The sequence below is a fragment of the Lysobacter sp. SCRH-1R genome, from assembly GCF_057747855.1.
This window is the reverse complement of sequence record NZ_CM173227.1, coordinates 961,561-1,072,302: the sequence shown is the minus strand read 5'-3', so window position 1 is coordinate 1,072,302 and position 110,742 is coordinate 961,561. Positions and strand designations below refer to the sequence as shown.

The following is a 110,742-nucleotide window of genomic DNA, read 5'->3' as shown; positions in this document are numbered from 1 at the left end:
AGTCGCTCCTCGACCGCCTCGACGAGAAGGCACCGGACCTGTTCAAGGAACTGCGCGAGCCGCTGTTCGTGTCCGAATCCACGCATGCGATGAAGCTGCTGGAGATCTTCCGCGAGGAGCAGCAATCGCTCGCGCTGGTGGTTGACGAATACGGCGACGTCACCGGCATGGTCACCGTCGCCGACCTGATGGATGCCATCGTCGGCCGCGTGCACGCCATCGGCGGCGTGCTCGGCGAGGCCGAGGACGACAGCCATGCGCCGGTGGTGGAGCGCGCGGACGGCTCGTTCCTGCTCGACGGCTCGCTGCCGGTGGAAGACCTGCGCGAACTCATCGGCGGCGGGCGCCTGCCCGACGAGGACGAGCACGACTTCCACACCGCCGCCGGCATGGTCATCGCGCATTTCGGCCGCATTCCCTACGTCGGCGAGCATTTCGACTGGGCGCAGTGGCGCGTGGAAGTCGTGGACCTGGACGGTCCGCGCATCGACAAACTGCTGCTGTACAGGCGGCCCGAGCCGGAGCCGGTGACGGATGACGCCACCTCCGGCTGACCACGACCGCGACAAGCCCCGCGAGGCGGGAACGCGCCTGCTGCTGGACGTGTTCGCGGCGGGCGATCCCGACGAACAGCTGCGCATGGGCGACGTGCTGCACGGCCTGGGCGACCGTTCGTTCGGGATGCTGCTGTTCGTGTCGACCATTCCGGCGTTCATTCCGATTCCCGGCGTCGGCGGTGCGATCAGCGGGCCGCTGGTGATCCTGATCGGACTGCAGTTGCTGATCGGACTGCGCCAGCCGTGGCTGCCGAAGTTCCTCGCCCGGCGCGGGCCGCATCGCCACGCCATGAAGCGCTTCCGCGACCTGCTCGCGCCATGGCTGACCCGGCTGGAGAAGGTCGTGAAGCCACGCCTGCCGGTGCTGCTCGACCATCGCCTGGCGGACTTCTTCACCGGCGCGCTGCTGGTGCTGCTCGGACTGCTGCTTTCGCTGCCGATTCCGTTCACCAACTACCTGTTCGGCGCGTTGCTGCTGCTGTTCGCCTTCGCGCTGCTGGAGCGCGACGGCTGGCTGATGGCCGTCGCCTGGGCAGCGGGCGCGGTGGCGATCACCGTGTTCGGCGTGCTGTCGGGAAGCCTTGCGACGGCGGCTGCGGGTTGGATCGACATGCTGTTCTGAGGCGCGGTGACGCGCTCAGGCCAGAACCAGATCCGCCCACTCGAAGAAGTGCGCATCGCCGTCGAAGCACACCTCGATCATCGTCGGGTGCGTGTCGGCATGGATGCTCATCACCTGGCCGGTCTGGCCGAACTGGTCGCGGCGCGGATTCGTCACCCGTACGTCGCCGCCGATGATCAGATCGGCGTCGCTGAACTCGATCACGGCACTCTCCACCTGATGGACTGCCGGCAGGGTCGCGCGCCGCGGACGGCGCGGTGATGCGCCGGGTCAAATAACGGTCGGGAAAAAGTCGCTTGGCTCCGGCTGTCGGGCGTGGCCTGACAGGCCGTACCGCGACGCGCGCTTGCCGCGCGAACTGAACAGCGCACACGCCTCAAGACGCAACATTCCGCGCCGATAGAAGCATCGCGGGGAACGGAGGTCCCGCGTCCCTTGGCCTCCGGAACTCCCATGTCCACCTCACGTTCGACCAGCGTGCAAACCAAGCTGCTGGGCGCGCTCGCGCTCGGCCTCACCGTCATCCTCTTCTGCGCGCTCGGCGGTCTCGCCTCCGCGTGGCTCAGCCTGTCCACCGAAGTGCCGCCACAGGTGCAGCGCGCCGCCGACGCCGAACGCGTCGGCCGCGAGTTCCGCGCGCAGGTGCAGGAATGGAAGAACGTGCTGATCCGCGGCAACGACCCGGCGATGCTGGAAAAACACCTGAAGGCCTTCAAGGACAACGGCGCGCAGGTGCAGACGCTCGCGACCCAGCTGGCCGACGGCATCGACGATCCGGACGCGGCGAAGATCGCCCGCGAGTTCGTGCAGCAGCACGCGGCGTTGCAGGCGAATTACCTCGACGCGCTGGAGGCGTTCGCCGAATCCGGTTACGACACGCACGTCGGCGACGCCGCGGTGCAGGGCATGGATCGCGAGCCCACGCGCGTCCTGGAGTCGCTGATCGATCGCACCAAGAGGCTCGCCGACGCGGCGGTGTTGAAGACCTCGCAGGACGCCCGTCGCGGGCTGGTCGTCGCCGCCGCGCTCACCGTGCTCGCCGCGCTGGCGCTGGTGATCGCCATCGCCTGGTGGGTGCGCCGCTCGATCGTGCAGCCCATCGTGCAGGTCGCGCTCGCCGCGCAGGCGGTGTCGCGCGGCGAACTGGATTCGCGTCTCTCGGTGACCACGCGCGACGAGATCGGCACCCTCGCCCGCGCGATGCTCGACGTCACCGGCACGCTGACCGCGGTCTCCGCCGCGCAGGCCGACATGGCCGCGCGCCACGACGCCGGCGAAATGGGCTTCCGCATGGATGCGGCGCGTTTCCCTGGCGCCTACGGCCGCATGGTCGAGGACACCAACGCGCTCGTCGGCGCGCAGGTGTCGTTGATCGAACGCATGCTCGGCGTGATGCAGCGCTACGCGGTGGGTGACCTGTCGGTCGACATGGACGAACTACCGGGCGAAAAGGCTTCGATCACGCGCGCGATGGCCGCCTCCAAGCGCAACCTCGGCGCGATCAATGCGGAAATCCGCCGCCTGGTGGCCTGCGCGGCCGAAGGCGATTTCGCCACGCGCGGCGACGAAGCGGCGTTCCAGCACGATTTCCGCGACATGGTAGCGGGCCTCAACCGCCTGATGGCCGGCACCCACGGCAACCTGCAGCAGCTCTCGACGTTGCTGCGCGCGATCGCTGACGGCGACCTCACCGCGCGCATGCAGGGCGAACACCACGGCGTGTTCGCGACGATGCGCGACGACGCGAACGCGACCGTCGAACGGCTGCTGGAAATCGTCGGCGGCATCGTCGAGGTGACGCGCGCGATCAACGGCGCCGCCGCCGAAATTTCCGCCGGCAACAACGACCTGGCGCAGCGCACCGAACAGCAGGCGGCGAGCCTGGAGGAAACCGCCGCGTCGATGGAGGAGCTGACCACCACCGTGCGCCAGAATGCGCAGAGCGCGCGCGAGGCCAGCCAGCAGGCCGGCGAAGCGGCCGACGTGGCGCGCGACGGTGGCCGCGTCGTCGGCGACGTCGTCGCGACGATGGAAGGCATCGAGAAGTCGTCGCGCCGCATCGCCGAAATCATCGGCGTGATCGACGGCATCGCCTTCCAGACGAACATCCTCGCGCTCAATGCGGCCGTGGAAGCGGCGCGCGCGGGAGAACAGGGCCGCGGCTTCGCGGTGGTCGCCGGTGAAGTGCGCGCGCTCGCGCAGCGTTCGGCGAGCGCGGCGAAGGAGATCAAGGGCCTCATCGAGGATTCGGTGAGGCAGGTGACGACCGGTTCGGCGCTGGTGTCGCAGGCCGGCGGCACGATGCAGCGCATCGTCGAGTCGGTGCAGCGCGTGACCGGACTGGTGACCGAAATCGCCGCGGCCTCGCAGGAACAGGCCGCCGGCATCGAGCAGGTCAGCCGCACCGTCGTCCACATGGACGAGGCAACGCAGCAGAACGCCGCGCTGGTGGAGGAAGCTTCGGCGACGGCGAAGTCGATGGTCGACCAGGCGGCGCAGCTGGGCGGCGCGGTGTCGGTGTTCCGCACGCAGGGCACCCACGCATTCGCCGCGGCAGCGTGACACGTCGAAGCGACCGCTTCGGCACGTTCGTGCGACGGGAGCGCGAGGCATCATGATCGCCTCCTTTCCGCACGACGTGCCTGCATGAACACGCCTGCCCCCACCCCGGACTTCGCCGTCGGCCAGCTCTGGCGCTGCACTGGCCGCTCGCTCGTCGAGACGCCGAAGCTGCTGATCAACCGCATCGACGAGCATCCGCTCGGCGGCCACATCTTCCACGCGACCGTCTACGGCGTGCGTGTACGTAATCCGCGCCTGCCGGGCGGAATCATGGACAAACTGATGCACGTGCCGGTCACGCGCGACGTGCTCGAACAGAGCACCACGGCGCTGGAAGGCACGCGACCGATCGACCCGATCTACCAGCAAGGTTACCGGGAATGGAAGCAGGCCTTCGATGCGGGCCGCGCGGGCTCGTTCGGCGTGCCGTTGGCCACGATCCTGGAGATCATCGAGCGCGGCATGAACGGTCAAGGGCGCTGATCCGACGTCCTCTTCACGCCTCGCCGAGGGGACGGAAGCGAAAAGGCCCCGCGGTGCGGGGCCTTTTCCTTAGACGTTGAAACTGCGTATCAGGCGAACGGATCCTGCAGCACCATCGTGGCGTCGCGGTCCGGACCGGTGCTGACGATGGCGATCGGGCAGCCGGCCAGTTCCTCCAGCGCGCGCAGGTAGGCACGTGCGGCGGGCGGCAGCTTGTCCCACTCGGTGATGCCGTGCGTGCTCTCTTCCCAGCCCGGGAATTCCAGGTACACCGGCGTGCACTCTTCCCAGCCCGCCGCATCGAGCGGCGCGTACTCGGTGCGCTTGCCGCGGTATTCGTAGGCGATGCAGATCTTCAGCTTCTCCATGCCGTCGAGCACGTCGAGCTTGGTGATGCACAGGCCGGTGATGCCGTTGACGGCCACCGCGCGACGCAGCGCGACGATGTCCATCCAGCCACAGCGACGCGGACGGCCGGTGGTGGCGCCGTATTCCTGGCCGCGATCGCGCAGGCCCTGGCCGATGTCGTCGTCCAGTTCGGTCGGGAACGGACCGCCGCCGACGCGCGTGGCGTAAGCCTTGGCGATGCCGAGCACGTAGTCGATCGCGTCCGCGCCCACGCCGGTGCCGGCATACGCGCCGCCGACGGTGGTGTTGGAGGAGGTCACGTACGGATAGGTGCCGTGGTCGATGTCGAGCAGCGAGCCCTGCGCGCCTTCGAACAGCACCTTCTGCCCCTGCTTGCGCAGCTCGTGGAGGATGCCGGCGACATCGGACTTCATCGGCTCGACGTATTCGCCGAAGGCCAGCGCTTCGTCCAGCGTCTGCTGGAAGTCGACCGCGTCCACGCCCAGGTACTTGGTCAGCACGAAGTTGTGGTAGTCCATGGTCGCGCGCAGCTTGTCGGCCAGTTGCTGCGGGTAATGCAGGTCGGCCACGCGGATGCCGCGACGCGCGACCTTGTCCTCGTACGCCGGGCCGATGCCGCGGCCGGTGGTGCCGATGGCCTTGCCGCCGGCGGCCTTCTCGCGGGCCTGATCCAGCGCGATGTGGTACGGCATGATCAGCGGCGTGGCCGGGCTGATCTTCAGGCGCGAGCGGACCTCCACGCCGTTGGCTTCCAGCTCGGCGATTTCCTTCTGCAGCGCCGCCGGCGACAGCACGACGCCGTTGCCGATCAGGCACAGCGCGCCTTCGCGCAGGATGCCGGAGGGAATCAGGTGCAGGACGGTCTTCTTGCCGCCGATGACCAGCGTGTGGCCGGCGTTGTGGCCGCCCTGGAAACGCACCACCGCCCCGATGTCCTGCGTGAGCAGATCGACGATCTTGCCCTTGCCTTCATCGCCCCATTGGGCACCGAGAACGACGACTGACTGACCCATTTCGAAGCTCCTGACTCCGTTGCTTTGGATGGCCGCACGGCCGGGCCGCTCGCGGGGACTCCGGATGGGGCCCGCAAACAGCAAGAAAGCCGGCGGGGCGCTGGGCCCCGTCCGGCTTTTGTGCATTATCCGGGTTTTGGGTCGGCGGGACCACCCCGCCGCGATGGCCGGCCTTCACCCTGGCCGGCCCAGGCCGCGATCAACGTCCAATGGCCTCGATCGGCACGCTCCGGGCGTGACTCAACCGCGAACCAGCCACAGCGAGAGCAGTCCGATCCCGACGACCACCCCGCCGACCACGCGCAGCTGCCGGTCCGGCAGGGCGTGGAGCTGCTCGGCGGCGCGCTTCCAGCCGCGCGGCGCGGCGAAGAGGAACAGGCCCTCCAGCACCGCGACCAGGCACAGGGCCGACACCAGTTGTTCCAGCATGCGGGCGGTCAGCGATCCGAACGCAGGTACTGCAGGAACGGGTCGTCCTTGCTCAGCACGATCACGCCGTCGCCATTGGCGAACGACTTGCGGTACGCATCCAGGCTGCGCTGGAACGCGAAGAAGCCCGGATCCTTGTTCGCCGCCTCGGCGAACAGGCGCGTGGCCTCGGCATCGCCTTCGCCACGCAGCTTCTGCGCGTCGCGCTCGGCCTCGGCGACGATCACCGCCTTGTCGCGATCGGCCTTGGCGCGGATCGCCTGCGCCTGCTCCAGGCCTTCGGCGCGCAGCTGGCTGGCGACCTGCAGGCGCTGGCTGCGCATCTGGTTGTAGACCGAGCCGACGACGTTGCTGTCCTGCGGCAGGTCGATACGCTTGATGCGGATGTCGACGATCTTCACGCCCAGCGTCTGCGCGCCCTGGTTGATCGCGTCGAGCTGGCGGCCGATCACCGACGTGCGGTCGCCCGACACCACCTGCTGCAGCGTGCGCGAGTTGATCTCGTTGCGCAGCGAGTCGCGGATGATCGGCGCCAGACGCTCGACCGCGGTGGTCTCGTCGCCGCCGGTGGCTCGGTAGAACGTGCGCATGTCCTGGATGCGGCCCAGCGCGAAGAAGTCGACGCTGACGTTCTGCTTGTCGTAGGTGAGGTAGCGCTCGGGTTCGGCGTCGAGCACCTGCAGGCGGCGGTCGAACACGCGCGCGCTTTCGACCAGCGGCCACTTGAAGTGCAGGCCCGGGCCGATGTCGGTGCGCACCACGCGGCCGAGGTTGAGCACGATCGCGCTGTGCCCTTCCCTCACCACGAACACCGAACCGAGCAGTGCGAACAGGGCCGCGACGACGGCGGCGATCCACAGGGAGAATTTCATCGCGTCACCTCCTCACGGCCGGACGGCCGGGGCGAACGAGCGGGTCGGGGCGTCTCGACGGGTTCCGTGCTGGCCGGAGGCGCGAGCAGGTCCGGCGTGAGCAGCGGCGAATTCGGTGCCGGCGCCGGCGTGCGGCGCTCGCCGATCGGGACGTAAAGGATCTGGCGGGAATCGGCACCGACGATCGTGCGGTTGTCGGACAGCACGTCCTGCACCGTGTCCAGCCACAGGCGCTTGCGCGTGACGTCCGGCGCGGCCTTGTACTGGTCGACCATCAGCGAGAAGCGGGCGGCATCGCCCTGCGCGCGCGCGACCGTCGCGGTCTTGTAACCCTCGGCACCGGCGCGCACGCGCGCGGCCTCGCCTCGCGCTTCCGGCACGATCTGCTTCGCGTAGGCCTGGGCCTGGTTGATCTGCGTGGTCTTGTCGGACGCGGCGCGCTGCACTTCGTCGAACGCGTCCTTCACCTCGTCCGGCGGACGCGCGTTGGGCAGGTTCAGTTCGGTGACCACCAGGCCGGTGCGATAAGCCTGCAGCGAGGACTGCAGCCGCTCGCGCACGGTGGTGGTGAGTTCGGCGCGCGCGTTGAGCACGGTGTCGAGATCGGAACGGCCGACCTGCTCGCGCACGGCGCTCTGCGCGGCTTCCTTCAGCACGCGGTCGGCGTCGCGCGAACCGAACAGGTACATCTGCGGATCGCCGATGCGGTACTGCACGTTGATGTCGACGTTCACGATGTTCGCATCGCGCGTGAACACCGGCACGGTGTCGCTGTAGGCGTTGCTCTGGGTCGCGTTGACCTTGGTCACGCGCTCGATCGGCCAGGGCATCTTGAAATGCGGGCCCGGCTGCAGCACGCGCGAGAACTGGCCGAAGCGCAGGACCACGCCGCGTTCCTGTTCGGTCACCAGCACGAAGCAGTTGAAGGCCAGCCACAGCGCGAAGACGATGCCGACCCAGCGCAGGATGCCGCCGCTGCCGCCACCGCCGCCGAAGATGCCGCGCAGCGGATCGAGCAGCGCGTCGAGGCCGCGCCCGCCGGGCCTGCGGCGGGGGTTTCGTCCGTTCGAACCGCCGGAATTGTCACTGCCAGGGGTGTTCCAGGCCATGCCTGCTCCAAAGGAAGGATCCGCGTCCGCATTCAGCCGCGCGGACGTGCGTCGATTCTAGGTGGGGGTGCGATGTGCCTCAAGCAAGGCGGCCGAAGCGCCCTAACTCGCCCAGGCCGCGTCCTCGTCTTCCTGCTCGGGCAACAGCGGACGCAGCGCCTCGCCGTGCGCCTGCACGAACAGGCGTTGCGCGTCGGCCAGCGGCAGGTCGACGCGGATGCGCCAGCCGTGTTCGTCGTGCTCCTCGCCACGCACCGCGCCCAGGTCGTGCAGGCGCGCGCGCAGCTTCGCCGCCTGCGGCGGCAGGCGCACTTCGCCGACGACGTGGCGCAGCTCCAGCGCTTCGGCGAGCGCCTGACGCAGCAGGTCCAGGCCCGAGCCGTCGCGCGCCGACAGCCATACGCGCACGCGCCCTTCGGCCGGGCGGTCGATGCGCGGCGCGACCGCCTCGCCGTCGTTGCCGAGCCGGTCGATCTTGTTGAACACCAGCACCTGCGGCAGATCGCCCGCGCCGATGTCCTTGAGCACTTCGTCGACCTGCGCGATGCGTTCGTCGCGCAGCGGATCGGCGGCATCGACGACATGCAGCAGCAGGTCGGCCTCGCGCGCCTCAGCCAGGGTCGAACGGAACGCGGCGACCAGTTCGTGCGGAAGATCGCGCACGAAACCGACGGTGTCGGCCAGCACCACGCCGCCGCCGGACAGCTCGATGCGCCGCACCGTCGGGTCCAGCGTCGCGAACAGCTGGTCCGCGGCATAGGCTTCCGCGCCGGTCAGCGCGTTGAACAGGGTTGACTTGCCGGCGTTGGTGTAGCCCACCAGCGCCACGCGCGGCAGTTCGCTGCGCACGCGCGCGCGACGCATCTGGGTGCGCTGGACTTCGACCTTCTCCAGCCGCTTCTGCAGCTGCTCCAGGCGCTTCTGCAGCAGGCGGCGGTCGGTTTCCAGCTGGGTTTCGCCGGGACCGCGCAAGCCGATGGAACCGCCGCGCTGGCGCTCAAGGTGGGTCCAGCCGCGCACCAGTCGCGTGGCCATGTGCTTGAGCTGGGCCAGTTCGACCTGCAGCTTGCCGTCATGGCTGTGGGCGCGCTGGGCGAAGATGTCCAGGATCAGACCGGTGCGGTCGACCACGCGGCGCTGAAGCGCGCGTTCGAGGTTGCGTTCCTGGCCGGGCGACAGCGGATGGTTGACGAGGATGAGGTCGGCGCCGGTCGCATCGGCCGCGGCCTTCACCTCTTCCAGCTTGCCGCTGCCGATGAGCATGGCGGCGTTGGGGCGGTCGATGCGCGCGGTGAGCACCGCGGCGACCGTCGCGCCCGCGGAACGGGCGAGATCGGCGAACTCCTCCAGCAATCCCTCGTCCGGCGGACCGCCGGCATGGGGTTGGATCAGGAGGGCGTGCTCGCCTTTGCGGGATCGTTCGAACAAACCAGGTCGACCTGTACGGGGGCAGGAAGACAAGATGGGCGCCGACCCGCGGCGGCACAAGGGCCGCAGGTCATCGCGCCGCCGGCCGGGTGCGACCCGGCCGGTCGCGGGGCCTTACTCGGCCTCGTCGGCACCCTCGGCGCCGGATTCGGACGACTGGACGTAGCCGCCGCCCGGCCCCACGCGCACGTTGCGCGCCGGCACCACGGTGGAAATCGCGTGCTTGTAGACCATCTGGCTGACGGTGTTGCGCAGGAGGACGACGAACTGGTCGAAGGACTCGATCGTGCCCTGCAGCTTGATGCCGTTGACCAGGTAGACCGACACCGGCACGCGTTCGCGCCTGAGCGCGTTCAGGAAAGGATCCTGCAAAGACTGTCCTTTGGACATGTTGTTCCCCAACTCGTTCTAGTTATCAGTGGTGTTGCAGCCCGGCGTCAGACGGGGGCGCATCGCCGGTCCGTCCCCACAGCGGCGACCGCCCGATGGTAGCGCAAACCCGCCACGGTGCACGCGCACCGGATTCAACGCCCGGCCGGTCCGCCGGGCGGTCGCATGAAGGCCGACAGCACCGCCTCCAGCGCGTCGCGCTGGACCAGTGGGTCGAACCAGAGCGCGTCGAGTTCCCCGCGCAGCCAGGTGAGCTGGCGCTTGGCGAGCTGCCGGGTGGCGTACACGCCGCGATCGCGGAACTCCGCGGCCTCGGTATCGCCCTCCAGGTGCTCCCACGCCTGCCGGTACCCCACCGCGCGCAGGGCCGGCAGGTCGAGCGGCGCCGGATGGTCGCGCAGTTGCGGAATCGACCGCAGCGCACGGACTTCGTCCAGGAAGCCATCCGCCAGCATCAGGTCGAACCGCCGCGCGATGCGCTCGTGCAGCGTCGCGCGATCGGCCGGCGCCAGGACCAGCCTGAGCACCCGCACCGGCAGGCGCGGCGGTGGCGGCTCGCGGCGCCAGTCGCTGATGGTGCGGCCGGAGAGGCGGAACACCTCCAGCGCCCGCTGGATGCGCTGCGCGTCGGTGGCGTGGATGCGCGCGGCGGCCTCCGGGTCGATGCCGGCCAGTTCGGCATGCAGCGCCGTCCAGCCGTGGCGTTGCGCCTCGGCTTCCAGCTGCGCCCGCACGCCGGCGTCGGCCTCGGGCATCGGCGAGAGCCCGCGCAGCAGCGCATGGAAATACAGGCCGGTGCCGCCGGCGAGGATCGGCAGGCGCCCGCGCGTGAGGATGTCGTCCACCGCACGGCGCGCGTCCTGCGCGAACTCCGCCGCCGAGTACGGCTGCCATGGCTCGCGCAGGTCGATCAGGTGGTGCGGCACGCGCGCCTGCTCCGCCAGCGTCGGCTTGGCCGAACCGATGTCGAGCCGCTTGTACACGAGCGCGGAATCGACGCTGACGATCTCGCCGCCGAAGCGTTCGGCCCAGTCGAGCGCGAGCGCGGTCTTGCCCGAGGCGGTCGGGCCCATCAGGGCGATCGCGATGGGGCGCGTGTCGGCGGGCATGTCGGAGGCGGCAACTCGGGGGCGTAGCCTCGCACAGCGGCACCGCGCGCGAAACTCGCCGCTTTCCACACAAGGTGTGGAGAACCACTGGGGCAAGGCTGTTGATAAGACGCCGCAGCCCAGACGTCGCAAGCGTTCCCGGGTGAATGGCGAAATTTTGGCCAGCCCGCCGCGGCTATCCACACCGCCTGTGGACAAGCCTGCGGACAGCGGTGTGAAGAGTCCCCGCATCGCTCGCAGTGACGGGGCTTGCCGCAGGTTTGGACAAAAAATCACCACACATTCTTCTTGACGACGGCGTCCGTTTCGGCATCACCGCCCCATGCTCCGGGAACAGGTTCCCGACGCCACAATCGCAACTATCCACATCGCCTGTGGACAAGCATGCGGACATCGATGTGGAGACGTGGCTGCACCCCTTGCGGTGCAAGCACCGCAAGGGGTTTGGCGAATAACTGACCGCAGGAAACGTTTGACTTGCGCGTCCATTTCGGCATCGCGCCGCATCGCATTCGCGCACGATGCATTTCGATATCCACACCGCTTGTGGACAAGCATGCGGACATCGTTGTGGAGACGATGCCGCAAGCCTTGCAGCGCAAGCGTTTCCGGGATCTGGCTAGAAATTGACCACTCGAATCGCTTGACGGGGAGGGCGATTCGGGCATCGAAACGCGCGGTATCCACACAAGCTGTGGACAAGCATGCGGACAGCGGTGTGCGTATCGCGTCGCAGCCCTTGCGCCACAAGGCGCGCGGCATGTTTGATCAAAAAATCGCCACGCGGCGATGTCGCGATGTCAATCGTCGTCGGGCCACTTCGGCATCGACGGCGCCGGCTTCGCGCGCGGCATCGCCTGCGAGGCGATCGCGTTCCACACCTTCAGCGCGTCGACGGTGGCGGCCACGTCGTGCACGCGCAGCAGCTTCGCGCCGCGTTGCGCGGCGATCAGGTGCGCGGCGACGGAACCGGTCGCGCGGTCGCGCGGCTCGTTGCGTCCGGTGATCTCGCCGATCGTGCGCTTGCGCGAAAGTCCCGCGAGCACCGGAACGCCGAGTTCGGCAAAACGCTCCAGCTGCGCGAGCAAGGCGAGGTTGTGCTGCGTGTTCTTGCCGAAGCCGAAACCCGGATCGACGACGATCTTCCTCTTCGCGATGCCGGCCATTTCCGCGGCGAAGATGCGCTCGGCGAGGAAGCGGTGCACGTCGGCGACGACATCGTCGTAGTGCGGCGCCTCCTGCATCGATCGCGGTTCGCCCTGCATGTGCATCAGCACGACCGGCACGCCGAGCGCGGCGGCCGTGTCGAGCGCGCCTTCGCGGCGCAATGCGTAGACGTCGTTGACCAGGCCCGCGCCGGCCTGCACGGCGGCGCGCATCACTTCGGGTTTCGAGGTGTCGATGCTGATCGGCAGCGAGGTTTCCTTCGCCAGACGTTCGATCACCGGAATCGTGCGACGCAGTTCTTCCTCGACCGGTACGTCGGCCGCCCCGGGCCGCGTGGATTCGCCGCCGATGTCGAGGATGTCCGCGCCCTCCTCGGCCAGCTTCAGGCCGTGCGCCACCGCGGCCTCGAACGTGTCGTGCGCGCCGCCGTCGGAGAACGAGTCCGGCGTGACGTTGACGATGCCCATGACGCGCGGGCGATCCAGCGCGAGGGGACGGCCGTTGCAGTCGAGGATGGGCGTGGTGTCGAACATGGCGGGCTGTCGTCGCGGGGAAGGTGTGATCTTACGGCTCCGCGCGATGCGAGGTCGGCGGCGCCGGTCTCGCGCCTTGTTGTTGTAGCGCGGGTAAGCGCGGCACGCCCGGGTGAATGACCAGGTCCCCGGGTGCGCTGCGCTTACCGGGCTGCAAGAGCCGCATCGTCCCGACCAAGAAAAGAGCCGGCACAAGGCCGGCTCTTCGAACGACTTCGCGATGGCTGCGGATCAGGTCTGCGCCGCAGGGCCGCCGATCGTGCCCGGGCGCTCGCCGTCGTCCTTCGGCGTCTTGCCGGACTTCGACCAGTCGGCCGGCGGGCCCGGACGGCGGCCGGCCATGATGTCGTCGATCTGGTGCGCGTCGATGGTTTCGTACTGCAACAGCGCGTCGGCCATCATGTGCAGCTTGTCGAGGTTGTCCTTGAGGATCTGCGTGGTGCGGCCGTAGGCCTTGTCGAGGATGCCGCGCACCACTTCGTCGATCTTGCGCGCGGTCTCGTTCGACACGTTCTTGTGCTGCGTGACCGAACGGCCCAGGAACACCTCGTCCTCTTCCTCGCCGTAGGCGATCGGACCCAGTTCGTCCGACAGGCCCCACTTGGTGACCATGTTTCGGGCCATCTTGGTGGCGCGCTCGATGTCGTTGGACGCACCGGTGGTGACCTTGTCGGCACCGAAGATCAGCTCCTCGGCGACGCGGCCACCGTACAGCGAGCAGAGCTGCGATTCGATCGCGGTCTTGTTGTAGCTGTACTTGTCGCCTTCCGGCAGGTACATCGTCACGCCCAGCGCGCGACCGCGCGGGATGATGGTGACCTTGTAGACCGGGTCGTGCTCCGGAACGATGCGGCCGACGATGGCGTGGCCCGCCTCGTGGTAGGCGGTGAGCTTCTTCTCGTCCTCGCTCATCGCCATCGAACGACGCTCGGCACCCATCAGGATCTTGTCGCGCGCACGGTCGAAGTGCTCCATGCGCACGTCCTTGGCGTTCTCGCGCGCGGCGAACAGCGCCGCCTCGTTGCACAGGTTCGCCAAGTCCGCGCCGGAGAAGCCCGGCGTGCCGCGCGCGATCGTCATCGGATCGACGTCGTCGTGCAGCGGCAGCTTGCGCATGTGCACGCGCAGGATCTGCTCGCGGCCCTTCACGTCCGGCAGGCCGACCACGACCTGTCGGTCGAAACGACCCGGACGCAGCAGCGCCGGATCGAGCACGTCCGGACGGTTGGTCGCGGCGATGACGATGACGCCCTCGCCGCCTTCGAAGCCGTCCATCTCGACCAGCAGCTGGTTGAGCGTCTGCTCGCGCTCGTCGTGACCACCGCCCAGGCCGGCGCCGCGATGGCGGCCGACGGCGTCGATCTCGTCGATGAAGATGATGCAGGGCGCGTGCTTCTTGGCCTGGTCGAACATGTCGCGCACGCGGCTCGCGCCGACGCCTACGAACATCTCGACGAAATCCGAACCGGAGATGCTGAAGAACGGCACCTTCGCCTCGCCCGCGATGGCGCGCGCAAGCAGCGTCTTGCCGGTGCCCGGCGGGCCGACCATCAGCACGCCGCGCGGAATCTTGCCGCCCAGCTTCTGGAACTTGGAGGGATCGCGCAGGAATTCGACCAGTTCGCCGACTTCCTCCTTCGCCTCGTCGCAGCCGGCGACGTCGGCCAGCGTGACCTTGACCTGGTCCTCGCCCTGCAGCTTGGCGCGCGAACGGCCGAAGCTCATCGCGCCCTTGCTGCCGCCCTGCTGCATCTGGCGCATGAAATAGACCCAGATGCCGATGAACAGCAACCAGGGCAGGACGTTGATGATGATGTAGAGGATCGACGGGCCGCTCTGCGGCGGCTGCTGGTCGATGGCGACCTTGTGGTTGATCAGGTCGTTGATCAGGTCCTTGTCGTCCTTGGGCTTGTAGGTCGTGAACTTCGAGCCGTCGTTGCGCTCACCGGTGATGGTGGCGCCGTCGTCGGCGATCTTCACTTCCTTCACCCGGTCCTGCTGGACCTGGTGGACGAACTGGTCGTACTGGAGCGTTTCGGCAACTCCCGCGCGCGGCCCGAATGCCTGGAAGACCACCATCAGCACGACGGCGACGATCACCCAGAGCAGCAGATTCTTGGCCAAATCGTTCATTCAGTTCCTACCTGGCGCCCTTGGCGCATTGCAGCGGGGGTGGCGCGCACCCGTCCCGGGCGCGTCGCCGTACAACCTTCCGAACCTTACTTCATTACCGCGCGCTTGCCCTGTGCCAGCGCGTAGACCTCGGGCGACCGCTTGCGCGAGGCCTCGGGCTTGCGGATCACGACCCGGTCGTAACGCCGGCGCAGCTCCTTCACGTACTCGTCGAAGCCGACCCCCTGGAACAACTTGATCAGGAAGTTGCCCCCGGTGCGCAGGTGCCGGTCGGCGAAGTCCATCGCCAGCTCCGAGAGGTACATCGCCCGGGGCATGTCGACCGCGTCCACGCCACTCTTATTGGGGGCCATGTCGGACAGGACAAGGTCCACCTGCTGTCCGTTCAGCGCCGCTACCAGGCGGGATAGGACCTCATCTTCCCTGAAATCCCCATGAAGGAATTCGACGCCGGCGAGCGACGGCATGTCGAGGATGTCCAGGGCGATGACCCGGCCCGGACGCGCCGGATCGAGGCGATCGAGCTCCTGCCGGACCCACTGGGACCAGCCGCCCGGGGCGGCGCCCAGGTCCACCACGACCATGCCCGGCTTGAGCAGGCGGTCGCGTTCGACCAGTTCCTCCAGCTTGTAGGCCGCGCGCGAACGCAGGCCCTCGGCCTTGGCCTTCTTCACGAAGGGGTCGGAAAAGTGTTCCTTGAGCCAGCGTTGGCTGGATTTGCTGCGGCTCGCCATCGGCCGGCGTCGAGGTGGGCGTGGGGGTGGTCATGATACCCTGCGCGCCCCCCAGAGGTTTTCCGTACCCCGATGCAGACCGTCCTGACCGCCGCCCAGACCCGCTTCCTGCGCGGCCAGGCCCACGACCTGAAGGCGATGCTGCAGGTGGGCGGCAAGGGCATCACCGACGCGCTGGTGGCGGAGATCGACCTGGCGCTGGAACACCATGAGCTGATCAAGGTGAAGGTCGGCGCCGAGGACCGCGACGCCCGCGACGCGATGATCGGCGAGATCGCCCAGCGCACGGGCGCCGCGCTGGTGCAGCGCATCGGCCACACGGCCGTGCTGTACCGCCCGAGCCGGGACAAGCGCCAGATCGTGCTGCCGCGGGCCTGAGCGCTTCCGGGTTCGGGATTCTTAACGGCCATCTCCCGCGACGCTCGCGGCGCTTCTGCGAATCTCCAGTCCCGCATCCCCGATCCCGCCGCTCATGCAGCTCAACCTCGAACACCCCGACCACGAATTCTTCCTGCGCGCCGCCGACGGCGAATCCGCGCTGGTGAACGAACGTCGCCTGTCCGCGAGTTTCGTGCTCGCGCCGAGCCAACTGGTCGAACACTGGCCGGTGCGCGAGGTGAAGTCGATGACGCCGCAGGATCTCGACGCGGTGCTCGCGCTGGAACCGGAAGTCGTGCTGCTCGGCAGCGGCGCCACGCAGGTGTTCCCGCCGGCGGCGGTGCTCGCGCACTGCCTGCGTGCCGGGGTCGGGCTGGAAACGATGACCAACGCCGCCGCCGCGCGCACGTTCAACGTGCTGGCCGGCGAAGGCCGCCGCGTGGTCGCCGCGTTCGTGCTGCCGGGCTAGTCGCCTTCGCGCGGCAGGAACGGAAGCCGCGCCCACACGCCGTAATGATCCGATGCCCAGCGGCCGTCCGCGTCGGGCGCGGCGAGGATGCGCGTGGATTCCGGTGTCGCGAAGGCGCCCTTTTCGACATGGATGCGGTCGATCCGCGCCGGCGGATTGAAGCGCGGGTTCAGCGTGGCGTGCGCGAGGGTGTCGACCGGCTCGCCCGCATGCGCCGCCGCGTACGCATCGACGAACGCCGCACGTAGCGGCGCCATCTCCGGTGCATCCGCCACGACGTTGAAGTCGCCGGCGATCACCACCGGCGCATCGCCGCGCGTGGCTTCGACGAACGAAAGCAGATCCGCGATCTGCCGCCCACGCGTCACGCCGCTGCGATCCTCGAAATCCAGATGCACGACATACAGGCTCACCTCGCGGGCCTGCACCGTCGCGCGCACCCAGCCGGCGATGCGGTACGCCTCGTGCGGCTGCAACCTGCGGAAGCCGCGCTGAGTCGCCGGTTCGCGCGTGAGAATGGCATTGCCGTAACGGCGCGTGCGGTCGGTCGCATCGACCGACACGAAGAACGCGTGATAGCCCAGCCGCTCCGCCAGCGTTCGCGCCTGATTCGGAAGGCCGTCGTCCTGCAGCACTTCCTGCAGCACGATCGCGTCCGGCGAAAGGCGGCGCAGGTCGGCTTCGATCATTGACTGGCGATGCGGCCAGTCCTCGCGGTCGTGCCAGAGGTTCAACGTGACGATCTCCAGCGCGGGCGTCGCTTCGCGCGGCGCATGCGTGGCGCAACCGGCAAGCATCGCCATCGACACCAGCAGCATCCACCGCCACGCGCGCCGCGCCGGATCCGCGCCACGTCCCGCACGTCCGCATCGCGCGGACGTCGCGCTCATCGCTTCGGCAGGTACGTCAGCGGATCGACCGGCTTGCCGTTGTAGCGCACCTCGAAGTGCAGCATCTCGCGCGGCGCGCCGCTGCGGCCCATTTCCGCGATCTGCTGGCCCGAGCGCACCAGCTGGCCTTCGTTGACCAGGCGGTTGCGGTTATGTCCGTAGGCGGAAAGCCACTGCTCGTTGTGCTTGATGATGATCAGCTCACCGTAGCCGACCAGGCCCGAGCCGGAATACACGACGACGCCGTCCGCCGCCGCGCGCACCGGCGCGCCGCTGGCGCCGGCGATGTCGATGCCCTGCTTGGTCGGTTCGCCCGCGACGTAGCGGCCGATCAGCTCACCGTCCGCTGGCCAGCGCCACTTGATGTCGCTCGCGGCAGGCACGGCGGGTTTCGGCGCGGGGGCGGCGGGCGTCGCGGGTTTGCCCGGACTGCTTGCGGGACGCGTGGACGCCGTGCTGCCGCCCTTCCCCGCCGGGTACAGGCGCAGCTTCTGGCCGGGGTAGATCGTGTACGGCGGATCGATGCCGTTCCATGCCGCGAGGTCCTGCAGCCGGACGTTGTTGCGCGAGGCGATCGCGAACAGCGTGTCGCCGCGGCGGACCGTGGTGCTGGCGCCCGGACGGACCTTCGAAGGTGCCTGCGACGAAGCGCCCGGCTCGCGGTAGACCTTGGTGCTCCAGCAGCCGCCCAGCAGGAGGACGGAGGCCGCGATGGCGGCAGCGGCAGCGAATCGCGCGGCCCTTCGGCCGGCATCCGGTCGCGCCGCATCGAGTCGCGCCCCATCAAATCGCCATGTTCCGGTCATGCGTCCTCTCATCCGACCCGCTCTCATCCAAATTGGGCCTTCCACACCAGCCAGCCGATCGCCGCCACGAGGAGCACCGAGGCGATCCAGCCGATCGGCTCGATGTAGCGTCGCAGCGCCGCCTCGGCGCGCACGCCACCCAGGCGGATGGCCAGCGCGACCAGGTACACGCGCTTGCCGCGGCCGATGAACATGCTGGCCAGGAACGGTACCAACGGCACGCCGACGATGCCCGACGCCCAGGTGAATATCTTCAGCGGAATCGGCGTGAACCCTGCGAGAACCAGCAGCCAGAACGCCTGCCACGGCGAATGGGCGGCGATCTCGCGCAACTGCTGCACCTGCGCGTCGATGCGCTCCATCCAGCCCAGCGCGGCGAGCAGCGGCTTGACCAGTTCGTAGGCGAAGTGGCCCAGCGCGTAGCCCACCACCGCGCCGGCGAGGGAGCCCAGGAGGCTCAGCGTCGCGAACCAGAACCCGCGCTTGGGCTGCGCCAGGCACATGGGCGCCAGCATCACTTCCGGCGGAACCGGAAACACGACCGCTTCGGCAAAGCTCAACCCGGTGAGGAAGGCGGGCGCGCGGCGGTGACGCGCCCAGCCGATGGTGCGCTCGTACAACGGTCCGAAGATCTTCAACGCGGGCCTCTGTCCTTCAGGTTGTGCGGTGTGGGCGCTGCGCGGCGGTCAATCGACCATGCCCGACAGCAGCGGCACGAAGACTACCGGCGCGAGCGTCTGCTGCGTGACATTTCCGTCCGCGTCCTTGTGCAGCTTCAGCAGCGACTGCGATCCGGCGCCGCCGACGGGGGCGATCAGCGTGCCGTTCGGCGCGAGCTGGTCGGTCAGCGCATCGACCAGCGCGGGTGCGGCGGCGGTGACGATGATCGCGTCGAAGGGACCGTTCTCCGGCCAGCCGATGCGGCCGTCGTCGTGCTTGCTGCGAACATTCATGCCGAGCTGGCGGAAGCGCTTGCGCGCGGTGCGCAGCAGTTCGCCGATGCGTTCGACCGTGTGCACTTCCAGGCCGAGTGCCGCCAGCACCGCGGCCTGGTAGCCCGAGCCGGTGCCGATTTCCAGCACTTTCTTCGGTTCGGATTCGAGCAGCGCCTCGGTCATCTTCGCCACCACCCACGGTTGCGAGATGGTCTGGCCGTGGCCGATCGGCAACGCGGTGTCCTCGTAGGCGCGCGTGGCGAGCGCCTCGTCGACGAACAGGTGGCGCGGCACGGTGCGGATCGCGTTGAGCACGCGTTCGTCGCGGATGCCGTTGTCGCGCAGGCGATCGACCAGGCGGTCGCGCACGCGCTGCGAGGTCATGCCCGAGCCGATCGCCTCGGGTTGCAGGCGCATGCGCAGGGTCATGCCGCCTGCTCCGGCTTGCGCGACGCGCGATGGCCGAGCGACGTCGCCAGCCCGTCGACCCAGCTGGCGACCTGGTCGAGCGCGTGGTAGCGCGTGAGGTCCACCTGGATCGGCGTGATCGAAATATGCCCGGTGCGCAGCGCGTGGAAATCGGTGCCGGGACCGGCATCCTGTTCGGCGCCGGCGGGACCGATCCACCACCACTGCCGCCCGCGCGGATCCTGCTGCGGGATGCAGGCCTCGGCGCGATGGCGGTTGCCCAGGCGGGTGACCTCGAAGCCGCGCACTTCATCCCACGGGATGTCGGGCACGTTCACGTTGAGGATGGTATCGGCCGGCAGCGGATCCACGCGCAGGCGGGCGATGATCTCCGCCGCCGCGCGCGCCGCGGTCTCGTAGTGCCGGCCGGTGTGATCGACCGTCTGCAGCGACATCGCCACCGCCGGCAGGCCGAGGAAGCGGCCTTCCATCGCCGCGGCGACGGTGCCGGAATAGATCACGTCGTCGCCGAGATTGGCGGTGTTGTTGATGCCGGAAACGACGATGTCCGGTTCGACCTCGAGCATCCCCGTGATGGCCACGTGCACGCAGTCGGTCGGCGTGCCGAACACGCGCCAGGTCGAGTCGTCGAGCTGCTGCACGCGCACCGGCGCGTCCAGGGTGAGCGAATTGCTGGCGCCGGAACGGTCGCGGTCGGGCGCCACCACCAGGACTTCGTGCCCCGCCGCGCGCAGGCCGTCGGCCAGGACGCGGATGCCGGGCGCGTCGACGCCGTCGTCGTTGCTCACCAGTACTCGCATGGACTCCCTTGTGAATGCCTTTGGTGCTTGCCGGAACACGGCGCCGGCGCGGGTCGGGCCCGCGCCGCGCGAAGGCCCATGATAGCCGATGCCGCCCGCGCGCCCGGGGACGGCGTGCACGGCTTGCGAACGTGGCGTTACCCGGTTGCGGAACGGACTCGCGACGCTAGGCTTGTCGCATGTCCGAACGACGCGACGATGACGAAGACGACGCCGAGCTGTTCCGCTCCGCGATCGGACCGGTGCGGCCCATGCGCGACACCGCGGCGCCGCCACCATCCGCGCCGAAGCCGCGCCCGCGCGCGCGCATGGCCGAACGCGACGAGGCGCACGCGCGCGAGCAGTTCCGCCATGCGCTGGAGGACAGCCTGCTGGAAGCCGGCGATGCGCTGAGCTACCGGCGCGACGAAGTGACGCCGCGCCTGCTGCAGAAGCTCAAGCGCGGCGAAATCGCGGTGCAGGAGGAACTCGACCTGCACGGCGCGGACACGCGCGAGGCCGAACAACTGGTGCGCGCCTTCCTGCACGATGCCCGCCAGCACGGCGTGGGCTGCGTGCGGATCGTGCACGGAAAGGGCCTGCACGGCGCCGCCTCGATCGCATCGGGCGGGCAGCCGGTGCTGAAGAACCTGGTGGACCGCATGCTGCGGCATCGCGCGGACGTGCTGGCGTTCCACTCCGCGCCGCCGGCGCAGGGCGGCACCGGTGCGGTGCTGGTGCTGCTCGCGCCCCGTCGCCTGCGCTCCTGAGCGGAGCGCCGACGCAGGGCGTCGGCAGGGTTTACTTGGGCTCTCCGGCGGTCTGCTCGACCTGTTCAGCCGACACGCGCGGCACGTTCACCCAGACCACTTCCAGTCCACGACGACGCGCGACGCGTTCGACGTACGCGATGTATTCCTCGTCGGCGTCCATGATGGTCGGCGAGCGCGGTTCCGGGCTGTAGGTGGACCTGGCCTCCATGCCTGCGCAGGCCGACAGGCCCACGACGGACAGCAACACAATCATGCGAAGCGATGCGTTCATGACGACATCTCCATGACGTTTTCCGCGACGCCATGCGGCGTGGCGGCAGCGCGTTGCGACGCTGCAATTCCGGCTTATACGCCGGCGCCCACAAGGGGCCAGTGCCGGCCGATCCTTTCCGACGAACGGTCGTGAGTCGCCTGCGAGCGTGCTCAGCCGATGCGACAGACCGCACGCACGTCGCCCAGTTCGGCGAGCACGACCGTCGCGTACGCTCCCGGCGGCAGCGCGAACGCGAGTTCGAGGACATCGCTTTCACGCCACGACCACGCAAGGTCGACAGGCTTCAGGCGCAACGCGCGGCGCTCCTGCCGCAAGCCTTCCGACTCCAGTCCCGCGCGCAACGCGAGTGCTTCCCCGTCGGACAGCACCTCGCTTTCCAGCTGCGCCGCCTCGCCTGTCGTGCGCGGTTCGCCGCGTCCCCACAGCGGGCCGGTGGGATGGATGTCGAACGACGCGAGCCGCTGCGCGAGTGCCTCGTCGAACGGCTCCGGCCCGAACACGCTGCGGCTGCCGTCGAGCATCCACACCTCGCCTTCGAGCGGCGAATCCCAGCAACCGCGACGCACGCGCGCGTCGAGCACGCGGTTGAACAGTTCCGAGCGCGCGGCCGACACCAGCAACGTGCGCTGCTCGCGCCGCACGCGGCGGCCGGCGAACATCGCGCGCGCGTTGGCGACGTTGTCGCCGTCGCGGCCGAAGCGCTGTTCGCCGAAATAGTTGGGAACGCCGCGTTCGCAGATCGCCTGCAGGCGCTGTTCGATCGCGCCCCGATCGCCGTTCACGGCGCGCAGCGTCAGCACGAAGCGGTTGCCGGCGAGCGCGCCGCGCGGCAGCTTCTTCGCGTGCCAGGCGTGTTCGACGACGGTGAGGCGCTCCTCGCCTTCGGCGAAATCCAGCGTGGACAGGTCCGGCGCAACCTTCTTCGGCAGGTGCACGCTGAAGCGCTGGCGCGTGACCGCATGGCGGTCCTTCAAACCCGCGTAGCCGATCGCGACCTCGCCCACGCCCGCCCACTGCGCGATGCGCTTCGCGGCGAACGCGGTGTTCATGCCGCGCTTCTCGACGGTGAGCAGCAGGTGCTCGCCGGCGCCGGAGGCTTCGAAGCCCGGCAGTTCCTCGACGACGAAATCCTCCGGCGTGGCGCGCATGTTCGCCGACAGCACGGCGTCGCCATGCGCGCGGGCCAGGGCGGGCTCGTTCACGGCTTCACCAGCAGGCACACCGCCATCGCCGCGATGCCTTCGCCGCGCCCGGTGAAACCGAGCTGCTCGCTGGTCGTCGCCTTGACGCTGATCGCGTCCACGTCCACGCCCAGTTCCTGCGCGATCGCCTCGCGCATCGCCGTCGCATGCGGACCGACTTTTGGACGCTCGCACACCACGGTCACGTCCGCATTGCCGAGTTGCCAGCCGCGTTCGCGTGCGAGCGCATCGCAATGACGCAGGAAGGCGCGGCTGTCGGCGTCCTTCCACTGCGGATCGCTGGGCGGGAAGTGCTTGCCGATGTCGCCCAGCGCGAGCGCGCCGAGGATCGCATCGCACAGTGCGTGGATCACGACGTCGCCGTCGGAATGCGCGAGCACGCCGCGATCGTGCGGCACGCGCACGCCGCCAAGCACGACGTGGTCGCCGTCGCCGAACGCGTGCACGTCGTAGCCCTGGCCGATGCGGATGTCCATGGGGTTGCCTTTCGAACGTTCGCGCGCAGGGCGCGCATGAGAAAAATCGGGCGAAGACGATGCGTCCGCGAAGGACGAACGCGTCAGCCCGCACTGCCTCGCGCGAGAAGATACTCCGCCAGCGCGAGATCCGCCGGCGTGGTCACCTTCAGGTTGTCCTCGCGGCCTTCCACCAGCGCCGGATGCACGCCCATGCGCTCCATCGCCATCGCTTCGTCGGTGACGACGATGCCGGCGGCGCGGGCGCGTTCCAGCGCGGCGGTAAGCGCGCCGCGGCGGAACGCCTGCGGCGTGAACGCGCGCCACAGCGCCGAACGCGGTTCGGTCGCGACGATGTGCGCGTCCGCGTCGGCGCGCTTGAGCGTGTCGCGCACCGGCGCGCCGAGGATCGCGCCGTCGGCGTGCGCGCTGGCGATGTCGATGAGACGGTCGAGATCGGCGCCACGCAGGTTCGGACGCGCGGCATCGTGCACGAGGATCAAGGCATCGTCGCCAACATCGGTCGGCAACGCGTGCAGCGCGGCGAGCACCGAATCGGCGCGTTCGCCGCCGCCGGTGCAACGCAGCAGCGGCTTGCCCTGGCGCGAAGTCCAACCCGGCCAGCGCGGATCGTCGGCCGCCAGCACGACCATCGCGCCGTCGATGCGCGGATGGGAGAGCAGCGCGTCGAGCGCGTGCGCGATCAGCGGCTTGCCGGCCGCTTCGAGGTATTGCTTGGGAACCTCGCCGCCGAATCGTGTGCCGCGGCCGGCGGCGGGCAACACCGCCCAGATGCGCGGTGTCACGGCGCGGGGGCCTGCGCGTCTTCGGCAGGCGGCGTGTCGGTGGCCGGCGCGGTCGAACCTTCCGGCTCGACCACGCGGTAGAACGTCTCGCCGGGCTTGATCATGCCCAGCTCGCTGCGCGCGCGTTCCTCGACGGCCGCTTCGCCGGACTTGAGGTCCTCGACCTCGGCCGCGAGTGCGTCGTTGCGCTGCTGCAGACCCGCGTTTTCGCGCGTCTGCTGCTGCACCTGCCGGTCCAGGCGGGCGACGGAGCGGCTGCCGCCCTCGCCCACCCAGAGACGGTACTGCAGGAACGCCAGCAACCCGGCGAGCAGCACCAGCAGCAGTCGCAACCAGCGCATGCGCGCGTGCCCCGTGCCTTAGCGCTTGAGCGAGACGAAGGCGTCGCGGCCGGCGTACTTCGCGGCCGAACCGAGCGCTTCCTCGATGCGCAGCAGCTGGTTGTACTTGGCGACGCGGTCGCTGCGGCACAGCGAGCCGGTCTTGATCTGCGTGGCGGTCGTGGCCACGGCGATATCGGAAATCGTCGTGTCCTCGGTCTCGCCCGAACGGTGCGAGACGATCGCCGCGTAGCGGTTCGCGTCGGCCATCGCGATGGCTTCCAGGGTCTCGGTCAGCGTGCCGATCTGGTTGACCTTGATGAGGATGGCGTTCGCCACACCCTGGTCGATGCCTTCCTTGAAGATCTTCGGGTTGGTCACGAACAGGTCGTCGCCGACCAGCTGCACCTTCTTGCCGATCTTGTCGGTGAGCTGCTTCCAGCCGGCCCAGTCGTGCTCGGCCATGCCGTCTTCGATGGTGACGATCGGGTACTGCGCGGCCCAGTTGGCGAGGAAGTCGACGAACTGCTCGCTGGTCAGGCGTTTGCCTTCGCCGGTGAGGTTGTACTTGCCGTTGTCGAAGAACTCGCTGGAGGCGACGTCCAGGCCGAGCAGGATGTCCTCGCCCGCCTTATAGCCGGCCTTGCCGATGGCTTCCAGGATGGTTTCCAGCGCTTCCTCGTTCGAACGCAGGTCGGGCGCGAAGCCGCCTTCGTCGCCCACCGCGGTGCTCAGGCCGCGGCCCTTGAGCACGGACTTGAGCGCGTGGAACACCTCGGTGCCGGCGCGCAGCGCCTCGGCGAAGCTGTCCACGCCGACCGGCAGGATCATGAATTCCTGCAGGTCCACGTTGTTATCGGCGTGCGCGCCGCCGTTGATGATGTTCATCATCGGCACCGGCAGCACGGCCTCGCGGTTGCCGGCGAGGTACTTCCACAGCGGCAGCTTTTTCGACGCCGCCACTGCGTGGGCGTTGGCGAGCGACACGCCCAGCAGCGCGTTCGCGCCGAGACGGCCCTTATTCTCGGTGCCGTCCAGGTCGATCATGCGGCGATCCAGGCCCGCCTGGTCGGCGGCGTCGAAGCCTTCCAGCGCTTTCGCTATCGTCGTGTTGACGTTCTCCACGGCCTTGCGCACGCCCTTGCCGAGGTAGCGGGTCTTGTCGCCGTCGCGCAATTCCACGGCCTCCTTGGTGCCGGTCGAGGCGCCCGAGGGAACGGCGGCGCGGCCGAAGCTGCCGTCGACCAGGGTGACCTCGGCTTCGAGGGTCGGATTGCCGCGGCTGTCGAGGATCTCGCGGGCGTGGATCTTGGCAATGGTCGTCATGGGTTTCGTCGTAGGGGCGAAAGCGGTTTGGACACGGATTAAAGCAGAACTGGATGCTCTGCTCCTCCCCTGCTTGCAGCGGAGGTCGGGAGGGGGCGTGAGGCGCACAAGCGCCGAGCTCGCCGCGAAGCGGCTCTCACCCCTCCCCAACCCGCCCCTGCGCGCAGCGGAGGGAGCGGAGCATCAGACGCTCGATTCGAGGAAGCCGTTCTTCTTGGTGATGCGGTCCAGCTCCATCAGCGTCTCCAGCAGCGCGCGCATCTTCGGCAGCGGCCAGGCGTTGGGGCCGTCGGACAACGCTTCGTCCGGCACCGGATGGGTTTCCATGAAGATGCCGTCGATACCGACCGCGATTGCCGCGCGCGCCAGCACCGGCACGAACTCGCGCTGGCCGCCGCTCTTGCCGCCGGCGCCGCCGGGCAGCTGCACCGAATGCGTGGCGTCGAACACCACCGGACAGCCGGTGTCGCGCATCACGCTCAGCGAGCGCATGTCGCTCACCAGGTTGTTGTAGCCGAACGACACGCCGCGCTCGCAGGCCATGATCTGCGTGTTGCCGGTGGCCTTGGCCTTGTCGGTGACGTGCTTCATCTCCCACGGGGAGAGGAACTGGCCCTTCTTGATGTTCACCGGCTTGCCGGCGCGGGCCACGTTCTGGATGAAGTTCGTCTGGCGGCAGAGGAACGCCGGCGTCTGCAGCACGTCGACGACGGCCGCGACCTCGTCCATCGGCGTGTATTCATGCACGTCGGTCAGCACCGGCACGCCGATCTGGCGCTTCACTTCGGCCAGCACCTTCAGGCCTTCCTCCAGGCCCGGGCCGCGGAAACTCGTGCCCGAGGTGCGGTTGGCCTTGTCGAAGCTCGACTTGAAGATGAAGTTGATGCCGAGCTCGGAGGTGATTTCCTTCAGCTTGCCGGCGGTGTCGAGCTGCAGCTGCATCGACTCGATCACGCACGGACCGGCGATCAGGAAGAAGGGTTGGTCGAGGCCGACTTCGAATCCGCAGAGGTTCATTCGCTTCTTCGCTCTTGGCCCTCCCCTTCAAGGGGAGGGTTGGGTGGAGAGGGTGTTGCTTGTCGCGTTTCCGGCGGGGAGGGAAGCACCCCCCTCCCCCGGCCCTCCCCTTGAAGGGGAAGGAGAAAAACATCAGGCCGTCGCTTCCTTCAGCAACCGCCCGCCCGCCTGCGCCTTGCGCTCGCGCGCGGCGCGGATGAAGCCGACGAACAGCGGATGGCCGTCGCGCGGGGTCGACAGGAACTCCGGGTGCGCCTGGCAGGCCAGGAACCACGGGTGCCGGTCGCGCGGCAGTTCGACCATTTCCACCAGCAGGTCGTCCATCGACTTGGCGCTGATGGTCAGGCCGGCGTCTTCCAGCTGCGTGCGGTAGCGGTTGTTGAATTCGTAGCGATGGCGATGACGCTCGGCGACGACGTCCTTGCCGTACATTTCGCGCGACAGCGTGCCCGGCTTCAGGCGCTGCTCCTGCAGGCCCAGGCGCATCGTGCCGCCCAGGTCGCTTTCCTCGCTGCGGCGTTCGATCTCGCCCGAGGACGTGCGCCATTCGGTGATCAGGCCGATCACCGGATGCGGGCTGGCCTTGTCGTTCTCGGTGCTGTTGGCGCCGGACAGGCCCGCGACGTGGCGCGCGTAATCGACCACCGCCGCCTGCATGCCGTAGCAGATGCCGAAGTACGGCAGGCCCGTCTCGCGCGCGAACTTCGCGGTGAGCACCTTGCCTTCGAAGCCGCGATCGCCGAAGCCGCCCGGCACGAGGATGCCGTCCACGTCCTTCAGTGCGTCGACGCCCTGCTGCTCGATGTCCGACGATTCCAGCCACTTCAGCGTCACGCGCGTGCGCTGGCGCAGGCCGCCGTGCTTGAGCGCCTCGGCGACGGACTTGTAGGCGTCCTGGTGGTCGACGTACTTGCCGACGACCGCGATGGTCACGTTGTCGACCGGATGCTCGCTGGCATCGACGACCTCGTCCCACTCCGACAGGTCGGCCGGACCGGCCTCGATGCGCAGGCGGTCGAGCACGATCGCGTCCAGTCCTTCTTCCTGGAAGCGGCGCGGCATCTTGTAGATGTTGTCCAGGTCGACGGCCGAGATGACCGCACGTTCGGGGACGTTGGTGAACAGCGCGATCTTGCGGCGCTCACTGTCGGGCAGCGGCTGCTCGCTGCGGCACAGCAGGATGTCGGGCTGGATACCGATCGAGCGCAGTTCCTTCACCGAGTGCTGCGTCGGCTTGGTCTTCAGCTCGCCGGCGGCGGCGATCCAGGGCACCAGGGTCAGGTGCATGAAGATGGCGCCGTCCGGACCGCGCTCGGAGCGGATCTGGCGGATGGCCTCCAGGAACGGCAGCGACTCGATGTCGCCCACGGTGCCGCCGATCTCGACCAGGCCCACGTCGAAGCCGTCGGTGGCCTCCACGATGCAGCGCTTGATCTCGTCGGTGATGTGCGGGATCACCTGCACGGTGCCGCCGAGGTAATCGCCGCGACGTTCCTTGCGGATCACGTTGTCGTAGATCCGGCCGGTGGTGATGGAGTTCTTGCGGGACAGGCGCGTGCGCAGGTAGCGCTCGTAGTGGCCCAGGTCCAGGTCGGTCTCGGCGCCGTCGTCGGTGACGTACACCTCGCCGTGCTGGAATGGGCTCATGGTGCCCGGGTCGACGTTGATGTAGGGATCTAGCTTCATCATCGTCACGCGCAGGCCGCGCGCTTCGAGGACGGCCGCCAGCGAGGCTGCCGCAATGCCCTTGCCAAGCGAGGACACCACGCCGCCGGTGACGAAAATCAGGGGAGTCATGGTTTTACTGCCGCTGGAAAGCCGTAGTTTACCGGCTCGGCCCGGCCAGGGCGAGCCGGGCGGCGTTCACGATGGCCGGCCGGCGGCACGATGGCGCCGCGAAAAGCGTATCCGTCGTCGCGTCGCGGAGCCGCCAACGAAAACGCCCCGCACGAGGCGGGGCGTTGTTCTTCCTGCAAACGGACGCGAACGGCTCGCGATCTTCTCAGCGATCGTCCTCTTCCTCCGGCTCGCGGGTCGGATCGGGCTTGCGGTCCTTGCCGGACTTGCCGGTGTCGGACTTGGGCGCGTCGGCCTTCTGCCCGGCCTTGCCGCGCGGCTCCTGCGACTGCGCGCTCTTCGCCTTGTCGGCCTGCGGCGGCTGTTGCTGGGCGAAGGCGGGCGTCGCCAGCGCGGCGGCGATCACGGCGGGAAGGACGAGCTTGCGGATGTTCATCGGTACGACCTCCAGGGGGAGAGAAACGGCGCAGCGGGCGGGCCCGCGACGCTGGCGGGCACCCTACCCTCGCGGCGCCGAGCCTGCACTGAACGGGGGCGCCGGACCCGATGTGGGGTGGCCGCCGCGCCAACACAAGGGGCGCCCAGGCGCGTCTCACCCGGCGTGACGGACGCCGGCGATGCTGACCGACCCTGCCGGCATTACACGCCGTGTTGAATTTCCGGCCCGGGCCACCGACCATCCCCGCTCCGCCTTGCACGTCGTCGAAGAAGTCGTCGAAGAATGAGTTCCCGTTACAACGCCGCAGACATCGAAGTCCTTTCCGGCCTTGACCCCGTCAAGCGCCGCCCCGGCATGTACACCGACACCGCGCGCCCGAACCACCTGGCGCAGGAAGTCATCGACAACGCCGTCGACGAGGCGCTGGCCGGCCACGCGCGCACCATCGAGGTGACGCTGCACAGCGACGGCAGCTGCTCGGTGTCCGACGACGGCCGCGGCATGCCGGTGGACATCCACCCGGAGGAGAAGATCCCCGGCGTCGAGCTGATCCTCACCCGCCTGCACGCGGGCGGCAAGTTCAGCAACAAGAACTACACCTTCTCCGGCGGCCTGCACGGCGTCGGCGTGAGCGTGGTCAACGCGCTGTCGAAGCACGTGGAAGTGCGCATCAAGCGCGACGGCAACGAATACCGCATGACGTTCAAGGATGGCGACCGCGCCACGCCCCTGGAAGTCGTCGGCAGCGTCGGCAAGAAGAACACCGGCACGCGCGTGCATTTCTGGCCGGACGCGAAGTACTTCGACACGCCTAGGTTCAACGCGCGCGCGCTGCGCCACCTGCTGCGCGCCAAGGCCGTGCTGTGCCCGGGCCTCACGGTGAAGCTGTTCGACGAAGCGACCGACGAGCGCAACGAGTGGTACTACGAGGACGGCCTGCGCGATTACCTGCGGGGCGAACTCGCCGAACGCGAACTGCTCCCGCCCGAACTCTTCGTCGGCAAGCTGACCAAGGACACCGAGACCGCGGATTGGGCGGTGGCGTGGGTCGTGGAAGGCGAGCTGGTGCAGGAAAGCTACGTCAACCTCATCCCGACCGCGCAGCACGGCACGCACGTCAACGGCCTGCGCACCGGCTTCACCGATGCGCTGCGCGAGTTCTGCGACTTCCGCAACCTGCTGCCGCGCGGGGTGAAGCTCGCGCCGGAAGACGTGTGGGACCGCGTCGCCTTCGTGCTCAGCATCAAGATGACCGACCCGCAGTTCAGCGGGCAGACCAAGGAACGCCTGTCGTCGCGCCAGGCCGCCGCGTTCGTCGAAGGCGCCGCGCACGATGCGTTCTCGCTGTGGCTCAACCAGCACGTCGAACTGGGCGAGAAGATCGCGCAGCTGGCGATCGAGCGCGCCGCAGCGCGTTTGAAGACCGAAAAGCAGGTCGTCCGCAAGAAGATCACGCAGGGCCCCGCGCTGCCGGGCAAGCTGGCCGACTGCTCCAGCCAGGACCTCTCGCGCACCGAGTTGTTCCTGGTCGAAGGCGACTCGGCGGGCGGCAGCGCGCGCCAGGCCCGCGACAAGGATTTCCAGGCCATTCTTCCGTTGCGCGGCAAGATCCTGAACACCTGGGAAGTCGCCTCCGGCAGCGTGCTCGCCTCGCAGGAAGTGCACGACCTCGCCGTCGCGATCGGTTGCGATCCGGGCAAGGACGATTTGTCGGGCCTGCGCTACGGCAAGGTGATCATCCTGGCCGACGCGGACTCCGACGGCCTGCACATCGCCACGCTGCTCAGCGCGTTGTTCCTCAAGCATTTCCCGTCGCTGGTCGCGGCCGGGCACGTGTTCGTCGCGATGCCGCCGCTGTTCCGCGTCGACGTGGGCAAGCACGTGTTCTACGCGCTGGACGAAGAGGAAAAGCGCATCCTGCTGGAGAAGATCGAGCGCGAGAAGGGCGACCGCAAGAAGGGCATGAGCGGCCAGGTCAACGTCACCCGCTTCAAGGGCCTGGGCGAGATGAACCCCTCGCAGCTGCGCGAATCGACGATCCATCCGGACACGCGCCGGCTGGTGCAGCTCACTGTCGACGACGACACGCAGACGCATTCGCTGATGGACATGCTGCTCGCCAAGAAGCGCGCGGGCGATCGCAAGCAGTGGCTCGAAACCAAGGGCGACCTGGCGACGCTGGAAGTCTGATGCGGTAGACGGGGCTGGGGAGCCCCGGGCAACAACGCGCCGAGCACGACGCCGGCGCGAAAACTCATGGACACAAGGGGGAGTCGTGGCTTCGAGACACGCAGGGATTCTGGCCGCGGTACTGGTCGGCTTCGCGCTGGCCGGCTGTGGTGGCGGGGGTGGCAGCGACAGCGGAGACGACGGAGGCTCGTCGACCCCGCCGCCGGCGCCGGGCCCGAGCGGCACGGTGACGATCACGCCCAGGGGGCCGGTCACCGCGACCGCCACCGTCGGGGAAACGGCGACGGCGATCCTGGAAGGCACGTGGAAGGCGAGCGACGGCGCCGCCGGCGCGCCGGTGCACCTGAAGGTGGTCGACCTCGGTGACGCCTTCAACGCGCCCGGCGTGAAACCGGCGCCAACGAACGGCACCTTCCGCTACGAGCTCGCGATCCGGAGCGACCTGATCGCGGGAATGCACGCCGACCGGCTGGAGATCACCGCGTGCGCCGACACAGCCTGCTCGCAGACGTATGGCACGCCGGTCCAGGTCGATTACCGCATCGAGATCACATCGCTCGGCGAGTGGGAAACGTTGATGCGCGATGCCTCGCACACCAGTTACGTGCCCACCCGGATCGATCCGGCGCGATTGAAGCTGGCGTGGGAATGGACGGCGCCGATGGCGCCCTCGGCCGTTGAGAGCTACATCGCTCGTCCGACCACCACGAGCGGCTCGCTGCTGGTCATCAGCGGCAACACCATGAGCGATGGCAGCCAGCGCGGCTCCACGGTCGTCCAGTTCGATGAAGCCGATGGCACCTCGCGCTGGAACCGTCCGATTTCGGACGAACTGCACGGGGTCGCGCCCGGCAGCAACGGGAAACTGGTCTACCTCGCCAAGGTGGGCGGCAACGAGCTGATCACCGCACTCGACGGCAAAACGGGCGCAGTGGCCTTCACCTACGCCGAGACGACGCAGCCGCTCGCGACCACGCTGGCTCCCTCGCGTCGCGACGGCACCATGTACTTCTTCGCGGGCTACAACGGCGACGAACTCCACGCCGCCAACGCCGAAACCGGCGTGCGCGACTGGGCGATGCCGCGCGTGGGCCTGTTGTCGGCCACCCCGACGATCGACGATACGTACGTGTATTACCCGGCCGGGCAGACGATCGAGATGCTGGATCGCAGGACTGGCGCCTACGTCGCCAGCATCTTCGACCCGTCGGCAGACGGAACGCCGCTTCCGGGATCGGGTGCGGTGGTGCTCGGTGGGCGGGGCAATCTGATCGCGCGCTCGTACCGCGACGGTTACGGTGCACGCCTGTCGAGCTTCAGCATCGCCGACCGCAGTTGGGAATGGACCACCACCTCCAACTACAACCAGTTCTTCGCCGTCGCGGACGGCGTGATCTACGCGCTTCGCGGAGGCTATTCGCTGACGCTCGATGCGATCGACGAACGCAACGGACAGGTGCTGTGGTCGTGGAGCCCGCCGGCGGAGTACGCTACCCAGAAGAACACCCTCGGGAACGTCGTGGCGACGCAAGGCATGGTGTTCTTCGGCACACAGGACAACACGGGCGGCACGAGTTGGGTGTGGGCGGTCGACACCGCGCAGCGCAAGGACGTCTGGCGCACGCCCGGCGCCGGCTACATCGTGATCTCAGGCAGCCGCACGGTGTACCTGTGCTCCGGCCCGCCGGGCGGCCTCATGAACCGTGTCCGCGCGTTGCGGATGCGGTGAGCCCAAACGCCCCGCCGCGCAGGCGGCGGGGCGTTCCGGATGGATGCCTGGCTGCGCGGTGACGTCGCGAGATCAGGCGCCAGGGAACCCGGCCGAGCGGCATCTCCCCACGCGACGCAGCATGCGTCGCCCCTTCCAAGTCCGCGGCGTCTGCCTCAGCGCGAAAGCGTCGCCAGCAGCAGGTTGCGGATCACCGCCTGCAATACCGCCGCCTTGCCGGCGTCGTACGCGAAGCTGTCCTCGTCCATGTAGTTGCGCTGGCTGACTTCCAGTTGCACCGCTTCAATGCCGCGCGCCACATCAGCGTAATGGCGCGTGATGTAGCCGCCCTTGAAGCGGCCGTTCACGACATGGTCGAAGTCGATCTGCCCCGCCAGCACGGCTTCAAGTCGCTGCTGCAGAGCGGGCGAACAGCTCGCGCCGCCGGACGTGCCGAGGTTGAGGTCCGGCAGGCGGCCTTCGAACAGGAACGGCAGGTCCCTGCCGCGGATCGAATGGCCTTCCCACAGCACGACGCGACCGTGCAGGGCGCGGATGCGTTCGATCTCGCCGGCCAGCGCCTCGTGGTACGGGCGCCAGTAACGTTCGACGCGCTGCGCCACTTCCGCCTCGTCCGGGGCCTGCCCGTCCAGGTAGACCGGTTCGCCGGTGAACTGCACCGCCGGGCACAGGCCGGTGGTGTTCTGGCCGGGATAGAGCGAGGTGTCGTCGGGCGGGCGGTTCAGGTCGACCACGTAGCGCGAGTGGCGCGGCACGACGATCGACGCGCCCAGTTCGCGCGCGAAGTCGTACAGCACCGAGACGTGCCAGTCGGTGTCGGGCGCGCGACGTGCCGCCGGCACCATGCGCCCGGCCAGTTCCTCGGGAATGTGGCTGCCGTCGTGCGGCAGGCTCACCAGCAGCGGCGCGGTGCCGCGATGCAGGGTGAAGACGTCGGTGTCGTGCGGAACGTTCATCGTAGGGTCTCGGTGCGCGCGCTCAGCGCATCAGCACCACTTCCTCGGCGCTGGTCGGATGGATGGCGACGGTGTCGCGCAGGTGGTCCAGGGTGATGCCGCGCTTGAGCGCGACGGCGAAGCCCTGGAGGATCTCGTCGGCCGCTTCGCCGAGCAGGTGGATGCCGACGACGCGGCGCTCGTCGCCCACGCACACAAGCTTGAACAGGCTGCGCTGCGGAATGTCGGCGAGCGCGGCGAGCATCGGGCGGAATCCCGCGCGATAGACCTGCACCGCATCGCCATGCACTTCGCGCGCCTCGCGTTCGGTCAGCCCGACCTGCCCGATCGGCGGGTGCGAGAACACCACGGTCGGGATGTCGCGCGGATCCAGCAACGCGGTCGCGCCGCCGTACAGGCGGTCCATCAGCCGGCGCGCGGCGGCGATGGCGACGGGCGTAAGCGGCGGATCGGGCGTGATGTCGCCCACCGCGAAGATGCCCTCGACGTTGGTCGCGTGCCGCACGTCCACGGCGACGTGGCCACCGACGTCGGTGGCCACGCCCGCGCGGTCGAGTTGGAGGCGCTCGCTGTTGGGCTTGCGGCCGGTGGCGAACAGCACCGCGTCGAACGGCCCGCTGAGCGATCCGTCGTCGCAGCGCACGCGCTTGCCTTCGTCTTCCAGCGCCGCGACGGAATGACCGAAATGCAAGTGGATGCCGGACTGCCGGTAGTCCTCGCCCAGTTGCAGTGCCAGTTCGTGATCGAAGCCGTTGAGCAGGCGATCACCGCGCACGAACAGCTCGACGCGACTGCCCAGCGCCTGCAGCAGGCCGGCCAGTTCGACCGCGACGTAGCCACCGCCGACGATCGCCACGCGTCCGGGCGCGGCGCGCCACTGGAAGAAATCGTCCGACACCGCGCCCCATTCGGCCCCCGGGATGGCGGGACGATGCGGCCGACCGCCCGTGGCGATCAGGATGCGGGGTGCGCGCAACCGCGTGCCGTTCTCGCATTCGACCGTCTGCGCGTCGATGAAGTGGGCGAAGCTCGGCACGACCATGATGCCGGCCTCGTCGAGCCGACGACGGTAGCTGGCGTGGATGTTGGCGATGTAGCGCTCGCGATGGACGATGAACTCCGGCCAGTCGAGGGTCGCCGGCGGGATGTCGAAGCCGAGCGTCTGCGCCAGCCGGAGCCGGCCGGCGACGTCCGCCGCGAGCCACATCGCCTTCTTCGGCACGCAGCCCACGTTCACGCAGGTGCCGCCCAGCAGGTGCGGTTCCAGCAGCGCGACGCGCGCGCCATGCCCGGCCGCGCGGAACGCACCGGCGAGGCCGCCGGAGCCGCCGCCGATGACGATCAGGTCGAAACCGGTCGCGTCGATGTTCATGTGCGAAGGCTCATGCGTGCGCGCTCACGAAAAGCGCTCGAGCGCGTAAGGCGCCGGATCGATGTCCGGCCGGCGCCCGATGACGAGGTCGGCGACGAGCTGGCCGGTCGCCGCGCTCATGCTCACGCCCATCATGCCGTGACCGGTGGCGACGACGATGCGGTCGTTGCCGGGCACGCGGCCGATGATCGGCACGTCGTCGCAGCTCATTGGCCGCCAGCCGAACCATTGCTCCTGCTTCTGCGCGCCGTAGGGCTCGTGCAGGTATTCGCTCGCGCCGCGCTCCAGCGCGGCCAGGCGGCGCGGATTGAGCGTGTCGTCGTAGCCGCTGAATTCCATGGTGCTGCCCAGCCGGTAGCCACTTTCCCACGCGGTCACGCAGACCTGGCGCTCGCGCAGCACCAGCGGCCGGCGCGGCACGCGCGAGGGCGTGGAGTACGTGATCGAGTAGCCCTTGCCGGGCTGGATCGCGCCTTTCAACGCCGGTGCGCCGATCGCATCGGCGAGCTTCGGCGACCACGCGCCCAGCGCCATCACCATCTCGCGGGCCGCCAGCTCGCCCTGCGAGGTGGACACGCGCACGCCGTCGCCGTCCTCGCGCACGCCGGTGAACGCGCAGTGTTCGACGATGGTGCCGCCGCGCGCCCGCACCACGCGCGCGAGTTCGCCGACGTAGCGGTCGGGTCGCAGCACCGCATCGCCATCGAAGCGGATCGCGCCGGCGACGCCGGGCTTCAGCGCCGGCTCCATCAGTTCGTATGTCGGGCCGTCCACCACGTCCACGCGCACGCCCAGCTCGCGCAGGAATCCGACTTCGTCCTGGAAATGCTCGAACTCGTGCGGATCGCGGAAGACGTAATCCTCGCCGGAATGGGCGAATTCGCAGGCCAGGCCGTAATCGCGCACCCAGTCGGCCAGGCGATCGCGCGAGTCGTTGAGGATGGCGGACTTGGCACGTGCACTGCTGCGCCAGTCGCGGTCGTTGCAGCGGACCGCGAAGCGCAGCAGCCATGACCAGAGCGCGGGATCGAAACGCGGCGCGACGTACAGCGGCGCGTCGGGCGTGAGCATCCAGCGCAGCGCGCGCAGGACGACGCCGGGCGCGGCCAGAGGCGGTGCGTGGCTGGGCGTGATGGTGCCGCAATTGCCGTGCGAACTGCCGCCGCCGACGCGGCCGGCGTCGATCACGCGGACGCTTCGTCCGCTCTCCAGAAGAGCCAGGGCGCTGGCCAGACCGATCACGCCGGCGCCGACGATCACCACATCTTCGCGCTGTTCCATGGGCATGAGTTTAGGGGCTCCGGGCCGTCGCGGTCCGCATGGGCGGAAGATGCCCATACGTGCAAGCCCGCCAGAGCCATTCCACCGGACCGAAGCGGAACCGGGCCAGCCAGGCCCGGCTCGCGACGACCTGCACGAGAAACAGCGCCACCATGCCCAGCAACTGCCAGCGACGCGGCACCTGCCCCCACCGCCCCAGGCCGTAGCCGTAGAACACCCATGTGCCGACCAGCGACTGCAGCAGGTAGTTCGTCAGCGCCATGCGGCCGGCCGGCGCGAGCGCTCCCAGCAGGCGCGCCCCCGTGCGCGTGTGCAGCGCGCGCAGCGTCCACGACAGATAGCCCAGGCTCATGAGCGGCGAGGCGACCAGCATCAGCGACATCGCGAGCAGCGCGCGGCCGGCATTGGCCTCCAGGTCGAACTGGACCGCGACCGACGCGCTCGCCAACGCGAGCGCCACGCCGGCCGGCAACGCGACGAACCGCAGTGCGCGATGCAGACCGGCGTGCGCGGCGGGCTCGGCGATCGCCCCGCTGCGCAGCAGCCATGCGCCCAGCAGGAACACGCCGATGGCGAAGACCTCGAACACGAGCGTCTCGTCCAGGTTGCCGACCAGGAAACGCGCACGCTCCCGCACGGCGTCCGGCCAAGAGCCGGTCGTATACGCGGCGATCTCTCCGGCGCGACGGGATTCCTCCAGCGCACGCCGCGCCGTATCGGTGGCGTTGTCGGTATCCGCGACCGACGCCGGATCGACCCACATCCACAACGCGCCCATCAGGACCATCGCCAGCGCGGGCAGTCCGTACAGCGCCGCGCCCCAGGCCCCCTGCCGTTCGGGCGCGGCATCGCGGAACCACAGCAGCACGAACGCACCCAGCGCGTACGGGACGAGGATGTCGCCCGCCCAGACCAGCAGCGCGTGCGCGAGCCCGATCACCAGCAGCCCCGTCGCCCGGCGCAGGTGCAGCGTCCGGAAGTCGGTGTCGGCGGCCCGCGCGCGTTCGTCCATCAGCGCGAACCCCATGCCGAACAGCAGCGAGAACAGGATCCAGAACTTGCCCTGCACGAACACGTACACCAGCCACGAAAGCGCGTGGTCGAACGGCGCCTGCCCCGGTTCGAGTCCCTGCCCCATGTCGCGCAACGGGCGGCCGAAGTACTCCACGTTCATCAGGCCGATGCCCAGCAGCGCGAGTCCGCGCAACACGTCCAGCGACACCAGACGCTCGCCGGCGGCGACCGGCACGGCCGGTCGCGCGTCTTCGCCGGATCGCATGGTCAGCATCCGTCCTTCCCCTGCATCGGTCTCCCCCGTTTGCCGCTGAACGATTAGAGCATGCGGTGCGTCGGCGATCCTGCGAAAGACGGCAAGCACGCGGTCGGAGAACGCCGCACGCGTGGATCGGAACCGGCCGCGTCCGCCGGTGCGTCACCTTCGTCCGAAAAAGAAAGGCCCGCTTGCGCGGGCCTTCCGGATCGATCGAAGCGCGGATCAGTGGTGGTGACCGCCGTCGCCGTGCACGTGGCCGTGCTCGATTTCTTCCGGCGTGGCTTCACGCACGTCGACGAGCTCGATGGCGAAGTGCAGGTCCTTGCCGGCCATCGGGTGGTTCAGGTCGACGTCGACCACGCTCATGCCGACCTTCTGGATGGTGACGGCGCGCGGACCGAAGTTGGTCGGCAGCACGGCCTGCATGCCCGGCTCCAGGCGGGCGCCCTTGAAGTGCTTCTTCGGCACGCGCTGGGTCAGGCCTTCGCGACGCTCGCCGTAGGCTTCGGCGGCGGGGACGTCCACTTCGAACTTTTCGCCGGCCTCGCGCCCGTCCATCGCTTTTTCCAGGCCCGGGATGATGTTGCCGTGGCCGATCAGGATCGCCAGCGGATCGCGGCCCTCGGAGGTTTCCAGCGGCTCCTGGCCGGCTTCGGAGACGGTGTAATGGAAACGGACGACGCGGTCTTTCTCGATCTTCATAGGACTGGAACTCGGCTGGTGGCCGCGACGGCGGCGGCGCGGATGCGGCGGCAGGCTTGCCGTCGGCGACATGAACGGCCAAAGTACCGGCCGTGACGAAAGCTCGGCATTATCCCGGCAAGCTCATTCCCGCGCCAGCGCGCGGCCTCCTCCTCTTTCTCGCGATCGGCCTCGCGGCGGCGCTCGCCGGCTGCGGCGGCGGTCGCGAAACCGTGCGCCAAACACCGCCCAAGCAGCGCGCCTGGCCGGTGGTCGAGCCGGCCGATCCGGCGGCGGCGAACGCCGTGCTGATGCGGGCGATCAGCCTGGTCGGCACGCCCTATCGCTACGGCGGCAACACCCCCGAGGGCGGCTTCGACTGCAGCGGGCTGGTCAATTACGTCTACCGCGACATGCTGTCGCTGAGCCTGCCCCGGACCTCGCGCGACCTCGCCGCATACCAGGGCCCCAGGATCGTGCCCGAGCGCCTCGCCGCGGGCGACCTGGTGTTCTTCGGCCAGAGCGGAACCGTGACCCACGTGGGCATCTACGTCGGCGAAGGCCGCTTCGTGCATGCCCCCAGCACCGGCGGGACGGTGCGCCTGGACCACCTCGACGGCAGCTACTGGCGCGACCACTACACCGGGGCCAAACGGATCCTGCGGTGAAGGTCGGGTGAACCCGTTGGCACGATTTGTGACAGGCGGCGAGTTCAGATAACGAAAAACTTACGAAATTCGAACGACATTCGCCGCTCAGGCAGGCATCATCCCCCGCGATTCTTTTGCGTGATGACTGCGTGATGTCCCTTCCGACCATTGGCGCCACCGCCGCCCCGACCTGCCGACACCGGACCTCGATCCGGTTCGCGATCGCCGCCGCGCTGGCCCTGATGGCCGCTCCCGCCTTCGCGCAGCAGATGCCGTCGTCCTCGCTGGCCGGCGATTCCGCCGACGCCCCGGCCCCGGTCGCACGCCACACGCTGACGGAGGCGATGAGCCTGTCCGACCGCGCGCTGCTGCTCGCCACCGACATGAACCGCGTGGTCGCGCCAGCCGCCGCTGCCGCCGATCCGGTGGCGCAGCTGCCGGCCGAGGAGCAGAGCAAGATAAAGACCGTCCTGCAGCGCGCGATGGCCCTGCTGGGCACGCCGTATCGCTGGGGCGGCAGCGATCCGAACAAGGGCTTCGACTGCAGCGGCCTGGTCGGTTACGTGTTCCGCAACGCCCTGGGCATCGAACTGCCGCGCGTCTCGCGCGAGATGGCCAAGACCGGCGAACTGGTCTCCGATCGCGCCAAGCTCAGCGCCGGCGACCTGGTGTTCTTCGGCCGCCGTGGCCGCGTCGACCACGTCGGCATCTACGTCGGCGAAGGCCGCTTCGTCCACGCGCCCAGCCGTGGCAAGGACGTGCAGGTGTCCAGCCTGGAGACGGGCTACTGGAGCCAGAAGTTCATGGAAGCGCGCCGCATCGACGGAATCTGATCCGTCGGCAAGCGCGTGAAGGAAAGGCCGCCGTTGGGCGGCCTTTTTTGTTTGGAGGTGGACCTCGTCCTGGATGGACCGGTGCGGGTTCAAGCGCGGCTGAAGGTCAATCCCCGGTGCGCTTCGCTTGCCCGGGCTACGACAGCGGGGCTCAGGCGCCTTCGTTCACCGCGGCGAGGCGTTCGACGGTCTGCTCGATGCCCTTGCTCAGGTCCATCACCTTGAGCGCGTACTCGGCCAGGCGCTTGTCGTCCTCGTTCACCGGCGTCCACGGCGGTACCGGCGTGGGCTTGCCCTCCACCGCGTCCAGCGCGACGAAGACGATGATGCAGTGCGTGCACAGCCGCTCCTGCTCGGGGCCTTCCATCGGATCACGCGCCTTCACGTCGACGGCGAAGTGCATGCTCGTGGTGCCGGTGTGGACCAGCTTGGTGTGCACGGTCACCAGGTCGGAGATGCGGATCGGCGCGACGAAGCGGATGCCGCCAACGGCGACCGTCACGCTGTAGGTGCCGCTCCAGCCGACCGCAGCCGCGTAGCCGGCCTGGTCGATCCACTTCATCACCATGCCGCCGTGGACCTTGCCGCCGTAGTTCACGTCGGTCGGTTCGGCGAGGAACCGCAGGTTGAGTTCGCGCTGACGCCCGCTCATGCCGTCGCTCCTTTCCGATCGTCCATCCGGTTCATCACGCCCAGGTGGCGCACCACCGCCGCGCCCACGCCGTGCACGCCCGTGCGCAGGCGGTCGTCGTTGAGGACGCCGTAGTCGGTCAGCTTGTCGGCCGCCTGCCCCACCGCGACCTGCTGCGGCACGACCAGCAGGCCGAGTTTCGCAAGCGCGTCGCGCAGCACCAGCAGCGAACGCAATCCGCCCAGCGGGCCGGGCGAGGCGGACACGATGCCCGCCACCTTGTCCTGGAACAGCGTCACGCCGGAACGGCCGGACTCGAGCGGTCGCGAGATCCAGTCCAGCGTGTTCTTCACCAGCGCCGGCATCGAGCCGTTGTACTCGGGCGTGCTGATGAGCAGGCCGTCGTGGTTCGCCATCAGCGCCTGCAGTTCGCGCACGGGCGCGGGCATGCCGTCGGCTTCGATGTCGCCGTCGTAGACCGGCAGCGGGTAATCGCGCAGTTCGATCAGCGTGACCTGCGCACCCGCGGCGCGCGCGCCTTCGGCCAGCACGTGGACCAGGCGCCGGTTGTAGGAGCCCTGGCGCAGGCTGCCGGCGAAAGCGAGCAGGCGGGGCGGTGAATCGGTCATCGCGGGCTCCGTGTGGCATCGATACCAAGGCGTTCGATTATGCGCGGCCGGCGCGCGCTTGCGGCGGCAACGCGCGCGCGCGATCCTCGCCGCACCGCCGGCGCCCGCGCGCCGGCTTCGAGGGAGGCAGCGCGATGGGACGCACGATCCTTGGGATGCTGGTCGGCGTGGTGGTCGCGATCGCGGTGATCGCGGCGGTCGAGGCGCTCGGACATCGCGCGTGGCCGCCGCCGACCGGACTGGATCCCACCGATCCGGCCAACGAAGCCGCCTTCGCCGCGTTCGTCGCGGCGATGCCGTTCGGCGCGAAGCTGCTGGTGCTGATCGCGTGGGTGCTGGGCACCTTCGTCGGCGCGCTGGCGGGCGCGAAGCTCGCGCGGCATCAGACCGCCGCCGCGCTGCTGGTCGCGCTGGTGGTGATGTCCGGCGTGGTGGGCATGATCATGAAGGTGCCGCATCCGACCTGGCTCGCGGTGGCCGGCCTGCTGTTGCCGATTCCGGCGGCGCTGCTCGCGGTGCGGCTGGTGTACCGGCGTTCGACATTGCCGCGCGTGTCCTGACGCGCGCCGCCGCGCCCGGCGTGATCGTCCGCGCGACGCGGGCGCTTACACTGTGCGCTTCCCACGCTTCGACTTCGCCATGCGCCTGCCCACCGCGCTTTGTGTCCTGCTGACCGCGTTGTCCTCCCTGCCGCTGCACGCTGCCGAACCGTTGCTGCCGAAGGCGCGCGCGTACGAATCCCCCGACGCCTGGCGCCGTCCCATCGCGCCGTTCGCGCTGGGCGATCGCAGCTGGTACATCGGCACCGAAGGCCTGAGCGCGGTGCTGGTGAAGACCGATGCCGGCGCGGTGCTGATCGACGGCGGCCTGCCGGAGGCGGCCGACATGCTGCTCGCGCACATGCGCGATCTCGGCGTCGCGCCGTCGGACCTCAAGCTGATCCTGCACAGCCACGCGCACATCGATCACGCCGGCCCGATCGCCGCGATCAGGCGCGCGACCGGCGCGCGGGTCGCGACGAACGCCGAATCGGCCGCACTGCTTGAACGTGGCGGTTTCGACGACCTGCATTTCGGCGACGGCATGCTGTTCCCGCCGGTGCATGCCGATCGCATCGTGATGGATGGCGAGGTGGTCGAACTCGGCGGCGTCGCATTCACCGCGCACTTCACGCCCGGCCACACGCCGGGAAGCCTGAGCTGGACCTGGACCGACGCGAAGGCCGGCAAGCCGCTGCGCATCGCCTACGTCGACAGCCTGAGCGCACCGGGCTACAAACTCGTCGGCAATCCGCGCCAGCCGCGCATCGTCGACGATTACCGCCGCGCGTTCGCCGAAGTGCGCACGCTTCCGTGCGACCTGCTGCTGACGCCGCATCCGGATGCGTCGGGCTGGAAGCTCGGCGAATCGACCACGCCGACGACGCTCACCTGCCGCGCCTACGCCGACCGCGCGCAGGCCGCGTTCGACAGGACGCTGAAGGAACAACAGGCCGCCGCCGGCAAGGGCGCACGCTGATGCCGTACACGCCCATCGTCGCCACGCTCGGCTACGTGCTCTCGCCCGACGGCCGCCAAGTGCTGATGGTCCATCGCAACGCGCGGCCCGACGACCACCAGCTCGGCAAATACAACGGGTTGGGCGGCAAGCTCGAAGCCGACGAGGACGTCGTCGCCGGCATGCGGCGCGAGATCCTGGAGGAAGCCGGCATCGAATGCGAGGCGATGCAGTTGCGCGGCACGATCAGCTGGCCGGGCTTCGGCAAGCACGGCGAGGACTGGCTCGGCTTCGTCTTCGTGGTCACGCGTTATCGGGGCACGCCGCATTCGAGCAATCCGGAAGGCACGCTGGAGTGGGTGCCGATCGAAAAGCTCGACGAACTGCCGATGTGGGAAGGCGACCGCAACTTCCTGCCGCTGGTGTTCGACGACGACCCGCGCGCGTTCCACGGCGTGATGCCGTACCACGACGGGCGCATGGTGTCGTGGTCGTACTCGCGGGTGTGATCGCTACTTCGCCATCCGCACGCTGCCGCGCCCGTCCTTCTGCTCGAACATGAAGCGGTAGGTGAGCGTCACCGCCTCGCGGATCTCCGTGTAACCGCCGCAGCTGCCCACGGTGTCGTCCTTCGTCTTCGCATCGGGGAACACGCAGCGCAGCGCGGGATCGTAGCGCCAGCCGGCGACCGCGCCGCGCACCGCCTCGAAGAACGCCGGGTCCGCGGGTTCCGGGCAATTCGGCGGCGCGATGGCCGGCGCGGACGACAGCACGCCGCCGTCGCGATCCACGCCGACGCGCACGCACACCGCCTGCAGCGGCAGGCGCCGCGCGAGCAGCGTTTCGGGATACGCCGGCATCGGGTTCGCGTCGTCCTCGATCGGCATCAGGAAGGATTCGTTGTCCGCCAGCTCCATGCGCGAGGGCTGGGGAATCAGCGCGCTGATCTCGTTCATGCCGACCTGGCCGGAACGCGTGGCCCCGTCGTTCGCGATGGGCGCCTGCGTCGCGCATCCGGCGAGCAGCAGGGTGGACAGGATCCAGCAGCGGTGACGCATGGGCTTCCTCCGTGAAGGCGCGGCCGGGCTATCCGGCCTGATACTCCATGTTTACCGAAAACGGGGTGGTTTCGACAAAGCCGAATCTGGCGTAAAGGTGCTTCGCGTCGCCATCGGCCACCAGCGAGACCACCGCCGAGGGCGGCGCGTTGGCGCGGAGCCAGCCATCGAGCGCGGTCATGATCCGCTTGCCCAGGCCCTGCCCCTGCAGCGCCGGCGTCACCGCGATGTCGACCACGATGAAGAAGCAGCCGTCGTCGCCGATCACGCGGCCCATGCCGACCACCTGCCCGTCGAGCAGCAGACTCACGCCGTACAGCGTGTTCGGCAGCCCGCGTCGCGCCGCTTCGAGCGTGCGCGGCGCCATGCCGGCCTCCGCGCGCAGGCGGCAGTAGTCCGCAGCGCCCGGGAAACGTTCGACCAGTTCGACCAGTTCGACCCGGGCGGCGTCCATCAGGCGGTGTCCCGCGTCGCGTGGACCTCGGCCTTCTCGCCCGCGGCCACGCCGAGGTTGCTGGATGCGGCTTCGTACACGTCGCGGTCGAGCAGGCCCGATTCCTTCGCCACGATCACCGGCACGACCATCTGGCCCGTCACGTTCGTCATCGTGCGCATCATGTCGAGCACGCGGTCGATCGCGACGAGATAACCGATGCCTTCCAGCGGCAATCCCGCGGCGGAGAGCACCAGCGTCACCATCACGATCGCCGTGCCCGGCACGCCCGCCGTGCCGAAACTGCCGAGCACCGAGGCGATCAGGATCGTCGCGTATTGCCCCGGCTCCAGGTGCAGGCCGAAGTACTGCGCGACGAACATCGACGTCAGCGCGGGATAGATCGCGCCGCAGCCGTCCATCTTGATGCTCGCGCCCAGCGGCACGGCGAACGCCGCGTAGTCCTTGTCGACGCCGAGGTTGTGCGTGACCGAGCGGATCGCCGCCGGCATCGCCGCGAAACTCGACGAGGCGACGAACGCCACCTGCATGCCCGGCGCCGCGCCGCGGAAGAACTTCAGCGGATTGAGCCCGTGCAGCGCGATCAGGCTGCCGTAGACGAACACGATGTGGATCGCGCACGCCAGGTACAGCGCGAACACGAACGTGCCCAGCGGCAGGAGCTTCTCGAAGCCATACGCGCCCACCAGCGAGGCGATCAGGCCGAAGGTGCCCAGCGGCGTCATTTCCAGCACGAAGCGCGTGACCTGCACCATCGTGTCGCTGGCTTCGCCGACCAGCTTGCGCAGGCCGGAGACGCGTTCGCCCAGCTTCACCAGCGCGAAACCGACCAGCCCGGCGAACACGATCACCTGCAGGATCTTGCCTTCGCTCAACGCCTTGAACGGATTGGTCGGAATGACGTCGAGCAGCACGTCCTTCGGCGACGGCACCACGCGCACGGTGTAATCGGCGGCCATGGTCAGGCCGCTCACGCCGTGCCCGGGCTGCAGCAGCCAGCCGATGAGCAGGCCGACGCCGACCGCCAGCGCGGCGGTGATCGCGAACCACACGAACGTGCGTCCGCCGAGCGCCGCGACCGATTTCTGCCCGTGCAGGCTGCCGATGGCGTTCATCACCGCGAAGAAGACCAGCGGCACGGCGATCATCTTGATGAGCGTGACGTAGATCGTGCCCAGCGGCCCGAACCAGGTTTCGGCGGAGTGGCCGAAGGCCCAGCCCGCCAGCGCGCCCAATACGAAGCCCGCCAGCACGCGCTGCCAGAACGGGATTCGCAACCAGGCGGTGACCAGCTTCATCCGGACCTCTTTACCCAAACTGTCGGCTTGGCACGATAGCGGACCCCGAAGGGGGTGACGACCCCGCGAATGCAACGCCGGTGTCCCGTGGCTGCAATAACGCGGCCCATAATTGCGGTTCGCCTTTCCACGACGCCCCTCGATGCACCGACTGTCCCAGATCCGCTTGAAGCACGCCGCCCTCGCCTTCGCCACCACCCTGCTCGCCACCGCCTGCGCCACCGGCGGCACGACGACCGATCCGGCAAAGCCCAACGCAGTGGACGTCGACGTCCCGTCCATCCGCCATCCGGCCGACGAGACCCCGCAGTGGTGGTTCCGCGACGGCGCCGCGCAGGCCGCCCGGCGCGGCGCGATGGGCGGACGCGCGAAGAACGTGATCCTGTTCGTCGGCGACGGCATGAGCCTGACGACCGTCGCCGCCGCGCGCATCCTCGACGGCCAGCGCAAGGGCGGCCCGGGCGAGGAGAATCGCCTGAGCTGGGAAAATTTCCCGGCCACGGCGTTGAGCCGGACCTACAACACCGATTCGCAGACGCCCGACTCGGCCGGCACGATGAGTGCGATGGCCACCGGCGTGAAGACGCGCGCGGGCGTTCTCAGCGTCGCCCAGCAGCCGCGGCGCGGCGACTGCGCCGGCGCGCAGGCCGCGCCGATGCTCACGCTGTGGGAGATCGCGGCCAGCCGCGGCTTCGCCACCGGCGTGGTCACCACCACGCGCGTGACCCACGCGACGCCGGGCGCGACGTTCACCCATTCCGCCGAGCGCAACTGGGAAAACGACACCGAACTGAGCGACCAGGCGCGCGCTGCCGGCTGCGTCGACATCGCGCGCCAGCTGGTGGAAACGCCGTTCGGCCACGGTCCCGACGTGTTGATGGGCGGCGGTCGCAAGAACTTCATGGCGGTGTCCGAACGCGATCCCGAGTACGACGACAAGGTCGGCGAACGCCTCGACGGCCGCGACCTCATCGCGCAGTGGAAACAGCGCCATCCCGGCGGCACCTATGTGTGGAACGCGCAGCAGCTGATCGATGCGCCGTCGAGCGGCCCGCTGCTGGGCCTGTTCGAACCCGACCACATGCAGTTCTCCGCCGATCGTCCGCGCGATGGCGCGGGCGAGCCGACGCTGGCCGAGATGACGCGCGCCGCCATCGCCCGCCTGCGGCAGAACGACAAGGGCTTCGTGCTGCTGGTCGAAGGCGGTCGCATCGACCATGCCCACCACTACGGCAACGCCTACCGCGCGCTCACCGACACCATCGCGCTGAGCGAAGCGGTGCAGGCCGCGGTGGATGCGACCTCGGCGCAGGACACGCTGATCCTGGTCACCGCCGACCACTCGCACACGCTGAGCTTCGTCGGCTATCCCACGCGCGGCAATCCGATCCTGGACAAGGTGCGCGGCAGCAGCGGCGAGGACGGCGGCTTCGGCGAGTACGCGCTCGACCAGCTCGGCCTGCCGTACACCACGCTCAGCTACAGCAATGGCCCCGGTTACGTCGGCGGCGGCGCGCAGCAGCCGGAAGGCCCGAAGCGTTTCCTGCACTCGCCCAGCGGTGTGCAGATCCCGAAGCACGGCCGCCCGGACCTCCGCAACGTCGACACCCAGGACCCCGATTACCTGCAGGAAGCACTGGTGCCCACCGGGAGCGAAACGCACGGCGGCGACGATGTCGGCATCTGGGCGCGCGGTCCGGGCAGCGAAGCGGTGCGCGGCAGCGTCGAACAGAACACGATCTTCCACTTCCTCCTGCAGTCGATGCCCGCGTTGCGCGAGGAGCTGTGCAAGGTCGGCGACTGCGACGACCACGGCGTGCCGGTGGGCTTGCCGGAGCCCGGGAAGTTCCGGGGGTGATGTTGTTGTCGTTGTAGTCCGGTGGCGGGCTCGACTCTCAAACCCGGGTGCGCTTGGCTTACCTGGGTTACGAAGAACATCGCCGTCCGAGAACACCGTCGTCCCGACGGGATCGTCATCCCGGCGAAAGCCGGGATCCAGGCCCGCAACGCACGGGCACTCCGCTGGCAGATAAGCCACCGGCGAGGAAGTGACCGCGCCGCAACACCCCTCAGCTATCCCCGTCCCGCTTCCCCTCGCCCGCCTTCGACACGCTCCGCGCAGCGCCCTTCGGCGGTTCCAGTGCCGCGGTATCCCTGTCGAATTCCGAGAGCGGGCTTTCCGCCGGGCACGCCTTGTCGGGGAAGCCGTAATCCGTGCGCAGCTTCAATCCGCAGTCGTTCAGCGCATCCAGATCGGTGTCCGGCGTCTTGCAGCGCTTGTCGAACGCGCGCACGAACGAATCGCGGCGGCTGACGAAATCCTCGCCGCACTTGCGCATCAGGCGCAGCCGGTCGAGGTCGTCCTGCGCCGGGTTCACGCCGTCCAGGCCGTAGAGCTCCAGTTCCTCGGTCGTGAGCAGGCGCAGGCTGCGGTTCGGCACCGCCATCATCAGGTCGGCCACGGCGGTCGCCGCGCCGTTGCGCTCCAGGTACTCGCGCACGCGGTCGTAGACCACGCGCAGTTCGGCGTTGAGCTGCGCGCGCGTGGTCGCCGTGGAACTCATGCGGATGATGCGGTGGATGCCCACCTGCCCCGCGATCATCCGCGTGTCGCCCGCGCCGAGGATGAACACGCAGGCGCTGTGGCAGATCGCGCCTTCGCGCACCCAGATCGTCCAGCGCGATTCGGCGATGAAATCGCCCACCTGGATCGCGTCCTCGACCTGGCCGCCGGCCGAGTCGATGTCGAGCACGCGCTTGTGGATGTCCAGTTCGTCGGCGACGTCGGTGACGCGCTCCACCAGGGTGCCGAATTCGCCGGTGATCTTGCCCTTGTAGCGAAGGCGCGCCACGCCGGCGTCCTCGCACGGCTTCAGCGCGGCCTCCAGGCCCTCGCGGTCGAACTTCGCCAGCACCTCGCCATCGCCCTGCTGCGCGTAATCGAGCTCGCAACTGATCGACGCCGCGCCGGCGGTCAGCTCGAGTGGCCCATCCCAGCGCTTGCGCGGCTCGGCCACGGGTTCAGGGCGCGCCGCCGCACGCGGTCGCAGGATCCGCTGGCGGGTTTCCGGCTCGACCGGCACCACCTTCACCGGCGCGGTGCTGATCGCGCCGCCGTCCTGCGGGCCGACGTTCTCCTCGATCACCATGCCGTGCGTCACCGGTTCGGACGGACGCTGGCAGGCGATGGTGGCGAGGCAGAGCGACAGCAGGGCGACGGCACGGAGGGACATGCGGGAAAAGACTCGAAGCTGGGGCGGCGTGCGCCTGAACGGGCGTACCGCGAAAGACGAAACCACAGCTTACGGCGTGCGTGCTGACTCTGCGCGGACCGCGCGCGGCGCCGGCCCACGATGCCCGACGAAGCGGGCTCATCGCGCGCATTCATCAATGCCGCACGCGATTCTTTCCGGCGTCGCAGATCGGCGAACCGGTTCCGCACCGGCGCGTGCAGCGCGGGAGCGCCGTTCCCGCGACGCTCCCGCATCCTCGTCACGGCGTCACTTCCCGCTCGATGCGGCCTCGCGTTCCGCGATCCACGCCTGCACGCGCTCGCGCAGGAACGCCAGCGGCACCACGCCGTCGCCGAGCACGCGCTCGTGGAACTGCCTGAGGTCGAAGCGATCGCCCAGCGCCGCTTCCGCTTCCCTGCGCAGCGCGACGATCTCCAGCCCGCCCGAATCGTAGGCCGTGAGCTGTCCCGGCATCGCGGCGATGCGATCGACCATGTCCGCGGAGGTTTCCGGCGGGAACCGGCCGCTCTCGGCCATGAACTTCACCGCCTGCTCGCGCGTCCAGCCGAACACGTGGATGCCCGGATCCACCACCATGCCGCGCGCCGGCCACAGGCGACGGGTGATCCGCGCGTAGGGCGTGGTGTAGATGCCGGCTTCCTCGCTCAGCGCCTCGGAATAGCGCGCCCAGCCCTCGGCATAGGCCGAATTGAACGCCAGCGCCGACAGCGGATGGCGCTTGCCCAGGCCGCGCGCCAGCGCGAGTTGCAGGTGATGCCCCGGCCAGGTTTCGTGCACGAGGGTGATTTCCGCCGCGCCGCGACGATCCGCGTCCGGATGATCCAGGTTGATGCGATACACGCCCGGCTTGCGGTCGTCCGGATCGGGCTCGTAATGCGAGCTCACGCCGGTGCCGCGCTGCTCGGGTTTGAGCGGTTCGACGACGGCCGGCTGCACGGGCATCGTCGCGAAATACTTCGCGCTCTTCGTGCGCGCCGATTCGAGCAGGCCGCGCGAGAACCGCAGCTGATCGTCCGCCGAAGCGAAGCGGTTGTCCGGCGCTTCGTCCACGCGCCTGACGATGGCGTCCAGTTCCGTGGTGCCGAACATCTCCCGGCTCAGCGTCTGCACGTAGGCGAGATTGTCGGCAACGGTGCGCTGCCCCAGTTCGTACACGGCGCGCGGCGAACGGTCGATCGTCGTGTACGACCGCAGCATCGCCTGGTAGCACTGCGCTCCATCGGGCAACGCGGACAGGGCGATCGTCTCGCGCGCCGCGCCCTGGTATTCGTTCACCAGGAAATCGCGATAGCGACGCAGCGCGGGCTGGACCTGCTGCGCGACGACCACCTCGAACGCCTTCGCGAACGCCTCGTCCTTCGCCTTTTCGCCCGGCGCGAAATACGGCGACTTGCGCGGCTCCAGATCGACCATGCCGTCGAGCTGCTTCACCACGCGCGCCACCACCGCCTTGGGCGCGGTGTAGCCGCCCTTGATGCCGGCGCGCAGGTTGGCGATCTCGTGATCGACGTACGCCGGCAGCGTGCGCCAGCGCGCCAGCGCCTGCTGGCGTTCGTCGGCGGTGGCGACGGGCTGGCGGTCGGCCAGATCGGTGAACGCGGTGTGCCAGCCGAACATGTGGTTCACGTTCCACTGCTCGGCGCGACAGATGCGCAGCGCGCGGTTGGTTTCGAGGATCTCGCGCAGCTGCGCGTAGGCGAGCTGCGCGCCGCGATCGTCGAGTTCATCGCGATCCACCGCCTGCAACCGCGTCCACAACGCGTCCTCGCGTTCGTCCAGCCGCGCGTGGTCGGCGGCCGAATTGCGCGGCAGGTAGTCGTGGCGCTTGAGCGGGAGGATCTCGTAATACGCCGGCGTGGGATCGTACTGGAGCGACAGCGCGACCATTTCGTCGGCCATCGCCATGACCTCGTCGTTCGCCATTCCTTCCGCCGCGATGGCGGGCATCGCCACCGCCAGCCCCAACACCGCCGCACTGCCCCAACCGCCTGCCATCCGCATGACCTGCCTCCTGCCGTGGTAAGTCACGCGATGGTAGTGGGTGGCGGGCGCGGGCGGATGTGCCGCACGGTCAGGTCTCTTCGACACGACGTTGCGGGCCTGCCCGCTCGCGAGGGGCGCAATCGTGACCCTGTCAGCGCCGTCGCAGGCTTTCGAGCAGCGCCTCGCGCGCGCGGCGCACCATCTGCTCGCGCGACATCGCGGGCTCCGGTTGCGACGTCGCCGCCGGTGCCGGTTGCGATACCGACAACACGCCGCCCGTGCCCGGCACTGGTTCGATCACGAAGATCTCGCCGTCGAAATCGACGATGTACACGTTGTTCGCCGAGTCCGTGCCGAAGGCGACGACGTTGTCGATCACGCCCGCGTCCGGCGCGAAATCCGCGTTGCGCAGCTGGAAGCGCGAGGACGGAATCGTCGTGCCCTGCTGGATCACGCCGGTCTGGATCGACCACAGGTTCGGCTGCACGAAATCGCCGAACAGGTACTCGCCGCGCAGCGATTCCAGCGGCCCGCGATACACCACGCCGCCGGTGACCGAGTCGCCCTCGCGCGGACCGCTGCCGTGCAGGTATTCGGCGATCGGCGCGGTGAGCCCGGTGGTGGAACCGCCGCGGAACGGCTGCGTGCCTTCCATGATCGGCCAGCCGAAATTGACCCCGGCTTCGCCCGAGCGCGCCAGGTCGATCTCCTCCACCGCGCCCTGCCCCACGTCGCCGATGTACAGGTGGCCGGTGAGCGGATCGAAACTGTTGCGGAACGGATTGCGCAATCCGTACGCCCACACTTCCGGCGCATCCGGCGCGGTGAAGGGATTGCCGTCGGGAATCGCGTAATCGCGCGCGGGATCGCTCGGGAAGTCATCGGTCGCCGGGTCGATGCGCAGCATCTTGCCGAGCAGCGACGCGCGGTCCTGTGCGTTGTTGTCGGGATCGCCTTCGCCGCCGCCATCGCCCACGCCGACGTAGAGCATCCCGTCCGGACCGTAGCCGATCCAGCCGCCGTTGTGGTTGCTGCGCGGGTGCGCGATGCGCAGGATCGTGTCGCCGCTGGCGGCGTCGGCCTGGTCGCGATTGTTCGACAGCGTGTCGTAGCGGCGCAGTTCGATCGTGCCATCGAGCACCGTCAGGTAAACGTAGAAGCGTCCGCTGGTGGCGAAGTCCGGCGCCGTCGCGAAGCCGAGCAGGCCGCGCTCGCCATCGGTGGACACCTGCCCGGTCAGGTCGAGGAAGGGCGTCGCCGCGATCGCACCCGTCGCCGGCGTGAGGATGCGGATGCGCCCGGCGCGTTCGACCACGAACACGCGGCCGGTCGCGTCCGGCACGGGGGCGAGGAAGGTCGGGAAGTCCATGCCCGACACCACGCGCCGCACGCGCAGCTGCGCGCCGGTGACGTCGGTGACGGTGACGCTCAACGGAAGCGTGGCCGTCCTGGCGCCGTCGCTCGCGGTGATCGAGACGAGGTAGACGTTGTCGGCATTGGCGTCGGTGGGCGCCTCGAAATCCGGCGGCGAAAGGAACTGCAGCGCGCCGGCCGCGCTGAGGATGAAGCGCGCCTGGTCCGCGCCGCCGCCCAGCGAATACGACACGGGCCTGCCTTCGGGGTCGTTCGCCGTCGCCGTGTAGAAGACGCCCGCGGTGCCTTCCGGCACGGTCGCCGCGGCGGCCGAGGTGAAGGTCGGCGGATCGTCCGTCGGCGCGCCGGGAATCTGTTCGTTGCCGTCGGATCCCCCACCGCCGCCGCAGGCCGCGAGCATCGCGGCCAGGACGCCGGTCACTGCCAGTCGTGCGAGCTCCATGCGTACGCTCCCGGACCTTCGCGACACGCCGGAGCGGCGCGCCTGCGGGCGGCCGACAGCGTGTCAGAGGCCGGCGTGGCGGTCCGTGAAGGGCTGCGGGATTCACGATTCGGTGATCGGCGGGGCGGCTCCGTTCGTCGGTACGGTCGTGGTCGGGGCGGATGTCTTCCGCTTGCGCCCCGGAAACACGCATTCACCCGGTCTGCCCGGCCCGCGATGTCCTCCCCCGCGTCCGCTTCCCGTATCCGGTGTTCACATCACCGGAGTGCAGGGCAATGCGGCGTGTCGCGAAATGGCTGGGGTGGAGCGTGGTAGTGATTGCGGTGCTGGTGGGCGGCGTGTTCGCCACCGCCTGGGCGCTGAGCGAACGCGCGTTGTCGCGCACCTGGGCCGTGCAGGACCCGCCGATCGCCGACGCGATGGGGTCCGCCTCGCTCGAACACGGCCGCCATCTCTACGCGACGCGTGGCTGCGCCGACTGCCACGGTGCCGACGGCGCGGGAAAGCTGCTGATCGATGCGCCGCACGTGGTGCGCATCGTGCCGAGCAACCTCACGCGCAGCGTTCGCGACGAAGCCTGGACCGACGACCGCCTCGCCGCGGCGATCCGCCATGGCGTGCGTCCCGACGGCACGCCGCTGATGATCATGCCCACCGGCGACTACACCGACATGGACGACCACGACATCGCGTCGGTCCTCGCCTACCTGCGCACGCTGCCGGCGGTGGACGCGGATCCGGGGCTCACGCAGGTGCGTCCGCTCGGGCGCGTGCTCTACATGTTCGGGAAATTCCCGCTGGTGCCGGCCGAACGCGTCGACCACACGCCGCGCGAACGCCGCGCGCCACCGGCGATGGTGAGCGTCGCTTACGGAAAGTACGTGGCGCAGGTGTGCACCGGCTGCCACGGCAACGACTTCGCGGGCGGTTTCGTGCTCGAACCCGGCACGCCGCCGTCGGCCAACCTCACCCCGCATGCGAACGGATTGCAGGCGTGGAATGAAGCCGATTTCATGCGCCTGATGCGCACCGGCCAGCGCCCCGATGGTCGCCATCTGCACCGCATGATGCCGTGGAAGTCCTACAGTGCGATGCAGGAGGTGGAGCTGCGCGCAGTGTGGACGTATCTGCAGTCGCTGCCGCCGGCGGAAGGGAAAACCCGCTCGTGAGGCTCACTGCCGGAACGCGCCCCGGGTGCGGCTTCGCCTTACCCGGGCTACAAAGGCGTGTGTTTCAGGTACCCATGCATCAATCGATGCGATACACCCGCGCCTTCGGCAACTCCTCGACCACCTGGAGGAACCAGCGCCCGGCGATGCCCGGCACGACGACGATCTCGGGCGACTCCAGCGTCGCGGGCAGTTTCAGCGCGCCCTTGAGCACCTTCCAGCGCTGCCCGTTTTCCAGTTCGAACACGGTGCCGGGTTCCCATCCGCTCACGGAACCCTTCAGCCGGCTCTCGATGGGCTTGTCGCTGAAGCCGATGAGCGTGGTCTCGTCGCGGCCGTCATCGTCGCCACGCGCGGCGCCGGCGTCGTTCGCCACCGAAGGCACCGACGCATTCGCAACCGCCGAAGCCCCCTGCCGCTCGTGCGCCTCGCGCAGCATGCGATCGAGCTGTTCGATCTGCTCGCGGGTGAGCCCCACCGATCGCAGCTGCTCCGGCGTCAATCGCTCCTCGATGCCGACGTAGGACGACTGCGCGAACGCGCCCGGCGACAGCGTCGCGAAGGCCAGCGCCAGGGCGGACAGGAGCGTGAACTTCATCGGCGGATCCCGGGCTTCGATCGCGCCACGATGCTGCAATTTCGTGACAGACGCGTGACACCGTCCGCGATGCGTCAATCCCCGCGCCGCAGCGAGAAGAACGCGATGTCGCGCCGCAACGTGTAACCGCAACGCAGGTACAACTCCTTCGCGCGCGAGTTCTCGTGCGCGACGTGCAGGAAAGGCGTTCGCCCGCGCGCGAGGTTGTCGTTGCCCAGCATCGCCAGCAGCTGGCGCGCGTAACCGCGGCCGAGGAAATCCGGATGCGTGCACACCGCGCTGATTTCCTGCCAGCCATCCATGCCCATGCGTTCGCCGATGATCGCGGCCAGTCGTCCTTCCTGGTAGATGCCGAAGTACCGTCCCAGCCGCATCGTGTACGGGCGGAAGTAATGCGGGTACACGAGCGCGGTCAGCGCCAGCACGTCCTGCCGGTGCGATTCGTCGAGCTCGACGATCTCCGGCCCATCGACACGTTCCACCGGCTGCGTGCACACCATCTGCGCCAGCATCGCGAGCTTCTTCGCCTCGAAGCCCGGCGGCACCCGCGGCATCCGGTCGAGCACGAGCGTCGTCTCGCCCGGCTCGATCAGCGCCGCCAGCGCATCGGACACGTCCACGCCTTCGCGCGGCACGCCGAGGAACGGCGCGACCTGCGCGGGGTAGCGCGCCACTTCGCCGCGCGCGAGAGCGAGATCGCGATGCCGGCTGCGCAGCGCTTCCCAGATCGGGTTGTCGAGCACGTCGTCGTTCGTCATGCCGTTACACCTTGACCGTCTTCCACGTTCCGCGCGAGAACAGCCACAGCGTGAACAGGCCCACCGAGGTTTCGGACACGAATACCGCCCAGAACACGCCCAGTTCCTGCCAGCCCATCGACACCGCCAGCGCGTACGCCAGCGGGATCTGGATCAGCCAGAAGAACACCACGTTGATCTTGGTCGGCGTCACCGTATCGCCTGCGCCGTTGAACGCCTGCACCGACACCATCCACCAGCCGTAGACGAAGTACGAGTACGACAGGATCTGCAGCCATTCGCCGCCGACGTCGATCACTTTGGCGTCGCTGGTGAACAGCGCGATGAGATCGTGGTGGAAGAAGAAGAACACCACCGAGATCGCCATCGTGAAGGCCATGTTGTACCAGCCGATGCGCCACACCGCCGCTTCCGCGCGTTCGGGCTGCTGCGCGCCGAGGTTCTGGCCAACCAGCGTCGCCGCCGCGTTCGACATGCCCCACGCCGGCATCAGCGTGAACATCATGATGCGGATGGCGATGGTCGCGCCGGCCACCGCCTCGCTGCCCATGCTCGACAGGATGCGCATCAGGAATATCCACGAGGTCATCGACACGATCATCTGGCCGATGCCGCCCAGCGAGGTGCGCACGATGTTCCAAAGCACCGCGCCCTGTACCGCGATCTGCGACCACGCCACGCGGATGTGCTTGCCGCCATGGAACAGCACGTACAGCTGCAGCGCGACGCCGGCGCCGCGGCCGATGTTGGTCGCGATCGCCGCGCCTTCGATGCCCAGCGCCGGCACCGGCCCGAAGCCGAAGATCAGCAGCGGGCACAGCACGATGTTCAATCCGTTCGCCAGCCACAGCACGCGCATCGCGATCGCCGCATCGCCGGCGCCGCGGAAGATCGCGTTGATCACGAACAGCAGCATGATGATCGCGTTTCCGCCGAGCATCCACTGCGTGTAGCGATACCCGTGCTCGATGCTCCACGCATCGGCGCCCATCAGCCGCAGCAGGTCCTTCGCCCACACGATGCCGACCACCGCGAACGGCACCGACACCAGCAACGCGATGAGGATCGCCTGCACCGCGCTGATCGCCGCGTCCTCGCGCCGGTTCTCGCCGATGCGCCGCGCGACGATCGCCGTGACCGACATCGCCAGGCCCATCGCGATGGAATACAGCAAGAAGAGGTAGGTTTCGGTCAGACCGACCGTCGCCACCGCCGAAGGCCCGAGTTTCGCGACGAACCAGATGTCGACGACCGCGAAGGTCGATTCGAGCACCAGCTCCAGCACCATCGGCACCGCGAGCAGGAACACCGCGCGGCGCAGCGGGATCTTCGTGTAGTCGGCGTTGGTGCCGCGGATCGCGTCGCGGAGTTCGGACCAGAGGGAATGCGTGGCATCGGCCGGCATCGCGGCCGTGGGGGACTGCGGTTCGGTGCTCATCGGGGCGTCCATTCTCGTTTGCGGAGATGTTAAACGACGAACGGGGCCGCTCCCGATCGACATCCGCATGAATCTTCGTGATGCGCACTGCGGCACATCACGCCCGTTTCCGCACGCCGATGGCGAAGGCACGCGCCGGATTGCGGACCAGCAGGGTCGCGATCGCGTCCTCGTCGAATCCGGCGCCGCGTAGTGCCGGCACCAACACGGTGAACAGCGGATCGTAAGGCTTGAACTCGCCGCCGCCCGGCTGGCCCGCGTTGTACCAGCCGGCGTCCTGCGAAATCAGTACGTGTTCGAGCAGCCCGGCCTCGCGCATGCGCCCGAGCATTGCGAGGTATTGGCTTTCCTGACCGGGGCGGAAGCCGTCGAACGATACCCACGCCCCGCGCCTCGCCGCCTGCACGTGGTGCTCCCCCATGACCTCGTTCTGCGCATGCACCCAGATCCAGGCCGACGGAGCGAGCCCGGCGGCGTCCAGCGTTTCAAGCTGGGCGAAGGCGCATCGCGCGTTGCGACCGGGCTCCACCTCGCCCCACGGACCGGTGTGGGCGGCAATCACCAGCCCGGTTTCCAGGTGCGTGCGTGCCGCTGCGCGCAGGACCTTGCGGTCGAGTTCGGTGAGCGGGTCGTTCTCGATGCCGAGTTTGATCAGTCCTGGACGCACGCCGGTGCCGTCGATGCCCTCGCGCCATTCGCGGGTCCAGCGCGAGGCGAGTTGCGCATCGGTTTCGCGCATCGCATAAGGCGGGATGAAACGACCGCCGGCGGCGAGATAGGCGCCGGTGACGGTCAGCATGTGCAATCCGCTCGCTTCGGAAAGACGCCGGATCAAGGCCGCATCGCGACCCAGCGTGGTCGCCGTGCAATCGACCAGCGTGCGACAGCCCGCCTCGCGCAGTGCGCGAAGGTGCGGCAGCAACGTCGCGACGACGGCATTCGCGTCAGGCGGCAAAGGCGTTGCGGCCTGTTCGGCATGGGGGCGCAGGTCGGCGTAGAGGTGTTCGTGCGCGAGCGTCACGCCCATCGCATCGGCGTCGATCGGTCCGCGCACCGTCATGACCGTGGCGTCGCCGCCCGCTGCACCGCGACCGCTGCACGCCGGCAATGCCATCGCGAACGCCGATGCCGCCACGGTGCCGAGGAATTCCCTGCGATGCATGGCGCGGACCTCCGTACCGATGGACGCCCGATGTTAGCGCCCCCACGAACGCGAACGGCCCGGTTTCCCGGGCCGTTCGTCGCATCAGCGCCACAGCTCGCCGACGATCACACCATCGGCAGCTTCAATCCCTGCTCCTTCGCGCACTGCTTCGCGATGTCGTAGCCCGCGTCGGCATGGCGCATGACGCCGGTGCCGGGATCGTTCCACAACACGCGCGCGATGCGCCTGTCGGCTTCCTCGCTGCCATCGCACACGATCACCACGCCGGAATGCTGCGAATAGCCCATGCCGACGCCGCCGCCGTGATGCAGCGACACCCACGTCGCGCCGCCGGCGACGTTGAGCATCGCGTTGAGCAGCGGCCAGTCGGACACGGCATCGGAACCGTCGCGCATCGCTTCGGTTTCGCGGTTCGGCGAGGCGACGCTGCCGCTGTCGAGGTGATCGCGGCCGATGACGACCGGTGCCTTCAGCTCGCCATTGCGCACCATCTCGTTGAACGCCAGGCCCAGCTTGTGGCGCAGGCCCAGGCCGACCCAGCAGATGCGCGCGGGCAGGCCCTGGAAGCTGATGCGCTCCTTCGCCATGTCGAGCCAGCGGTGCAGGTGCGCATCATCCGGAATGAGCTCCTTCACCTTCGCGTCCGTCCTGTAGATGTCCTCCGGATCGCCGCTCAGCGCGACCCAGCGGAACGGGCCGACGCCGCGGCAAAACAGCGGGCGCACGTACGCCGGCACGAAACCCGGGAAATCGAAGGCGTTCTGGCAGCCTTCGTCCTTCGCCATCTGGCGGATGTTGTTGCCGTAGTCGAACACCGGAATGCCCATGTCCTCGAAGGCGAGCATCGCCTCGACGTGCACGCGCATCGACTTCTTCGCCGCGTCGCGCACCCGCGCCGGATCCTCGGTCTGCATGCGCTGCCACTGCTCGACCGTCCAGCCGATCGGCAGGTAGCCGTGCACCGGATCGTGCGCGGAGGTCTGGTCGGTGACCGCATCCGGGCGCACGCCGCGACGCACGAGTTCCGGCAGGATTTCCGCCGCATTGCCGAGCAGCGCGATCGACTTCGCCTCGCCGCTTTCCGTGTACTTCTCGATGCGCGCGAGCGCGTCGTCGAGGTCGGCGGCCTGTTCGTCGACGTAGCGCGTGCGCAGGCGCATGTCGATGCGGCTCTGCTGGCATTCGATGTTGAGCGAGCACGCACCGGCCAGCGACGCGGCCAGCGGCTGCGCGCCGCCCATGCCGCCCAGGCCCGCGGTGAGGATCCACTTGCCGGTGAGGTTCCCGCCGTAATGCTGGCGGCCCATCTCGACGAAGGTTTCGTACGTGCCCTGCACGATGCCCTGCGAACCGATGTAGATCCACGATCCGGCCGTCATCTGGCCGTACATCATCAGGCCCTTTTTATCGAGCTCGTTGAAGTGTTCCCACGTCGCCCAGTGCGGCACGAGGTTCGAGTTGGCGAGCAGCACGCGCGGTGCATCGGGATGCGTCGGGAAGATGCCGACGGGCTTGCCGGACTGCACGAGCAGCGTTTCGTTGTCGTCGAGTTCGCGCAGCGATTCAAGGATCGCGTCGAAGCTTTCCCAGTCGCGCGCGGCACGGCCGATGCCGCCGTACACGACGAGGTCCGTCGGGCTTTCGGCGACTTCGGCGTCGAGGTTGTTCTGGATCATCCGGTACGCGGCCTCGGTGAGCCACGACTTGCAGGATTTCTCGGTGCCACGCGGGGCACGGATGACGCGGGAAGGATCTTTGCGGGTCGACATCGGACAACTCCGTCGGCTGGGCATCGCGATCGCGACGCGCGGAACAGGCTCCGGAATTATCGCGCCGCGCCTTGCGGCCGGAAGCGCCGTCGGGCCTGCGGGGCGGCGATTCGGGGCGAATTCCCGTCTGCCGCGACCGTTTTGTATACGCTGTACACATGAGCCGTCGCCGCACCCCGTCCGAGCACACCGCCGATCGCATCCTGCGCGCCGCGCGCACGCTGTTCGAACGCGAGGGCGCGGCGGGCGTGAGCATGCGGCGGGTGGCGACGGCGGTCGGCGTGACGCCGATGGCGATCTATCGGCATTTTCCCAATCGCGAGGCGCTGCTCAAGCGCATCGGCGACGACAGCTTCGATGCGATCGCCCGGCACTGGCATGCGCGTGCGCGCGGCGGCGACGTGCTCGAACGCCTGCTCGCGGTGCAGCGGATCTATCTGGATTACGCACTCGCGCATCCGCATCTGTTCGACCACGCGTTCTCCACCGCGCGCACGGATGCACGGCGTTTTCCCGAGGATTTCCACGCGCGCCGTTCCCCCACGCTGAACGTGGTCGCCGATGCGGTGGAGGACGCGATGCGCGCGGGCGTGCTGCGCGAGGACGACGTGTGGGACGTGGCGGTGACGCTGTGGGCGCACACGCACGGACTGATCGCGCTGTATCGCGCGGGGCGGTTCAACTTCGACGAGGTTGCGTTTCGCCGGTATTACGAGGCGTCGTTGCAGCGGTTGTTGCGGGGGTTGGTGGGGTGAGTGACGTGTGCGGCGGCGATACAGGGACGCCCGATCGTTGTCGTGACATCCGTCATTCCGGCGAAGGCCGGGATCCAGGCTGACAAGCGGTCCCCAAAGCTGGAACGACGGTGAGGTGATTTGCCCCAGCGGGAGTGCCCGGGGGGTACGGGCCGGATCCCGGCCTTCGCCGGGATGACGGATGACCCACCTTCCGCCCATCCACTCGCACGCGGGAACTCAACGCCGCGGCTCGATCGCCGGCTTCAGCTCGTTCACCGGCGGCGGAGGCGGGATCTCGATCGTTTCCAGCCGCTGTGCCTGCGCTTCCTTGCCCGCGCGCCAGGCTTCGTGCGTGGCGCGGCGGGCCTGGTAATCCTGCAGGATGCGCGCCGAGTCGGCGGGCGTCGCCGCGGCGGCGCGGCGGGCGTCGGTCTGTGCGCGGTCGGCTTCCATCAGGCGGTCCTGGCGGTCGATCTGGCTGCGCAGTGTGTCTACCTGCACGCGGCGGCTCGACGCATCGAGCTGGCGGTTCAAGGTCTGCAACGAGGTGTCGCGCGAGCTGTCCACCCCGCGCGGCAAACGCGGCTGCGAGGACGGCGAGATCGGCGCCATGCGCGGCGGCGGTTGCAGCGTGTTGACCGGCGGCTGCTGCGCCAGCGCCGGCACGACGGCCAGCGCCAGCGCGAGGGCCGGCACGGATCGCCATGCGCGCATCGAACGCTTCATGCGATCAGCGCACCGACGGGTCGAGTCGGCGCAGCGCGTCGGCCAGGTCGGTCTCGCCGGTGCGGTCGATCTGCTCGCGGCTCTAGCTGCGGCCCGGGCCGATGCACAGCGCCTTGCCGGTCTTCGGATCGCGCGGGCGGATGTTGGTGCCGGTGTTCTTGACGCAGCCGACGTTGGAGTTGCGCTCCTTCGCGGGCGGGTCGGATGCGGCCTGCGCGTCGGCCGACACGGCCGCGTCGACCTGCGTGGGGGCCGCCTGCACCTGGGCCTGGGCCTGGGCGTCGACCGCCGTCTGCGCGGTCGCACCGAAGGCGCACATGCCGAGCACGACCGCGAGCGCGGCGATCGCCGGGCTGCGATTGCGGTTGCTGGAGTTCATGACGTCACCTGGCATGGAACGGCGTCATCGCCGTACCTCCACCATACGCCCACCATCCCAAGCGGAAAGTGAGCGGAAACGACCGGATTTAGGCCGTCGTCAGGCTTGTGGGCACGCCACCTGGCGGCCCTCGCGGAAAGCCGCCGCCTCGGCCTCCGTGGCCGGACGCGGGTCGATGCCGTCGTCGAACAGCACGCGCCAGACGCCGTCGGCACCCCGGTGCCAGACCGAATGGAAGGCGCCGATGCGGAAACGCTGCGTCGTCTTCGGGTCCAGGTCCTCGAACAGCGACGGCCCGCTCGACCAGGCCACGTTCGCGACGCCGTCCCCGCCGGCCGCGCCGATCGTGGTCCGGGTCGGATACCACGACAGCCTGAACCGCTTGCCTTCGACGATGCCGGCCCAGCGCCTGGCGATCGCCTCGCGTCCGCGCGTGGGCTGCGCCTGGCTCGCGCCGAACGCGGCGTTGGCGTCGATGTGCGAAGCGAACGCCGCCGCGTCGTGATCGGCGACCGATTGCGCGAAGCTCAGCTCGCGCGCCCAGACCTCGCATTCGGCGGAACTCATGCGCGCCGGCTCGGGCTTCGGCGCGGTCTGCGCGAATGCCGCGGCGGACAGGGCGAGCAACACGGCGGCGGACAGGCGGATCACGGCAGGCTGGCGCATGGCGGGCTCCGGTGCCGGCGGACGTCGCCGGCTTGCGGCCACTGGATTGCGGCCACTATTGGCAAGGCGGCGCGGCGGCGCCAGCGACTAAAGTCATGCCGCAACACACGCTCGCTATCATCGGCCGATGCCTTTCCTTCGTGCCGCGGCCGTCGCCGCCTGTTTCGTCCTGTCCGCCTGCAGCACCCACGCTCCGCGCCCCGCTCAAGCGGCGCCGCGCACCGTGGTGCTGGTTTCCATCGACGCGTTCCGCGCCGATTACCTGTCGAAGGACGCCACGCCGAATCTCGTGCGCCTCGCCGACGAAGGCGTGCGGGCGGAGTGGATGAACCCGTCGTACCCCTCGCTCACCTTCCCGAACCACTACACGCTGGCGACCGGCCTGCGCCCCGACCGGCATGGCGTGATCCACAACCGCATGAGCGATGCGGACATCGGCGATTTCGCGGTGGCCGACCGCAGCGCCGTGGACGACAGCCGCTGGTGGGGCGGCGAACCGATCTGGGTCACCGCCGAGAAACAGGGCGTGCGCAGCGCGAGCTGGGCGTGGCCGGGCAGCAGCGCGCCGATCGGCGGCATCCGTCCGAGCCAGTGGGTCGCCTACAACGACACGGTGTCGCCGGCGCGCCGCATCGACGACGTGCTCGTCTGGCTCGACGCGCCGCCCGCGCAGCGCCCGCGCCTGGTCACGGTGTATTTCGAACAGCTCGACAAGGCCGGCCACGACCACGGCCCCGACTCGCCGCAGGTGCGCCGCACGCTCGGCGAACTCGATGCGGTGATCGGCCGGCTGCGCGACGGGCTGGACGCACGCGGGCTGCTGGACTCGACGGACCTGGTCGTCGTTTCCGACCACGGCATGGCGAAGGTCGGTCCGGGTCGCGCGATCGGCGTGGAGCAGATGATCGCGCCGTCGATCGCGACGGTGGTGTCGGATGGCCAGTCGATCGGCGTGCAACCGCTGCCCGGCCGCGAGCGCGAGGCCGAAGCACGGCTGCTTGGCGCTCACGCGCACTACGATTGCTACAGGCGCGAGGAATTGCCGGCGCGCTGGCATTACGGGACGAACCCGCGCGTACCGCCGATCGTGTGCCAGATGCACGAAGGCTGGGACGCGCTGTATCCGCAGAAACTCGCCAGGCGTTCGCCGGAGGCGACGCGCGGTTCGCACGGCTACGATCCGGCGCTGCCGTCGATGCGTGCGCTGTTCGTCGCACGCGGGCCGTCGTTCGTGCCGGACATGCGGCTGCCGGCGTTCGACAACGTGGACGTGTATCCGCTGCTGGCGCGACTGCTCGATATCGAAGCCGCGCCGAACGACGGCGACGTCGCGCCGCTGCTGCCCGCGTTGCGCGGGCGCTGAGTGCGCGTCCACGCGGCGATGGGCCGCGTGGACGTCGCCAGTGGTTTACTTACCGCGCGGCTTCGCCGGCTTTTCGGCCGAGGCTTCGGCCTTCGGCGGCTTGGCCTTCGCCGCCGGTTTGGCGGGCTTCGCCGCTTCCTTCTCGATGCTCTTCGCGGCCGGTTTCGTCGCGGCCTTCGCGGCCGGCTTCGCGACCTCGGTCGCCTGCGCCGGCGGCGTCGCCAGCATGGCGTTGAGCTTCAGCGACTCCAGCGCCGCATCCACCTGCCTGCGCACCGACGCGGCGACTTCATCGGCATCCTCCAGCGGCTGGCCATCGCGCATGACGGCGAGCCCGTCCTGCGCCACCGCCTGCAGCACGGCGTCCACCATCGCCTCGACGTCGACGTTGCCGCCCAGCAGCGGCAACACGAAGCGCTCGAGCGGGCCCGGTTGCACCGACTGGTGCCATTCGTTGAACAGCGCCATCGGCTGCGCACCGGCCGCGGCCAGCGCACGGAGCGGCGCACGCGCGAACGGGCGCCCGGACAACGCGCCCGCCACCACCGGTTCGCTGCGGAAACGCACGGCATTGCCGATGAGAAGGTTGGTGACCAGGTCGAGCGCGCGGGCGGCGTCTTCCATCGTGAAATCGGCCAGCAGTTCGGCCACCGGCACGGTCGCCGGCCATGCGGCGTTGAGGCGTTCGATCACCGCGCGCGTCACCGGCGAAGACGTGGTGACGGTGGCGCCGCCGATGTAGGTCCAGCGGTCGGCGCCGTTGGCGTCGGCCTCGTCGCGCACGTAGCGGCCGGCGACGTGCAGGCGGACGATGCGTTCGGGATCGAGCTGGTAGCGGATCCGCGCGGCGCGGTCGGCATGCACCAGCAGGGTCTGGCGGAACGTGCGGTTCTGCAGGAAATCCATCAGCTGTTCCAGCACGACCTGGTCGCCGCCGCATTCGGCCAGCAGCGCCGGTGCCGCGGTGGCGCCGTAGTTGCTGGCGAACATCGAGGCGATCGTCGCATCGCCGAGGTATTCCAGCCCCTGCGCGCGCGCACCGGCCACGAAATCGCGGAAATAGCAGGGCGCGTTGCACAGCTCCAGGTACTCGTGGCTGAGGTAGAAGTCCTCGCCGCCCCGGATCAGGTCGATGTGTTCCTTCATGACGGTGGACAGCACGCTGCCCTGCGCCGCCTGCTCGTGCAGGAACTCGATCATCCCGCGCGCGTAGGCCAGCTGTTCCTGCGCGCTGGCGCGATCGCCGCCGCGCAGCAGCATCGCGTCGCGCACGATCTCCTTCGCCTTCCAGCCCGGATACGTGTTGTAGCTGACGTACGCGATGCCGTCAGGCGCGAGGAACTCGTTGCACACGCGCAGGATCGCCGCGCGCACGTCGTCCGGCACCCAGCTGTAGACGCCGTGGCAGACGATGTAGTCGAACTTGCCCAGCGCCGGATCGAGGTCGGCGAGGCTCCCCTGGATCAGGCGGACGTTCGACAGGCCCATCGCTTCGACGATGCGGCGGCCGGCGTCGATCTGCACCGGCGAGAGGTCGATGCCGACCACGTCGGCCTCCGGGTGACGCACCGCGAACGGGATCAGGTTGCCGCCGGCCGCGCAGCCCAGTTCGAGCACGCGCGCGCGCCCGGGCACGGGCGCCTCCAGTCCGAACAGGTGCGCCACCGCGCGCAGGTGCTCCGGCGCGCTGCCGGCGAAGGCGGCGGAGGTGTATGGCACTTCATCGTAGGTTTTACCGATGCGGTCAATCAGAGCTGTCATGGTTATGGCCTGTTCGAAGAGGCCCGCATTCTGGGTAGCGCGACCGGCGCGCCGGAATCAGATGCATCTGAATTTGGGCGGGCCGGATTTGCGGGGCCGGAGCCGTCCACGTGCATGTCCGAATCCGGCCAGTTCGCCCCGCCCGACGGTGCTAGCCTGACCCCATGCCCGCCTCCGACCACATCCACGCCGACGCCCTGCCCGCCTTCCAGGTGTGCGAACAGGCCCGCCGCACGCGCGATCCGCGCTTCGACGGGCTGTTCTTCACCGCCGTGCTCAGCACGCGCATCTACTGCCGTCCGGTCTGCCCGGCGACGACCGCCAAGCGCGTGGTGTATTTCCGCCACGCCGCGGCGGCCGAAGCCGCCGGATATCGCCCGTGCCTGCGCTGCCGGCCGGAGCTTTCGCCCGACGACGGCAGCTGGCGGCGCGGCGACGCGGCCCTGGCGCGCGCGTTGAAGCTGATCGACGACGGCGCGCTGGCCGAACAGCCGCTGGCGGCGCTGGCGCAGCGCGTGGGCGTCGGCGAGCGCCAGCTGCGCCGCCTGTTCGTCGAACGCGTCGGCGTCGCGCCGATGGGCGTGCACGGCACGCGCCGGTTGCTGTTCGCCAAGCAGTTGCTGACCGAAACCGACCTGCCGATCACGCAGGTCGCGCTCGCGTCCGGCTTCGCCAGCCTGCGCCGCTTCAACGACGCATTCCGCACCGCCTACCGGATGGCGCCGCGCGATCTGCGCAAGAGCCGGCGCGAGGCGCGCGACGCCGGCGACGTGCTCACGCTGCGGCTCGGTTACCGGCCGCCGTACGACTTCGCCGCGATGCTGGATTTCCTGCGCGGCCGTGCGCTGCCCGGCGTGGAGGTCGTGGACGATCGCAGCTACGCGCGCGTGATCGGTCCGATCGAACGCCCCGGCTGGCTGCGCGTGAGCGCATGGCCGGGCGGCGAGCACGCCCTGAAACTCGAACTGCACGGGCCGGCATCGTCGCGATTGCTGGAGATCGTCCAGCGCCTGCGCCGCATGTTCGACCTGGACGCCGATCCGCAGGCGATCGCCGAGACGCTGTCGGGCGATGCGCGACTGGCGCCGCTGCTGGCGCAGCGCCCCGGATTGCGCCTGCCCAGCGGCTGGGACGGCTTCGAGATCGCCGTGCGCGCGATCATCGGCCAGCAGGTCAGCGTCGCCGCGGCGCGCACGCTCGCCTCGCGCCTCGCGCAGAAATACGGACAGGCGTTGCCGCAGCCGTTCGCGGAAGGCCTCGCGCACCTGTTCCCGACGCCCGAGGCGCTGGTCGATGCCGAGCTGGAATCCATCGGCCTGATCCGTTCGCGCGCGCAGACCGTGCGCGGCGTGGCGCGGGCGCTGCTCGAAGGCCGCGTGGATTTCCGCGCCGAGCGCACACTGGAGGATTTCGTGTCGCGATGGGTCTCGCTGCCCGGCATCGGGCCGTGGACGGCGCAGTACATCGCGCTGCGTGCGCTGGGGCATCCGGACGCGTTCCCCGTCGAGGACCTGGTGCTGCAGAAGGCCTTGCCCGCAGATGGCACGCGCATGACCGCGAAGGCGCTGGCGGCGCGTGCGGAACAGTGGCGGCCGTGGCGCGGTTATGCGGTGATCCATCTCTGGCGCGATTCGGTGCCTGCGCCCGCGATGCGTGCGGAGAAACCCGCACGGGCGAAGCGCGGCGCCGTGCGCGGCGGCGTCGTGGATGCGACCGCATGATCCGCTACGCGCATATGCCCAGCCCGGTCGGCCCGCTGCTGCTCGCCGCCAGCGACGATGGCCTGCACCTGATCGAATTCCAGAACCCGCGCCATCCGATGTCGCATTGCGACTCGTGGGAGCCGCGCGAATGCGAGGTCATCCGCGAAACGGCCGCGCAGCTGCACGAGTATTTCGAAGGCGGACGGCGCGACTTCGAACTGCCGCTCGCGCCACGCGGGACGGCGTTCCAGTTGGACGTGTGGCGCACGCTCGCGACGATTCCGTACGGCGAGACGATCAGCTACGCGCAACTCGCGCAGCGCGTCGGCAAGCCGTCGGCGATGCGCGCGGTGGGTGCGGCGAACGGCCGCAATCCGTTGCCGCTGGTGCTGCCCTGCCATCGCGTGATCGGCAGCGACGGCAGCCTGACCGGTTTCGGCGGTGGATTGCCGACGAAGGAATTCCTGTTGCGGATGGAAGGCGCGTTGCCGGCGACGGTGGATCTGTTCGGCTGAACGTCGCTGCGAAGTGAGCTCCTGTAGCCCGGGTAAGCGGAGCGCACCCGGGTTGACGCATCCGCGGCCGTCACGCGCCCCCCGGGGCGCTTCGCTTACCCGCGCTGCAAAGGCGTGGATGCCATCGCGTCAGTCGCGCATCAACTCCGCCATCGCCGCGCGATACCGCAGCGCGATCTCACCACGCTGCCGGTGCTGCCCGCCTTCCGCCACGCGCCGCCCGCCCACGTACACGTCGCGCACCAGCGGACGATTCCCGCTGAAGATCCAGCGATCGATCGCATCCTCCGGCGCCAGGCCGAACAGCGCCGGCGCATCCGTGTCCAGCACCACCGCATCGGCGTATTCGTCCGGCGCGAATGCGCCGATCGCATGGCCGCTGGAATGCCGCGCACTGCGCGCGACATCGCGCAGCAGCGTCTCGCCGACGCTCGGCGAATCCGCGCGCACGGCGATGTTGCGATGGCGCGTGGCCAGGCGCTGGCCGTATTCGAGCCAGCGCAACTCCTCCACGGGCGAGACGGAGATGTGCGAATCCGAACCGATGCCCCAGCGTCCGCCCGCATCGAGGTAATCGCGCAGCGGGAACAGGCCGTCGCCGAGGTTGGCTTCCGTCGTCGGGCAGATCGCCACCGTGGCGCCGCTGCGTGCGACGCCCTGCGTTTCCGCGGGCGTGAGGTGGGTCGCGTGCACCAGCGTCCAGCGCGCATCGACGTCCGCGTTCGCCAGCAGCCATTCGACCGGCCGCGCATTGCGCAGCGCCAGGCAATCCTGCACCTCGCCGACCTGCTCGGCGATGTGGATGTGCACCGGCATCGACGGCGGCAACGCGTCGAGCACCGCGCGCATCGCATCCGGCGGAACGGCGCGCAGGCTGTGCAGCGCGCAGCCGACGTGCAGCATCGGACCGGCGTCCTCGCACAGCGTGTCGATCAGGCGCAGGTAGGCGTCGAGGTCGTGGCCGAAGCGGCGCTGGCGTTCGCCCAGAGCGCGGCCGTCGAAACCGCCGGTCATGTAAAGCACGGGCAACAGCGTCAGGCGGATGCCCGCCTCGCGCGCGGCGGCGATCAAGGCGCGCGACATCGCGGCCGGATCGTCGTAGGCGCGGCCGTCCGGCGCGTGGTGCAGGTAGTGGAATTCGCACACCGTGGTGTAGCCGGCTTCCAGCATCTCCGCGTAGAGCTGCGTCGCCACCGCCTGCAGCAGCTCCGGCGTGAAGCGCGCGGCGAAGCGGTACATGGTCTCGCGCCAGGTCCAGAACGAATCGGCGGCGTTCGTCTGCCGCTCCGCCATGCCCGCCATGGCGCGCTGGAACGCATGCGAATGCAGGTTCGCCACGCCCGGCACGACCCAGCTGGAACTGCCGGTCGGTTCGGCGGCCACCCGCGCGCGGATGCGGCCGTGGTCGTCGATGTCGAAGCCGGCGTCGGAACGCCAGCCGTCGGGGGTCCAGAGCATCGCGGCGTCGAGGGTCTTCATGGCCCGCATTGTCGCCCGCAGGGACGGTCGTGGCGATGGCCCCGCGCACGCCGGGCCACGGCTAGAATCGGACCCCATGACCTCCAACGCGCATCCGGCCTGGGATGGACTGATCCTCGGCGCCTCCCTCGCCACCCTCGATGCGCCGGACGGCTATGCCGACATCCTGGAGGGCGCGCTGGCGTGGAAGGACGGCGTGCTCGCCTACGTCGGCCCGCGTTCGGGCCTGCCCGACGCGCCGCAACGGCTGGCACGCGAAGTGATCGAGACCAAGGGCTGGATCACGCCCGGCCTGGTCGACTGCCACACGCACCTGGTCTTCGCCGGCGACCGCGCGCGCGAGTTCGAGCTGCGCCTGCTCGGCGCCAGCTACGAGGAGATCGCGCGTTCCGGCGGCGGCATCCTGTCGACCGTGCGCGCCACGCGCATGGCCGACGAAGGCGAACTGCTGCGCCAGTCGCTGCCGCGCGCGCACGCGCTCATCGCCGATGGCGCGACGACGCTGGAGATCAAGTCCGGCTACGGCCTGGACTTCGACAACGAACGCAAGATGCTGCGCGTGGCGCGCCGGCTGGAGCAGCTCGGCATCGGCGTGCGCGCCACGTACCTCGCCGCCCATGCGCTGCCGCCGGAGTACGCCGGTCGCGCCGACGACTACATCGCCGCGGCGATCGAATGGCTGCCGCGCCTGCACGCCGAAGGCCTGGTCGATGCGGTGGACGCGTTCTGCGAAGGCATCGGTTTCACTCCGGAGCAGACGCGGCGGATGTTCGAAGCCGCGCGCGCGCTCGGATTGCCGGTGAAGCTGCACGCCGACCAGCTCAGCGACCTGGGCGGCGGCGCGCTGGCGGCGGCATTCGACGGCCTTTCGGCCGATCACGTCGAACACACCAGCGAGGACAGCGTGCGCGAGATGGCGCGTCGCGGCACCGTCGCGGTGCTGTTGCCGGGCGCGTTCCATGTGCTGCGCGAAACAACGCTGCCGCCGCTGGAGGCGTTCCGCACGCACGGCGTGCCGATGGCGGTCGCCACCGACTGCAACCCCGGCACCTCGCCGCTGCAATCGCTGCGCCATGCGATGCAGCTGGCGTGCACGCATTTCCGCCTCACGCCGGAAGAAGCGCTGCGCGGCGCGACGATCAACGCCGCGCGCGCATTGGGTCTGCACGATCGCGGCGTGCTGCGCGTGGGCGCGCGCGCCGACTTCGTGTTGTGGAACATCCAGCATCCGGCCGAACTGTGCTACTGGCTCGGCGGTCGCCTCGCCCAGGCGGTGCACGCCGGCGGCCATCGCGTCATCTGATCGAACGAACACCTGCCAAGGGGAGAAAGCATGCGCTTGCGTTACGCCGTTCTGGGCCTGTCGCTGTCGATGGCCGTCACCTCCGCATCCGCCGCGAACGATGCGGCGCGCCGACTCGCGCAGGACGCGATCATCGTCGACACGCACATCGACGCGCCGGGCGAGCTGCTCTCGCACTGGGACGACCTCGGCGTGGCCGCGCCGAAGAAGGAGTTCGACTACCCGCGCGCGCGTGAAGGCGGACTCGACGTGGCCTTCATGTCGATCTACACCTCGCCCGAGGAGGACGCCGCCGGCACGGCATGGCAGACCGCGAACACGCAGCTCGACGCCGTCGAGGCGATGGTCGCGCGGCATCCGGACAAGTTCGCGATCCTGCGCTCGCCGGGCGATGTCGAGAAGCTGCGCAAGGGCGGTCGCGTGCTGCTGACGCCGGGCATGGAGAACGGCGCGCCGATCGGCGACGACCTGTCCAGGCTCGCGGACTTCCACGCGCGCGGCGTGCGTTACGTCACCCTCGCCCACAGCGAGAACAACCGCATCGCCGATTCGTCCTATGCGATGAAGAAGAAGTGGGGCGGGCTGAGTCCGTTCGGCGAGCAGGTCGTCGCCGAGATGAACCGTCTGGGCATCATGGTCGACGTCTCGCATATTTCCGACGACGCCATCCGCGACGTGCTGCGCGTAACCGACGTGCCGGTGATCGCCAGCCATTCCGGCATGCGCCACTTCACCCCGGGCTTCGAGCGCAACATCAGCGACGAACTCGCGCTGGCGGTGGCGAAGGAAGGCGGCGTGGTGCAGCTGGTGTTCGGCACCGGCTTCGTGAGCGCGAAGGCGGCGGCCGACATGCAGGCGTATTTCGCGGCGTCCGCGGCGTTCGACGAGGAAAACGAGAAGCTCGCCGCGGCCGGCAAGCCGGTGAAGTCGAAGGATGCGTTCGAGAAGCAGTGGAAGGATGAGCACCCGGTGCCGGTCGTGCACATCGATGCGGTGCTGGACCAGATCGACCACGCGGTGAAGCTGCTTGGCGCGGACCACGTCGGCATCGGTTCGGATTTCGATGGCGTCAGCGGCAACCTGCCGGTGGAGCTGCGCTCGGTCGCCGACTACCCGAACCTGGTGGAAGGCCTGCAAAAGCGCGGGTATTCGGATGCGGACATCCGCAAGATCCTGGGCGGCAATCTGTTGCGGGTGTGGGGCGAGGTGGAGAAGGCGGCGAAGGGCTGAGGTTCGAGTCCATCTCCTTTCAGTAAGGCGCAATATCCGGGCGACCCGCTTTCGTAAGCCACTGACGCGTGCCCAAGGTCAGCAGAACCCATCCTGCGGCGGAGCGCTCGGCGCGGACACTTCATCCCTCCCCAGCCCTCCCCTGCATTCGCAGGGGAGGGAGCAACAAGCCAAAACAAAAGCCCCGCCGGAGCGGGGCTTTCTGCATTCGGAGGAGCGCCGGGGCGCTTACTCCTTGGTGGCGGCCTTCTTCACCGCGACCTTCTTGGCGGCCGGGGCCTTGGCCACGGTCTTGGTCGCCTTCTTCGCGACCGGCGCGGCGGCGGTGCCGGCGGCCTTGGTCGTGGCCTTGCCGCGGGCGTTGCCGTAGCTGGAGTTGTAGCGCTTGCCCTTGGCGGTCTTGCGGTCGCCCTTGCCCATGTTGTGCTCCTGAAACTGTCCGGATCCGCACCGGAGTGCGGGGGTTACGAGAATCGCGTTCGCGCGAGGTCGCGAAGTCTAGCACGGGCGCCGCACCCTCTCGTCGTCTGGAGACGAGCCTCCCTGGCGAGGGGGCGCCCGGCGGGCCCGGAAACTCGCGCGGCACGTTTCGGGATCGATCGGACGCGCGGCGTCCGATCGACGCGCTAGTGCGCGCAACTGGCGTCGTGCACGTGCCCATGGTTGAGCCGCAGGTTCGCCAGATGGGCCAGCCCGACGAGGGTGCCGCCGAAGGTCATCGCGATCGCATGCGGAATCACGCTGTGGTGCAGCGGCGTGTACAGCACGCCGAACCACAGCACCGCCAGGCCCGGAACCATCAGCGAGAGGGCCTGCACGGCGCGATGCCGGCGATAGCCGCCGATCATGCTGAACAGGCCCAGCCCCGTGGCGAACAGCACGAAACCCTCCTCGAAGCCGTCGCCCAGCCACGCCGCGACGCCCAGCGACGGCAGCACGGCGATCACCAGCGGCAACAGCGCGCAGTGGATCGCGCACAGCAGCGAGCCGGTGGCGCCGATCCGGTCGAGCAGGCTGCGGGGGCGGTTGGAAGACATGCGCGAACGTGACTTCTGGGAGGGGGTGGATCCGACTTCGTTATAATATAACATTGCGCAACTCGAGCCACCTACTTTAACCCGACCGATGTCAAAGCGCCTGCTGAATCGCCTCCCGCTCGCCCTCGCCCTCGCCGCCGCCCTCCCCCTGGGCGCCCAGGCCGACGACCAGGACCATGCCCACCAGCCCAAGGATCTGGCCGGCGTCGAAGTCAAAGCCACCCCGCTGGTCGGCACGGCCGAGGATCTGGTCCGCCCCGTCGAGGTACTGGCCGGCGCCAGGCTCGATGAGGTCAAGGCGAATTCCCTCGGCGAGACCGTCGGAAAACTCCCCGGCGTGCAGTCGTCCTACTTCGGCCCCGGCGTCGGCCGTCCGATCGTGCGCGGCTTCGACGGTGCCCGCGTGCAGGTGCTGAGCGACGGCCTGGGTTCCGGCGACGTGTCCACGGTCAGCGTCGACCACGCGGTCAGCATCGAGCCCTTCCTCGCCGACCAGATCGAAGTGCTCAAGGGCCCCGCCACCCTGCTCTACGGCAGCGGCGCGATCGGCGGCGCGGTGAACGTGGTCGACGGCCGCATTCCCGAAGCCGTCACCGACGAACCGCTGCAGGGCCGCGCCGAACTGCGCGGCAACACCGTCAACGACGAACGCACCGGCATGTTCCGCATGGACGGCACGTCGGCCTCGGGCAACGTCGTGTTCCACATCGACGGCCTGCATCGCGAGACCGGCGACTACGACATCCCCGGCTATCCCGAAAGCCGCCGCCTGATGGAAGAAGAAGGCGAAACGCCCGATCCGTCGGAAAAGGGCACGCTGCCCAACAGCTTCGTGCGCACCGACGCCGGCGCGCTGGGCGTGAGCTGGATCGGCGAACGCGGCTTCATCGGCGTCGGCGCGAGCCTGTTCGACACCCGCTACGGCGTGCCGGCCGGCGCGCACGAACACGAGCACGAGGAAGATCACGAGCACGAAGGCGAAGAGGAAGAAGCGCACGAAGAGGAAGGCCCGGTCACCATCGGCATGACCCAGCATCGCTACGAAGTGCGTGGCGGGCTGGACGACCTGGGCGCGTTCAAGTCCCTGCGCGCAAAGGTCGCGCGCACCGAATACACGCACACCGAATACGAAGGCGAGGAAACCGGCACCGTCTTCGACAACACCAGCACCGAGGCGCGCGTGGAACTCGTGCACAAGCCGCTGTTCGGCTGGGATGGCGCGATCGGCGCGCAATGGGCCCAGCGCGACTTCGAGGCGATCGGCGAGGAAGCCTTCGTGCCGCCGTCCAAGGGCAACGATGCGGGCGTGTTCTGGCTCGGCGAACGCAGCTTCGGCCCGGTGAAGACCGAACTGGGCGCACGCGTGGATCGCAACAAGATCGACGTGAACGAAGCGGAGGCGATCGGTCCGGATCGCGATTTCCACACGACGAGCCTGTCGGCGGCGTTCAAGTGGGACATCAACGAGGCCTTCCACCTCTCCTTCGGCCTGGATCGCGCGCAGCGAGCGCCGACCGCGGAGGAGCTGTATTCCAACGGCCTGCACGTGGCGACCAGCAGCATCGAACTCGGCACGCCGACGATGGACGAGGAAACCGCCAACCGCGCGGAGATCGGCCTGCACTGGCATGGCGGCCCGTTCAAGGCAAGCGCGTCGATCTATCACGTGAAGTACGACGACTTCATCTATCTCGCCGACACCGGCGTGGTGGAGGACGGCAGCCCGGTGCGCCTGTGGACGCAGGACGATGCGCGGTTCAACGGCGCCGAAGCGGAAGTGGACTGGAACTTCGCCGACAACGCGAGCGGCAGCTGGAACCTGCGCGTGTTCGGCGACATGGTGCGCGGCGAGCTCACCGGCAGCGGCACGCGCGAGGTCGCGTTCGCCGTGCCGCATGGCGACCACACGCACGATTACACGGCGCAGCTCGCGCGCGGCGGGAACCTGCCGCGCATCGCGCCGCATCGCGTGGGCGGCGAGGTGCGGTGGGAACTCGGCGACTGGCGCGCCTCGCTCGGTGCCGTGCGTTACGCACGCCAGGACGATGTCGCCGCTTACGAGACGGAAACCCCGGGCTATACGCTGGTCGACGCGCACATCGCATGGCACAGGGACACGCCGGCGGGCAATGCGTGGGAAGTGTTCCTCGACGGCAGCAACCTGCTCGACGAGGAAGCGCGCGTGCACACCTCCTTCCTCAAGGACGTGGCGCCGCTGCCGGGCCGCGGCGTTGGCTTCGGGGTCCGGGCGTTCTTCTGATGACGTGAGCGGGCGTACCACCGCCTCGCGATCGAGCCTGAACAGCGCCGCCTCACCCGCGGCGCTTTTCTTTTGCCGGAATAGGTGTATATACACGCTTATGCCAGAAGCTTCCCCCCCGCCCCCCAGCCTGTGCACCTGCTTCCGCCTGCGCAAACTCTCGCGCCTGGTGACGCAGCGCTACGACCGCGAGCTCGCCGTGGCCGGCATCAATCTCAACCAGTATTCGATCCTGCGCCGCGCCGCGCGCACGCCGCAGACGGTCGGCGCACTGGCGCGCGAGATCGGCATGGACCGCACCACGCTCAGCCGCGATCTCAAGCCGCTGATCGCCGCCGGCTGGATCGATCTGGCCAGCAGCGGCGAGGACGCGCGCGCGAAGCTGGTGCGCGTCAAACCGGCCGGAAAACGTCTGCTGGAACGCGCCCAGCCGCTGTGGCGCAGGGCGCAGGACGAAATCGACGCGCGTCTCGGCGCCACCGCCGTCGCGGCGCTGCACTCCCACCTCGATCGCGCGATGGCGCGGATGGAAGCCGAATGAACACGTCCCACGCCGCGCCGCACGCCATGCGTTACTGGCCGCTGGTGCTCGCCGCCACGGCGATGCTGATGATCACCATGGGCGTGCGGCAATCGATGGGCCTGTTCGTTGCGCCGATCGGCCGCAGCACGGGCCTGACCGTCGCGCAGATCAGTTTCGCGCTGGCGATCGGACAGTTCGTCTGGGGCGCGGTGCAGCCGGTGTTCGGCGCGATCGCCGACCAGCGCGGCCCCGGTCGCGTGCTCGCCGCCGGCGGCGTGCTGCTGGCCGCGGGCATGGTGCTGGCGCCCGCGCTCGCATCGGAATGGGGACTGCTGCTCACCCTGGGCGTGCTCAGCGCGGCCGGCGCGGGCGCGGGCAGTTTTTCCATCCTGATCGGCGCCACCGCCCAGCACATGCCGGCGGAAAAACGCTCGATGGCGGCGGGCGTGATCAACGCCGGCGGATCGTTCGGCCAGTTCCTGTTCGCGCCGCTGGTGCAGGCGGTGATCAGCGCCGCCGGATGGGCCGCGGCGATGTGGACGCTCGCCGTCTCGGCGCTGGCGACCTTGCCGCTCGCATGGCCGCTGCGTCGCCGCGCGGGCGATGCGGTGCACGTCGCGCGCGCGGCGGCGCCCGGCATTTCGTTGCGCGAACAGCTGCGCATCGCCGCGCGCGATCGCAGTTACTGGATGCTGCACCTGGGCTTCTTCACCTGCGGCGTGCACATCGCGTTCCTAGTAACGCACCTGCCGGGCGAGATCGCGTTGTGCGGCCTGCCGGCGAGCGTCTCGGCCGTGTCGCTCGCGCTGATCGGGCTGTTCAACGTCGGCGGCAGCCTCGCGGCGGGCTGGCTCGGCCAGCGCTTCCGCATGAAGACCCTGCTCGCCGCGATGTACGCCAGTCGCGCGTTGCTGATCGCGATCTACCTCGTCTCGCCGCCGACGCCACTGACGTTCTTCCTGTTCTCCGCCGGCCTGGGCCTGACCTGGCTGGCGACGGTCCCGCCGACGGCGGGCCTGGTCGGCAAGCTGTTCGGCGCGCGTTATCTCGGCACGCTGTTCGGGTTGACGTTGTTGTCGCACCAGCTCGGCGGCTTCTTCGGCGCGTGGGTCGGCGGACTGGTGCTGGAGCGCTTCGGCGATTACAGCTGGATGTGGTACGCCGACATGGCACTGGCGCTGATCGCCGCCGCCGCGAACCTGCCCATCCGCGAGGCCGCGCCGATGACGATGCGCGCCCCCGCGCCGCAACCGGAGGCCACGTGAGCATGCATGACGAAGACAGACGCGATGAAGGCGCGATCGACCTGCAGGCGAAGCTCGCCACGTTCGACGAACACTGGCAGCCGCGCACCGTCGCGACCTTCAACGGCCACGACATCATGGTGGTGAAGGTGAAGGGCGAGTTCGTGTGGCACTCGCACGCGGACACCGACGATCTCTTCCTGGTGCTGCACGGCCGCGTGCGCATCGAACTGCGCGACCGCCACGTCGAGCTCGGCCCGGGCGAGCTGTTCGTCGTGCCGCGTGGCGTCGAGCATCGTCCGGTCGCCATCGAGGAAGCGCACCTGATGCTGATCGAACCGACCGGCACGCCGAACACGGGCGATGCAGCCACGGCGGCGCAGCGTCGGGTGATCTAGGGGCGCTTTGCGCTCCCGGCGACTCAGGCCTCGGCGCGCGCGCACGCCGCGCACACGCCATGCACTTCCAGCGTCTGCGCCTGCGGCGTGAAGCCCAGTTCGCGCGCGCGACGGTCCAGCGTTTCCACGATGCGCTCGTCCTCCAGCTCCGTCGCCGACTGGCAGCGGTCGCAGATCAGGAACGGCACCGCATGCTGCGCCGCGCCCGGGTGGTGGCAACCGACGAAGGCGTTGATCGAGGCGAGCTTGTGGATGAAGCCGTGTTCGAGCAGGAAATCCAGCGCGCGATACACCGTCGGCGGCGCCGCGGCGTCGTGCGTGGCCTTCATCTGGTCGAGCAGCTCGTAGGCCTTCACCGGGCGGCCGGCATCGGCGATCAGGCGCAACGCGTGCGCGCGGATCGGGGTCAGGCGCAGGCCGCGGGCCTCGCACGCGCGCTCGACCTCGTGCACGAAGGCGTCGCCGTCGTGGACGTGGTGGGTCGGGTCGGTGCAGGCGTGATGGTGGCTCATGGGCGCGTTCCCGCTCGGGATACCGAGGATTTAGGCCCCTGCCGGCACTTTTGCAAGGGCCGCGTCGATGCGCGCCAGGGCTTCGTCCTGCCCTGCCAGGTAGACGGTGTGCGAGATGTCCGGCGAGACCTGCGTGCCGGTGATCGCCACGCGCATCGGCTGGGCGACCTTGCCCATGCCGATGCCCAGCGCCTCGGCGGTCGCATGCAGCGCGCCGGAGACGGCATCGGCGCTCCACGTGCCCAGCGCGGCCAGACGCTCGCGCGCGTCGGCCAGCGGCGCGCGCGCGGCAGCGGTCAGGTGCTTGGCGACGGCTGCATCGTCGTACTGCGTGAGCGGCTGGAACCACACGGCCGAGCGCTCGGCCATCTCCTTCAGCGTCTGCACGCGGTCGCGCAGCGCGACGACGAGGTCGCCGGCTGCGGGGCCCTTCGCCAGGTCGTAACCGGCGGCGCGCAGGTGCCATTCCAGATGCGTGGCGACGTCGGCCGGCGCGTCGTTCTTCAGGTATTGCTGGTTGAGCCACCCGAGCTTGGCCGGATCCAGGCGCGAGGCCTTGGCGTTCACGTCCTTCAGGTCGAACAGCGAGGTCATCTCCGCGATGGAGAAGATCTCCTGGTCGCCATGCGACCAGCCCAGGCGCACGAGGTAGTTGAGCAGCGCGTGCGGCAGGTAGCCCATCTCGCGGTACTGCATGACGTCGGCCGCGCCGGTGCGCTTGGACAGCTTGGCGCCCTGCTCGTCCAGGATCATCGGCAGGTGCGCGAAATGCGGCTCCGTGGCGCCGAGCGCGCGATAGATGTTGATCTGTCGCGGCGTGTTGTTGACGTGGTCGTCGCCGCGCACCACGTCGGTGATGCGCATGTCGATGTCGTCGACGACCACAGCGAAGTTGTAGGTCGGATAGCCGTCGGAACGGAAGATCACCAGGTCGTCGAGTTCGCTGTTGGCGATCTCGATGCGGCCCTTCACCTTGTCTTCCCACACGACGGTGCCGTCCTGCGGGTTCTTGAAGCGGATGACGCGGTTGGGATCGTCGCGGAAGCCTTCGTTGCGATCGCGATACGCGCCGTTGTAGCGCGGCTTGTCGCCGGCGGCCATCGCCTTCTCGCGCATGGCCTCCAGTTCTTCCTTGGTTTCGTATGCGTAGTACGCGGTGCCGGCCGCGACCATCTGCTCGGCGACCTCGCGGTAACGCTCCAGGCGCCGCGTCTGGTAGATCGGGCCTTCGTCGTAATCCAGGCCGAGCCACGCCATCGCCTCGAGGATGGCGTCGATCGCCGCCTGCGTGCTGCGCTCGCGGTCGGTGTCCTCGATGCGCAGGACGAACTGCCCGCCGTGGCGACGCGCTTCCAGCCAGCAGTACAGCGCGGTGCGGGCGCCGCCGATGTGCAGGTAGCCGGTGGGACTGGGGGCGAAGCGGGTGCGGCTGGTCATGGGGCGTTCGTGCGGCGGAAAGCGGCGATTTTAACCGGAGCCGGCCCGCCGGGGCCGGATGCCGGCGGTCACGGGACGGGCTCCGGCGGCAGGCCCTAGAATCGCGGCATGACGACCTTGTTCATCTCCGACCTCCACCTCGACGCCGAACGTCCGCAGATCACCGAACTGTTCGGCCGTTTCCTCCGCTCCGAAGCCTACGGCGCCGACGCGCTGTACATCCTGGGCGATCTGTTCGAGGCGTGGGTCGGCGACGACGACCCGTCCGAAACCGGCGCCTTCGTCGCGCGCGAGCTGCACGAACTGCAGGCCTCCGGCGTGCCGGTGCATTTCATCCGCGGCAACCGTGATTTCCTGCTTGGCGAGGACTTCGCGCAACGCGCCGGCATGCGAATCCTGCCGGACCCGTCGGTGGTGATGCTCTACGGCGAGCCGACGCTGATCATGCACGGCGACACGCTGTGCACCGACGATCTCGCCTACCAGCAGTTCCGCGCGCAGACCCGTAATCCGCAGTGGCAGGCGCAGTTCCTCGCGCAGCCGCTGGCGGCGCGCGTCGCCTTCGCGCAACAGGCCCGCGCCGCGAGCCGCGCGCACCAGAGCGGGCTGAAGCAGCAGGGCACGATGGAAACCATCACCGACGTCTCGCCGGCGACGGTGGAAAGCACGTTCGGCCGTTATGGACTGTCGCGCATCATCCACGGCCACACGCATCGCCCGGCGGTGCATGAGCTGATGATCGAAGGTCGCCCGTGCGAGCGCATCGTGCTCGGCGACTGGTACGACCACGGGTCCGTGCTGCGGGTGAGCCGGAAAGGGTTCGAGTTATGCGGGTTGGCGATGCAGTGACAGGTTTGTCGCCCTGACAGCGTCGTCCCGGTAAAGGGCGGGATGACGTGACGTCTTCGCCGGGATCAGCCCGGCAACCAGCCGCCGCATCAGCCCGCCAGCTTCTCCAACGCTTCCAGTTCCTCAGGCCCGAAGCCCGCCGCACTGCGCGCTTCATGATTGAACGGCCCGTACAACACCGCGCGCGCGTACTCGGCCAGCAATTCGCGGAAGCGCGGCACCGGATCCACGCCCGCGCGTTCGCAATACCAGCGGAACCAGCGCGAACCCGCGGCGACGTGCGCCACTTCCTCGCGCAGGATGACTTCGAGGATCGCGACCGTCGCTTCGTCGCCCATCGCGCGCAGCTTCACGATCATGCCCGGAGTAACGTCCAAGCCGCGCGCTTCCAGCACGCGCGGCACCAGCGCCATGCGCGCCAGGCCGTCGTGCGCGGTTTTCTCGGCCATTTCCCACAGGCCGTTGTGCGCGTCGAAATCGCCGTAGTCGTGGCCGAACTCGCGCAGCCGCGCACGCAGCATCGTGAAGTGCCGCGCCTCGTCGTTCGCGACGCTTACCCAGTCGGCATAGAAATCATGCGGCAGGCCGCGAAAGCGGTACGCCGCGTCCCACGCCAGGTCGATCGCGTTGAACTCGATGTGCGCGATGGCGTGGATGAACGCCGCGCGTCCTTCGTTGCTGCCGAAGCCGCGCCGGGGAAGATCGCGCGGATGCACGAGCAGCGGACGCCCGGGGCGGCCCGGCATGCGGATCGCCTCCGGGTCCGGCGCATCGCCGGGAATCGTGAGTTCTCCGCGCGAGAACGCTTCGGCGGCTGCGAACGTCGCCGCGACCTTCGCGTCCGGCGACGCCGCATCGAGGCAGGCGCGCGCGGCGTCGAACAGCGACGTCATGGCGTCAGTGCGCGGCGGGATCGGCCGGCGAGCAGCCCCAGCCGTCGGCGAATCCGCCGAAGGTTCCGGCCAGATCGGCGAATTCGCGCTCCATCGCGGTGATGGCCGCATGCGACGGCGCCATGATGCGCACCACGCACACCTGCCACACGTCTTCCTCGTCGACCTCGGGTTCGTCCACCGACACGAACGGCTTCTCCGCCGCGGCTGCCGCGAACGCCTCCGCCTGCGATTCGTCGTCGAAAACGTGGAAGAACTCGATCGGCCGTTCCAGCGTGAGGTCGTCGCCGTCGTCGAGCATGCGGCGCAGGACTTCGCCGTTTTCGTCGTCCGGAATCATCGCCCGCTGCAGTTCGCGCACCTCACGCCCTCCGCGTCTTCTTCGCCTCGTCCGAACGCAGCTGCTGGATGCGCTCGAAATAACCCGGCTCGATGCCGGTGACGTATTCGCCGTTGAAGCAGGACGAATCGAAGTGGCTGATGCGCTGTTTCGGGCCGGACACGGCTTCTTCCAGGTCCGACAGGTCCTGGTAGATCAGCCAGTCCACACCGAGCAGCTTCTCGACTTCCTCGTCCGTGCGGCCGTGCGCGACGAGTTCCTCGGCCGACGGCATGTCGATGCCGTACACGTTCGGATAGCGCACGGCGGGCGCGGCGGACGCGAGATACACCTTGCGAGCGCCGGCATCGCGCGCCATCTGCACGATCTGCTTCGACGTCGTGCCGCGCACGATGGAGTCGTCCACCAGCAGCACGACGCGGTTGCGGAATTCCAGCGGAATCGGATTGAGCTTGCGACGCACCGACTTCGCGCGCTCGCCCTGCCCCGGCATGATGAAGGTGCGACCGACGTAGCGGTTCTTGATGAAGCCCTCGCGGTACTTCACGCCGATGACGTTGGCGATTTCCAGTGCGGCGTCGCGCGAGGTGTCGGGAATCGGAATGACGGTGTCGATGTCGTGGTCCGGACGCAGGCGCAGGATCTTCTCGCCGAGCTTCTGGCCCATGCGCATGCGCGCCTTGTGCACCGAGACCTCGTCCATCATCGAGTCCGGGCGCGCGAAGTACACGTATTCGAAGATGCATGGCGTGTGCTGGCGCGGTTCGGCGCACTGGCGCGTGAACAGCTCGCCGCGCGGCGTGACGACGATGCCCTCGCCCGGGCGCACGTCGCGCACGCGCTCGAAGCCGAGCAGGTCGAGCGCGACGGATTCGGACGCGACGGCGTATTCGTCCTGCCCACCGCTGTTGCGCTTGCCCAGCACCAGCGGGCGGATGCCGTTGGGATCGCGGAACGCCACCAGCCCCAGGCCCAGCACCGTCGCGACCACGGCGAAACCGCCGACGCAGCGACGGTGCACGCCTTCGATCGCGCGGAACGCGGCGTCGGGGTTCAGCGCCTTGGTCGCGTCCAGCTCGTGCGCGAACACGTTGAGCAGCACTTCCGAATCGGATTCGGTGTTGACGTTGCGGCGATCCTGTTCGAACACCTCGCGACGCAGCGTGTCGGTGTTGATCAGGTTGCCGTTGTGCGCCAGCGCGATGCCGAACGGCGAGTTCACGTAGAACGGCTGCGCCTCGTCGGAGCCTTCGCTGCCCGCGGTGGGATAGCGGCAGTGCGCGATGCCGACGCGACCTTCCAGCAGCGACATCGAGTTCTCGTCGAACACGTCGCTGACCAGCCCGTTGCCCTTGTGCACGCGCAGCTTGCTGCCGTTCGCCGTGGCGATGCCGGCGGCGTCCTGGCCGCGATGCTGCAGCACCGTCAGACCGTCGTAGAGCTGCGCCGCGACGTCGTTGTGGCCGACGATACCGAGAATGCCGCACATGGTGATGAGTCCTGCTGTGAAGTTGTTTGGTGCGCGGCCGTCAGGCCTCGCTGACCGGCGCCGGCAGGGCCGGCGTGGTCTCCGGCGTCACCGCCGGGGGAAGTCCGCCGGAATCCGCCGGCGCATGACCGTCCAGGTCGACGTGTTCGGCGGCCCATTCGGGCAGCCACGCGCGCATCCACCGCGCACCCGGCACGAACACCGGCACCACCTGCGAGCGCTGCCATTCCGGCTCGCGCGGCATCGCGGTGAGGCCGGCAAGCAGCACCAGCACGCAGGCGACGAACGCCCCGCGCGCGATGCCCAGCACCAGGCCGAGCATGCGGTCGAGCCCGGACAGCCCGACCGACTGCACCAGCTTGCGCACCAGCCAGCCGACCAGGCCGACCACGACCAGCACGCCGATGAAGCACAACGCGTAACCGCCGAAGAGCTCGCCCGGGCCGATGTCGCCGTCGCCCGACAGGATCAGCCCGACGTCGGCGCCGAAATGGAACGCCGCCCAGCCCGCCAGCAACCACGCGATGAGCGAGGCGAGCACGCCGACGAAGCCGCGCATCAGCCCGAACAGCGCCGATACCGCGACCACCGCCAGCAGCACCCAGTCGATCGCGCCCATGCGTCAGCTCACCGCCGAGATGGGGTCAGGGGTGCGGGCGGACAATGCCGCTCACGCCCAGCTTCGCCGCGACCTGCGCCCTGAGCTGGTCGGCTTCGCCGCGGCTGGCCACCGGCCCGACGCGAACGCGGTTCAGCACGCCCTTGTCGGTGCGGACCTGCTCGACGAACGCGCTGAACCCCGACGCACGCGCGCGATCGCGCAGCTTGTCCGCATCCGCGGCGCTGCCGAAGGCGCCCAGCTGGACGGCAAAGCCCACACCGGACGCGGCCGGCGCGCTCGGGCGCGCGGGAGCCGGCTTCCCGGCGGGCTTTTCGACCTTCGCGATGGGCTTCTCAACGGGTTTGCTGGCCGCGGGCCTGGCGGGTTCCGCCGGCAGCGGCGCGGGGGCCGACGTCGACGGGCGCGGAGCGGCCGCCGAAGCCTCCGACAGCGGGACCGGCGCGGACACCGGCGCCGTCCGGGCGGGAGCGGGCTGCGACGCGCTGGCGACGGGCTCGGCGGCCTCGGCGTCCAGCACGACGACCTTCGCGCCGACATCGCTGCGTACGCGACCGGACTGCAGGCGCGCGCCCTCGGCCTGCGCCTGGGTGGCGAACGGCCCGATGCGCACCCGGTGCAGCGTGCGACCGTTGCCGGGGACGGGTTCCTGGTAGGCGGGCAGCTGCGCGCCCAGCAGCGCCTTGATCACGCGGTCGGCGTCGGCCGCCGAGGCGTAGCTGCCGAAGCTCACGGCGTAGTTGCCGCCGCCGGTGGCGGCCGGCATCGCATCCTGGGTCGGCGCGGGCGCGGTCGCGGTGGTGTCGACGGTCGGGAGCGTGTCGCCGGCGTCTTCACCGGCATCGGCGTTCATGCCGACGGCACCGCCGGCCGGCGCCTGGCCGGGGCTCACCAGCGGCAGTTCGCGGGTCTCGAAGTCGCCGCCGGGCGCCTTGGGCAGTTCGAGCGGGACATTGGACGCCCCGCTTTCGGGCGCCGGCCCCTTGATCAGCATCGGCAGGAAGATCACCGCCAGTGCGATCAACACGACCGCACCGATGACGCGCTGTTTCAGGGCAGGTTCCATCGGTTCTCGTTTACCGCAGGCGGATTGCCGCGCGAATTATACCCTCGCGACCCGCCGGGACCGGCGCGGCGGCGGTCACGTTCAGTCGCGGGCGAGCGACGCCAGCGCGGTCGCGGCGGTGTGGAAGGAGCCGAACACCAGCACGCGATCACCCGCCTCCGCCCCGGCTCGCGCCGCGTCGAGCGCCTGCGCGACGTCCGCGTGCCTCGCGCCGTTCGCCGCGGCGGTACCGGCCAGGCGCGCGGCGAGCGCATCGACGTCGGCGCCGCGCGGCCCCGCATCGGCGAGCCCGGCCAGGTGCCACTCGTCGACGCAGGGCGCCAGCGCCTCCACCACGCCGGTGGCGTCCTTGTCGGACAGCGCGGCGTACACGGCGATCATGCGACCCCGCGCGGGCGCGGCGCGGAGCCAGTCGGCGAGCGCGCGCGCGGCCTGCGGGTTGTGGCCGACGTCGACGAGGATCTCCACGCCATCGCGTTCGAACCGCTGCAGCCGCCCGCCGATGTGCGCGTTGGCGATGCCGTCGCCGTAGGCCTCGCGCGGCAGCGGCTTCGGCCGATTCTTCAGCGCGCGCAGCGCCGCGATGGCGACCGTCGCGTTGCGCAATTGCACCGGCGCGGCGAGCCGCGGCATGGGCAGTTCGAGCCGCTTGCCGATCTCGCGCCACTGCCAGCGCCCGGGCTGCGCGTTGCCGTCGGCATCCAGCATGGACGGCAACGGTTTGAAGAAGAAATCGTTGGCGATGCGCCACGTCGGCGCGCCGATGCGATACGCATGGCCCAGCACGCTCGACGGCGGATCATCGTCGCCCAGCACCAGCGGCTTCCATGCGCGTGCGATGCCGACCTTTTCCGCGCCGATGGCTTCGCGCTCGTCGCCCAGGTAATCCTGGTGATCCAGGTCCACCGTGGTGATCACCGCGACGTCCGCGTCGATCAGGTTGGTCGCGTCCAGCCGTCCGCCGAGGCCAACTTCGAGGATCGCCAGATCGAGCTTCGCGCGTTCGAACAGCCACAACGCGGCGAGCGTTCCGTATTCGAAGTAGGTCAGTTGTGTGTCGCCGCGCGCGGCCTCGATCGCTGCGAAGGCTTCGATCAGCGCGTCGTCGGATGCGTCGGCGCCGTCGATGCGCACGCGTTCGTTGTACGCGAGCAGGTGCGGCGACGTGTACGCACCAACCTTCCACCCCGCCGCGCGCGCGATCGACTCGATGAAGGCGACGGTCGAGCCCTTGCCGTTCGTCCCGCCGACGGTGATCACCGCCCTGCCCGGTTTGCCGAGCTTCAGCGCCTGCGCGACGACGCGGATGCGGTCGAGCCCCATGTCGATGGACCTGGGGTGGATGCGTTCGATGTACTGGAGCCAGTCGGCGAGCGTGCGGGTGGTCATCCGCGCATTATCGCCGGGGACCCGCCGTTGTAGCTTCTGTAGCCCGGGTAAGGTCGAAGGCCGCACCCGGGTTGCGCACGTCCGGCGAGCCCCGCCCCCGGGTGCGCTTCGCTTACCCGGGCTACAACGGCCGCGCTACCGCCGCCCTTCTCACAACGCCCGATGCACCGCCTCGCCAAAGAACGCCGTGTGATGGCTGCAGTCGTTCAGCCGCACCACTTCCAGATGATCAACGTCGGGGCCTTCGAGCAGGTTGATCGTCGTCGGGGCCTGGCGGAAGGTCCACAGGCGCGAGAGCGGAATGCCGAGCACGTGGCACAGCAGTACGCGGTTCACCGCGTCGTGCGCGACGACCAGCAACGTGTCGCTCGCGCCGAGGCCTTCGGTCGCGCGCGCGAACGCGGGCCACGCACGTTCGAAGACGTGCTGCAGCGATTCGCCTTCCGGCATCAGCACCTCGTGCGGCGTGTCGCGCCAGGCTTGCAGGCGGTCGGGATCGCGCTCGCGGATCTCGGTGGCAAGCAGGCCTTCCCACGTGCCGTGCGCGATTTCCATCAGGCCCGGATCGAGCGTCAGCGGCAGGTCGCGATCGCCGAGCGCGAATTCCGCCGTCTGCCGCGCGCGACCCAGCGGCGAGGCGACCGCGCGCGTGATCGGCACTTCACGCAGGCGTTCGCCCAGCGCGCGCGCCTGCGCGATGCCGACGTCGGACAGCGGAATGTCTTCCTGGCCCTGGTAACGGCCTTCGGCGTTCCAGGGCGTTTCGCCGTGGCGTGCAAGCAGGATGCGCATGATCGGGTCCGTGTGGGGCGGCCGACGGAGGCGTCGCGCCGAATGGGCCAGCCTAGCAAAAGCGGCGCCTCGCACAACGGTTGCACTGGCAACCGCCGCGCCGCTGCGGGACCATGCGCGCTTCACCACAGGAGGCACGGCGATGGCACAGGTCAAGGGAGAGTTCGACGTGAAGCGCACGCCGGAAGGCGGTTTCGATCTGGGCGGCGGCGCGGTCGCGGGGCATTTCCGCTTCGACAAGCAGTTCCATGGCGCGCTGGACGCGACCGGCATCGTGCACATGCTCGCGGTCGGCACGCAGGTCGACGGCTCGGCGGCCTACGTCGCGGTCGAACGCATCGACGGCACGCTCGACGGACTGCGCGGCGCCTTCCTCACCCAGCACAACGGCACGCTGGATCGCGGCGCGCCGACGCTGTCGCTGACGGTGGTGCCGGATTCGGCGACGGGCGAACTGGAAGGCCTGCGCGGACGGATGCAGATCGACATCGTCGAGGGCAAGCACTTCTATACGTTCGATTACGAGATCGCGGAAGGTTGAGTCCGCCACGCCTTTGTAGCCCGGGTAAGCCAAGCGCACCCGGGTGAGCGTGACAGACCCCGGGTGCGCCTGGCGTGCCCGGGCTGCAAGAGCTTCGATCGCCAGCGGGTTTCCGCGCCGCTACTTCCCCGCCTTCTCCGGCACGCCCATCTCTTCCAGCAGCTGCGGCGCCGGGAAGACCTCCTGCATGATCCAGCGCATATAGCGCTGGTCGACCGCGATCATGCGGGTCATCGCCGGATCGAACACCCAGTTGCTGCTCACCGATTCCCAGTTGCCGTCGAACGCGAGGCCCACGAGCCTGCCGCGCGCATCGAGCACGGGCGATCCCGAATTGCCGCCCGTGATGTCGAGGTCCGACAGGAAATTCACCGGCACCGTCTTGAGCTTGCGATCGGCGAGGCCGCCGTAATTCTTCGCGGCGATCGCATCCAGTAGCGGTTGCGGCGCATTGAACGGCGCCTCGCCGGTGGCCTTCGCCGCCACTTCCTCCAGGCGCGTGAACGGCACCTGCTTCGTGCCGTCGGTCTTCGTGTAGCCCATGACGTTGCCGAAGGTGATGCGCAGCGACGAGTTCGCGTCGGGATACACGAACTGGCCCTTGCTCTTCTTGTAGTCGGCCACCGCCTGCAGGTACACCGGACGCGCGACGAGCGCATCGCCCGCGCGCGCCTTGCCTTCCTGTTCCAGCCGCAGCACGGTCGGCATGATCGCCACGGCGAACTGCACCGCCGGATCCCTGCTCTTCTCGAACGCGGCCTTGTCGGCCCCCATCAGCGACACGCGCTGTTCGGTGCTGCCGAGCCTGGTCTTGGCGAGCTTGTCGAGTGCGGCCTGGATCGCCTTCTCGTCGCGTCCGCCGAGCCACTTGTCGAGCGCTGGCACCCGCTGCGAATCGGAAAGCTTGAGGTATTCGCGCAGCCAGTACGCCTGCAGTTCGCGATCCATCGCCGGCACGTAGCGACGTTCCATCTGGCGCATCGCACCTTCGATCGTCGGGCGATCGCGTTCCTGGTAGCCCTGCTCGCGCTGCGCGTCGGGCTTGGCGCGTTCCAGCGCGAAGCGGTACAGCTGCGTCGCCGCGCCGAGCGTGCCGGTGCTGCGCAGTTGGCCGAACACGAGGTCGCGTTCGCGATGCGTGCGCGCGGCTTCGTCCAGCGCGACGAGCTTGGCGTGCGCGGCGAGCGCCGCCTCGCCCTCCGCACCTTCCGAGCGCAGCCAGTCGAGCACCGCCGCTTCCTCGGCCTGCTTCTTCTCCGCCGCGCCGATGCGTTCGAAGCCCGCCAGCTGGCCGTCGTAATTCTTCATCGTGTTCTGCCAGCCGCGAATCGTGCTGGCGTAACGCACCGCGATGTCGGGATTCCGGCTGCCTTCGCGCTGCACGAGCGCGACCAGCTTCTTGTAATGCTCGCCGATGGTCGGATACGTCCAGTTCGCGGTCTCGTCGAATTCCTCGGCGAGCGCGTAGCGCGCGGTGCGGCCGGGATAGCCCGCGACCATCACGAAGTCGCGTTCGCGCAGCGGTTTGTCGGCGAGTTGCAGGTGATGCTTCGGCTGGTACGGCACGTTGTCCGTGGAGTACGCCGCGGGCCTTCCATCCTTGCCGACATACGCGCGATAGAACGCGAAATCGCCGGTGTGGCGCGGCCACATCCAGTTGTCCACTTCGCCGCCGTAGTTGCCGACGCTGCCCGGAGGCGCGTAGACCAGACGCACGTCCTTGATCTCGAGGTTGCGGAACAGGCGGTATTCGTTGCCACCGGAGAAGCTGTACAGGCGGCAGCGAAAACCCGCTTCGCGTTCGCACGAGGCGACGAGCTGCTTCTCGACCGTCTCCAGCGCGTTCGTGCGCCCGAGCGCATCGGGCGCCGCGGCGATCGCGTCCTTCACCTGCTTCGTCACGTCCTGGATCGTGTCGAGCGCGTAGATGCGCGCGTTCGGACCGGCGGAGACTTCCTGCGCCTGCGTGGCGGCGTTGAAGCCGTCCTGCATCAGGTTCTTCTCGGGCGTGGAATTGAGCTGGATCGCGCCGTACGCGCAGTGGTGGTTGGTGACCACCAAGCCCTGCGGCGAGACGAAGCTCGCCGTGCATCCGCCGAGCGAGACCACCGCGGCCATCGGATCGCCGGTGAGGTTGGCCAGCTGCGAGGGGTTGAGCTTCAGGCCCGCCTTCTTCAGCGGCCCCGCGATCTCCGGCAACTGCTGCGGCACCCACATGCCCTCGCCGGCATGGGCCATGCCCGCGGCCACGACCAACGCACAGGACACCGCCGTCGCCAACCCCATATGACGCATGCGCAACTCCTCGCTCAAGGTGAGCGGCCGAGTCTAGCCTGCGTTCGCGCGGCGCCGCCATGCTGCGGCGCACAGCGCCGGATCGTGCAAGGCGTGCGCCCGTTCATGGTGCAACGGGCGCCGCGGAACGCCGGCGGATCACTCCGCCGGCAGGTTCATCTCCTCCAGCAGATGCGGCGCCGGATACACCTTCGCCAGCAGCCAGCGCAGGTAGCGCGCATCGACGTGGATCGCGCGCTTGAAGCGCGGGTCGTACATCCAGCTCGCGCTGACCGCTTCCCAGTTGCTGTCGAAGTTCAGACCGATGAGCTTGCCTTCCGCATCGAGCACGGGCGAGCCGGAATTGCCGCCGGTGGTGTCCAGGTTGGTGAGCAGGTTGACCGTCTGCGTGCCCAGGCTCGGCTCGGCGGTGCTGCCGAAATCGCCTCTCGAGATCGCATCGAGCAGCGGCCTCGGCGCGTCGAACGGATCCTCGCCGGTGTGCTTCTCGACGATGCCCTGCACGGTGGTGAGCGGCAGGTAATGCACGCCGTCGCGCGGATCCATCGCGCTGATGCGGCCGTAGCTCACGCGCAGGGTGGAATTCGCATCCGGGTACACCGCGCGGCCCTGCGACTTGCGGTAGGCGATCAGCGCGCGCATGTACGCCGGACGCAGGCGCAGCAGCTCGCCGGCGCTGGTCTTGGCTTCGTCGTCCAGCCGCAGCAGCGCGGGCAGCAGCGTGGCGGCGGCTTGCAGCAGCGTGTCCTTCGATGCGGCGAGCGTCGCGCGATCGGCCTGCATGGCGGCCAGACGCTGGGCTTCATCGCCCAGCTGCGTACCGGCGTACATCGCATCGAGCTTCTGCTTCAGCTGCGCCGCCGTGGTGCCGAACACCGCGTCGAATTCGGGCACGTGCTGTGCGGGCGGCAATGCCTGGTACTGCGTGAGCAGCTCGGTGAGCAGCGCCTTTTCGACCTGCGGCGCATAGCGGCGCTGCGCCTGCTTCAGCTGGCCGGTGATGAGCACTTCGTCGCGCTGCTGGTAACCGCTCTCGCGCTGCGCATCGGGCTTGGTGCGTTCGTTCGCGAGACGCTGGGCGGTGAGCGCCGCGCGCAGCAGCTGTGTCTGCGACTGGATCAGGCCGACCAGCTGGTCGCGTTCGCGCGTGGCCACGGTTTTGTCGAGCACCGCCTGCGCGGCGGCGATGTCGGCGCGCGTCGCGGCGGCACCGGGCTGCCTGGCGAGCCAGGCGAACATCGCCGCCTCGTCCTCGCGGCGCACGCGCGTGGCGTCGCTGCGACGCAGGCCGTCGAGTTCGCCCTGCGCGCGCTTGAGCGTGTTCTTGAAGCCGCGCACCTGCGAGGCGTAGGCCACGCGCGCGGCTTCGTCCTTCGCCGCGGTGCCTTCGACCACGTCGATCATGGTCTGGTACAGCGCGACGCGCGAGGGCAGCTGCCAATCGATCTGGTTGGCGAATTCCGACGCCATGCGATGGCGGAACGTCACGCCCGGATACCCGGCGAGCATTGCGAAGTCGCCTTCCTTCACGTTTCGCGTGGACACCTGCAGGTGCGCCGGCGGCACGTAGGGCACGTTGTCGGGCGCGTAGTCGGCGGGCTTGCCGTCGCGGCCGACGTACGCGCGCAGCAGGGTGAAATCGCCGGCGTGGCGCGGCCACATGAAATTGTCGATCTCGCCGCCGTAATTGCCGATGGCGTTCGGCGGCGCGTAGACCAGGCGCACGTCGCGCAGTTCGAGCTGGCGCACCAGGTAGAAATCGGTGCCGTAGTACATGTTGGCGACGCTGCAACGCGTGCCGGGCTCGCGTTCGCACTCGGCGACGGCGGCCTTGCTCGCCGCGTCCACCGCATCGAAATAGGCGCGGCCCTGCTTGCCGCGCGCGCCTTCGAGGATGCGGTCGGTGATGCGGTCGAAGCCGGTGGTCACCAGCACGCGGTAATCGGGATTGGCCGGAAGTTCGGCGGCGCGGTCGGCGGCGATGTAGCCGTCCTGGATCAGGTCGCGCCCGGGCCTGGAGTTGTACTGGATCACGCCGAACGCGACGTGGTGGTTGGTCAGCACCAGGCCATCCTTCGAGACGAACGCGCCGCTGGCGCCGCCGACCTTCACCACCGCGTTCATCGGCGGCTTCGCCAGTTCGGCCAGGTCGCGGGCGTCGCCCTTGAAACCGGCCGCCTTGAGCTGCGCGGCGATGTCCGGCAGCTGGGAGGGCATCCACATGCCTTCGTCGGCGCGGGCGCCGGCGGGTGCCAGCCCAAGGGCCAGCGGGATCGAAACGGACAGGCTCAACAGACGGCGGCGCATGGTATGGACGGGGTCTTCGCGGCTCGGGGAAGCGGGCGACGATAGGCGAAGGCGCCCGCCTGCGGCAAACGGCGCGCCCGGTCAAGGCCGGGCCGGCGCGTATAATTCGCCCTTCTTTACCGCCACTCCGCGGACGAATCCCACATGACGCAAACGATGAAGGCGCTGGTCAAGCGCGAAGCCGGCAAGGGCATCTGGATGGAAGAGGTGCCGATCCCCTCGCCCGGCCCGAACGAGGTGCTGATCAAGCTGGAGAAGACCGCGATCTGCGGCACCGACCTGCACATCTACCTGTGGGACGAATGGAGCCAGCGCACGATCAAGCCGGGCCTGGTGATCGGCCATGAGTTCGTCGGCCGCGTGGTCGAGCTCGGCCCGGGCGTGACCGGCTACACCGTCGGCCAGCGCGTCTCGGCCGAAGGCCACATCGTCTGCGGCCACTGCCGCAACTGCCGCGCTGGCCGCCAGCACCTGTGCCCGAACACCACCGGCATCGGCGTGAACCGCAACGGCGCGTTCGCCGAATACATCGTGATGCCGGCCAGCAACCTGTGGCCGATCCCGGACCAGATCCCGTCCGAACTCGCCGCGTTCTTCGATCCCTACGGCAACGCCGCGCATTGCGCGCTGGAATTCGACGTCGTCGGCGAGGACGTGCTGATCACCGGCGCTGGCCCCATCGGCATCATCGCCGCCGGCATCTGCAAGCACATCGGTGCGCGCAACGTGGTGGTCACCGACGTCAACGACTTCCGCCTGAAGCTCGCCGCCGACATGGGCGCCACGCGCGTCGTCAACGTCGCCAATACGTCGCTGAAGGACGTGATGGCCGACCTGCACATGGAAGGCTTCGACGTCGGCCTGGAGATGAGCGGCAATCCGCGCGCGTTCAACGACATGCTCGATTGCATGTACCACGGCGGCAAGATCGCGATGCTCGGCATACAGCCCCGGGGCGCGGGCGCCGACTGGGACAAGATCATCTTCAAGGGCCTCACCATCCACGGCATCTACGGCCGGAAGATGTACGAGACCTGGTACAAGATGACGCAGCTGGTGCTCAGCGGCTTCCCGCTCGGCAAGGTGCTCACGCACCAGCTTCCCGTCGAGGATTTCCAGAAGGGCTTCGACCTGATGGAAGCGGGCAAGGCCGGCAAGGTCGTGCTGAGCTGGAACTGACCGGAGCGCACATGAGCCTGACCGAACGCTACGAGCGCACGCTCGAGGAAATCCGCGACGCCGGCCTGTTCAAGTCCGAGCGCATCATCACATCAAAGCAGTCGGCGGAGATCACGCTCGCCGACGGCCGCACGGTGCTGAACTTCTGCGCCAACAACTACCTGGGCCTGGCCGATCATCCGGACGTCATCGCCGCCGCGAAGGACGCGCTGGACACGCACGGCTTCGGCATGGCGTCGGTGCGCTTCATCTGCGGCACGCAGGACCTGCACAAGCAACTGGAGAAGACGATCGCCGACTTCTTCGGCACGGAGGACACCATCCTCTACGCCGCCTGCTTCGACGCCAATGGCGGCCTCTTCGAGCCGCTGCTGGACGAGAAGGACGCGATCATCTCCGACGCGCTCAACCACGCTTCGATCATCGACGGCGTGCGCCTGTGCAAGGCCAAGCGCTACCGCTACGCCAACTGCGACATGGCCGATCTGGAAAAGCAGCTCCAGCAGGCCAAGGCCGACGGCGCGCGCACGATCATGATCACCACCGATGGCGTGTTCTCGATGGACGGCTTCATCGCGCCGCTCGACGAAATCACGCGTCTGGCGAAGCAGTACGGCGCGCTGGTGCACATCGACGAATGCCACGCGACCGGTTTCCTCGGCGCGAACGGCCGCGGCTCGGCCGAGGTGAAGGGCGTGATGGAGAAGATCGACATCTTCACCGGCACGCTCGGCAAGGCGATGGGCGGCGCGCTCGGCGGTTTCACGACGGCAAAGCGCGAAGTGATCGAACTGCTGCGCCAGCGTTCGCGTCCGTACCTGTTCTCGAACTCGCTGCCGCCGCACGTCGTGGCGGCAGGCATCAAGGCGTTCGAGATGCTCTCGTCCGCGGGCGAGCTGCGCGAGCGGCTGGCGGAGAACACCGCGTACTTCCGCGAGCAGATGACGAAGGCCGGTTTCGACATCAAGCCGGGCGTGCATCCGATCGCGCCGGTGATGCTGTACGACGCGCCGCTGGCGCAGAAGTTCGCCGCGCGCCTGCTCGAAGAAGGCATCTACGCGATCGGGTTCTTCTTCCCGGTCGTGCCGCAGGGACAGGCGCGCATCCGCACGCAGATGTCGGCGGCGCACACGCGCGAACATCTGGATCGTGCGATCGCGGCCTTCGTGAAGATCGGTCGCGAACTGGGCGTGCTGAAGGGTTGAGCCTTCGCGCACGTCGCGGGAAACGAAAAAGGCCGGTCCATGACCGGCCTTTTTCTTTGTGCCTGCGAGCCGGTTGGCGCGCGGTGCTTACTTGCCCTTCGCTTCCGCCGCGACTTCCTTGCCCGCCGGAGCGGCACCGGCCGCCGCAGCGCCGCCGCCGTTGCCCTTCGCCACGCGGAAGCCGCGCGACTTCATCCAGGCATCGAATTCGTCGGCCGTCATCTTCTTGCCGTTCTGGTGCATGTTGAAGCGGTACGGCGTGTTGTCGAACTGGGTCTTCGGCTTGTACGTGTTCGGATCGAGGTTGGCGGTCTCTTCCTTGGCCGGCTCGGCCTTGGGCGCTTCCGCCTTGGCCTTCGCGGCCGGCTTCTTCTTGCCTGCGAACGCGACCGTGTGCGCCGCATCGAAACGCACCAGCGAATGCTCCGAACCCTGCGCGCGCACGCCGTCCACCTTCAGCTGCGAACCGCTGTGCGCCGACGCCGCGGCGCTCACCAGGAGCAGCGAAACCGCTACCATTGCCTTGTTCATTTCCGGTTTTCCCCACGACGAAGTTCGCGGAAGTTTAGGCCCGATACAGGGGGGCAACGCAAGCAGAATCGTCGGAAAAACAGTGATTTCCCCCACATTCCTGCATTGCCGCGACAAGCGGCGTCACCGCGGCTGCACATGCACGTTGCTGAATAGCGCTTCGGCCTCGGTGGCGTCGAGCTCGCGCCACTGCCCTTTTTGCAATTCCCCGAGCGCGAGCGGACCGATCGCCACACGCACGAGCCGGAGCACGGCGATGTCGACGGCGGCGAGCAATCGGCGGATCTGCCGGTTGCGGCCTTCGTCGAGGACGATCTCCAGCCATGCGTTGCGCTCGCCGCTGCGCAGCAGTCTCGCGGAGGCGGCACGCAAACGTCCGCCATCGGCCTCCACGCCTTCGACAAGCGACGCGAGCACGTGCGCGCCGGGCACGGTGTCGATCTGCACGTGGTAGGTCTTCAGTGGACCGGTGTCGGGATCGGTGATGCGCGCGGCCCACGCGGGATCGTTGCTGAACAGCAGCAGCCCTTCGCTGGCCTTGTCGAGCCGTCCCACGGGCGCGAGCCACGGCAGGCCTGCGCCGTCGAAACAGCGGTACACCGTGTCGCGTCCGCGTTCGTCCTGCGTCGTCGTCACCAGCCCACGTGGCTTGTTGAGCATCAGGTACACGCGCGGCGCGACGTTGATCGCGCGGCCGTCGACGACGATGCGCTGGCCGCCATCGCGCAGGATCGGGAACTCGGGATCGCGAACCACGCGGCCGTCCACTTCGACGCGTCCAGCGTGGATCCAGCGCGCCGCTTCGCTGCGCGAGCACAGGCCCTGCTTCGACAGCACGCGTGCGAGCCCGTGGCGCGGCGCGGTCGACGCGTGCCCGCGCCCGTGCTGCGATCCGCCTCTCGCCGGCGCGCGGGGCGCGCGCGGCGTCACTTGTTCTCGGGTTCGGTCTTCGGCGCTTCGGTTGCGGCCGGCGGCGTGACGACCGTCTTGCCCTTCACCACGCGCACGCCTTTGGCCTTCATCCATGCATCGAATTCCTCGGCGGTCATGCGCTTGCCGTTCTGGTTCATGTTGAAGCGCCACGGCGTGTTGTCGAACTGCGTCTTCGGCTTGTACGCGGCCGGGTCGTTCGGATCGGCCGGCGTCACCGAGCCAGCCGCCGGCAGCGCCTTGGCGACCTGGCAGCCTTCCACGCGCAGCCGGAACAGCACTTGGTCGACCGCGAGGGATTCATCGAACGCCTGCGACAGCACGCCGGTGGGCGCGCCGAGCTGGTGGCTGGGCGCGACCAGTTCCGGGGCGATCGGCGCGACGAGGGTCGGACGGATCGGCAGCGCCTTCGGCGGCGTCATCGAACCGCATTGCGCGCCCTGCGCCTGGGCGACGCCGGCAAGCAGCAGGCAGGACAGGGCGATCAGCGCGCGCATGGCCGTTCTCCTTCAATCGGGCGTGCGCAGTGTACGCCGCCGGACGTGCGAGCGGCCGTGAATGCGTGGCGCATCGGCCGGCTGGATCGTCGCCCGCGAAAACGACGAAGCCCGACGCGAGGCCGGGCTTCGAAGGGATCGCGCGGAACGGACCGCGCGGATCGCACGTCCGTCAGTTCTGGACGTTCAACTCGGTGCGGCGATTGGTTTCGCTCTTGCACGCCGGGAACGACTGGCCCTTGTCTTCCAGCGGACGGCTCTCGCCGTAGCCGTTCGGTCCGGCCAGACGCGAGGCATCGACGCCCTGCGCGGTCAGGTACTCGTACACGGCGCGTGCGCGACGCTCGGACAGCTTCTGGTTGTAGCCGTCCTTGCCGCACTGGTCGGTGTGGCCGGCGACTTCGACGCGCAGTTCCGGGTGACGCTTCAGGATCTCGGCGGCTTCGGCCAGGATCGAAACCGCGTCCGGACGCAGCGTCGCCTTGTCGAAGTTGAAGTTCACGCCGCGCAGGTCGATCGACACGTTCACCGCGCAACCGTCCGGACCGATGGTCTGGCCGGCGACCGAGCTCGGGCACTTGTCCTCGCAGTTGTTGACGCCGTCGCCGTCGTCGTCGCGATCTTCGCAACCGGGGGTGACGACCGGCGGGGGCACGGCAGTTGCGGCCGGCGCCCCCAGCGGGATCACGACGCCGACCGAAGCCAGCACGTCGCCGAACCAGTCTTCCTTGTCGCCCACGTGGACGCTGCCGTCGTCGAAGTCGGCGCGGTAGGCGATTTCGGTGCGGATCGCGGCGCGCTTGCCCGCCAGGGCGCTCTGCAGGCCGACGCCGACCTTCGCGGCCAGGTTGCCTTCCTCACGATCCAGCAGCGGAGCCGGCACGCCGGCGCCGAGGAACTCTTCTTCCGAACGCTGGTAGCCCAGGCCCATCAGCAGGTACGGCGCCCAGTCGCGGCCTTCGGCGTTGAAGTAGCGGCGCGCGTCGAGCGAGACGCCGTACTGCGACCAGTTCATGTCCTGGTTGCCGTCGAAATTCGGGTTCTGGTAGTTCAGTTCGCCGTCGAGCGACCAGTTCTCGTTGAGGAACTTGCCGACGCCCAGCGTGCCGAACGGCGCATTGCGCGTGCCGCGGTCGTTGTCCTGGATGTTCATGCCGGCCGAACCGGTCAGGTACCAGCGGTCGTCGGAAACTTGTGCGTTGGCCACCTGGGCGAACGTCAGGCCGGCCAGGATGGCCGAGCCGAGCAGATGCATCTTCTTCAAGGTTCACTCCTTGCAGCAGTTGGAAAGCAACGGGTTCTCATGAAGGCCGCCGCTCGCGGTGTCGCCGCGGTACGCATTCACGAAGCGCAGGAATGATAAGAAGTCGTTAGCTGCACGTATCCGAGAAAGGTTCTCGCTGGAGTTCTTCGAAGGCGTACGAAAAACGCGCTCAAAAAAAAGCCCGGCACGAGGCCGGGCTTCGAAGTACCGCGGAACTACCCGCGTACCTGGCTGTGTCCTCAGTTCTGGACGTTCAGCTCGGTACGGCGGTTGAGCTCGCTCTTGCACTCGGGCATCTTCTGGCCCTTGTCTTCCAGCGGACGGCTCTCGCCGTAGCCGATCGGACCCTGCAGGCGCGAGGCATCCACGCCGTTGGTGGTCAGGTAGTCGTACACGGCCGTGGCGCGACGCTCCGACAGCTTCTGGTTGTACGCATCGCTGCCGCACTGGTCGGTGTGACCGGCGACTTCGACGCGCAGTTCCGGATAGCGCTTCAGGATCTCGGTCGCTTCCGACAGGATCGAAACCGCGTCGGGACGCAGCGTCGACTTGTCGAAGTCGAAGTTCACGCCCTTCAGGTCGATCGAGACCGGCACCGGGCAGCCGTCCGGACCGATGGTCTGGCCGGCCTGCGAATCCGGGCACTTGTCGTCGCAGTTGTTGACGCCGTCGCCGTCGTCGTCGAGGTCGGCGCAGCTCGGCGCGGCCGGAGCCGGCGGGGCGGCAACGGCCGGGGCGCCCAGCGGGATCACGACGCCGACCGAAGCCAGCACGTCGCCGAACCAGTCTTCGCTTGGGGCCGAGACGCTGCCGTCGTCGAAGTCGGCGCGGTAGGCCAGCTCGGTGCGGATGGCGACGCGCTTGTTGGCCAGCGCGCTCTGCACGCCGACGCCGATCTTGGCGGCCAGGTTGCCTTCCTCACGCTCGCCCGGCGAGTTGGTGCTCGGGAACGCATCGAACTCTTCTTCCGAGCGCTGGTAGCCCAGGCCCATCAGCAGGTACGGCGCCCAGTCGCGGCCTTCGGCCGTGAAGTGACGACGCAGGTCGAGCGAGACGCCGTACTGGCTCCAGTTCAGGTCCTGGTTCGCGTCGTTGTTCGGGTTCTGGTAGTTCAGCTCACCATCGAGCGACCAGTTCTGGTTCAGGAAACGGCCGACGCCCAGGCCCGCGAACGGGGCATTGCGGGTGCCGCGATCGTTGTCCTGGATGTTCATGCCGGCCGAGCCGGTCAGGTACCAACGGTCATCGAATTCCTGCGCACCGGCGACCTGGGCGAACGCCAGACCAGCCAGCAGCGCAGTGCTCAACAAACGGATCTTCATCTGTCACTCCTTGGATCAGTAAGGAAGCGGTTGGGGGAAAACACGTCATTACTGCAGGCGGCGCACACCCGGCAGGACCTGAACGGGGACCAGCGAGGGTCAGCACCGCGGGTCACTGACGCGGGAATGATACACCCGTCAAGACGATTGTTAATACTAGTTAACGTTCTTTGCAAAGAATGTCCGGTAAATAAACGAAGCCCGGCGATCGCCGGGCTTCGTCTTGGTACCGCGGGCGTCTCCCGCGTACCGGCCGGTCCTTAGTTCTGGACGTTCAGCTCGGTACGGCGGTTGATCTCGCTCTTGCACTCCGGGAACTTCTGACCCTTGTCCTCCAGCGGACGGCTCTCGCCGTAGCCGATCGGACCCTGCAGGCGCGAGGCATCCACGCCGTTGGTGGTCAGGTAGTCGTACACGGCCGTTGCGCGACGCTCGGACAGCTTCTGGTTGTACTCGTCGCTGCCGCACTGGTCGGTGTGACCGGCGACTTCGACGCGCAGCTCCGGATAGCGCTTCAGGATCTCGGTCGCTTCCGACAGGATCGAAACCGCGTCGGGACGCAGCGTCGCCTTGTCGAAGTCGAAGTTCACGCCCTTCAGGTCGATCGACACCGGGACCGGGCAGCCGTCCGGACCGATGGTCTGGCCGGCCTGCGAATCCGGGCACTTGTCGTCGCAGTTGTTGACACCGTCGCCGTCGTCGTCGAGGTCGGCGCAGCTCGGCGCGGCCGGAGCCGGCGGCGGCGGGACGACCGGGGCGCCCAGCGGGATCACGACGCCGACCGAGGCCAGCAGGTCGCCGTACCAGCTCTCGTCGCGCAGCGCTTCGGCGCCCACGTCCGGCGCACCGTCGTCGAAGTCGGCGCGGTAGGCCAGTTCGGTGCGGATCGCCGCGCGCTTGCCGGCCAGCGCGCTCTGGATGCCAACGCCGACCTTCGCGGCGACGTTGCCTTCCTTGCGCTCGCCGGGCGAGTTCGGATCGGGGAACCGGTCGAACTCCTCTTCCGATTCCTGGTAACCCAGGCCCATCAGGATGTACGGCGCCCAGTTGCGGCCTTCCGCATTGAAGAAGCGGCGCGCATCGAACGAGATGCCGTACTGCGACCAGTTGAGGTCCTGATTGTCGTCGAAGTTGGGGTTCTGGTAATTCAGCTCGCCGTCGAGCGACCAGTTGTCGTTGAGGAACTTGCCCACGCCGAGCGCGCCGAACGGCGCGTTGCGTGTGCCGCGATCGTTGTCCTGGATGTTCATGCCGGCCGAACCGGTGAGGTACCAGCGGTCATCGGCGACCTGGGCATTGGCGACCTGGGCCAGGCTCAGACCACCCAGCAGGGCGGCGCAGAGGAGTTTCTTATTCATGTATCCAGCTCCTTGATCTGAGAAACGGGAACAGCGCCTGCGTGGTCCTCCCGTTCCATGGAGGACGGCCGCCCTAACGACGCCATCGACGCGGAGGTTAAGTTTGCCTATGTGAAAGCGGTGTTAACGGTGAACTAACAAACGCAGGAGTTCCCGCCTGCGTTTTCATTGCTACGCGGGGGTTCATTTCCTGAACAACGACATGAACTGAGTGATGGGCACCGCATCGAATCCGCCCGGCGAGGAAGCGAGCGTCGTCAACGTGCGTGCCTGCATTTCAGGGAGTTTCGAAGCGACCGCGTGTTCGAACTTGCGCATCAGCACGGGCATGCCTTCCGCGCGCCGGCGTCGATGGCCGATCGGAAAGTCGATCGAAACCTTCGGCGTCGACGCACCGTCCTTGAAGAACACCTGGACCGAATTGCCGATATACCGTTTGTCGGGATCGAAGTACTCCTGGGTGAAACGGGGGTTTTCCACCACCGTCGTCCGCGCGCGCAGCGCATCGATCCGGGGATCGATCGCCACGGCGTCGGTGTAGTCCTGCGCGGTCAAACGGCCGAAGAGCATCGGGACGGCCACCATGTACTGGATACAGTGGTCGCGGTCGGCGTAGTTGGCCAGCGGGCCGGTCTTGTCGATGATGCGCAGCGCCGCCTGCTGGGTCTCGATGACGATCCGTTCGACCGATTCCACGCCGTCGTGCTCCAGCTTCGGAGCGACCAGCCGATGCAGCTGCATCGCGCATTCCACCGCGGTCTGCGCATGGAACTCGGCGGGGAAGCTGATCTTGAACAGCACGTTTTCCATCACGTAGCTGCCGAAGTCGCGTTCGAACTCGAACGGCTTGCCATCGAAAGCGACGTCGTAGAAACCCCACGTGGGCGCGGTGAGTGCGCTCGGATAACCCACCACGCCCTTGATCGCGTTGAGCGCATGGATCACCGCGCGCCGGCACGCATCGCCCGCGGCCCAGCTCTTGCGCGGTCCGGTGTTGGGCGCGTGCCGGTACGTGCGCAGTGCGCCGTTGTCGATCCAGCTGTGCGAGATCGCGGTGACGACCTGTTCGCGGCTGCCGCCGAACATCGCCGTCGCGACGGCGGTCGATGCGAGGCGCACCAGGATCACGTGATCGAGACCGACGCGATTGAACGCGTTCTTCAGCGCATAGCAGCCCTGGATCTCGTGCGCCTTGATCGCCCAGCCGAGCACCTCGCGCAGCGTCATCGGCGCCCTGCCCTGCGCGATCGCCTGCTGTCCGAGGTAATCGGCGATCGCGAGGATCGTGCCGAGGTTGTCCGACGGATGACCCCATTCGGCAGCGAGCCAGGTGTCGTTGAAATCGAGCCAGCGGATCTGCGTGCCGATGTTGTAGGCCGCCTGCGCGGGATCGAGTTCGTACGCGGTGTACGGCACGCGTGCGCCGCCGGACATCTCCGCGCCGGGCACGAGCGGGCCCAGGTGCTTGCGGCATTCCTCGTGGTCCATCGCCAGCGCGGCGCAGGCGAGCGAGTCGAGCAGCATGAAGCGCGCGGTCTCGAAGGCTTCGCGCGAACCGACGCCGGGATCGAGGACGTAATCGGCGACCCGCGTCATCGGCGCGTCCGGCGGCGGACGGACGGCGGAGCGGACCTGGGCGTGGCTCATGCGCGCGGTTCCATGCGTGAAGACCGCCATGTTGGTGCACCCTTCGCACGCCGGCCGTGAAAAGCCCGGGGCGAAGCGCGACGGGCGGAACGCACCGGACCGGCGCCCGTGCTTGGAAAATTGCCCTGTCAGGCTCAAGTTTCATGGAATGGACGTTCCCATCCGACTCCCCAGCCTGTTCCTCTCCCACGGCTCGCCGATGCTGGCCGTGCAGGATTCCCCGGCCGGTCGCTTCCTCGACACCCTGGGCCGCGAGTTGCCATGGCCGAAGGCGATCGTCGTTGCGTCGGCGCATTTCGCCAGCGAAACGCCGCTCGTCGGCGGCGCCGCGCAACCGCGGACCGTGCACGACTTCGGCGGCTTCCCGCCGGCGCTGTACGAACTGCGCTATCCGGCGCCGGGTTCGCCGGACCTCGCGGAGGCGATCGCGAAGCGCCTGGCGGAGGCGGGACTGCCCGCGCGCGTGCGCGAGGACCACGGGCTCGACCACGGCGTGTGGGTCCCCTTGCGGCGCATGTATCCGCAGCCCGACATCCCGGTGGTGCCGCTGTCGGTGATGCCGCACGGCGATGCGGCACAGCACGTGGCGATCGGCCGCGCGCTCGCGCCGCTGCGCGACGAAGGCGTGCTGGTGATCGGCTCGGGCGGTTTCGTGCACAACCTGGGCGAACTGGACTGGCGCCACGCCGACGCGCCGATCGCGCCGTGGGCCGACGAGTTCGCACAGTGGATGCGTGCGAAGCTGGAGGCGAACGACGTCGACGCGTTGATCGACTGGCACGCGCGCGCGCCGCATGCGCGACGCGCGCATCCGACCGTGGAGCACCTGATGCCGCTATTCGTGGCGCTGGGCGCCGGTGGTGCGATGGCGAACGTGCGGACCTTGCATCGCTCGTACGAGTTCGGGTCGCTCGCGTTGGATGCGTTCGCGTTCGACTGAACTGCCCGGCCCGGGCTCTTGTAGCTCTTGTAGCTCTTGTAGCCCGGGTAAGCGAAGCGCACCCGGGATTGAGGCGCGGCAGCTTCCCCGGATGCGCTTCGCTTACCCGGGCTACAGAAGCTTTGAACCACAGGCGCATCACTGCACCGTGCGTTTGCCGTTGGCCCTTCGTTCCCCCTCGACCCCTCTTCCGATGGATAGGGACTTCAGAACTCAAGTACGCGAATCCATTTCCCAAGGCGGGTCCGCAAACTTCTCCGCCAGGAAATCCACGAACGCCCGCACGCGTGGCGGCACCAGGCGCCGCTGCGGCATCACCGCGTAGATGCCGCTTTCGGCGATCGGGTAATCCTGCAGCACCTGCACCAGGCGGCCTTCGCGGAGGTCGCGGCTGGCGTGCCAGTTCGAATGGATGGCGATGCCCATTCCCGCGACCGCACCATCGCGCACGAGTTCGCCGTAATTCGTCTCCATGCGACCGCGCACGCGCACCACGATCTCTCCGCCAGAGCCATCGCCGAAACGCCATACGTCCTGCCGCCCCTGGCTGCCGACCAGCAGCACGCATTCGTGTTCGACCAGATCCTGCGGCGTGCGCGGCGTGCCGTGGCGACGCAGGTAGTCAGGCGAGGCGCACACCACGCGCCGGTTCACCGCGAGCTTGCGCGCGACCAGCGAGGAGTCGTCGAGCGCGCCGATGCGGATCGCCAGGTCGACGCCGGCGCTGACCAGATCGACCATCTGGTCGGTGAGGTTGATGCTGAGCTTCACGCGCGGATGCAGCGCGAGGAACTCGGGCAGCAGCGGCGACAGGTACTGGCGCCCGAACGACGCCGACGCGGTGACGCGCAACGTGCCGCTGATTTCCGCGGCGGCCTGCCGCAGACCGCCGGTGAGCGCCTCCAGGTCTTCCACCAGCGGCCGCCCCTGCTCCGCAAGCGCGGCGCCTTCGGGCGTGGCGTGCAGGCGGCGCGTGGTGCGGTGGAGCAGGCGCACGCCGAGGTCGCGCTCCAGCCGCTTGAGGCGCTGGCTCGCCACCGCGACCGACAGATCGAGGCTGCGCGCGGCTGCGCTGATCGAGCCGAGGTCGAGCACGCGGAGGAACAGGGTGAGGTCGCCTATGCGGTCCATTGGTCTGGCTCGTGATTCGGGATTCGGGATTCGGGATTCGGGATTCGGGATTATCAACGTTTCATTGAAACTCCTTAGCGATCCTGCCGGTTTCCCGACAAGATGCAAGGGCCTAGCCTGCGCGCTTCCCTTCGAAAGCACGCCCCATGGCCACTCCCCTTTCCGCTTCTCCCGCTGCCGGCACCGCGCCCGGCCGCATGCCGCTGGCGCTGTACGCGCTGACCGCCGGCTCCTTCGGCATCGGCTGCGCCGAGTTCGTGATCATGGGCCTGCTGCTGCAGGTCGCCGCGGACCTCCATGTCTCGATCGCCGCCGCCGGCATGCTCGTGTCCGGCTACGCGCTGGGCGTGTTCGCCGGCGCGCCGATCCTCACGCTGCTCACGCGCCGCATGCCGCGCAAGGCGGTGCTGCTCGCGCTGATGGGCATCTACACCGTCGGCAATCTCGCCTGCGCGCTCGCGCCGGACTACACGACGCTGATGATCGCCCGCGTCGTCACCTCGCTCACGCACGGCACGTTCTTCGGCGTCGGCGCGGTGGTCGCCACCGGCCTGGTGCCGGCCGAACGCAAGGCGTCCGCCATCTCGATCATGTTCTCCGGACTGACGCTCGCGACGCTGCTGGGCATGCCGGTTGGCGCGTGGCTCGGCCTGCATTTCGGCTGGCGTTCGACGTTCTGGGCGATGGGCCTGGTCGGCGTCGTGTCGCTGGCGGTGATCGCGCTGCTGGTGCCGCGCAGCCGCGACACCACCGAACCGGCGCCGCTGCGCGAGGAACTGGCGACCATCGCGCGTCCGCAGGTGCTGCTTGGCCTGCTGATGACCATGCTCGGCTTCGCCGGCGTCTTCGTCGTGATCACGTACGTGCAGCCGCTGCTGACGACGCTCACCGGTTTCTCCGACGCTGCGGTGTCGCCGATCCTGCTGGTGTTCGGCGGCGGCATGGTCGTGGGCAACCTGCTCGGCGGCCGACTCGCCGACCACCGGGCGACGCCCGCGCTGCTCGGCACGCTGTTCGCGCTGGCCGTCGTGCTGGCGGTGATGAGCTTCGTGCTGCACAGCCCGGTGCTGATGGTCGCCTTCGTCGGCCTGCTCGGCATCGCCGCGTTCGCCACCGTCTCACCGCTGCAACTGCGCGTGCTGGGTTTCGCCGAGGGTGCCGGGCAGAACCTCGCGTCGAGCTTCAACATCGCCGCGTTCAATCTCGGCAATGCGACCGGCGCGTGGCTCGGCGGCATGGTGATCGAACGTGACCCGGGACTTGCCGCGATCACCTGGGTCGCCGCGCTGGTCACCGCCGCCGGCCTGCTCGTCGCACTGTGGAGCGTGCAGATCGAGCGTCGCGCCGCGCGCACCGAGGCCCTGCCGCGCGACTGCGCCGCCGAAGCGGCCTGACGCACCGGGTTCACTGAAACGCATCAACGGCGGTGGCACGCTCGAACGCCGCCGCTTCCTCCCCTCACCCCCACCCTCTTCCGCGCGCGGAAGAGGCTTCCAGAGGATTCCACGATGGACTTTCGTTATCTCGGCAATTCCGGCTTCCGCGTTCCCGCACTGAGCTTCGGCACCGGCACGTTCGGCGGCAAAGGGCAGTTGTTCGGTTCGTGGGGCAATACCGATGTCGCCGAAGCGTCGCGACTGATCGACATCTGCCTCGACGCCGGCCTCAACCTGTTCGACAGCGCCGACGTGTATTCCGGCGGCATGGCCGAAAGCATCCTCGGCGAGGCCATCAAGGGCCGCCGCGACAAGGTGCTGATCTCGACCAAGGCGACGTTCCGCTTCGACGAGAACGATCCCAACGCCGTCGGTTCGTCGCGCTTCCATCTGCTGCGCACGATCGACGCGCAGCTCAAGCGCCTTGGCACCGACTACATCGACCTGTTCCAGCTGCACGGCTTCGATGCGAAGACGCCGGTGGAGGAAACGCTGCGCACGCTCGACGATCTCGTGCGCGCGGGCAAGATCCGTTACCTCGGTGTGTCGAACTTCTCCGGCTGGCACCTGATGAAGTCGCTCGCCACCGCCGATCGCTACGGCTGGACGCGCTATGTCGCCAACCAGGCGTACTACTCGCTGATCGGCCGCGATTACGAATGGGAGCAGATGCCGCTCGGCCTCGACCAGGGCGTGGGCGGCGTGATCTGGAGCCCGCTTGGCTGGGGGCGCCTCACCGGCAAGATCCGTCGCAACCAGCCGCGTCCGGAAGTGAGCCGCCTGCCGGGCAGTTCGGATTTCGGCCCGCCGGTCGACGAGGAACTGCTGTATCGCGTGGTCGATGCGCTGGATGAAATCGCCGCCGAAACCGGCAAGACGGTGCCGCAGATCGCGCTCAACTGGCTGCTGCAGCGCCCGACCGTTTCGACCATCGTCATCGGCGCGCGCAACGAGGAACAGCTGAAGCAGAACCTCGGCGCGGTCGGCTGGAACCTCACGCCGGAGCAGGTCGCGAAGCTCGATGCCGCGAGCGCCGTGACGCCGGCGTACCCGTACTGGCATCAGCGCACGTTCGAACGTAATCCGTCGCCGGTGTGACTTACCGTTCCCTCCCCTGCTTGCAGGGGAGGAGACCACTACTCTCGAGGTCCCCATGAAAGCCGTCGCCCTCACGCGTTACCTTCCCATCGACGATCCGCAATCGCTCGTCGACGTCGAACTGCCCGATCCCGCGGCGCCGACCGGCTTCGATCTGCTCGTGCGCGTCGAAGCGGTATCGGTCAATCCCGTCGACACGAAAGTGCGTTCGCCCAAGCCGCAGGTCGAAGCGCAGCCGAAAGTGCTCGGCTACGACGCGGCCGGCATCGTCGAAGCCGTCGGCGACAAGGCGAGCGGATTCAAGCCCGGCGATCGCGTGTACTACGCCGGCGACATCACGCGCCCCGGCAGCAACGCCCAGCTGCAGCTCGTCGATGCACGCCTCGTCGCGCACGCGCCGAAGACGCTCGACGCCGCGCAGGCCGCCGCGTTGCCGCTCACGGCGCTCACCGCGTGGGAACTGCTGTTCCAGCGCATGCCGTACGACAGCGAAAACGGCGGCAAAGGCAAGTCGCTGCTGATCATCGCCGGCGCAGGCGGCGTGGGGTCGATCGCGATCCAGCTCGCACGACGCGCCGGCTTCACCGTGATCGCCACCGCATCGCGGGAGGACACCATCGCGTGGTGTCGCGAACTCGGTGCGCATCACGTCATCGATCATCGCCAACCGCTGCATCCGCAGCTGAAGGCGTTGGGTTTCGAAACCGTCGATGCCGCGCTGAACCTCTACGACACCAATCGTTACTGGGAAGAACTCGGCGAGATCCTCGCGCCGCAGGGCCACGTCGGCCTGATCGTCGAACCGAAGGATCCGGTGCGACTGGGCGACCCATACAAGTTCAAGTGCATCGGCATCCACTGGGAAATGATGTTCGGACGTCCCCGCTTCCAGACGCCCGACATGGACGAACAGGGCCGCATCCTTGCGCGCGTCGCATCGTTGATCGATTCGGGCGAGCTGCGCGGCACACATCGGGAAACGCTGTCGCCGATCAATGCGGCGAACCTGCGCGAGGCGCATCGTCGCCTGGAGTCGGGGACGACGATCGGGAAGCTGGTGGTGTCGGGTTGGTAGTGGTCTGACCACCTTCGCGGGGATGATGATCAAGAGCGCAACAGCGATTGCTCATGTAGTCCGGGCAAGCGAAGCGCACCCGGGGACGCGACCACCTTCCAACCCGGGTGCGCTTCGCTTACCCGGGCAACAAAAGCGCAGGGCGTTGTTGTCCAGCTTTCGCTGGAATGACGGTTAACTACACGAACCGCGCCAACACCTCACGCACACCCGCGAGATAACTCCCGCCAAACAGGTTCAGATGATTGAGCAGATGGTAGAGGTTGTAGATCGGCGCACGTTCGCGCCAATCGCTCGCCACCGTCGCGTGCGCTGCATACGCACGCCAAAACGCATCGGGTGGCGAACCAAAGAGCGTGAGCATCGCCAGCTCCGACTCTACCCAGCCATAGTGCACGGCACCCGCATCGATCAACGCAGGCGCGCCGTCCGCGCAGCAATGCAGGTTGCCCATCCACAGATCGCCGTGCAGCAGCGACGCCGGCTGCGCGGGAATCAGTTCGCGCAGGCGCGAGCACACGCGTTCGACCGCAGCCACGTCGTCTGAAACAAGATGCCCGCCGTCCAGCGCGCGACGCGCCTGCGGCAGCAATCGACGTTCGGAAAAGAACGCGCAGCCATCCTCCGTCCACGCGTTCGACTGCGGGGCTGGCCCGCAATAGCCATCGCGTTTGAAGCCGAAACGCGCGTTGCGCAGCGCGTGCTGTGTGGCGAGTCCTTCACCGGCGCGCGTCCAGAACGTCTCCTTCGGCGTGCCTTCGCCGAGGTCCTCCAGCACGAGCCGCTCCGGCTCGAGCGCGAGCACGCGCGGAACGCGTAAGACACCTGCGCCCGACAACGCCGCCAATCCCGTCGCCTCGGCGGTAAAGAAATCCGCCGGCGCGCCCGGCCAGCGCTTCACGACGACCGCAAGATTGCGGTACGTCGAGTGTTCGACCTGCTGGCGCCCCGCCCTCATCCGCGTTACGTCACGCCGCCTGCGCGTCGTCGCGACGGTCGCGCTTGAGCACCGCCACCGGTTCCGCCCACGCATTGCCGCCGCGACGCTTGCTCGTCGCCAGCACCAGGTCGGACGGCTCGAACACGTTGAGGTTGTGCGTGATCGGCGTGGTCAGGATGTACTGCGCATCGGTCGAGCGCAGGAAGCGGCCGACCTTCTCGATGTTGAACACGTCCAGGTGCGCGAACGGTTCGTCGATGAAGACGAAGCCGCCCGGCTGGTCCTCGTCGCGCAGCAGGCCGACGAGCAGCAGCAGCGACTTCATCACCTGCTGGCCGCCCGACGCTTCGCCATCGTCCAGCCCGATCCAGCCCTTGCGGTCGAAGTCGAACTTCACCGTCAATCCGGCCTGCGCCAGCGCGACGTCCTCGTTCACCAGCTCGGGCATTTCGACGTCGACGCCGATGCCGGCGAGTTCGCCCAGCGCCGCGAGGTTCTTCTTGTAACGGCGTACCGTCGCACGCAACACGTTGATGTACGCGCCGCGCGCTTCCTCGGTGATGCGACGCGCGCGATGCAGGTGCGCCTCGCGCTTGCCGATGGTCGACTCCAGCCCGTCGTGGTCGGCGGCGAACTTGTCGCGCAGCGCGATGCAGCCTTCGTCCTCGATGTAGCCGCCGCGCTGCAGGCGCTCGTCGATGCGCTCCAGTTCGCGTCGCACGGCACCCGCGCTTTCGTATTCCTCGCGCGCCTGGCGCAAGGCGTCGGCGCTGCGCCACGCATGCGGCATCAGCGCGCGCTTGCGGCGGAACTCGACGATGCGCTGCACCAGCTGCTGGCGTTCCTGCGCGATCTGCTGCGCGCGCTCGCGCACTTCGTTGTCGAGCGAACGGATCTCGCCCGCGCGCGTGGCGTCGGCGATGCTTTCGGCCTTGTCTTCCGCTTCGAGCCCATCAAGACGGGAACGCGCCTCCGACAGCGCCACCGCCGCCTGCTGCGCGGCTTCGGCCATCGCGGGAAGACGTTCGGCGGCGTCGGCGAATTCCGCTGCACGCGTGACCAGTTCCTGACCGGCGTCGAGGCCGAGCAGTCGCGTCTGCTCCGCATCGACGCGCTTGCCCAGCTCGCTCAGTTCGTCTTCGCGCGCGTGCGCGCGCTGCTGGATGTCGATCTGTTCGGCGCGCAGTTCGTCCAGTCGCGCCTGTCGTGCGCCGCTGCCGAAATGCGGTGCGCCGCCGCCGATGTGGCGACCGCCGCGATGTTCGCGCAGGTAGCCCTTCAGCGTGATCCAGTCCTGCCCCTTCGGCAGGCGACGGCCGTCCTCGATGTCCTCCACGCGCTGGATCTTGTCCAGTTGCTTGGGCAGCCACGACGGTGGCTCGGCGGAGAACTTCACCACTTCCAGCAACGAGCCCTTCGTCGCCTTCTCCACCGGCGTGCGCGTGGACACGACGAAGTGGCGGTACTGCATCTTCTCGCCGAGCTTCCACGCCGCACCTTCGTCGCGCGGATCCTCCAGCACGATGAGATGGCGATACGGCGCCAGCACGGCTTCGACGGCGACCGACCACTTCGGATCGACGATGTCGACCAGTTCGGTCAACACGCGGTGTTCGATGCCCGCGTTGTCGAGCGCGGTGCGGAAATCGCGCTCGAATGGCTCGACGATGCGTCCGCCACCACTGAGCGCCGCGACCTGCGCGGCGATTTCGCCGGTGCGCTGGCGATCGCGTTCGGCTTCCAGCTTCAGTTCGGCCTGACGGCGGCGGCCTTCTTCCACGCGACGGCTGAGTGCTTCCACGTCCACCGCGCCGCGCTGCGCCTGCACGCGCGCGAGTTCGTCGCGACGGCGCACCAGCATCTCGGCATCGCGCGCGTGATCGCGCGCAGCGGTGAATTCGGTTTCGCAGGCGCGCACGTCGGCGCGGGCGCGTTCGATCGCCGCGCGCAGTTCGTCGTGTTGACCGACGGCATTGGCTTCACGCGTGCGGAGGTTGTCGAACACGCGCTCGCGTTCGCGCAGCGCGCGGCGCAGGCCGGTCAGGCGCGGACGTGCGCCTTCCAGCGTGGCGCGCAGGTCGGCCAGTTCGATCTTCGGCGCGATTTCGGCCTGCAGTCGCTGGCGCTGGTTGCGCAGCGCCTGGCCTTCCTCGAACGAACGCACGTCCACGCGCGCCGATTCGAGCTTGAAATGCAGCTCGCCCAGCCCGTGGCGCAGCTGTTCGATTTCCTTCTCGACGTCGAGCTGTTCGCTCTTGGCGCGCTGGTAGTCGTCCAGCACGGCCTTGTCCTCGAACACGTCGAAAACCAGCTGCAGCAGTTCACGCGGCGACAGCTGGCAGAGCTTGTCGGTGGCGCCCTGCTCCAGCGTGAGCACGCGGCAGATCGCGCGCGTGAGGCCGGCGCCGGCCAGTCGCACGCGATAGTCGCGCACGCCGAGCCATTCGCCGCCGGTTTCGATCTGTTCGACCGGCACGTCTCCGGCGAGGATCTGGTAATCGCGCGACCAGTCGCCGCCGCGCTTGCGGATGCGGCATGCGAGCGTGACGGTCTCGTCCTTGATCGGGAAGAACGGACGACCGCCGCGGCGATCCGGACGATTGCTCACCACCGCGCGCAGCCACGCCTGGCCCTTGCCGTTGTGGCGCAGGTAGGTCTTGTAGTCGCGCGCGGTTTCGCGGTCCTCGATGGCGAGCAGCGTGCGCAGCGCGTCGAGCAGCGTCGTCTTGCCCGAGCCGTTCGGGCCGACCACGGTGATGACCGAAGCGTCGAGCGGCAGCTGGAAACGCTGCCAGTAATCCCAGTGCACGACTTCCAGGCTGCGGAACTCAAACATCGGCCTGTGCCTCTTCGGTGGTGTCGCTGCTTTCGTGGAGGTCGTCGTCGAGCGTTGCGTCGTACGCAACGTCGTCGAGGCTGTCGGCGTTGGCCGCCTGCGTCGCGCGCGCCTGTTCGACGACGAACGACAGCGCGCCGTCCATCACGCGGCTGGCGATGCGTTCGTAATCGAAGGCGAGATCCAGCAGCGGACCTTCGGCGATGCGTTCCTTGCGGCGCACGATGAAGCCGTGTCGCTGCAATGCGCCGAGTGAAAGATTGATGCGGAACTTGCCGCCGAGCTTGTCGCCGAAGTCGGCCACCAGCGTGCGTTCGTTGATCGGTTCGACCATGTCCTGCCCGACGGGTACCGGCTTGAGTTCGGCGAACATCTGCTCCTGGTCCTGCTGGCGTTCGCTTTCCTGCCGCGCG

106 protein-coding genes (2 of these 106 cut by a window edge) are annotated in these 110,742 nt (G+C 68.8%); 34 read left to right on the top strand and 72 right to left on the bottom strand.

From position 1 onward, the window contains the following. On the top strand, positions 1-554 hold the 3' end of the coding sequence (locus AC3ANK_RS04980) for a hemolysin family protein (RefSeq protein ID WP_484172270.1). It extends 787 nt beyond the left edge of the window; the window shows 554 of its 1,341 coding nt (coding positions 788-1,341); its start codon lies beyond the left edge, outside the window; it ends in the stop codon at positions 552-554. Beyond that, positions 535-1,179, top strand: a complete 645-nt coding sequence (locus AC3ANK_RS04975; protein ID WP_206859698.1) for an exopolysaccharide biosynthesis protein — start codon at positions 535-537, stop codon at positions 1,177-1,179. Before AC3ANK_RS04980 ends, AC3ANK_RS04975 begins: the two co-directional genes overlap by 20 nt. 15 nt (positions 1,180-1,194) lie before the next feature. Here AC3ANK_RS04975 and AC3ANK_RS04970 read toward each other — a convergent pair whose 3' ends face one another. Beyond that, positions 1,195-1,383, bottom strand: coding sequence for a hypothetical protein (locus AC3ANK_RS04970; RefSeq protein WP_206859699.1), 189 nt, complete (start codon positions 1,381-1,383; stop codon positions 1,195-1,197). Between the two features lie 249 nt (positions 1,384-1,632). Between AC3ANK_RS04970 and AC3ANK_RS04965 the strand changes: the two genes are divergently transcribed. Together AC3ANK_RS04965 and AC3ANK_RS04960 are read left to right on the top strand one after the other, a co-directional pair. Continuing rightward, positions 1,633-3,741 carry a methyl-accepting chemotaxis protein gene (locus AC3ANK_RS04965; protein ID WP_484172269.1) on the top strand — a complete coding sequence of 703 codons (2,109 nt, stop codon included), beginning with the start codon at positions 1,633-1,635 and terminating at the stop codon, positions 3,739-3,741. Positions 3,742-3,825: 84 nt separating this feature from the next. Further along, positions 3,826-4,224: a hypothetical protein gene (locus tag AC3ANK_RS04960; protein ID WP_484172268.1), complete on the top strand. Its 399-nt coding sequence runs from the start codon at positions 3,826-3,828 to the stop codon at positions 4,222-4,224. Positions 4,225-4,313: 89 nt separating this feature from the next. Here the strand turns inward: AC3ANK_RS04960 and AC3ANK_RS04955 are convergent, their stop codons facing one another. The 10 genes from AC3ANK_RS04955 to rlmE all read right to left on the bottom strand — a co-directional run bounded on the left by AC3ANK_RS04955 (position 4,314) and on the right by rlmE (position 15,510). Then, positions 4,314-5,606 (bottom strand): adenylosuccinate synthase, encoded by a 1,293-nt coding sequence (locus AC3ANK_RS04955; RefSeq protein ID WP_206859702.1) that lies wholly within the window; start codon positions 5,604-5,606, stop codon positions 4,314-4,316. 240 nt (positions 5,607-5,846) lie between these two features. Continuing rightward, complete coding sequence (locus AC3ANK_RS04950) at positions 5,847-6,035, bottom strand: DUF2065 domain-containing protein (RefSeq protein WP_425492466.1); 189 nt, start codon at positions 6,033-6,035, stop codon at positions 5,847-5,849. 8 nt (positions 6,036-6,043) lie between these two features. Then, positions 6,044-6,907: a protease modulator HflC gene (hflC, locus tag AC3ANK_RS04945; protein ID WP_206859703.1), complete on the bottom strand. Its 864-nt coding sequence runs from the start codon at positions 6,905-6,907 to the stop codon at positions 6,044-6,046. After that, a complete protein-coding gene (gene hflK, locus AC3ANK_RS04940) occupies positions 6,904-8,016 on the bottom strand; it encodes an FtsH protease activity modulator HflK (protein ID WP_206859704.1) in 1,113 nt (370 codons plus the stop codon). Before hflK ends, hflC begins: the two co-directional genes overlap by 4 nt. Before the next feature lie 102 nt (positions 8,017-8,118). Then, on the bottom strand, positions 8,119-9,444 hold the full coding sequence (gene hflX / locus AC3ANK_RS04935; RefSeq protein ID WP_484172267.1) for a ribosome rescue GTPase HflX: 1,326 nt from the start codon (positions 9,442-9,444) through the stop codon (positions 8,119-8,121). Between the two features lie 114 nt (positions 9,445-9,558). Further along, a complete protein-coding gene (gene hfq / locus AC3ANK_RS04930) occupies positions 9,559-9,834 on the bottom strand; it encodes an RNA chaperone Hfq (protein WP_484172266.1) in 276 nt (91 codons plus the stop codon). A gap of 134 nt (positions 9,835-9,968) precedes the next feature. After that, positions 9,969-10,943 (bottom strand): tRNA (adenosine(37)-N6)-dimethylallyltransferase MiaA, encoded by a 975-nt coding sequence (gene miaA / locus AC3ANK_RS04925; protein WP_484172265.1) that lies wholly within the window; start codon positions 10,941-10,943, stop codon positions 9,969-9,971. Between the two features lie 800 nt (positions 10,944-11,743). Continuing rightward, positions 11,744-12,643: a dihydropteroate synthase gene (folP, locus tag AC3ANK_RS04920; protein ID WP_484172264.1), complete on the bottom strand. Its 900-nt coding sequence runs from the start codon at positions 12,641-12,643 to the stop codon at positions 11,744-11,746. Positions 12,644-12,874: 231 nt separating this feature from the next. Continuing rightward, positions 12,875-14,776, bottom strand: coding sequence for an ATP-dependent zinc metalloprotease FtsH (gene ftsH / locus AC3ANK_RS04915; protein ID WP_206859709.1), 1,902 nt, complete (start codon positions 14,774-14,776; stop codon positions 12,875-12,877). Positions 14,777-14,862: 86 nt separating this feature from the next. Beyond that, positions 14,863-15,510, bottom strand: coding sequence for a 23S rRNA (uridine(2552)-2'-O)-methyltransferase RlmE (gene rlmE / locus AC3ANK_RS04910; protein ID WP_206859710.1), 648 nt, complete (start codon positions 15,508-15,510; stop codon positions 14,863-14,865). A gap of 72 nt (positions 15,511-15,582) precedes the next feature. Here rlmE and yhbY point away from each other — a divergent pair, with 72 nt between their 5' ends. Beyond that, positions 15,583-15,888, top strand: a complete 306-nt coding sequence (gene yhbY, locus AC3ANK_RS04905) for a ribosome assembly RNA-binding protein YhbY (protein ID WP_206859711.1) — start codon at positions 15,583-15,585, stop codon at positions 15,886-15,888. A 94-nt stretch (positions 15,889-15,982) separates the two neighbouring features. Next, complete coding sequence (locus AC3ANK_RS04900) at positions 15,983-16,357, top strand: Mth938-like domain-containing protein (RefSeq protein ID WP_206859712.1); 375 nt, start codon at positions 15,983-15,985, stop codon at positions 16,355-16,357. Here the strand turns inward: AC3ANK_RS04900 and AC3ANK_RS04895 are convergent. From AC3ANK_RS04895 to surE, 5 genes are read right to left on the bottom strand one after another with little or no spacing between them, the layout of a single operon-like run. Further along, entirely contained in the window at positions 16,354-17,247 is an 894-nt protein-coding gene (locus AC3ANK_RS04895) for an endonuclease/exonuclease/phosphatase family protein (RefSeq protein ID WP_484172263.1), read from the bottom strand. The two genes, AC3ANK_RS04900 and AC3ANK_RS04895, sit on opposite strands and share 4 nt — an antisense overlap. Beyond that, positions 17,244-18,053 carry a peptidoglycan DD-metalloendopeptidase family protein gene (locus AC3ANK_RS04890; protein WP_484172262.1) on the bottom strand — a complete coding sequence of 270 codons (810 nt, stop codon included), beginning with the start codon at positions 18,051-18,053 and terminating at the stop codon, positions 17,244-17,246. Before AC3ANK_RS04890 ends, AC3ANK_RS04895 begins: the two co-directional genes overlap by 4 nt. 23 nt (positions 18,054-18,076) lie before the next feature. Then, positions 18,077-18,691: a YqaA family protein gene (locus AC3ANK_RS04885; RefSeq protein ID WP_206859715.1), complete on the bottom strand. Its 615-nt coding sequence runs from the start codon at positions 18,689-18,691 to the stop codon at positions 18,077-18,079. 48 nt (positions 18,692-18,739) lie between these two features. Beyond that, positions 18,740-19,417, bottom strand: a complete 678-nt coding sequence (locus AC3ANK_RS04880; protein WP_206859716.1) for a protein-L-isoaspartate(D-aspartate) O-methyltransferase — start codon at positions 19,415-19,417, stop codon at positions 18,740-18,742. Then, on the bottom strand, positions 19,414-20,217 hold the full coding sequence (gene surE / locus AC3ANK_RS04875; protein ID WP_206859717.1) for a 5'/3'-nucleotidase SurE: 804 nt from the start codon (positions 20,215-20,217) through the stop codon (positions 19,414-19,416). The genes AC3ANK_RS04880 and surE overlap by 4 nt, the downstream gene beginning before the upstream one ends. 179 nt (positions 20,218-20,396) lie before the next feature. On the opposite strand from surE, the gene AC3ANK_RS04870 reads away from it, so the two are divergent. After that, on the top strand, positions 20,397-20,966 hold the full coding sequence (locus AC3ANK_RS04870) for a Smr/MutS family protein (protein WP_206859718.1): 570 nt from the start codon (positions 20,397-20,399) through the stop codon (positions 20,964-20,966). Positions 20,967-20,997: 31 nt separating this feature from the next. Here the strand turns inward: AC3ANK_RS04870 and AC3ANK_RS04865 are convergent, their stop codons facing one another. From AC3ANK_RS04865 to AC3ANK_RS04825, 9 genes are all read right to left on the bottom strand, one after another. Beyond that, positions 20,998-21,240, bottom strand: a complete 243-nt coding sequence (locus tag AC3ANK_RS04865; RefSeq protein WP_206859719.1) for a hypothetical protein — start codon at positions 21,238-21,240, stop codon at positions 20,998-21,000. A gap of 152 nt (positions 21,241-21,392) precedes the next feature. After that, positions 21,393-22,391, bottom strand: coding sequence for a tRNA pseudouridine(13) synthase TruD (truD, locus tag AC3ANK_RS04860; RefSeq protein ID WP_484172843.1), 999 nt, complete (start codon positions 22,389-22,391; stop codon positions 21,393-21,395). 50 nt (positions 22,392-22,441) lie between these two features. Beyond that, positions 22,442-22,921 (bottom strand): 2-C-methyl-D-erythritol 2,4-cyclodiphosphate synthase, encoded by a 480-nt coding sequence (ispF, locus tag AC3ANK_RS04855; protein ID WP_484172261.1) that lies wholly within the window; start codon positions 22,919-22,921, stop codon positions 22,442-22,444. An 83-nt stretch (positions 22,922-23,004) separates the two neighbouring features. Then, positions 23,005-23,706 (bottom strand): 2-C-methyl-D-erythritol 4-phosphate cytidylyltransferase, encoded by a 702-nt coding sequence (gene ispD, locus AC3ANK_RS04850; protein ID WP_484172260.1) that lies wholly within the window; start codon positions 23,704-23,706, stop codon positions 23,005-23,007. Further along, positions 23,703-24,047 carry a cell division protein FtsB gene (gene ftsB, locus AC3ANK_RS04845; RefSeq protein ID WP_206859723.1) on the bottom strand — a complete coding sequence of 115 codons (345 nt, stop codon included), beginning with the start codon at positions 24,045-24,047 and terminating at the stop codon, positions 23,703-23,705. The genes ispD and ftsB overlap by 4 nt, the downstream gene beginning before the upstream one ends. A gap of 18 nt (positions 24,048-24,065) precedes the next feature. After that, positions 24,066-25,352: a phosphopyruvate hydratase gene (gene eno / locus AC3ANK_RS04840; protein ID WP_484172259.1), complete on the bottom strand. Its 1,287-nt coding sequence runs from the start codon at positions 25,350-25,352 to the stop codon at positions 24,066-24,068. A gap of 183 nt (positions 25,353-25,535) precedes the next feature. After that, positions 25,536-26,369, bottom strand: coding sequence for a 3-deoxy-8-phosphooctulonate synthase (gene kdsA / locus AC3ANK_RS04835; RefSeq protein WP_484172258.1), 834 nt, complete (start codon positions 26,367-26,369; stop codon positions 25,536-25,538). Positions 26,370-26,501: 132 nt separating this feature from the next. Then, the gene (pyrG, locus tag AC3ANK_RS04830) at positions 26,502-28,166 is read right to left on the bottom strand and encodes a CTP synthase (RefSeq protein ID WP_484172257.1); all 1,665 of its coding nucleotides are present in this window, start codon (positions 28,164-28,166) and stop codon (positions 26,502-26,504) included. 205 nt (positions 28,167-28,371) lie between these two features. Beyond that, complete coding sequence (locus AC3ANK_RS04825) at positions 28,372-28,602, bottom strand: hypothetical protein (protein WP_206859727.1); 231 nt, start codon at positions 28,600-28,602, stop codon at positions 28,372-28,374. Between the two features lie 285 nt (positions 28,603-28,887). On the opposite strand from AC3ANK_RS04825, the gene parE reads away from it, so the two are divergent. Both parE and AC3ANK_RS04815 read left to right on the top strand, forming a co-directional pair. Further along, a complete protein-coding gene (gene parE / locus AC3ANK_RS04820) occupies positions 28,888-30,795 on the top strand; it encodes a DNA topoisomerase IV subunit B (protein WP_206859728.1) in 1,908 nt (635 codons plus the stop codon). Between the two features lie 85 nt (positions 30,796-30,880). Beyond that, a complete protein-coding gene (locus AC3ANK_RS04815) occupies positions 30,881-32,524 on the top strand; it encodes an outer membrane protein assembly factor BamB family protein (protein ID WP_484172256.1) in 1,644 nt (547 codons plus the stop codon). 155 nt (positions 32,525-32,679) lie between these two features. On the opposite strand, the gene hutG is transcribed toward AC3ANK_RS04815, so the two are convergent. From hutG to AC3ANK_RS04790, 5 genes are all read right to left on the bottom strand, one after another. After that, positions 32,680-33,480 (bottom strand): N-formylglutamate deformylase, encoded by an 801-nt coding sequence (hutG, locus tag AC3ANK_RS04810; RefSeq protein WP_484172255.1) that lies wholly within the window; start codon positions 33,478-33,480, stop codon positions 32,680-32,682. A gap of 22 nt (positions 33,481-33,502) precedes the next feature. Continuing rightward, positions 33,503-34,852 (bottom strand): glutathione-disulfide reductase, encoded by a 1,350-nt coding sequence (gorA, locus tag AC3ANK_RS04805; RefSeq protein ID WP_484172254.1) that lies wholly within the window; start codon positions 34,850-34,852, stop codon positions 33,503-33,505. A gap of 24 nt (positions 34,853-34,876) precedes the next feature. Continuing rightward, positions 34,877-36,133 carry an NAD(P)/FAD-dependent oxidoreductase gene (locus AC3ANK_RS04800; protein ID WP_206860390.1) on the bottom strand — a complete coding sequence of 419 codons (1,257 nt, stop codon included), beginning with the start codon at positions 36,131-36,133 and terminating at the stop codon, positions 34,877-34,879. A 10-nt stretch (positions 36,134-36,143) separates the two neighbouring features. Then, a complete protein-coding gene (locus AC3ANK_RS04795) occupies positions 36,144-37,412 on the bottom strand; it encodes a DUF418 domain-containing protein (protein WP_484172253.1) in 1,269 nt (422 codons plus the stop codon). Between the two features lie 216 nt (positions 37,413-37,628). After that, positions 37,629-38,108, bottom strand: coding sequence for an FKBP-type peptidyl-prolyl cis-trans isomerase (locus AC3ANK_RS04790; RefSeq protein ID WP_484172252.1), 480 nt, complete (start codon positions 38,106-38,108; stop codon positions 37,629-37,631). Positions 38,109-38,233: 125 nt separating this feature from the next. Here AC3ANK_RS04790 and AC3ANK_RS04785 point away from each other — a divergent pair, with 125 nt between their 5' ends. Both AC3ANK_RS04785 and AC3ANK_RS04780 read left to right on the top strand, forming a co-directional pair. Further along, complete coding sequence (locus AC3ANK_RS04785; protein WP_484172842.1) at positions 38,234-38,755, top strand: C40 family peptidase; 522 nt, start codon at positions 38,234-38,236, stop codon at positions 38,753-38,755. A 224-nt stretch (positions 38,756-38,979) separates the two neighbouring features. Further along, complete coding sequence (locus AC3ANK_RS04780; protein ID WP_484172841.1) at positions 38,980-39,570, top strand: C40 family peptidase; 591 nt, start codon at positions 38,980-38,982, stop codon at positions 39,568-39,570. A gap of 151 nt (positions 39,571-39,721) precedes the next feature. Here AC3ANK_RS04780 and AC3ANK_RS04775 read toward each other — a convergent pair whose 3' ends face one another. Both AC3ANK_RS04775 and AC3ANK_RS04770 read right to left on the bottom strand, forming a co-directional pair. Next, entirely contained in the window at positions 39,722-40,222 is a 501-nt protein-coding gene (locus tag AC3ANK_RS04775) for an acyl-CoA thioesterase (RefSeq protein ID WP_206859735.1), read from the bottom strand. Continuing rightward, positions 40,219-40,830: an NADPH-dependent FMN reductase gene (locus AC3ANK_RS04770; protein WP_484172251.1), complete on the bottom strand. Its 612-nt coding sequence runs from the start codon at positions 40,828-40,830 to the stop codon at positions 40,219-40,221. The genes AC3ANK_RS04775 and AC3ANK_RS04770 overlap by 4 nt, the downstream gene beginning before the upstream one ends. A 134-nt stretch (positions 40,831-40,964) precedes the next feature. Between AC3ANK_RS04770 and AC3ANK_RS04765 the strand changes: the two genes are divergently transcribed. From AC3ANK_RS04765 to AC3ANK_RS04755, 3 genes are all read left to right on the top strand, one after another. After that, entirely contained in the window at positions 40,965-41,390 is a 426-nt protein-coding gene (locus AC3ANK_RS04765) for a hypothetical protein (protein WP_206859737.1), read from the top strand. Between the two features lie 79 nt (positions 41,391-41,469). Further along, complete coding sequence (gene bla, locus AC3ANK_RS04760) at positions 41,470-42,348, top strand: subclass B3 metallo-beta-lactamase (RefSeq protein ID WP_206859738.1); 879 nt, start codon at positions 41,470-41,472, stop codon at positions 42,346-42,348. Continuing rightward, positions 42,348-42,836 carry an NUDIX hydrolase gene (locus AC3ANK_RS04755; protein ID WP_484172250.1) on the top strand — a complete coding sequence of 163 codons (489 nt, stop codon included), beginning with the start codon at positions 42,348-42,350 and terminating at the stop codon, positions 42,834-42,836. The genes bla and AC3ANK_RS04755 overlap by 1 nt, the downstream gene beginning before the upstream one ends. A 3-nt stretch (positions 42,837-42,839) precedes the next feature. Here AC3ANK_RS04755 and AC3ANK_RS04750 read toward each other — a convergent pair whose 3' ends face one another. Genes AC3ANK_RS04750 through AC3ANK_RS04740 form a run of 3 tightly spaced genes read right to left on the bottom strand, consistent with a single transcriptional unit; the run spans position 42,840 to position 45,137 of the window. Beyond that, positions 42,840-43,385: a hypothetical protein gene (locus AC3ANK_RS04750; protein WP_206859740.1), complete on the bottom strand. Its 546-nt coding sequence runs from the start codon at positions 43,383-43,385 to the stop codon at positions 42,840-42,842. Positions 43,386-43,413: 28 nt separating this feature from the next. Continuing rightward, positions 43,414-43,839: a GNAT family N-acetyltransferase gene (locus tag AC3ANK_RS04745; protein WP_242524978.1), complete on the bottom strand. Its 426-nt coding sequence runs from the start codon at positions 43,837-43,839 to the stop codon at positions 43,414-43,416. After that, on the bottom strand, positions 43,839-45,137 hold the full coding sequence (locus tag AC3ANK_RS04740) for a dicarboxylate/amino acid:cation symporter (protein ID WP_206859741.1): 1,299 nt from the start codon (positions 45,135-45,137) through the stop codon (positions 43,839-43,841). The genes AC3ANK_RS04745 and AC3ANK_RS04740 overlap by 1 nt, the downstream gene beginning before the upstream one ends. 142 nt (positions 45,138-45,279) lie before the next feature. Between AC3ANK_RS04740 and AC3ANK_RS04735 the strand changes: the two genes are divergently transcribed. After that, positions 45,280-46,995, top strand: a complete 1,716-nt coding sequence (locus AC3ANK_RS04735; protein ID WP_484172249.1) for an alkaline phosphatase — start codon at positions 45,280-45,282, stop codon at positions 46,993-46,995. A gap of 211 nt (positions 46,996-47,206) precedes the next feature. Here the strand turns inward: AC3ANK_RS04735 and AC3ANK_RS04730 are convergent, their stop codons facing one another. The 3 genes from AC3ANK_RS04730 to AC3ANK_RS04720 all read right to left on the bottom strand — a co-directional run bounded on the left by AC3ANK_RS04730 (position 47,207) and on the right by AC3ANK_RS04720 (position 52,190). Next, positions 47,207-48,370: a COG3904 family protein gene (locus AC3ANK_RS04730; protein ID WP_206859743.1), complete on the bottom strand. Its 1,164-nt coding sequence runs from the start codon at positions 48,368-48,370 to the stop codon at positions 47,207-47,209. A 267-nt stretch (positions 48,371-48,637) separates the two neighbouring features. Then, on the bottom strand, positions 48,638-50,392 hold the full coding sequence (locus AC3ANK_RS04725) for a DUF885 domain-containing protein (RefSeq protein ID WP_484172248.1): 1,755 nt from the start codon (positions 50,390-50,392) through the stop codon (positions 48,638-48,640). Between the two features lie 133 nt (positions 50,393-50,525). After that, positions 50,526-52,190, bottom strand: a complete 1,665-nt coding sequence (locus tag AC3ANK_RS04720) for a PQQ-dependent sugar dehydrogenase (RefSeq protein ID WP_484172247.1) — start codon at positions 52,188-52,190, stop codon at positions 50,526-50,528. A gap of 275 nt (positions 52,191-52,465) precedes the next feature. Here AC3ANK_RS04720 and AC3ANK_RS04715 point away from each other — a divergent pair, with 275 nt between their 5' ends. After that, positions 52,466-53,359, top strand: coding sequence for a c-type cytochrome (locus AC3ANK_RS04715; protein WP_484172246.1), 894 nt, complete (start codon positions 52,466-52,468; stop codon positions 53,357-53,359). 79 nt (positions 53,360-53,438) lie between these two features. Here the strand turns inward: AC3ANK_RS04715 and AC3ANK_RS04710 are convergent, their stop codons facing one another. The 5 genes from AC3ANK_RS04710 to hutU form a co-directional block, all read right to left on the bottom strand. Beyond that, positions 53,439-53,957, bottom strand: coding sequence for a hypothetical protein (locus AC3ANK_RS04710; protein ID WP_484172245.1), 519 nt, complete (start codon positions 53,955-53,957; stop codon positions 53,439-53,441). A gap of 74 nt (positions 53,958-54,031) precedes the next feature. Beyond that, positions 54,032-54,715 carry a GNAT family N-acetyltransferase gene (locus AC3ANK_RS04705; protein ID WP_484172244.1) on the bottom strand — a complete coding sequence of 228 codons (684 nt, stop codon included), beginning with the start codon at positions 54,713-54,715 and terminating at the stop codon, positions 54,032-54,034. 4 nt (positions 54,716-54,719) lie between these two features. Then, positions 54,720-56,153, bottom strand: coding sequence for an MATE family efflux transporter (locus tag AC3ANK_RS04700; RefSeq protein ID WP_206859749.1), 1,434 nt, complete (start codon positions 56,151-56,153; stop codon positions 54,720-54,722). A 97-nt stretch (positions 56,154-56,250) separates the two neighbouring features. Further along, on the bottom strand, positions 56,251-57,315 hold the full coding sequence (locus AC3ANK_RS04695) for a phosphotriesterase family protein (protein ID WP_484172243.1): 1,065 nt from the start codon (positions 57,313-57,315) through the stop codon (positions 56,251-56,253). Between the two features lie 107 nt (positions 57,316-57,422). After that, a complete protein-coding gene (gene hutU, locus AC3ANK_RS04690) occupies positions 57,423-59,087 on the bottom strand; it encodes a urocanate hydratase (RefSeq protein WP_484172242.1) in 1,665 nt (554 codons plus the stop codon). Positions 59,088-59,245: 158 nt separating this feature from the next. Between hutU and AC3ANK_RS04685 the strand changes: the two genes are divergently transcribed. Next, positions 59,246-59,842, top strand: coding sequence for a TetR/AcrR family transcriptional regulator (locus AC3ANK_RS04685; protein WP_206859752.1), 597 nt, complete (start codon positions 59,246-59,248; stop codon positions 59,840-59,842). A gap of 219 nt (positions 59,843-60,061) precedes the next feature. Here AC3ANK_RS04685 and AC3ANK_RS04680 read toward each other — a convergent pair whose 3' ends face one another. From AC3ANK_RS04680 to AC3ANK_RS04670, 3 genes are all read right to left on the bottom strand, one after another. Next, positions 60,062-60,538 (bottom strand): hypothetical protein, encoded by a 477-nt coding sequence (locus tag AC3ANK_RS04680; protein ID WP_206859753.1) that lies wholly within the window; start codon positions 60,536-60,538, stop codon positions 60,062-60,064. Positions 60,539-60,632: 94 nt separating this feature from the next. Then, positions 60,633-60,929 carry a hypothetical protein gene (locus AC3ANK_RS04675; RefSeq protein ID WP_484172241.1) on the bottom strand — a complete coding sequence of 99 codons (297 nt, stop codon included), beginning with the start codon at positions 60,927-60,929 and terminating at the stop codon, positions 60,633-60,635. 99 nt (positions 60,930-61,028) lie between these two features. Further along, entirely contained in the window at positions 61,029-61,595 is a 567-nt protein-coding gene (locus tag AC3ANK_RS04670; protein ID WP_484172240.1) for a YybH family protein, read from the bottom strand. A gap of 127 nt (positions 61,596-61,722) precedes the next feature. Here AC3ANK_RS04670 and AC3ANK_RS04665 point away from each other — a divergent pair, with 127 nt between their 5' ends. After that, positions 61,723-62,958 carry an alkaline phosphatase family protein gene (locus AC3ANK_RS04665; protein WP_484172239.1) on the top strand — a complete coding sequence of 412 codons (1,236 nt, stop codon included), beginning with the start codon at positions 61,723-61,725 and terminating at the stop codon, positions 62,956-62,958. 45 nt (positions 62,959-63,003) lie between these two features. Here the strand turns inward: AC3ANK_RS04665 and AC3ANK_RS04660 are convergent, their stop codons facing one another. After that, complete coding sequence (locus AC3ANK_RS04660; protein ID WP_484172238.1) at positions 63,004-64,719, bottom strand: methyltransferase regulatory domain-containing protein; 1,716 nt, start codon at positions 64,717-64,719, stop codon at positions 63,004-63,006. A gap of 164 nt (positions 64,720-64,883) precedes the next feature. Between AC3ANK_RS04660 and AC3ANK_RS04655 the strand changes: the two genes are divergently transcribed. Together AC3ANK_RS04655 and AC3ANK_RS04650 are read left to right on the top strand one after the other, a co-directional pair. Further along, positions 64,884-66,440: a DNA-3-methyladenine glycosylase 2 family protein gene (locus AC3ANK_RS04655; protein WP_484172237.1), complete on the top strand. Its 1,557-nt coding sequence runs from the start codon at positions 64,884-64,886 to the stop codon at positions 66,438-66,440. Beyond that, a complete protein-coding gene (locus tag AC3ANK_RS04650; RefSeq protein WP_484172236.1) occupies positions 66,437-66,937 on the top strand; it encodes a methylated-DNA--[protein]-cysteine S-methyltransferase in 501 nt (166 codons plus the stop codon). The genes AC3ANK_RS04655 and AC3ANK_RS04650 overlap by 4 nt, the downstream gene beginning before the upstream one ends. A gap of 129 nt (positions 66,938-67,066) precedes the next feature. Here AC3ANK_RS04650 and AC3ANK_RS04645 read toward each other — a convergent pair whose 3' ends face one another. After that, positions 67,067-68,416: a formimidoylglutamate deiminase gene (locus AC3ANK_RS04645; RefSeq protein WP_484172235.1), complete on the bottom strand. Its 1,350-nt coding sequence runs from the start codon at positions 68,414-68,416 to the stop codon at positions 67,067-67,069. A 76-nt stretch (positions 68,417-68,492) separates the two neighbouring features. Between AC3ANK_RS04645 and hutI the strand changes: the two genes are divergently transcribed. After that, positions 68,493-69,719, top strand: coding sequence for an imidazolonepropionase (hutI, locus tag AC3ANK_RS04640; RefSeq protein WP_484172234.1), 1,227 nt, complete (start codon positions 68,493-68,495; stop codon positions 69,717-69,719). Positions 69,720-69,749: 30 nt separating this feature from the next. Beyond that, on the top strand, positions 69,750-70,949 hold the full coding sequence (locus tag AC3ANK_RS04635) for a dipeptidase (RefSeq protein ID WP_206859762.1): 1,200 nt from the start codon (positions 69,750-69,752) through the stop codon (positions 70,947-70,949). Between the two features lie 228 nt (positions 70,950-71,177). On the opposite strand, the gene AC3ANK_RS04630 is transcribed toward AC3ANK_RS04635, so the two are convergent. Then, positions 71,178-71,369 (bottom strand): 30S ribosomal protein THX, encoded by a 192-nt coding sequence (locus AC3ANK_RS04630; protein ID WP_206859763.1) that lies wholly within the window; start codon positions 71,367-71,369, stop codon positions 71,178-71,180. A gap of 206 nt (positions 71,370-71,575) precedes the next feature. Further along, complete coding sequence (locus tag AC3ANK_RS04625) at positions 71,576-71,986, bottom strand: MerC domain-containing protein (protein ID WP_484172233.1); 411 nt, start codon at positions 71,984-71,986, stop codon at positions 71,576-71,578. 88 nt (positions 71,987-72,074) lie between these two features. On the opposite strand from AC3ANK_RS04625, the gene AC3ANK_RS04620 reads away from it, so the two are divergent. From AC3ANK_RS04620 to AC3ANK_RS04605, 4 genes are all read left to right on the top strand, one after another. Next, positions 72,075-74,246 carry a TonB-dependent receptor gene (locus tag AC3ANK_RS04620; protein WP_484172232.1) on the top strand — a complete coding sequence of 724 codons (2,172 nt, stop codon included), beginning with the start codon at positions 72,075-72,077 and terminating at the stop codon, positions 74,244-74,246. A 100-nt stretch (positions 74,247-74,346) separates the two neighbouring features. Further along, positions 74,347-74,787, top strand: coding sequence for a MarR family winged helix-turn-helix transcriptional regulator (locus AC3ANK_RS04615; RefSeq protein ID WP_484172231.1), 441 nt, complete (start codon positions 74,347-74,349; stop codon positions 74,785-74,787). After that, the gene (locus AC3ANK_RS04610) at positions 74,784-76,034 is read left to right on the top strand and encodes an MFS transporter (protein ID WP_484172230.1); all 1,251 of its coding nucleotides are present in this window, start codon (positions 74,784-74,786) and stop codon (positions 76,032-76,034) included. Before AC3ANK_RS04615 ends, AC3ANK_RS04610 begins: the two co-directional genes overlap by 4 nt. 2 nt (positions 76,035-76,036) lie before the next feature. Further along, positions 76,037-76,411 (top strand): cupin domain-containing protein, encoded by a 375-nt coding sequence (locus AC3ANK_RS04605; RefSeq protein ID WP_484172840.1) that lies wholly within the window; start codon positions 76,037-76,039, stop codon positions 76,409-76,411. Positions 76,412-76,434: 23 nt separating this feature from the next. On the opposite strand, the gene AC3ANK_RS04600 is transcribed toward AC3ANK_RS04605, so the two are convergent. Both AC3ANK_RS04600 and gltX read right to left on the bottom strand, forming a co-directional pair. Beyond that, complete coding sequence (locus AC3ANK_RS04600) at positions 76,435-76,923, bottom strand: transcriptional repressor (protein WP_206859768.1); 489 nt, start codon at positions 76,921-76,923, stop codon at positions 76,435-76,437. A gap of 30 nt (positions 76,924-76,953) precedes the next feature. Further along, positions 76,954-78,360 carry a glutamate--tRNA ligase gene (gltX, locus tag AC3ANK_RS04595; RefSeq protein WP_484172229.1) on the bottom strand — a complete coding sequence of 469 codons (1,407 nt, stop codon included), beginning with the start codon at positions 78,358-78,360 and terminating at the stop codon, positions 76,954-76,956. Between the two features lie 108 nt (positions 78,361-78,468). Here gltX and lpxH point away from each other — a divergent pair, with 108 nt between their 5' ends. After that, on the top strand, positions 78,469-79,209 hold the full coding sequence (gene lpxH, locus AC3ANK_RS04590; protein ID WP_484172228.1) for a UDP-2,3-diacylglucosamine diphosphatase: 741 nt from the start codon (positions 78,469-78,471) through the stop codon (positions 79,207-79,209). A gap of 89 nt (positions 79,210-79,298) precedes the next feature. Here lpxH and AC3ANK_RS04585 read toward each other — a convergent pair whose 3' ends face one another. From AC3ANK_RS04585 to AC3ANK_RS04555, 7 genes are all read right to left on the bottom strand, one after another. Beyond that, the gene (locus AC3ANK_RS04585; protein ID WP_484172227.1) at positions 79,299-80,102 is read right to left on the bottom strand and encodes a ferritin-like domain-containing protein; all 804 of its coding nucleotides are present in this window, start codon (positions 80,100-80,102) and stop codon (positions 79,299-79,301) included. Positions 80,103-80,106: 4 nt separating this feature from the next. Next, positions 80,107-80,463, bottom strand: a complete 357-nt coding sequence (locus AC3ANK_RS04580; protein ID WP_206859772.1) for a ribonuclease E inhibitor RraB — start codon at positions 80,461-80,463, stop codon at positions 80,107-80,109. Position 80,464: 1 nt separating this feature from the next. Next, positions 80,465-81,931: an amidophosphoribosyltransferase gene (gene purF, locus AC3ANK_RS04575; RefSeq protein ID WP_484172226.1), complete on the bottom strand. Its 1,467-nt coding sequence runs from the start codon at positions 81,929-81,931 to the stop codon at positions 80,465-80,467. A gap of 40 nt (positions 81,932-81,971) precedes the next feature. Further along, positions 81,972-82,550 (bottom strand): CvpA family protein, encoded by a 579-nt coding sequence (locus AC3ANK_RS04570; protein ID WP_206859774.1) that lies wholly within the window; start codon positions 82,548-82,550, stop codon positions 81,972-81,974. A 25-nt stretch (positions 82,551-82,575) separates the two neighbouring features. Further along, positions 82,576-83,616, bottom strand: coding sequence for an SPOR domain-containing protein (locus AC3ANK_RS04565; RefSeq protein WP_484172225.1), 1,041 nt, complete (start codon positions 83,614-83,616; stop codon positions 82,576-82,578). Between the two features lie 81 nt (positions 83,617-83,697). Beyond that, on the bottom strand, positions 83,698-85,005 hold the full coding sequence (folC, locus tag AC3ANK_RS04560; protein WP_484172224.1) for a bifunctional tetrahydrofolate synthase/dihydrofolate synthase: 1,308 nt from the start codon (positions 85,003-85,005) through the stop codon (positions 83,698-83,700). Between the two features lie 150 nt (positions 85,006-85,155). After that, positions 85,156-85,797: a histidine phosphatase family protein gene (locus tag AC3ANK_RS04555; protein WP_206859777.1), complete on the bottom strand. Its 642-nt coding sequence runs from the start codon at positions 85,795-85,797 to the stop codon at positions 85,156-85,158. A 142-nt stretch (positions 85,798-85,939) separates the two neighbouring features. On the opposite strand from AC3ANK_RS04555, the gene AC3ANK_RS04550 reads away from it, so the two are divergent. Then, the gene (locus tag AC3ANK_RS04550) at positions 85,940-86,338 is read left to right on the top strand and encodes a DUF3224 domain-containing protein (protein ID WP_206859778.1); all 399 of its coding nucleotides are present in this window, start codon (positions 85,940-85,942) and stop codon (positions 86,336-86,338) included. 120 nt (positions 86,339-86,458) lie between these two features. Here the strand turns inward: AC3ANK_RS04550 and AC3ANK_RS04545 are convergent, their stop codons facing one another. After that, positions 86,459-88,555 (bottom strand): S46 family peptidase, encoded by a 2,097-nt coding sequence (locus tag AC3ANK_RS04545; RefSeq protein WP_484172839.1) that lies wholly within the window; start codon positions 88,553-88,555, stop codon positions 86,459-86,461. Positions 88,556-88,771: 216 nt separating this feature from the next. Continuing rightward, positions 88,772-90,925 (bottom strand): S46 family peptidase, encoded by a 2,154-nt coding sequence (locus tag AC3ANK_RS04540; RefSeq protein WP_484172838.1) that lies wholly within the window; start codon positions 90,923-90,925, stop codon positions 88,772-88,774. Between the two features lie 159 nt (positions 90,926-91,084). Here AC3ANK_RS04540 and tdh point away from each other — a divergent pair, with 159 nt between their 5' ends. Together tdh and kbl are read left to right on the top strand one after the other, a co-directional pair. Next, the gene (gene tdh, locus AC3ANK_RS04535; protein ID WP_484172223.1) at positions 91,085-92,119 is read left to right on the top strand and encodes an L-threonine 3-dehydrogenase; all 1,035 of its coding nucleotides are present in this window, start codon (positions 91,085-91,087) and stop codon (positions 92,117-92,119) included. A gap of 11 nt (positions 92,120-92,130) precedes the next feature. Continuing rightward, complete coding sequence (kbl, locus tag AC3ANK_RS04530) at positions 92,131-93,324, top strand: glycine C-acetyltransferase (RefSeq protein WP_206859780.1); 1,194 nt, start codon at positions 92,131-92,133, stop codon at positions 93,322-93,324. 87 nt (positions 93,325-93,411) lie between these two features. Here kbl and AC3ANK_RS04525 read toward each other — a convergent pair whose 3' ends face one another. From AC3ANK_RS04525 to AC3ANK_RS04495, 7 genes are all read right to left on the bottom strand, one after another. Further along, positions 93,412-93,855, bottom strand: a complete 444-nt coding sequence (locus AC3ANK_RS04525) for a hypothetical protein (RefSeq protein WP_242524979.1) — start codon at positions 93,853-93,855, stop codon at positions 93,412-93,414. 123 nt (positions 93,856-93,978) lie between these two features. Continuing rightward, a complete protein-coding gene (locus AC3ANK_RS04520) occupies positions 93,979-94,881 on the bottom strand; it encodes a pseudouridine synthase (RefSeq protein WP_484172222.1) in 903 nt (300 codons plus the stop codon). Next, positions 94,782-95,282, bottom strand: coding sequence for a hypothetical protein (locus AC3ANK_RS04515; protein ID WP_206859782.1), 501 nt, complete (start codon positions 95,280-95,282; stop codon positions 94,782-94,784). The genes AC3ANK_RS04520 and AC3ANK_RS04515 overlap by 100 nt, the downstream gene beginning before the upstream one ends. Positions 95,283-95,454: 172 nt before the next feature. After that, positions 95,455-96,537 carry an OmpA family protein gene (locus AC3ANK_RS04510; RefSeq protein WP_484172837.1) on the bottom strand — a complete coding sequence of 361 codons (1,083 nt, stop codon included), beginning with the start codon at positions 96,535-96,537 and terminating at the stop codon, positions 95,455-95,457. Between the two features lie 248 nt (positions 96,538-96,785). Continuing rightward, positions 96,786-97,868, bottom strand: coding sequence for an OmpA family protein (locus AC3ANK_RS04505; RefSeq protein ID WP_484172221.1), 1,083 nt, complete (start codon positions 97,866-97,868; stop codon positions 96,786-96,788). A gap of 260 nt (positions 97,869-98,128) precedes the next feature. Then, the gene (locus AC3ANK_RS04500) at positions 98,129-99,226 is read right to left on the bottom strand and encodes an OmpA family protein (RefSeq protein ID WP_484172220.1); all 1,098 of its coding nucleotides are present in this window, start codon (positions 99,224-99,226) and stop codon (positions 98,129-98,131) included. Between the two features lie 183 nt (positions 99,227-99,409). Beyond that, a complete protein-coding gene (locus AC3ANK_RS04495) occupies positions 99,410-100,873 on the bottom strand; it encodes a bifunctional 2-methylcitrate dehydratase/aconitate hydratase (protein WP_484172219.1) in 1,464 nt (487 codons plus the stop codon). Between the two features lie 148 nt (positions 100,874-101,021). Between AC3ANK_RS04495 and AC3ANK_RS04490 the strand changes: the two genes are divergently transcribed. Then, the gene (locus AC3ANK_RS04490; RefSeq protein ID WP_484172218.1) at positions 101,022-101,813 is read left to right on the top strand and encodes a DODA-type extradiol aromatic ring-opening family dioxygenase; all 792 of its coding nucleotides are present in this window, start codon (positions 101,022-101,024) and stop codon (positions 101,811-101,813) included. Positions 101,814-102,026: 213 nt separating this feature from the next. Here the strand turns inward: AC3ANK_RS04490 and AC3ANK_RS04485 are convergent, their stop codons facing one another. Then, on the bottom strand, positions 102,027-102,944 hold the full coding sequence (locus tag AC3ANK_RS04485; RefSeq protein WP_206859786.1) for a LysR family transcriptional regulator: 918 nt from the start codon (positions 102,942-102,944) through the stop codon (positions 102,027-102,029). A 146-nt stretch (positions 102,945-103,090) separates the two neighbouring features. Here AC3ANK_RS04485 and AC3ANK_RS04480 point away from each other — a divergent pair, with 146 nt between their 5' ends. The 3 genes from AC3ANK_RS04480 (at position 103,091) to AC3ANK_RS04470 (ending at position 106,553) form a co-directional block, all read left to right on the top strand. Continuing rightward, positions 103,091-104,338 (top strand): MFS transporter, encoded by a 1,248-nt coding sequence (locus AC3ANK_RS04480; protein WP_484172217.1) that lies wholly within the window; start codon positions 103,091-103,093, stop codon positions 104,336-104,338. A gap of 114 nt (positions 104,339-104,452) precedes the next feature. Next, complete coding sequence (locus AC3ANK_RS04475; RefSeq protein ID WP_484172216.1) at positions 104,453-105,478, top strand: aldo/keto reductase; 1,026 nt, start codon at positions 104,453-104,455, stop codon at positions 105,476-105,478. Between the two features lie 55 nt (positions 105,479-105,533). Beyond that, on the top strand, positions 105,534-106,553 hold the full coding sequence (locus AC3ANK_RS04470; RefSeq protein ID WP_484172215.1) for a zinc-binding alcohol dehydrogenase family protein: 1,020 nt from the start codon (positions 105,534-105,536) through the stop codon (positions 106,551-106,553). Between the two features lie 178 nt (positions 106,554-106,731). On the opposite strand, the gene AC3ANK_RS04465 is transcribed toward AC3ANK_RS04470, so the two are convergent. The 3 genes in view from AC3ANK_RS04465 to AC3ANK_RS04455 are tightly spaced (each overlapping or abutting the next) and all read right to left on the bottom strand, a layout consistent with a single transcriptional unit that may run on beyond the window. Further along, the gene (locus AC3ANK_RS04465) at positions 106,732-107,586 is read right to left on the bottom strand and encodes a fructosamine kinase family protein (protein ID WP_484172214.1); all 855 of its coding nucleotides are present in this window, start codon (positions 107,584-107,586) and stop codon (positions 106,732-106,734) included. Continuing rightward, positions 107,522-110,329 carry an AAA family ATPase gene (locus tag AC3ANK_RS04460; RefSeq protein ID WP_484172213.1) on the bottom strand — a complete coding sequence of 936 codons (2,808 nt, stop codon included), beginning with the start codon at positions 110,327-110,329 and terminating at the stop codon, positions 107,522-107,524. The genes AC3ANK_RS04465 and AC3ANK_RS04460 overlap by 65 nt, the downstream gene beginning before the upstream one ends. Beyond that, positions 110,322-110,742, bottom strand: the 3' portion of a protein-coding gene (locus tag AC3ANK_RS04455) for a hypothetical protein (RefSeq protein WP_484172212.1). It continues 323 nt past the right edge of the window; the window shows 421 of its 744 coding nt (coding positions 324-744); its start codon lies off the right edge, out of view; it ends in the stop codon at positions 110,322-110,324. The genes AC3ANK_RS04460 and AC3ANK_RS04455 overlap by 8 nt, the downstream gene beginning before the upstream one ends.

Bases quoted from the DNA above. Each gene is read 5' to 3' on its own strand.
- AC3ANK_RS04975 (WP_206859698.1), top strand. From the start codon at position 535: ATGACGCCACCTCCGGCTGACCACGACCGCGACAAGCCCCGCGAGGCG.
- AC3ANK_RS04965 (WP_484172269.1), top strand. From the start codon at position 1,633: ATGTCCACCTCACGTTCGACCAGCGTGCAAACCAAGCTGCTGGGCGCG.
- AC3ANK_RS04960 (WP_484172268.1), top strand. From the start codon at position 3,826: ATGAACACGCCTGCCCCCACCCCGGACTTCGCCGTCGGCCAGCTCTGG.
- AC3ANK_RS04955 (WP_206859702.1), bottom strand. From the start codon at position 5,606: ATGGGTCAGTCAGTCGTCGTTCTCGGTGCCCAATGGGGCGATGAAGGC.
- AC3ANK_RS04950 (WP_425492466.1), bottom strand. From the start codon at position 6,035: ATGCTGGAACAACTGGTGTCGGCCCTGTGCCTGGTCGCGGTGCTGGAG.
- hflC (WP_206859703.1), bottom strand. From the start codon at position 6,907: ATGAAATTCTCCCTGTGGATCGCCGCCGTCGTCGCGGCCCTGTTCGCA.
- hflK (WP_206859704.1), bottom strand. From the start codon at position 8,016: ATGGCCTGGAACACCCCTGGCAGTGACAATTCCGGCGGTTCGAACGGA.
- hfq (WP_484172266.1), bottom strand. From the start codon at position 9,834: ATGTCCAAAGGACAGTCTTTGCAGGATCCTTTCCTGAACGCGCTCAGG.
- miaA (WP_484172265.1), bottom strand. From the start codon at position 10,943: ATGCCCGCCGACACGCGCCCCATCGCGATCGCCCTGATGGGCCCGACC.
- folP (WP_484172264.1), bottom strand. From the start codon at position 12,643: ATGTTCGACACCACGCCCATCCTCGACTGCAACGGCCGTCCCCTCGCG.
- ftsH (WP_206859709.1), bottom strand. From the start codon at position 14,776: ATGAACGATTTGGCCAAGAATCTGCTGCTCTGGGTGATCGTCGCCGTC.
- rlmE (WP_206859710.1), bottom strand. From the start codon at position 15,510: ATGGCGAGCCGCAGCAAATCCAGCCAACGCTGGCTCAAGGAACACTTT.
- yhbY (WP_206859711.1), top strand. From the start codon at position 15,583: ATGCAGACCGTCCTGACCGCCGCCCAGACCCGCTTCCTGCGCGGCCAG.
- AC3ANK_RS04900 (WP_206859712.1), top strand. From the start codon at position 15,983: ATGCAGCTCAACCTCGAACACCCCGACCACGAATTCTTCCTGCGCGCC.
- AC3ANK_RS04895 (WP_484172263.1), bottom strand. From the start codon at position 17,247: ATGAGCGCGACGTCCGCGCGATGCGGACGTGCGGGACGTGGCGCGGAT.
- AC3ANK_RS04890 (WP_484172262.1), bottom strand. From the start codon at position 18,053: ATGACCGGAACATGGCGATTTGATGGGGCGCGACTCGATGCGGCGCGA.
- AC3ANK_RS04880 (WP_206859716.1), bottom strand. From the start codon at position 19,417: ATGACCCTGCGCATGCGCCTGCAACCCGAGGCGATCGGCTCGGGCATG.
- surE (WP_206859717.1), bottom strand. From the start codon at position 20,217: ATGCGAGTACTGGTGAGCAACGACGACGGCGTCGACGCGCCCGGCATC.
- AC3ANK_RS04870 (WP_206859718.1), top strand. From the start codon at position 20,397: ATGTCCGAACGACGCGACGATGACGAAGACGACGCCGAGCTGTTCCGC.
- AC3ANK_RS04865 (WP_206859719.1), bottom strand. From the start codon at position 21,240: ATGAACGCATCGCTTCGCATGATTGTGTTGCTGTCCGTCGTGGGCCTG.
- truD (WP_484172843.1), bottom strand. From the start codon at position 22,391: ATGCGCGCCACGCCGGAGGATTTCGTCGTCGAGGAACTGCCGGGCTTC.
- ispF (WP_484172261.1), bottom strand. From the start codon at position 22,921: ATGGACATCCGCATCGGCCAGGGCTACGACGTGCACGCGTTCGGCGAC.
- ftsB (WP_206859723.1), bottom strand. From the start codon at position 24,047: ATGCGCTGGTTGCGACTGCTGCTGGTGCTGCTCGCCGGGTTGCTGGCG.
- eno (WP_484172259.1), bottom strand. From the start codon at position 25,352: ATGACGACCATTGCCAAGATCCACGCCCGCGAGATCCTCGACAGCCGC.
- kdsA (WP_484172258.1), bottom strand. From the start codon at position 26,369: ATGAACCTCTGCGGATTCGAAGTCGGCCTCGACCAACCCTTCTTCCTG.
- pyrG (WP_484172257.1), bottom strand. From the start codon at position 28,166: ATGACTCCCCTGATTTTCGTCACCGGCGGCGTGGTGTCCTCGCTTGGC.
- AC3ANK_RS04825 (WP_206859727.1), bottom strand. From the start codon at position 28,602: ATGAACATCCGCAAGCTCGTCCTTCCCGCCGTGATCGCCGCCGCGCTG.
- parE (WP_206859728.1), top strand. From the start codon at position 28,888: ATGAGTTCCCGTTACAACGCCGCAGACATCGAAGTCCTTTCCGGCCTT.
- hutG (WP_484172255.1), bottom strand. From the start codon at position 33,480: ATGAACGTTCCGCACGACACCGACGTCTTCACCCTGCATCGCGGCACC.
- gorA (WP_484172254.1), bottom strand. From the start codon at position 34,852: ATGAACATCGACGCGACCGGTTTCGACCTGATCGTCATCGGCGGCGGC.
- AC3ANK_RS04800 (WP_206860390.1), bottom strand. From the start codon at position 36,133: ATGGAACAGCGCGAAGATGTGGTGATCGTCGGCGCCGGCGTGATCGGT.
- AC3ANK_RS04795 (WP_484172253.1), bottom strand. From the start codon at position 37,412: ATGCGATCCGGCGAAGACGCGCGACCGGCCGTGCCGGTCGCCGCCGGC.
- AC3ANK_RS04790 (WP_484172252.1), bottom strand. From the start codon at position 38,108: ATGAAGATCGAGAAAGACCGCGTCGTCCGTTTCCATTACACCGTCTCC.
- AC3ANK_RS04780 (WP_484172841.1), top strand. From the start codon at position 38,980: ATGGCCGCTCCCGCCTTCGCGCAGCAGATGCCGTCGTCCTCGCTGGCC.
- AC3ANK_RS04775 (WP_206859735.1), bottom strand. From the start codon at position 40,222: ATGAGCGGGCGTCAGCGCGAACTCAACCTGCGGTTCCTCGCCGAACCG.
- AC3ANK_RS04770 (WP_484172251.1), bottom strand. From the start codon at position 40,830: ATGACCGATTCACCGCCCCGCCTGCTCGCTTTCGCCGGCAGCCTGCGC.
- AC3ANK_RS04765 (WP_206859737.1), top strand. From the start codon at position 40,965: ATGGGACGCACGATCCTTGGGATGCTGGTCGGCGTGGTGGTCGCGATC.
- bla (WP_206859738.1), top strand. From the start codon at position 41,470: ATGCGCCTGCCCACCGCGCTTTGTGTCCTGCTGACCGCGTTGTCCTCC.
- AC3ANK_RS04755 (WP_484172250.1), top strand. From the start codon at position 42,348: ATGCCGTACACGCCCATCGTCGCCACGCTCGGCTACGTGCTCTCGCCC.
- AC3ANK_RS04750 (WP_206859740.1), bottom strand. From the start codon at position 43,385: ATGCGTCACCGCTGCTGGATCCTGTCCACCCTGCTGCTCGCCGGATGC.
- AC3ANK_RS04745 (WP_242524978.1), bottom strand. From the start codon at position 43,839: ATGGACGCCGCCCGGGTCGAACTGGTCGAACTGGTCGAACGTTTCCCG.
- AC3ANK_RS04740 (WP_206859741.1), bottom strand. From the start codon at position 45,137: ATGAAGCTGGTCACCGCCTGGTTGCGAATCCCGTTCTGGCAGCGCGTG.
- AC3ANK_RS04735 (WP_484172249.1), top strand. From the start codon at position 45,280: ATGCACCGACTGTCCCAGATCCGCTTGAAGCACGCCGCCCTCGCCTTC.
- AC3ANK_RS04730 (WP_206859743.1), bottom strand. From the start codon at position 48,370: ATGTCCCTCCGTGCCGTCGCCCTGCTGTCGCTCTGCCTCGCCACCATC.
- AC3ANK_RS04725 (WP_484172248.1), bottom strand. From the start codon at position 50,392: ATGCGGATGGCAGGCGGTTGGGGCAGTGCGGCGGTGTTGGGGCTGGCG.
- AC3ANK_RS04720 (WP_484172247.1), bottom strand. From the start codon at position 52,190: ATGGAGCTCGCACGACTGGCAGTGACCGGCGTCCTGGCCGCGATGCTC.
- AC3ANK_RS04715 (WP_484172246.1), top strand. From the start codon at position 52,466: ATGCGGCGTGTCGCGAAATGGCTGGGGTGGAGCGTGGTAGTGATTGCG.
- AC3ANK_RS04710 (WP_484172245.1), bottom strand. From the start codon at position 53,957: ATGAAGTTCACGCTCCTGTCCGCCCTGGCGCTGGCCTTCGCGACGCTG.
- AC3ANK_RS04705 (WP_484172244.1), bottom strand. From the start codon at position 54,715: ATGACGAACGACGACGTGCTCGACAACCCGATCTGGGAAGCGCTGCGC.
- AC3ANK_RS04700 (WP_206859749.1), bottom strand. From the start codon at position 56,153: ATGAGCACCGAACCGCAGTCCCCCACGGCCGCGATGCCGGCCGATGCC.
- AC3ANK_RS04695 (WP_484172243.1), bottom strand. From the start codon at position 57,315: ATGCATCGCAGGGAATTCCTCGGCACCGTGGCGGCATCGGCGTTCGCG.
- hutU (WP_484172242.1), bottom strand. From the start codon at position 59,087: ATGTCGACCCGCAAAGATCCTTCCCGCGTCATCCGTGCCCCGCGTGGC.
- AC3ANK_RS04685 (WP_206859752.1), top strand. From the start codon at position 59,246: ATGAGCCGTCGCCGCACCCCGTCCGAGCACACCGCCGATCGCATCCTG.
- AC3ANK_RS04680 (WP_206859753.1), bottom strand. From the start codon at position 60,538: ATGCGCGCATGGCGATCCGTGCCGGCCCTCGCGCTGGCGCTGGCCGTC.
- AC3ANK_RS04675 (WP_484172241.1), bottom strand. From the start codon at position 60,929: ATGAACTCCAGCAACCGCAATCGCAGCCCGGCGATCGCCGCGCTCGCG.
- AC3ANK_RS04670 (WP_484172240.1), bottom strand. From the start codon at position 61,595: ATGCGCCAGCCTGCCGTGATCCGCCTGTCCGCCGCCGTGTTGCTCGCC.
- AC3ANK_RS04665 (WP_484172239.1), top strand. From the start codon at position 61,723: ATGCCTTTCCTTCGTGCCGCGGCCGTCGCCGCCTGTTTCGTCCTGTCC.
- AC3ANK_RS04660 (WP_484172238.1), bottom strand. From the start codon at position 64,719: ATGACAGCTCTGATTGACCGCATCGGTAAAACCTACGATGAAGTGCCA.
- AC3ANK_RS04655 (WP_484172237.1), top strand. From the start codon at position 64,884: ATGCCCGCCTCCGACCACATCCACGCCGACGCCCTGCCCGCCTTCCAG.
- AC3ANK_RS04650 (WP_484172236.1), top strand. From the start codon at position 66,437: ATGATCCGCTACGCGCATATGCCCAGCCCGGTCGGCCCGCTGCTGCTC.
- AC3ANK_RS04645 (WP_484172235.1), bottom strand. From the start codon at position 68,416: ATGAAGACCCTCGACGCCGCGATGCTCTGGACCCCCGACGGCTGGCGT.
- hutI (WP_484172234.1), top strand. From the start codon at position 68,493: ATGACCTCCAACGCGCATCCGGCCTGGGATGGACTGATCCTCGGCGCC.
- AC3ANK_RS04635 (WP_206859762.1), top strand. From the start codon at position 69,750: ATGCGCTTGCGTTACGCCGTTCTGGGCCTGTCGCTGTCGATGGCCGTC.
- AC3ANK_RS04630 (WP_206859763.1), bottom strand. From the start codon at position 71,369: ATGGGCAAGGGCGACCGCAAGACCGCCAAGGGCAAGCGCTACAACTCC.
- AC3ANK_RS04625 (WP_484172233.1), bottom strand. From the start codon at position 71,986: ATGTCTTCCAACCGCCCCCGCAGCCTGCTCGACCGGATCGGCGCCACC.
- AC3ANK_RS04620 (WP_484172232.1), top strand. From the start codon at position 72,075: ATGTCAAAGCGCCTGCTGAATCGCCTCCCGCTCGCCCTCGCCCTCGCC.
- AC3ANK_RS04615 (WP_484172231.1), top strand. From the start codon at position 74,347: ATGCCAGAAGCTTCCCCCCCGCCCCCCAGCCTGTGCACCTGCTTCCGC.
- AC3ANK_RS04610 (WP_484172230.1), top strand. From the start codon at position 74,784: ATGAACACGTCCCACGCCGCGCCGCACGCCATGCGTTACTGGCCGCTG.
- AC3ANK_RS04605 (WP_484172840.1), top strand. From the start codon at position 76,037: ATGCATGACGAAGACAGACGCGATGAAGGCGCGATCGACCTGCAGGCG.
- AC3ANK_RS04600 (WP_206859768.1), bottom strand. From the start codon at position 76,923: ATGAGCCACCATCACGCCTGCACCGACCCGACCCACCACGTCCACGAC.
- gltX (WP_484172229.1), bottom strand. From the start codon at position 78,360: ATGACCAGCCGCACCCGCTTCGCCCCCAGTCCCACCGGCTACCTGCAC.
- lpxH (WP_484172228.1), top strand. From the start codon at position 78,469: ATGACGACCTTGTTCATCTCCGACCTCCACCTCGACGCCGAACGTCCG.
- AC3ANK_RS04585 (WP_484172227.1), bottom strand. From the start codon at position 80,102: ATGACGTCGCTGTTCGACGCCGCGCGCGCCTGCCTCGATGCGGCGTCG.
- purF (WP_484172226.1), bottom strand. From the start codon at position 81,931: ATGTGCGGCATTCTCGGTATCGTCGGCCACAACGACGTCGCGGCGCAG.
- AC3ANK_RS04570 (WP_206859774.1), bottom strand. From the start codon at position 82,550: ATGGGCGCGATCGACTGGGTGCTGCTGGCGGTGGTCGCGGTATCGGCG.
- AC3ANK_RS04565 (WP_484172225.1), bottom strand. From the start codon at position 83,616: ATGGAACCTGCCCTGAAACAGCGCGTCATCGGTGCGGTCGTGTTGATC.
- folC (WP_484172224.1), bottom strand. From the start codon at position 85,005: ATGACCACCCGCACGCTCGCCGACTGGCTCCAGTACATCGAACGCATC.
- AC3ANK_RS04555 (WP_206859777.1), bottom strand. From the start codon at position 85,797: ATGCGCATCCTGCTTGCACGCCACGGCGAAACGCCCTGGAACGCCGAA.
- AC3ANK_RS04550 (WP_206859778.1), top strand. From the start codon at position 85,940: ATGGCACAGGTCAAGGGAGAGTTCGACGTGAAGCGCACGCCGGAAGGC.
- AC3ANK_RS04545 (WP_484172839.1), bottom strand. From the start codon at position 88,555: ATGTGGGTGCCGCAGCAGTTGCCGGAGATCGCGGGGCCGCTGAAGAAG.
- tdh (WP_484172223.1), top strand. From the start codon at position 91,085: ATGACGCAAACGATGAAGGCGCTGGTCAAGCGCGAAGCCGGCAAGGGC.
- kbl (WP_206859780.1), top strand. From the start codon at position 92,131: ATGAGCCTGACCGAACGCTACGAGCGCACGCTCGAGGAAATCCGCGAC.
- AC3ANK_RS04525 (WP_242524979.1), bottom strand. From the start codon at position 93,855: ATGAACAAGGCAATGGTAGCGGTTTCGCTGCTCCTGGTGAGCGCCGCG.
- AC3ANK_RS04520 (WP_484172222.1), bottom strand. From the start codon at position 94,881: ATGGATGAAGGCCAAAGGCGTGCGCGTGGTGAAGGGCAAGACGGTCGT.
- AC3ANK_RS04515 (WP_206859782.1), bottom strand. From the start codon at position 95,282: ATGCGCGCGCTGATCGCCCTGTCCTGCCTGCTGCTTGCCGGCGTCGCC.
- AC3ANK_RS04510 (WP_484172837.1), bottom strand. From the start codon at position 96,537: ATGCATCTGCTCGGCTCGGCCATCCTGGCCGGCCTGACGTTCGCCCAG.
- AC3ANK_RS04505 (WP_484172221.1), bottom strand. From the start codon at position 97,868: ATGAAGATCCGTTTGTTGAGCACTGCGCTGCTGGCTGGTCTGGCGTTC.
- AC3ANK_RS04500 (WP_484172220.1), bottom strand. From the start codon at position 99,226: ATGAATAAGAAACTCCTCTGCGCCGCCCTGCTGGGTGGTCTGAGCCTG.
- AC3ANK_RS04495 (WP_484172219.1), bottom strand. From the start codon at position 100,873: ATGAGCCACGCCCAGGTCCGCTCCGCCGTCCGTCCGCCGCCGGACGCG.
- AC3ANK_RS04490 (WP_484172218.1), top strand. From the start codon at position 101,022: ATGGACGTTCCCATCCGACTCCCCAGCCTGTTCCTCTCCCACGGCTCG.
- AC3ANK_RS04485 (WP_206859786.1), bottom strand. From the start codon at position 102,944: ATGGACCGCATAGGCGACCTCACCCTGTTCCTCCGCGTGCTCGACCTC.
- AC3ANK_RS04480 (WP_484172217.1), top strand. From the start codon at position 103,091: ATGGCCACTCCCCTTTCCGCTTCTCCCGCTGCCGGCACCGCGCCCGGC.
- AC3ANK_RS04475 (WP_484172216.1), top strand. From the start codon at position 104,453: ATGGACTTTCGTTATCTCGGCAATTCCGGCTTCCGCGTTCCCGCACTG.
- AC3ANK_RS04470 (WP_484172215.1), top strand. From the start codon at position 105,534: ATGAAAGCCGTCGCCCTCACGCGTTACCTTCCCATCGACGATCCGCAA.
- AC3ANK_RS04465 (WP_484172214.1), bottom strand. From the start codon at position 107,586: ATGCGTGGGCGGAACCGGTGGCGGTGCTCAAGCGCGACCGTCGCGACG.
- AC3ANK_RS04460 (WP_484172213.1), bottom strand. From the start codon at position 110,329: ATGTTTGAGTTCCGCAGCCTGGAAGTCGTGCACTGGGATTACTGGCAG.